Origin of the sequence: Pseudoalteromonas sp. R3, assembly GCF_004014715.1 — a bacterium.
In the GTDB taxonomy this organism is placed as follows: Bacteria; Pseudomonadota; Gammaproteobacteria; order Enterobacterales; family Alteromonadaceae; genus Pseudoalteromonas.
In genome coordinates this window covers 3,170,422-3,285,764 of record NZ_CP034835.1, presented here as the reverse complement: position 1 = coordinate 3,285,764, position 115,343 = coordinate 3,170,422, and the positions used below count along the sequence as shown (strand labels likewise).

The 115,343-nt window shown below is 47.7% G+C and carries 86 protein-coding genes, 1 tRNA gene, 4 rRNA genes and 2 pseudogenes (2 of these 93 only partly in view); 58 read left to right on the top strand and 35 right to left on the bottom strand.

The features are described from left to right. The 14 genes from metA to ELR70_RS19355 all read left to right on the top strand — a co-directional run. Nucleotides 1–832, top strand: partial view of a homoserine O-succinyltransferase gene (gene metA / locus ELR70_RS19415; protein WP_054015358.1) — the 3' portion only. The gene continues 116 nt to the left of window position 1, outside the view; 832 of the gene's 948 nt are visible here — the last part of the coding sequence; its start codon lies off the left edge, out of view; its stop codon occupies nt 830–832. 55 nt (nt 833–887) lie between these two features. Beyond that, nucleotides 888–1,910 carry a homocysteine S-methyltransferase family protein gene (locus ELR70_RS19410; RefSeq protein ID WP_128064789.1) on the top strand — a complete coding sequence of 341 codons (1,023 nt, stop codon included), beginning with the start codon at nt 888–890 and terminating at the stop codon, nt 1,908–1,910. An 11-nt stretch (nt 1,911–1,921) separates the two neighbouring features. Continuing rightward, nucleotides 1,922–4,555 (top strand): methionine synthase, encoded by a 2,634-nt coding sequence (metH, locus tag ELR70_RS19405; RefSeq protein ID WP_054015356.1) that lies wholly within the window; start codon nt 1,922–1,924, stop codon nt 4,553–4,555. Between the two features lie 202 nt (nt 4,556–4,757). Next, nucleotides 4,758–5,387, top strand: coding sequence for a hypothetical protein (locus ELR70_RS19400; protein WP_054015355.1), 630 nt, complete (start codon nt 4,758–4,760; stop codon nt 5,385–5,387). A gap of 13 nt (nt 5,388–5,400) precedes the next feature. Further along, nucleotides 5,401–6,126, top strand: a complete 726-nt coding sequence (locus tag ELR70_RS19395) for a hypothetical protein (RefSeq protein ID WP_128064683.1) — start codon at nt 5,401–5,403, stop codon at nt 6,124–6,126. Nucleotides 6,127–6,491: 365 nt separating this feature from the next. Beyond that, a complete protein-coding gene (locus ELR70_RS24945) occupies nt 6,492–6,662 on the top strand; it encodes a hypothetical protein (protein WP_164488164.1) in 171 nt (56 codons plus the stop codon). A 185-nt stretch (nt 6,663–6,847) separates the two neighbouring features. Further along, a complete protein-coding gene (locus ELR70_RS19390; RefSeq protein ID WP_054015352.1) occupies nt 6,848–7,921 on the top strand; it encodes a YjgN family protein in 1,074 nt (357 codons plus the stop codon). Next, nucleotides 7,921–8,937: a M48 family metallopeptidase gene (locus ELR70_RS19385; protein WP_054015351.1), complete on the top strand. Its 1,017-nt coding sequence runs from the start codon at nt 7,921–7,923 to the stop codon at nt 8,935–8,937. Before ELR70_RS19390 ends, ELR70_RS19385 begins: the two co-directional genes overlap by 1 nt. Before the next feature lie 312 nt (nt 8,938–9,249). Then, on the top strand, nt 9,250–10,137 hold the full coding sequence (locus ELR70_RS19380; protein WP_054015350.1) for a hypothetical protein: 888 nt from the start codon (nt 9,250–9,252) through the stop codon (nt 10,135–10,137). Further along, the gene (locus tag ELR70_RS19375) at nt 10,134–11,972 is read left to right on the top strand and encodes a GGDEF domain-containing protein (RefSeq protein WP_054015349.1); all 1,839 of its coding nucleotides are present in this window, start codon (nt 10,134–10,136) and stop codon (nt 11,970–11,972) included. The genes ELR70_RS19380 and ELR70_RS19375 overlap by 4 nt, the downstream gene beginning before the upstream one ends. Before the next feature lie 315 nt (nt 11,973–12,287). Beyond that, nucleotides 12,288–13,430 carry a cache domain-containing protein gene (locus ELR70_RS19370; RefSeq protein WP_128064682.1) on the top strand — a complete coding sequence of 381 codons (1,143 nt, stop codon included), beginning with the start codon at nt 12,288–12,290 and terminating at the stop codon, nt 13,428–13,430. Next, nucleotides 13,421–15,778, top strand: coding sequence for an ATP-binding protein (locus tag ELR70_RS19365; protein ID WP_128064681.1), 2,358 nt, complete (start codon nt 13,421–13,423; stop codon nt 15,776–15,778). The genes ELR70_RS19370 and ELR70_RS19365 overlap by 10 nt, the downstream gene beginning before the upstream one ends. Before the next feature lie 86 nt (nt 15,779–15,864). After that, a complete protein-coding gene (locus ELR70_RS19360) occupies nt 15,865–18,576 on the top strand; it encodes a CHASE domain-containing protein (protein ID WP_241566328.1) in 2,712 nt (903 codons plus the stop codon). Nucleotides 18,577–18,680: 104 nt separating this feature from the next. Then, nucleotides 18,681–19,613, top strand: a complete 933-nt coding sequence (locus ELR70_RS19355) for a diguanylate cyclase (protein WP_054015347.1) — start codon at nt 18,681–18,683, stop codon at nt 19,611–19,613. A gap of 105 nt (nt 19,614–19,718) precedes the next feature. On the opposite strand, the gene ELR70_RS19350 is transcribed toward ELR70_RS19355, so the two are convergent. Then, nucleotides 19,719–20,267, bottom strand: coding sequence for a metal-dependent hydrolase (locus ELR70_RS19350; RefSeq protein WP_054015346.1), 549 nt, complete (start codon nt 20,265–20,267; stop codon nt 19,719–19,721). Nucleotides 20,268–20,584: 317 nt separating this feature from the next. On the opposite strand from ELR70_RS19350, the gene hrpB reads away from it, so the two are divergent. The 4 genes from hrpB (at nt 20,585) to ELR70_RS19330 (ending at nt 24,464) form a co-directional block, all read left to right on the top strand. Next, entirely contained in the window at nt 20,585–23,020 is a 2,436-nt protein-coding gene (gene hrpB / locus ELR70_RS19345) for an ATP-dependent helicase HrpB (RefSeq protein ID WP_054015549.1), read from the top strand. 343 nt (nt 23,021–23,363) lie between these two features. Next, nucleotides 23,364–23,543 carry a hypothetical protein gene (locus tag ELR70_RS19340; RefSeq protein ID WP_054015345.1) on the top strand — a complete coding sequence of 60 codons (180 nt, stop codon included), beginning with the start codon at nt 23,364–23,366 and terminating at the stop codon, nt 23,541–23,543. 25 nt (nt 23,544–23,568) lie between these two features. Next, complete coding sequence (locus tag ELR70_RS19335) at nt 23,569–24,120, top strand: hypothetical protein (RefSeq protein ID WP_054015344.1); 552 nt, start codon at nt 23,569–23,571, stop codon at nt 24,118–24,120. 2 nt (nt 24,121–24,122) lie between these two features. Then, complete coding sequence (locus ELR70_RS19330; RefSeq protein ID WP_054015343.1) at nt 24,123–24,464, top strand: hypothetical protein; 342 nt, start codon at nt 24,123–24,125, stop codon at nt 24,462–24,464. 80 nt (nt 24,465–24,544) lie between these two features. Here the strand turns inward: ELR70_RS19330 and ELR70_RS19325 are convergent, their stop codons facing one another. Continuing rightward, entirely contained in the window at nt 24,545–26,257 is a 1,713-nt protein-coding gene (locus ELR70_RS19325; protein WP_054015342.1) for an alkaline phosphatase D family protein, read from the bottom strand. A 467-nt stretch (nt 26,258–26,724) separates the two neighbouring features. Between ELR70_RS19325 and ELR70_RS24940 the strand changes: the two genes are divergently transcribed. The 3 genes from ELR70_RS24940 to ELR70_RS19320 all read left to right on the top strand — a co-directional run bounded on the left by ELR70_RS24940 (nt 26,725) and on the right by ELR70_RS19320 (nt 30,019). Then, entirely contained in the window at nt 26,725–26,877 is a 153-nt protein-coding gene (locus ELR70_RS24940; RefSeq protein WP_160317374.1) for a hypothetical protein, read from the top strand. Nucleotides 26,878–27,018: 141 nt separating this feature from the next. Next, nucleotides 27,019–27,159 carry a hypothetical protein gene (locus tag ELR70_RS24935; protein ID WP_160317373.1) on the top strand — a complete coding sequence of 47 codons (141 nt, stop codon included), beginning with the start codon at nt 27,019–27,021 and terminating at the stop codon, nt 27,157–27,159. Between the two features lie 550 nt (nt 27,160–27,709). Then, nucleotides 27,710–30,019, top strand: coding sequence for a methyl-accepting chemotaxis protein (locus ELR70_RS19320; protein ID WP_054015340.1), 2,310 nt, complete (start codon nt 27,710–27,712; stop codon nt 30,017–30,019). 3 nt (nt 30,020–30,022) lie between these two features. Here ELR70_RS19320 and ELR70_RS19315 read toward each other — a convergent pair whose 3' ends face one another. Continuing rightward, on the bottom strand, nt 30,023–30,736 hold the full coding sequence (locus ELR70_RS19315) for an SOS response-associated peptidase family protein (protein ID WP_054015339.1): 714 nt from the start codon (nt 30,734–30,736) through the stop codon (nt 30,023–30,025). Nucleotides 30,737–30,915: 179 nt separating this feature from the next. Between ELR70_RS19315 and imuA the strand changes: the two genes are divergently transcribed. The 3 genes from imuA to ELR70_RS19300 are packed head-to-tail and all read left to right on the top strand — an operon-like array spanning nt 30,916 to nt 36,301. Further along, entirely contained in the window at nt 30,916–31,611 is a 696-nt protein-coding gene (gene imuA, locus ELR70_RS19310) for a translesion DNA synthesis-associated protein ImuA (RefSeq protein WP_054015338.1), read from the top strand. A 5-nt stretch (nt 31,612–31,616) separates the two neighbouring features. Next, nucleotides 31,617–33,104: a DNA polymerase Y family protein gene (locus tag ELR70_RS19305; protein ID WP_128064680.1), complete on the top strand. Its 1,488-nt coding sequence runs from the start codon at nt 31,617–31,619 to the stop codon at nt 33,102–33,104. Next, entirely contained in the window at nt 33,104–36,301 is a 3,198-nt protein-coding gene (locus tag ELR70_RS19300) for an error-prone DNA polymerase (protein WP_082353188.1), read from the top strand. The genes ELR70_RS19305 and ELR70_RS19300 overlap by 1 nt, the downstream gene beginning before the upstream one ends. 163 nt (nt 36,302–36,464) lie before the next feature. On the opposite strand, the gene ELR70_RS19295 is transcribed toward ELR70_RS19300, so the two are convergent. From ELR70_RS19295 to ELR70_RS19290, 3 genes are all read right to left on the bottom strand, one after another. Then, entirely contained in the window at nt 36,465–37,802 is a 1,338-nt protein-coding gene (locus ELR70_RS19295; protein WP_054015336.1) for a glycosyl hydrolase family 28-related protein, read from the bottom strand. Nucleotides 37,803–37,985: 183 nt separating this feature from the next. Beyond that, nucleotides 37,986–38,183 carry a hypothetical protein gene (locus ELR70_RS25525; RefSeq protein ID WP_241566327.1) on the bottom strand — a complete coding sequence of 66 codons (198 nt, stop codon included), beginning with the start codon at nt 38,181–38,183 and terminating at the stop codon, nt 37,986–37,988. Continuing rightward, on the bottom strand, nt 38,180–40,090 hold the full coding sequence (locus tag ELR70_RS19290; protein WP_241566326.1) for a methyl-accepting chemotaxis protein: 1,911 nt from the start codon (nt 40,088–40,090) through the stop codon (nt 38,180–38,182). The genes ELR70_RS25525 and ELR70_RS19290 overlap by 4 nt, the downstream gene beginning before the upstream one ends. A gap of 549 nt (nt 40,091–40,639) precedes the next feature. Here ELR70_RS19290 and ELR70_RS19285 point away from each other — a divergent pair. Further along, nucleotides 40,640–41,107, top strand: coding sequence for a hotdog fold domain-containing protein (locus ELR70_RS19285; protein WP_054015335.1), 468 nt, complete (start codon nt 40,640–40,642; stop codon nt 41,105–41,107). A gap of 32 nt (nt 41,108–41,139) precedes the next feature. Here ELR70_RS19285 and ELR70_RS19280 read toward each other — a convergent pair whose 3' ends face one another. The 19 genes from ELR70_RS19280 to ELR70_RS19205 all read right to left on the bottom strand — a co-directional run bounded on the left by ELR70_RS19280 (nt 41,140) and on the right by ELR70_RS19205 (nt 68,525). Then, entirely contained in the window at nt 41,140–41,742 is a 603-nt protein-coding gene (locus ELR70_RS19280; protein WP_054015334.1) for an outer membrane beta-barrel protein, read from the bottom strand. A 163-nt stretch (nt 41,743–41,905) separates the two neighbouring features. Further along, on the bottom strand, nt 41,906–42,283 hold the full coding sequence (locus ELR70_RS19275; RefSeq protein WP_054015333.1) for a polymer-forming cytoskeletal protein: 378 nt from the start codon (nt 42,281–42,283) through the stop codon (nt 41,906–41,908). Beyond that, nucleotides 42,273–43,370, bottom strand: coding sequence for a M23 family metallopeptidase (locus ELR70_RS19270; protein ID WP_054015332.1), 1,098 nt, complete (start codon nt 43,368–43,370; stop codon nt 42,273–42,275). Before ELR70_RS19270 ends, ELR70_RS19275 begins: the two co-directional genes overlap by 11 nt. A 127-nt stretch (nt 43,371–43,497) precedes the next feature. After that, nucleotides 43,498–44,811: a fumarylacetoacetase gene (gene fahA, locus ELR70_RS19265; protein WP_054015331.1), complete on the bottom strand. Its 1,314-nt coding sequence runs from the start codon at nt 44,809–44,811 to the stop codon at nt 43,498–43,500. Between the two features lie 157 nt (nt 44,812–44,968). Continuing rightward, entirely contained in the window at nt 44,969–46,015 is a 1,047-nt protein-coding gene (gene hppD, locus ELR70_RS19260) for a 4-hydroxyphenylpyruvate dioxygenase (RefSeq protein ID WP_054015330.1), read from the bottom strand. A gap of 429 nt (nt 46,016–46,444) precedes the next feature. Beyond that, nucleotides 46,445–47,881 carry a peptide MFS transporter gene (locus tag ELR70_RS19255; RefSeq protein WP_054015329.1) on the bottom strand — a complete coding sequence of 479 codons (1,437 nt, stop codon included), beginning with the start codon at nt 47,879–47,881 and terminating at the stop codon, nt 46,445–46,447. Between the two features lie 278 nt (nt 47,882–48,159). Beyond that, nucleotides 48,160–49,368 (bottom strand): DUF642 domain-containing protein, encoded by a 1,209-nt coding sequence (locus ELR70_RS19250; protein WP_054015328.1) that lies wholly within the window; start codon nt 49,366–49,368, stop codon nt 48,160–48,162. A 392-nt stretch (nt 49,369–49,760) separates the two neighbouring features. Further along, nucleotides 49,761–51,545: a hypothetical protein gene (locus ELR70_RS25520; RefSeq protein ID WP_241566325.1), complete on the bottom strand. Its 1,785-nt coding sequence runs from the start codon at nt 51,543–51,545 to the stop codon at nt 49,761–49,763. Beyond that, nucleotides 51,542–53,869 carry a hypothetical protein gene (locus ELR70_RS25515; protein WP_241566324.1) on the bottom strand — a complete coding sequence of 776 codons (2,328 nt, stop codon included), beginning with the start codon at nt 53,867–53,869 and terminating at the stop codon, nt 51,542–51,544. The genes ELR70_RS25520 and ELR70_RS25515 overlap by 4 nt, the downstream gene beginning before the upstream one ends. Beyond that, nucleotides 53,859–56,438 (bottom strand): hypothetical protein, encoded by a 2,580-nt coding sequence (locus tag ELR70_RS19240; protein ID WP_128064679.1) that lies wholly within the window; start codon nt 56,436–56,438, stop codon nt 53,859–53,861. The genes ELR70_RS25515 and ELR70_RS19240 overlap by 11 nt, the downstream gene beginning before the upstream one ends. Then, nucleotides 56,423–58,186, bottom strand: coding sequence for a hypothetical protein (locus ELR70_RS19235; RefSeq protein WP_128064678.1), 1,764 nt, complete (start codon nt 58,184–58,186; stop codon nt 56,423–56,425). Before ELR70_RS19235 ends, ELR70_RS19240 begins: the two co-directional genes overlap by 16 nt. After that, nucleotides 58,174–58,761, bottom strand: a complete 588-nt coding sequence (locus ELR70_RS19230) for a hypothetical protein (protein ID WP_128064677.1) — start codon at nt 58,759–58,761, stop codon at nt 58,174–58,176. Before ELR70_RS19230 ends, ELR70_RS19235 begins: the two co-directional genes overlap by 13 nt. A gap of 5 nt (nt 58,762–58,766) precedes the next feature. Continuing rightward, a complete protein-coding gene (locus ELR70_RS24930; RefSeq protein WP_164881461.1) occupies nt 58,767–58,931 on the bottom strand; it encodes a hypothetical protein in 165 nt (54 codons plus the stop codon). Continuing rightward, complete coding sequence (locus tag ELR70_RS19225) at nt 58,921–59,631, bottom strand: hypothetical protein (RefSeq protein ID WP_128064676.1); 711 nt, start codon at nt 59,629–59,631, stop codon at nt 58,921–58,923. The genes ELR70_RS24930 and ELR70_RS19225 overlap by 11 nt, the downstream gene beginning before the upstream one ends. Nucleotides 59,632–59,669: 38 nt before the next feature. Continuing rightward, nucleotides 59,670–61,217, bottom strand: coding sequence for a hypothetical protein (locus ELR70_RS19220; RefSeq protein ID WP_128064675.1), 1,548 nt, complete (start codon nt 61,215–61,217; stop codon nt 59,670–59,672). After that, nucleotides 61,204–64,317 carry a poly-gamma-glutamate biosynthesis protein PgsC/CapC gene (locus ELR70_RS19215; protein WP_054015323.1) on the bottom strand — a complete coding sequence of 1,038 codons (3,114 nt, stop codon included), beginning with the start codon at nt 64,315–64,317 and terminating at the stop codon, nt 61,204–61,206. Before ELR70_RS19215 ends, ELR70_RS19220 begins: the two co-directional genes overlap by 14 nt. Then, the gene (locus ELR70_RS25510; RefSeq protein ID WP_241566323.1) at nt 64,317–65,000 is read right to left on the bottom strand and encodes a hypothetical protein; all 684 of its coding nucleotides are present in this window, start codon (nt 64,998–65,000) and stop codon (nt 64,317–64,319) included. Before ELR70_RS25510 ends, ELR70_RS19215 begins: the two co-directional genes overlap by 1 nt. After that, entirely contained in the window at nt 64,949–66,262 is a 1,314-nt protein-coding gene (locus ELR70_RS19210; RefSeq protein WP_241566322.1) for a hypothetical protein, read from the bottom strand. Before ELR70_RS19210 ends, ELR70_RS25510 begins: the two co-directional genes overlap by 52 nt. Before the next feature lie 49 nt (nt 66,263–66,311). Next, a complete protein-coding gene (locus tag ELR70_RS19205) occupies nt 66,312–68,525 on the bottom strand; it encodes a CapA family protein (RefSeq protein WP_082353187.1) in 2,214 nt (737 codons plus the stop codon). A gap of 275 nt (nt 68,526–68,800) precedes the next feature. On the opposite strand from ELR70_RS19205, the gene tyrR reads away from it, so the two are divergent. After that, the gene (gene tyrR, locus ELR70_RS19200) at nt 68,801–70,357 is read left to right on the top strand and encodes a transcriptional regulator TyrR (protein WP_054015545.1); all 1,557 of its coding nucleotides are present in this window, start codon (nt 68,801–68,803) and stop codon (nt 70,355–70,357) included. A gap of 22 nt (nt 70,358–70,379) precedes the next feature. Here the strand turns inward: tyrR and ELR70_RS19195 are convergent, their stop codons facing one another. Further along, complete coding sequence (locus ELR70_RS19195) at nt 70,380–70,871, bottom strand: hypothetical protein (RefSeq protein WP_054015321.1); 492 nt, start codon at nt 70,869–70,871, stop codon at nt 70,380–70,382. A 149-nt stretch (nt 70,872–71,020) separates the two neighbouring features. Between ELR70_RS19195 and ELR70_RS19190 the strand changes: the two genes are divergently transcribed. Next, nucleotides 71,021–71,560, top strand: coding sequence for a thioesterase family protein (locus tag ELR70_RS19190; RefSeq protein WP_054015320.1), 540 nt, complete (start codon nt 71,021–71,023; stop codon nt 71,558–71,560). Between the two features lie 78 nt (nt 71,561–71,638). On the opposite strand, the gene ELR70_RS19185 is transcribed toward ELR70_RS19190, so the two are convergent. Both ELR70_RS19185 and ELR70_RS19180 read right to left on the bottom strand, forming a co-directional pair. Continuing rightward, nucleotides 71,639–72,289 (bottom strand): OmpW family outer membrane protein, encoded by a 651-nt coding sequence (locus ELR70_RS19185; RefSeq protein ID WP_054015319.1) that lies wholly within the window; start codon nt 72,287–72,289, stop codon nt 71,639–71,641. A gap of 169 nt (nt 72,290–72,458) precedes the next feature. Next, nucleotides 72,459–73,223, bottom strand: a complete 765-nt coding sequence (locus ELR70_RS19180) for a response regulator (protein WP_054015318.1) — start codon at nt 73,221–73,223, stop codon at nt 72,459–72,461. Between the two features lie 339 nt (nt 73,224–73,562). Between ELR70_RS19180 and dapE the strand changes: the two genes are divergently transcribed. After that, the gene (dapE, locus tag ELR70_RS19175; RefSeq protein ID WP_054015317.1) at nt 73,563–74,741 is read left to right on the top strand and encodes a succinyl-diaminopimelate desuccinylase; all 1,179 of its coding nucleotides are present in this window, start codon (nt 73,563–73,565) and stop codon (nt 74,739–74,741) included. Between the two features lie 16 nt (nt 74,742–74,757). Here dapE and ELR70_RS19170 read toward each other — a convergent pair whose 3' ends face one another. The 3 genes from ELR70_RS19170 to ELR70_RS19160 are packed head-to-tail and all read right to left on the bottom strand — an operon-like array spanning nt 74,758 to nt 77,494. After that, entirely contained in the window at nt 74,758–75,294 is a 537-nt protein-coding gene (locus tag ELR70_RS19170; RefSeq protein WP_054015316.1) for a hypothetical protein, read from the bottom strand. Then, nucleotides 75,294–76,484, bottom strand: a complete 1,191-nt coding sequence (locus tag ELR70_RS19165) for a peptidylprolyl isomerase (RefSeq protein WP_054015315.1) — start codon at nt 76,482–76,484, stop codon at nt 75,294–75,296. Before ELR70_RS19165 ends, ELR70_RS19170 begins: the two co-directional genes overlap by 1 nt. Continuing rightward, nucleotides 76,484–77,494, bottom strand: a complete 1,011-nt coding sequence (locus ELR70_RS19160; protein WP_054015314.1) for a phospholipase — start codon at nt 77,492–77,494, stop codon at nt 76,484–76,486. The genes ELR70_RS19165 and ELR70_RS19160 overlap by 1 nt, the downstream gene beginning before the upstream one ends. 182 nt (nt 77,495–77,676) lie before the next feature. Here ELR70_RS19160 and ELR70_RS19155 point away from each other — a divergent pair, with 182 nt between their 5' ends. Together ELR70_RS19155 and ELR70_RS19150 are read left to right on the top strand one after the other, a co-directional pair. Beyond that, nucleotides 77,677–78,519: a MipA/OmpV family protein gene (locus tag ELR70_RS19155; RefSeq protein ID WP_235577086.1), complete on the top strand. Its 843-nt coding sequence runs from the start codon at nt 77,677–77,679 to the stop codon at nt 78,517–78,519. Further along, nucleotides 78,509–78,910, top strand: coding sequence for a DUF3019 domain-containing protein (locus ELR70_RS19150; RefSeq protein WP_054015313.1), 402 nt, complete (start codon nt 78,509–78,511; stop codon nt 78,908–78,910). Before ELR70_RS19155 ends, ELR70_RS19150 begins: the two co-directional genes overlap by 11 nt. Before the next feature lie 159 nt (nt 78,911–79,069). Here ELR70_RS19150 and ELR70_RS19145 read toward each other — a convergent pair whose 3' ends face one another. The 3 genes from ELR70_RS19145 to ELR70_RS19135 form a co-directional block, all read right to left on the bottom strand. Next, nucleotides 79,070–79,654 carry a hypothetical protein gene (locus ELR70_RS19145; protein WP_235577085.1) on the bottom strand — a complete coding sequence of 195 codons (585 nt, stop codon included), beginning with the start codon at nt 79,652–79,654 and terminating at the stop codon, nt 79,070–79,072. 115 nt (nt 79,655–79,769) lie between these two features. Further along, entirely contained in the window at nt 79,770–80,246 is a 477-nt protein-coding gene (locus ELR70_RS19140) for a globin (protein ID WP_054015312.1), read from the bottom strand. A 274-nt stretch (nt 80,247–80,520) separates the two neighbouring features. Continuing rightward, on the bottom strand, nt 80,521–81,300 hold the full coding sequence (locus tag ELR70_RS19135) for a delta-class carbonic anhydrase (RefSeq protein ID WP_054015311.1): 780 nt from the start codon (nt 81,298–81,300) through the stop codon (nt 80,521–80,523). Between the two features lie 335 nt (nt 81,301–81,635). On the opposite strand from ELR70_RS19135, the gene ELR70_RS19130 reads away from it, so the two are divergent. The 23 genes and pseudogenes from ELR70_RS19130 to rrf (ELR70_RS19020) all read left to right on the top strand — a co-directional run bounded on the left by ELR70_RS19130 (nt 81,636) and on the right by rrf (ELR70_RS19020) (nt 110,312). Continuing rightward, a tRNA-Met gene (locus ELR70_RS19130) sits at nt 81,636–81,712 on the top strand. Nucleotides 81,713–81,972: 260 nt separating this feature from the next. Continuing rightward, nucleotides 81,973–82,428 carry a ribosome maturation factor RimP gene (rimP, locus tag ELR70_RS19125; RefSeq protein WP_054015310.1) on the top strand — a complete coding sequence of 152 codons (456 nt, stop codon included), beginning with the start codon at nt 81,973–81,975 and terminating at the stop codon, nt 82,426–82,428. Between the two features lie 40 nt (nt 82,429–82,468). Beyond that, on the top strand, nt 82,469–83,968 hold the full coding sequence (gene nusA, locus ELR70_RS19120) for a transcription termination factor NusA (protein WP_054015309.1): 1,500 nt from the start codon (nt 82,469–82,471) through the stop codon (nt 83,966–83,968). Nucleotides 83,969–83,997: 29 nt separating this feature from the next. Then, nucleotides 83,998–86,676, top strand: coding sequence for a translation initiation factor IF-2 (gene infB / locus ELR70_RS19115; RefSeq protein WP_054015308.1), 2,679 nt, complete (start codon nt 83,998–84,000; stop codon nt 86,674–86,676). 115 nt (nt 86,677–86,791) lie between these two features. Further along, on the top strand, nt 86,792–87,202 hold the full coding sequence (rbfA, locus tag ELR70_RS19110) for a 30S ribosome-binding factor RbfA (protein WP_054015307.1): 411 nt from the start codon (nt 86,792–86,794) through the stop codon (nt 87,200–87,202). Next, entirely contained in the window at nt 87,202–88,137 is a 936-nt protein-coding gene (truB, locus tag ELR70_RS19105; RefSeq protein WP_054015306.1) for a tRNA pseudouridine(55) synthase TruB, read from the top strand. Before rbfA ends, truB begins: the two co-directional genes overlap by 1 nt. A 105-nt stretch (nt 88,138–88,242) precedes the next feature. Continuing rightward, nucleotides 88,243–88,512 (top strand): 30S ribosomal protein S15, encoded by a 270-nt coding sequence (gene rpsO, locus ELR70_RS19100; RefSeq protein ID WP_010385052.1) that lies wholly within the window; start codon nt 88,243–88,245, stop codon nt 88,510–88,512. 272 nt (nt 88,513–88,784) lie between these two features. Further along, nucleotides 88,785–90,899, top strand: a complete 2,115-nt coding sequence (gene pnp, locus ELR70_RS19095) for a polyribonucleotide nucleotidyltransferase (RefSeq protein WP_054015305.1) — start codon at nt 88,785–88,787, stop codon at nt 90,897–90,899. A gap of 110 nt (nt 90,900–91,009) precedes the next feature. Further along, entirely contained in the window at nt 91,010–91,912 is a 903-nt protein-coding gene (gene nlpI / locus ELR70_RS19090; protein ID WP_054015304.1) for a lipoprotein NlpI, read from the top strand. Between the two features lie 4 nt (nt 91,913–91,916). Further along, a complete protein-coding gene (locus tag ELR70_RS19085; protein ID WP_054015303.1) occupies nt 91,917–93,089 on the top strand; it encodes a hypothetical protein in 1,173 nt (390 codons plus the stop codon). Between the two features lie 231 nt (nt 93,090–93,320). Next, nucleotides 93,321–96,112, top strand: a pseudogene (locus tag ELR70_RS19080) (monovalent cation/H+ antiporter subunit A). After that, nucleotides 96,112–96,486 carry a Na+/H+ antiporter subunit C gene (locus ELR70_RS19075; RefSeq protein ID WP_054015301.1) on the top strand — a complete coding sequence of 125 codons (375 nt, stop codon included), beginning with the start codon at nt 96,112–96,114 and terminating at the stop codon, nt 96,484–96,486. Before ELR70_RS19080 ends, ELR70_RS19075 begins: the two are co-directional and overlap by 1 nt. After that, nucleotides 96,483–97,994, top strand: coding sequence for a monovalent cation/H+ antiporter subunit D (locus ELR70_RS19070; RefSeq protein WP_054015300.1), 1,512 nt, complete (start codon nt 96,483–96,485; stop codon nt 97,992–97,994). The genes ELR70_RS19075 and ELR70_RS19070 overlap by 4 nt, the downstream gene beginning before the upstream one ends. Continuing rightward, nucleotides 97,995–98,531 (top strand): Na+/H+ antiporter subunit E, encoded by a 537-nt coding sequence (locus ELR70_RS19065; protein WP_054015299.1) that lies wholly within the window; start codon nt 97,995–97,997, stop codon nt 98,529–98,531. It abuts the gene before it with no gap. Beyond that, nucleotides 98,525–98,794, top strand: a complete 270-nt coding sequence (locus ELR70_RS19060; protein ID WP_010385043.1) for a K+/H+ antiporter subunit F — start codon at nt 98,525–98,527, stop codon at nt 98,792–98,794. Before ELR70_RS19065 ends, ELR70_RS19060 begins: the two co-directional genes overlap by 7 nt. A 9-nt stretch (nt 98,795–98,803) precedes the next feature. Then, nucleotides 98,804–99,133, top strand: coding sequence for a Na+/H+ antiporter subunit G (locus tag ELR70_RS19055; protein ID WP_054015298.1), 330 nt, complete (start codon nt 98,804–98,806; stop codon nt 99,131–99,133). 267 nt (nt 99,134–99,400) lie between these two features. Next, entirely contained in the window at nt 99,401–101,515 is a 2,115-nt protein-coding gene (locus ELR70_RS19050) for a methyl-accepting chemotaxis protein (RefSeq protein WP_054015297.1), read from the top strand. A gap of 95 nt (nt 101,516–101,610) precedes the next feature. Further along, entirely contained in the window at nt 101,611–103,551 is a 1,941-nt protein-coding gene (locus ELR70_RS19045) for a DNA topoisomerase III (RefSeq protein ID WP_054015296.1), read from the top strand. A gap of 75 nt (nt 103,552–103,626) precedes the next feature. Beyond that, nucleotides 103,627–104,484 (top strand): tetratricopeptide repeat protein, encoded by an 858-nt coding sequence (locus ELR70_RS19040; RefSeq protein ID WP_054015295.1) that lies wholly within the window; start codon nt 103,627–103,629, stop codon nt 104,482–104,484. Nucleotides 104,485–105,109: 625 nt separating this feature from the next. Next, a 16S ribosomal RNA gene (locus tag ELR70_RS19035) occupies nt 105,110–106,642 on the top strand. Between the two features lie 398 nt (nt 106,643–107,040). Beyond that, nucleotides 107,041–109,920 (top strand): 23S ribosomal RNA (locus tag ELR70_RS19030). A gap of 117 nt (nt 109,921–110,037) precedes the next feature. Next, nucleotides 110,038–110,152 (top strand): 5S ribosomal RNA (gene rrf / locus ELR70_RS19025). 45 nt (nt 110,153–110,197) lie between these two features. Then, nucleotides 110,198–110,312: ribosomal RNA gene (rrf, locus tag ELR70_RS19020) — 5S ribosomal RNA — on the top strand. The 16S, 23S and 5S rRNA genes sit together here, the layout of an rRNA operon. A gap of 192 nt (nt 110,313–110,504) precedes the next feature. Here rrf (ELR70_RS19020) and ELR70_RS19015 read toward each other — a convergent pair. Then, a pseudogene (locus ELR70_RS19015) lies at nt 110,505–111,576 on the bottom strand (IS630 family transposase). 286 nt (nt 111,577–111,862) lie between these two features. On the opposite strand from ELR70_RS19015, the gene flgB reads away from it, so the two are divergent. The 5 genes from flgB to ELR70_RS18990 all read left to right on the top strand — a co-directional run. Next, a complete protein-coding gene (gene flgB, locus ELR70_RS19010) occupies nt 111,863–112,273 on the top strand; it encodes a flagellar basal body rod protein FlgB (protein WP_010385596.1) in 411 nt (136 codons plus the stop codon). Between the two features lie 2 nt (nt 112,274–112,275). Continuing rightward, nucleotides 112,276–112,707 (top strand): flagellar basal body rod protein FlgC, encoded by a 432-nt coding sequence (gene flgC / locus ELR70_RS19005; RefSeq protein ID WP_054015564.1) that lies wholly within the window; start codon nt 112,276–112,278, stop codon nt 112,705–112,707. A 15-nt stretch (nt 112,708–112,722) separates the two neighbouring features. Beyond that, nucleotides 112,723–113,400, top strand: a complete 678-nt coding sequence (locus tag ELR70_RS19000; RefSeq protein WP_054015565.1) for a flagellar hook assembly protein FlgD — start codon at nt 112,723–112,725, stop codon at nt 113,398–113,400. 37 nt (nt 113,401–113,437) lie between these two features. Then, nucleotides 113,438–114,781, top strand: a complete 1,344-nt coding sequence (flgE, locus tag ELR70_RS18995) for a flagellar hook protein FlgE (protein WP_054015566.1) — start codon at nt 113,438–113,440, stop codon at nt 114,779–114,781. A gap of 114 nt (nt 114,782–114,895) precedes the next feature. Continuing rightward, nucleotides 114,896–115,343: the 5' portion of a flagellar basal body rod protein FlgF gene (locus tag ELR70_RS18990; protein WP_054015567.1), read on the top strand. The gene runs 317 nt beyond the window's last position; only the first 448 of its 765 coding nucleotides appear in the window; it begins with the start codon at nt 114,896–114,898; its stop codon lies beyond the right edge, outside the window.

Below are 115,343 nucleotides of genomic sequence, written 5' to 3'. Positions count from 1 at the left end.
AATACTCAATTTAATGCCCAATAAAGTAGAAACCGAAGTGCAGTTTATTCGTCTGCTGGCCAACACGCCCTTGCAGGTGAATGTGGATCTGCTGCGCCTGGACACCCACCGTAGCTCCGACAACTCCGAGCAGCATCTGAATATGTTTTACCGTTACTTTTCGGATGTCAGAGAAGAAAATTATGATGCGCTGATTGTTACCGGCGCACCACTTGCTCACCTGGAATATGAAGAAGTGACTTACTGGGAGGAGTTGCAGGCGTTTTTCGACTGGGCCGAGCACCATGTGACATCGACATTGTTCTCCTGCTGGGCGGCACATGCGGGTCTGTTTCATCATCATGGTCTGAAGCGGGAACTTAAAAAAGACAAGCTGTGCGGGGTGTTTCGCCACCGCTGCTACTTTGAACATGGTGCACTAACCCGTGGCTTTGACGATGAATTTTTGGTGCCCCATTCCCGTTATGGCCATATTGAGGCCAGTAAAATCGATGCCTGTGAGGAGCTGGTGACACTGGCTGGTTCTGAGCGAGTCGGCGCCTATTTAATTAAAAATGTGTCTGGCAGTCAGGTATATATTACCGGGCATCCGGAATACGATGCCGACACTTTGAGTAAAGAGTATTTTCGGGATTGCGAAAAAGGGCCGGATGCACCCAAGCCGGAAAATTATTTTCCTGAAGATGATGTTAACGCCAAGCCATCTAAGACATGGCAAAGCCATGCCTTTTTGTTATTCTCCAACTGGTTAAACTACTATGTTTACCAGACCACTCCGTACGATATTAATCTGGTTAGCCAGGATGTAAGGACTAACAATTATGCCGAATAAAGATATCACCACCGCGATTGACGGCGCAGCCATTGCCGATGAACTTAAAACGGCCATGCAACAGCGTATTTTGATCCTCGACGGTGCTATGGGCACCATGATCCAAAAACACAAATTTGAGGAAGAGGACTATCGGGGCGAGCGTTTTAAAGACTGGCATGTCCTGATCAAAGGTAATAACGACCTGTTAAGCCTGACTCAGCCTGAGGTGATCCGTCAGATCCACCGTGAATATCTTGAAGCGGGTGCGGACATTATTGAAACCAATACTTTTAACGCCACCACTATTTCGATGGAAGACTACGATATGGCCAGCCTCAGCCGGGAGATTAACGTCGAGTCGGCTCGTCTGGCAAGGGCTGTGTGTGATGAGTTTACCGCGAAAGACCCGAGTAAACCGCGTTATGTGGCCGGTGTCCTTGGGCCAACCTCAAAAACCTGTTCAATTTCACCGGATGTCAATGACCCGGGTTATCGCAATGTGTCATTCGATCAGCTGGTTACGGCCTATATTGAGTCGACCGAAGCCTTAATTGAAGGCGGCGCGCACCTGATTTTGATTGAAACCATCTTCGATACACTGAATGCTAAAGCGGCGGCGTATGGGGTGGAAGAAGCCTTTGAGCGTACCGGTATAACCTTGCCTGTGATGATCTCCGGCACAATTACCGACGCCTCGGGACGTACCTTGTCGGGCCAAACGACCGAAGCCTTTTACAACTCTATCCGTCATATCAAACCGATTTCCATCGGACTGAATTGCGCGCTGGGACCGGATCTACTGCGTGCCTATGTCGAAGAGCTGTCGCGGGTGTGTGAAACCTATACGTCGGTACATCCGAATGCGGGTCTGCCCAACGAGTTTGGGGAGTACGATCTGGAAGCCCCTGAAATGGCAAAAGAAATCATCGACTGGGGGAAGGAAGGCTTTATCAACATTGTTGGTGGTTGCTGTGGTACAACACCCGACCATATTCGCGCTTTTGTGAAAGGGCTGGAACAGGTGGCACCACGCACGTTGCCTGAGCTTGAAGTAAGAATGCGCCTGGCGGGCCTTGAAGCCTGTAATCTTAATTAGGAAGTACTGATATGACGCAATCTACAGCCATTTTTACTAACGTTGGTGAAAGAACCAATGTGACCGGCTCGGCGCGTTTTAAGCGTTTGATCCTGGAAGAAGATTATGAAGCCGCACTGGATGTCGCACGCAGCCAGGTGGAAAACGGCGCGCAGGTGATCGACATCAATATGGATGAGGCCATGCTGGATTCCAAGGCCGCCATGGTTAAGTTCCTGAACCTGATTGCCTCAGAGCCGGATATTTCCCGCGTGCCAATCATGGTCGACTCCTCTAAATGGGAAGTGATTGAAGCGGGTTTGAAGTGTATTCAGGGCAAGGCCATCGTTAATTCTATTTCGCTCAAAGAGGGCCGCGAGCCGTTTGAACGCCAGGCGAAAATCATTAAGCGCTTTGGCGCTGCTGTGGTGGTGATGGCGTTTGATGAAACGGGTCAGGCAGAAACGGCCGACCGCAAGTTTGAGATCTGTGAGCGTTCTTATCGCATTCTGGTGGATGAGCTGGGTTTCCCGCCTGAAGACATTATTTTTGATCCCAATATCTTTGCTGTTGCGACTGGTATTGAAGAACACGATAACTATGCCGTTGAGTTTATCGAAGGTACCCGACGCATTAAACAGAATCTGCCGCACTGTAAAGTGTCGGGCGGGGTGTCGAATGTGTCTTTTTCATTCCGGGGTAATAACCCGGTGCGTGAAGCCATTCATTCGGTGTTTTTATATCATGCTATTCAGGCCGGTATGGACATGGGCATTGTCAACGCCGGTCAGCTGACGGTATACGATGATATTCCCGATGAACTGCGCAAGGCGGTAGAAGATGTGGTCCTCAATACCGATCCCGGTGCCGGTGAGCGTCTGGTAGAGATAGCGCCTAATTACTCGGGGATGGCACAGGCTGAGAAAGCCGAAGATCAGGAGTGGCGTAGCTGGCCTGTGGCCAAACGCCTGGAGCATGCGCTGGTCAAAGGCATTACTGAATTTATTGAAGAAGACACAGAAGCCTGTCGCCAGCAGTTTGATAAACCCATCGAGGTGATCGAAGGTCCATTGATGGACGGTATGAACGTGGTCGGTGATTTATTTGGTGCCGGTAAAATGTTTCTGCCTCAGGTAGTTAAATCTGCACGTGTTATGAAGCGAGCGGTGGCCTATCTGGACCCTTATATTGAGGCTGAGAAGCAGGCCGGTCAGAGCAACGGTAAGATCATCATGGCCACGGTAAAGGGCGATGTTCATGATATAGGTAAAAACATTGTCGGTGTGGTGCTGCAATGTAATAACTACGAGGTCGTGGACTTGGGTGTGATGGTGCCGGCAGAGAAAATTCTGCAAACAGCCATAGATGAAAATGCCGATGCCATTGGGTTGTCGGGTTTGATCACCCCGTCGCTGGATGAAATGGTACATGTCGCTAAAGAAATGACTCGTCGGGGGTTTGAGATCCCGCTGTTGATTGGCGGGGCAACCACGTCGAAGGCGCATACGGCGGTCAAGATTGAACCTCAGTATGACAAAGGGGTGGTTTATGTTAACAATGCCAGCCGTGCGGTGGGAGTGGTTTCCAGTTTACTGAGCGCTTCACAAAAGCCGGGCTTTTTGGAAAAAACCGCCAGTGAATATGTTAAGGTGCGTGACCAGCAGGCGCGTAAAAAGCCCCGCTCAAAACCCGTGACATTGGCCCGCGCACGTGACAATGCGGTTAAACTCGACTGGGACAATTACACCCCACCGGTACCCAAAAAGCTGGGCATCACTGAGTTTAAAGATGTCAGTATCGCTACCTTGCGTGAGTATATCGACTGGACGCCCTTTTTCATGACCTGGACGCTGGCCGGTAAATACCCGCGTATTCTTGAAGATGAAGTAGTGGGTGAGGAAGCGAAAAAGCTCTTTGCCGATGCCAATACTATGCTTGACGAGCTGATTGCTAAAGGCAGTTTACAACCGCTGGGTGTAATTGGTTTATTCCCGGCAAACCGGGTGGGTGATGACATTGAAATCTATCGCGATGAAAGCCGTGAAGAAGTGCTGCTGAAGTCTTGTCAGTTGCGCCAGCAGACCGAAAAAACCGATTTTCCGAACTATTGTCTGGCCGATTATATCGCGCCGAAAGGCACGCCGGATTATTTTGGTGCGTTTGCGGTCACCGGTGGTCTGGAAGAGGATGATTTAGCTGAGGTGTTTGAGCAGCAGCAGGACGATTACAACAAAATCATGGTGAAAGCGGTGGCAGATCGTCTGGCTGAGGCCTTTGCAGAATACCTGCATGAACAGGTGCGTAAGCAATACTGGGGCTTTGCTGAAGATGAAAAGCTTAGTAATGAAGAACTGATCCGCGAGAACTATCAGGGGATCCGTCCGGCACCGGGCTATCCTGCATGTCCTGAGCACACTGAAAAAGATAAAATCTGGCAGTTGTTGGATGTGGAAAACCGCATTGGCATGAAGCTCACCAGCTCTTATGCCATGTGGCCGGGCGCGGCGGTATCAGGCTGGTACTTCTCGCATCCGGACTCCAAATACTTTGCCGTGGCAGCCATTCAGCAGGATCAGGTTGAAGATTATGCCAAACGTAGCAATATGACGTTGGCAGAAGCCGAGCGCTGGCTTTCGCCCAACCTGGGGTATGAACCACAACCATAACCAACTAACATGAGATCCATCAGCTCATCTGTTAGGCGCGTGACCCGCGCCTTTTCTTTTACTTTCAAAATATTGTGTTGATCCTTTGCGCATCAGCTGATTTCTGAATCTTTTGGTTTGTTACATTTGATTACGGTTGGGCTTGATCTATTGCGTTTATTGCAATAGATTGTGCGGCTTTTATTCATGGGGAAATCGGGATATGAAGGTGAACAGCGCAAGTAAAGTGGCACTAGTCCTAATGGGCTTATTCGCGTTATCGGGGTGTGAAGGCGTTGGTGAAGAGGAAGCGAACGGCGATATCTCATCGGGTTCAGGTAGTAATCTTTCCAGCAGTGGTAACAGCTGTAATTTACAGGAACTTATTACGGATGCTGACAGAGAAGCGGCCAATGCGTGTGGTGTTCAGGCGTCATCTCAGATAGCAAATGCAGATGTTTATTACACCGCTGCTGTCAAAGCGTGCCGTAGTGGCGAGACGGGCACAGACCCTAAAACCGGTCGCACAACAACATATAAAGATACGTATGATGTTTATAAGCAAGCGTCTGAATATGCGCTCACAGTGGTTGATCAGATGAACTGTGGGGCGAACTCAAGTGGCCAATCAAGTGGTGGCGTCATAGTTCCGGATACGAATGTCGTGCAACACAACTTGTGTGTTGGTTATATTGATGATGGTAAAAAAGCATTGGGCGTTTGCTATGGACCTGTTAAACAGCACAACACCGAGTGTGGTGATAACCGTGTCAATTACTTAAAAAGCTTTGAAACATCTTCTGCCTGTATCACCGAGCGTGATAGCTGGGTAAAAAACGCTTTCAATAACTAAGTGAGGAATGCCTGTGATCCGTTACATGTTGCTGATCTTTTTGGTAGGTATGGTCTCAGGCTGGATTCTGCGTGGTGCCGCTGTGGCGCCACCCGTTGCAGAGGAAAAGGGCTTAGCTACAGCTCTGATTCAGAGCTCGAAAAGTGAACCGCAAAGGGCACAGAGCCAGCCAAAGACAGAGGTTCATACACACACTGCGCCTGCAGGTACTGAGCTCATCAACAACACTATGGTCGAAACGGCGATCCGTTTTGCAGATGAAGACACGCTGGCTCAGTTTGCAGCGTCTCATGGTATTCTGGATGAAGACAGTTTACTGCAGATCACGGACGTTCGTGCTGCCGCTCAAAGGCTTGCAGACATTGCGCTAAACAGTGATTTACAAGAACAAACGGAACAGCTGAATCATGGCAACTCTATAATACTTTTCTCGTCTCAGGCAGAGTTTGAGGCCGGGTACGCTGTACAGAATATTTTCCCTGCGAACGCAGGCGATATAACCGCTATTTTTGAAACCGGTGCTGATTATGGTCATAAAGTGCTGGTGAAATGGGTTAGAGAAGACGACAATCAAATCGTCGTGTTTCGCAATGTTGCGATTAAATCTGCAGATAGTCAGCATTTTGTGCGTTATCATAAGCCCTTTTGGCCTGCTGGCCGCTATCGGGTTGAGATATACGCAATTTCTGATCAGTTTCCTCTGTTATCAAGAGGGCATTATCAGGTGGTGACCCCCTAAATTATCCTTGTGTTTGGATAATTATTTAGTTATTATTTGTCCCTTGCTTTAAATAACCTCTGATTTAAAGCGTCATAGAAGTAATGCCCTCTTGCCTTGATCCAGTAAGCCCGCATTAAAAATTACAAGTAGAGCTTATTATAGTCAGGCGATATACCACTGCAGTTACCCCAGCCGGGGACGTTGTGAATGCAGATATTAAGATCGCCAGTACCATTTCTCTTGAAGCGCGTCGGTTTGTTGACTCAAAAGTGTCGAGAAATTGTTCGCAGATTTTTTCAGGTTTGGTATCAAACTGTCATAAAGCTCGTTTAATGTTTAAAGCGTTAGCCCTCAGGCTGCGCATTATAAAAGTGAGTTTTATTATGTCTTATACATACAACGGAACAGAGATCCGTGTTGAGCAACCTATTCGCTCAATTTCGGTGAACAAATCAAAAGTCGTTTTTGCTGATGGCACAGGCCGCAAACAAACGCAATTCTCAAGTGGCAGCGAAGCCCGTCACTTCCTGAACTGGTTGACTCGTGCTTGCTAAGTAAAACAAGCTCATCAACTCAGACACAGCGCCGAGGTAACTGACAAGTTACGTCGGCGTTTTGCTTTTAGACGTTGCACTGGTTGCTTTTCTAATGTACCTTCCCGTAGTTTTCGTGGGAACATATCTCCATGAAAACGTTAACAATGTGAAAACAAAAGAATAACGATATTAGGAAGCCAACAATGGACTCGACTTCTACTACCACTACTGCCGAATCGGGCAGTCAACCTACACCATCCCAACTGCAATTTACCGGTAACGGTAAGGAGTATTTTGGTATCTGGATTGTCAACATGTTACTGACACTGGTGACACTGGGTATTTACTCAGCCTGGGCGACGGTTCGGACAAAACAGTATTTCTATGGTCATACCTTGCTTGACGGGCACAGGTTTGATTATCTTGCAACACCCATACAGATACTCAAAGGCCGCTTACTCGCTGTTGGCCTGTTCGTTATCTACAGTATGATATCAAGCTATTTCCCGCTTGTGGGTGCGATGATGGCATTAGCACTGGCACTATTGGTTCCATGGATGATAAATCAGGGCCTTAAGTTCAGTATGCGTATGACCCGTTATCGCAATATTCGCTTTGCTTTTAAAGGCAGCTATGGCGAGGCGATAGTGAACTTTGTGGTGTTACCATTTGCCAGTATTTTTACCTTATATTTGTTGATGCCCTGGGTGCTCAAGCGTATTGATGCGTATATTCACAATAATATTAGCTACGGTGATAAACCAGTAAAAGTACAATTACAGGGCAAAGAATACTATGCAGCTGCAATTCTGGTGATGTTGCTGGGCATACTTGTGATGATGCTACTGGGCCTTGCATTCAGCCTGATAGGTGGTATCAACATTAACCCTGATGAGCTGGGAGCGGTTAACTTTGGCATGTTCCTGATTGTCCCTCTGTATTTGTTTGTGATTAGTGCATTGCAAGGTATCTACCAGGCGCTGATCCGCAATCATATTCTGAACAATGCGCAAATTGACGAGGTTGCAGAATTTAAATCAACTCTGGCACCGCAGCGTTATGCCTTGATCCTGGCAACCAACGCAGCTGCGATTGTATTGACCGCAGGCCTGGCATTCCCCTGGGCAAAAGTGCGTAAGGTCAGGGCGCTGGCTGAGGCGACTCAGGTGGTGTTGCTGCCAGGTGCAGACCTGGTGCTGGATACGGCGCAGCAGGCTGAATCTTCCTTTGCTGAAGAAGCCGCCAATGTGTTCGACGTTGATATCTCGTTGACCTGATGATCCGGGGATACTTTTACCAGCCAAACAGCAGCCGGGTGCAAGAAGCCGTTGCCCGGCTCAGCGACAGCCACATTGTCATTTACGTGAACGATGAGAGTGTGTGCGAAAGTTCGGTTGAGACGCTCACCGTTTCGGCTCACTTACCCGGACAGGCCAGTGAGCTGACTTTCACTGACGGAGCGCGCTTTGTGCCGCTGGATGTGTCATATCGTTGGGCATTTCAGTCAGGTAAGAGTTCGCTACTGGCTACTCTTGAGTCCAATCTGGCCCTGATAGTATGTGCCTTGGTAGCGACACCTGTATTGCTCTATGCCTTGCTCTTTAAACTGGTCCCCGGAATTGCGGTGACAGCCGTACAGACCATGCCAGATGCGGTCGTGGAGCAAATGGGCCAGCAATCTATGGTGCTCATTGAGCGTACCGTGTTATCGCCTACTGAGCTCTCAGAGGAAGAACAGGCGGTCATTGAGCAATTGTGGCAAGACACCGTTGCACAGCTTGACCTGTCAGCGCAGAAATATCGCGTTGATGTCTATCACTCTGAGCATTTTGGCGCCAATGCCTTTGCGCTGCCACATGGACAGGTCGTGGTGACCGATGAGTTGGCAAGACTACTGGCCGACAACCCGGATGCGCTCAGAGCTATTTTGTTACACGAGATAGGTCACGTAGAGCGCATGCATAGCGTACGCCTGGCGTCTCAGGCGGCGGTGGCCAGTATTGCCATTGCCATGCTGGTGGGTGACATGGACATAGTTGCTGAGGTGGTTTTGGGGTCAGGCAGTGCTCTGCTGGATCTGCAATTTTCTCAAGATATGGAGTGGGAAGCAGATAACTATGCGCTGGCGCAGCTTCATCGTCTGGACTACAGCGGTGAGCATTTTGCTCAGGCACTGGAGTCACTTGCTGGACTAGGTGAGACAGATGAGCAAAATTGGTTAAAATACCTGTCTACGCATCCCAGTTTGCAGGAGCGCATTGAGCACGCCAGAAATTATACTCCATCTCCTTGATAGAGGGAGCCAATACAATTGGCTATTGATGGGCGTCTGTTTGCAGCTCGCAACCGCTATTCTTGTAAGGCCTCAGTGAGGCCTTTTTCTTTTTTGGTTAGCAGTCCACGCATTTTCTACAGTAAAAACACCCAGGCTTTTAAATGAACTATTTTAATTTCTTTTAAGCTCTTCTTATTGTTCTGGAAATCGTGATTTATAACTTGTTTTTACTTCATTGTGCTTATTTTTTGTTATTCTAAGGTTAACTTGCGCTCGCTCCTTCCTGTATACTAGACAATGCTGTGATTGATCTGTGTGCTGGGGAGGCAAATGAAGTTTTTGGTGTTGTTATTGCTTGTTGTGTCGCAATGTGCCAAAGCCCACAACCCTTTGATTGTTGATATCATCAGTAGCGAGAATTTTTCTCAGCGTTACCAGGCATTTTTGCAGGGCCGTTCGGTGCTTGATGTAACTGACTTTCGGCCAACCACGCAGGGCTCTCATATTGAAATCATCGAAATGGTGTTGTTGCAGCAAGCCTTGTTCCTGGGTGGCGAAACTCGGGAGGTGATATTCAATCCTAAACCCTCAGTCAACATCCTCGAATTCACAGACATGATAGCCGGAGAGAGCCTGATCCTGGCGCGTACCGTCTGGCATGAGGATGTGATTAATTATCGTGGCTCAGTGTACGTCAGTGATCCGGTCGTCAAATTCGGAGAGTACGAAGCCGGTATATATGTAGCAAAGCGCAATCAGGCGCTGCACCAGACCACACGGGATGGGCTTGAGCAACTGACGCTGGTGGCCAATCCTCGCTGGCGGGTAGACTGGCACGCCCTGACGAACAGTAAAATGAACCTGGTGAGCTTTATTGGCCCATGGGAAAGTATGCTGAATATGGTCGAAACCGACATTGTCGATGGCATGCTGGTAAATTTTAGTGTGAGTGAATCTCTACAGTTGGTGTTTGAAGGGCGTGACTATGTGCCCATAGAGGGGGTGAAAATGGTATTGCCCGACTCGCGTCACTTTATTGTCAGCAAGCGTCACCCTGAAGGCGCTCAGATATTTGCAGCATTAAATCGCGGTCTCAAAGAACTCAGGCGTCGTGGGGTGATCCGCAAAGCGTTGACGGAGTCCGGGTTCATTAATCGCAAGGTACAGAACTGGAGCGTCATTAATCGGGCTATGTTGCCGCAGGGATCCAGACCATGATCCGCTTAGGTTCTATGACAGGCTGGCTGCTATGCTTTGTGTTCAGCGTGAGTACCACAGCTGCAGAGCTGGCGTCACCTAGTGTACTTGAAAAGTCGCTGGCCGAGTTAAGTGATACGCTTAAAAGTGACTTTGACCTCTCGTTGTTACCCGAATTAAGGGCATTGCGGCGCGACGCCAAGGCAATTGACGCGTTGGATATTGTCGCTCAAACCCTGTTACTTGAAGGCCAGATCCGTCAGCAATATGGTGATTATCAACAGAGCCTGATATTACACAACGATGCATTACAGCTGGCTATTAAGCGAAAAGATATGGTTCTGATGGCGCAAAGCCGATTGGCCATTGCCAGGTTAGAAATGGATCTTGAGCGTTATAACTATGCACAGCGCTCTTTGGATGACGTGCACCAGCTGATCACCCAATTGAACAATAATACCCAGACAATGCCTTATGTTGCTCAACTACTGCTTTTAGAACACAGGTTATGGCAAGGATATTTGTATGTGTTGCTTGGTAGCTATCACCAGGCGGTGGCTGTGCTGCATACTGATGATGTGGTGGTCACCGGGGCGCCAGAGCTGGTCGATAAATTGTACCTGGTGCGGGCCTGGGCATTGCTCAAACTTGGCCGTTTTAAGCAGGCACAACCTATCCTCAATCGTGTTGCACAAAGCGACATGCTCATTCGTAATCAAAGAATGAAGATCCGGTTCAAGCTATTACAGTCTATGGCCTGGTTACAGTCGGGCGATTTTCAGCAAACACTGGAAACGGCCATGCCAGCGTTAATGGCAACCTTTGCGACGCGGTTTTTGGAAGAGCAGGCTGAACTGCAGTTTGTGCTGTCCAACGCTTATGTACAGCTGGGAGATTATCAGCAGGCTCACCTATATCTGAAGCGCTATGCACTAACCAAAGATGCACTTAACTTTCAAAAGCGTAACAACAAGTTACTGCAACTGGAATCACAGTACGCACTGGCAACACAAAAGCAGCAACTAAGCCTACTGGAGAAAGACAATGCCTTAAAAGCGCAAGAGATCTTTCGGCACCAACAAATTCTTGAAAATACCCGTCTGGCGCAGCAACGCGGCGCTTTGTTGCTGCTGCTGGCACTGGCATTATTGGGGTTCATATACTGGCGGTGGCAGAATAAGCGTTATTTATCTTTACTTGAAGAGCAGGTGAAGCAAAGAACAGCTGAGCTGGACGAGCGAAATCGCCAGTTGCAAGCGCTGAGTTACTCCGACAGCCTGACCGGTTTGCATAACCGCCATTATTTCTTCAGTGAGGCTGATAATCTCCTGACGCAAGAGCGGAGTGTATCGCACAGTACAATTTTTTGCCTGATAGACATCGACCACTTTAAATTGATTAATGACAGCTATGGTCATGCGACGGGCGATTTGGTGTTACAGCAATTTGCTGAGGTGGTTACAAAGGAGCTCAGAGGCCAGGATGAGCTGATCCGCTGGGGAGGGGAGGAGTTTTTATTGGTGATGCCCCAGACCGATATGACAACCGCACAACAGATAGTTGAGCGGCTTCACAATGCGGTGGCACAGTTTACATTTTGTCAGGACAGTCAGCCGCTGAGCTGCACCTGCTCGATTGGCTTTGCTGCTTTCCCCTTACGTTTGGCCGAGACACAGCTTGGCAGCTGGGAGCAGGTGTTGGAGTTGGCGGATAATTGCTTGTATCGGGCTAAACATGGTGGCCGTAATGCCTGGGTTGGCCTGAACCTGCCGGCCCAGCCGCTGGGTATGACGTTGCAGCAAGTGCAGCAAAATTTGGATGCATTTACCGTAAGCAGTACAAAACTTGCCGGGTAAGTCTTTTTAATCAAAAAGGGAGTAAAGAATAAAACATTACGATTGTTGAAGGGCGGGGTGTTAAACTGATGAGTTTGGCCTATGCTCTGTAGATAAGGGAAATATAAATAACTTGCTCGTGAGAATTCAGCTAAAAGTGAAAAGTCTTTACAGGAGCCATGTAAAGTACGCGTCATGGACTATAGTTTGTGTGTAACAGCTGTTTTCAAAGTTATTTTTCGGTCTAAAGCCCCCTTTCTGTGCAGGCTTATGACCAAGCTGATATCAGTAAAAAACCGTTAGAATACACCCTGTATACAGGGGAAAGGTCATACTATGATAAGGATCCTGTCGGCAAAGCTAGGTAAGCAAACACCTTGGTTCGCGAGCGTGTTCAGCGTATTCTTACTATTGCTGATTGTACTGGCTGTGTTTTTCTTTGAACGTAAGCTGCAACGTGAAGTACAGTTTGAAGTAGAAAATCAGCTCAGACAAAATACCGCGCATATTGCGCAGCAATTTGAGCGGCGCTATCGGGCTGATTTAAGCTACCTACACTTTTTAAAAGATACCCCGCCTTTTCCGGGCATTGCTCGTGCACTGAAAAACAATGGCGTTGACCCAAAGGACAATCAGCCCATTGAACTGTGGAAAACGCGCATTGCCACCATTTTTAAATCCCTTATCCATAATAACTCGGAGTTATTGCAGCTGCGGATAATCATGCCGGATGGACGAGAGTTTGTTCGGGTTGACCGGCGGCGTGGCAAGGTAGAGCGGATCCCCGAAGCCAAACTGCAGGATAAATCGCATAAAGATTATGTTCAGGAAACTCTGAACTTGTCCGAAGAAATGCACTTTGCATCGCGTATTTCCCTGAATTTTGAGAATAACAAAGTGCAGCGTCCGTTCAATCCTGTGCTGCGTATCGCCATGCCTTTGTTTGATGCAGACAACGATCTGTTTGGCTTACTGGTACTTAATTCCAGCGCTTGGCAGCTGATTGAATTACTCAATGATGACACCGGAGAGTATTATCTGACCGATCACCAGGGGCACTATATTTATGGCCCTGAGCCGGTGTTTCATTACACCCGGGACTTGGCCCGGCCACGTTTGTTTGATGATGATTTTAGGTTACACAGCACGGCAAAAGGGCGGGTTGACGGTGCTGCAAAGCATGGCTCTTCGGCAATGCAGGTCGCCATACAGAGAGAGTTAAACAGCGGTTATCAGGGGCCTGGGCACGAAATGTTTATTACCGCTATTGCCTTGCCGCAGCAGGCTGGCGCACTATTAAATGAGCGGCGCTTGTCAAGTTATATGCTTCTGACAGTCGTAACCTTAGTGCTGCTGTTGTTTATGGGGGCATTGTACTTTTCTATCGTAGTCGTGAGCAGTATCAGGAAGACAAGGCTGTCTATGAGTCTATTATTGACGGGGCTGATGAGCCAATCATCAGCTTTGATATGCAGTTGAATGTTCAGACGTACAACAGTGCGTCTTTACTGATTTTCCCCAGTCTGGCGGCCAGTGAGCGACAGCACAAAATTACCGATCTGATTGAGTTACCCATGGATCGTTTGCAGGATGCTATGTCTTATTTCAAAAATGAAGACGGCTCAAAATCAAAAGATACCGATTGGTATGAAAGCTACACGCTACAAGACCAGACCCGGCATGTAAACTTTACCGTCTCCCCTGTGCGAGGTCCCGATAATCAGCTGGTTGGGATCACCTTGTTTGGTCGCGACACAACCAAAGAAAAGATTAGCGAGCAGCAAGTTAAAAGTGCCAACGAAAGTTTGGAGCGTTTGGTACAAGCGCGCACGGCAGAGCTGGAAGCAGAAAAAGCCAAGGCAGTGAAAGCGTCGGCGGTTAAGAGTGCCTTTATCTCTACCATCAGCCATGAAATGCGCACCCCACTGAATGGTATTTTGGGCACGCTGAACCTCATTCGCCGCGAACCTCTCACTAAAAAGCAGTTGTCTTATCTGGAAATGACCGAAACCAGCTCATCGACACTGGCCTCTTTGATCAACGATATTCTCGATTTGTCTAAAATTGAGGCTGGTAAATTGGAGCTGGAACAGGAGCCACTCAATCCTATTTCCGTGGTCGAGCATGTTGTCACCTCCATTTCACTAAAAGCGTATGAAAAACAGCTGACCCTTGTGGTAGATGTAACAGACATTGATTTTGTTGAGCTGGCGGGAGATGCCGGGCGCATTAAGCAGGTGGTCTTCAACCTGGTGAGCAATGCCATTAAATTTACCAGTAAGGGATGTGTTTGCGTACGTGCTCTGACGACTAAGGAGGAGGGCAAAGTGTATCTCACTGTGACCGTGGAAGACACAGGAGTTGGGATAGATAAACATAATCATCATAAAATTTTCTCTGCCTTTACTCAGGAAGACAGTGGTGTCAGTGCAGAGTTTGGTGGCACCGGGCTGGGTTTGTCGATTTGCAAAAATCTCTGTGAATTAATGGGCGGAGAAATCGGCTTTGAATCGCAGAAAAACGTCGGCAGCAAGTTTTATTTTACTTTGCCGTTTGCACTGGATACGGCCAAGCCCAAGCCTCATGAAAATACCCTGGATGGCCGGCGCTTCGAGCTTCATGTCGAAGATGCTCGCGAGCACAGCTATCTTTCACATGTGATAGATAAATATGGTGGTATTTTGGTGGAGCATGATGGTGAATTTGTGGTGCTTGACCACGACCATCCCCATATGCAGAATTTGCTCGATACCCCTGTGTATAAGCGAGCCATAGTGCTTTATAGTGAATTTACTCATCAGAATGTCGCCCAGGGATATCTAGCTAAGTTGGTGAAACCTATTCGTTTGGGGGCGTTCCTGTCGGTCTTTGACCAGGATGCAATTGCTAAGATGCTAAAAAATCAGCATCAGGTCATGGTGCCCAGTATACAATGTACGGAGCAGAACGACCTGGGCGGTGCTACGGTGATGATTGTAGATGATAATCAGATCAATCGGGAAGTAGCCCGAGGGATCCTGCAGGGGATCCATGCTCATGTTGTCACTTGCCAATCGGGCCACGAGGCGTTGAGCGGACTATTAAACGCTGAAAAAAATAACCAGCCTGTGTTTGCTGTTTTAATGGACTGCAATATGCCAACCATGGATGGCTATCAGGCAACGCGCTTAATCCGTGAAGGAAAAGGGGGCGAGTCTTTCCGTCATATCCCGGTTATTGCGATGACGGCGAATGCGATGTCAGGCGAGCGAGAACGGTGCCTGGCTGCTGGCATGGATGACTACGTGACTAAGCCTATACAGCCTAAGTTGTTGTTTGATGTATTGTCTAAGTTTAAGTCATACCAACAACCACAAAGACAGTATTCTTCACATCAGTTAGAAGGTACTTCTTCAACAGCACCTTCAGAGCAGAGTGTGTCCGTTGTGAAGGAAGAGCAGACGCCTGAGTTGTCGGGCGAAGTGCTTGATGTAGAGGGGACCATTGCACGTTTGCAAGGTGACTCTGAGCTGTATCTGCAAATTTGTATGCTGTTTTATAATAAAGCGCCCCAGAAACTGTTATCTCTGAAGGAACACTGTAAAAAACAAGATCATGGTCAGGTTAAGCAGATCAGCCATGCTTTGCGCGGACAAAGTGCCGACATAGGGGCGCAGCGGCTGACTCAGTTACTGGCCAAGCTGGAAGAAGGCGCCAGGCATGAAAATGGGGCCGATTACCAAGCCCTGGTCGACAGTATTGAAGCTCAGTATCTGGTACTCGAACAGGTGCTGCAAGAAGGCGTCTTTAATGTGTCGCCAGCGTCAAAACAAAGCAATGAAAACTAACCGTCCGACAAAAAGGACAAAGTGCCTGGTGTCATTGAGTTTATGGTAAGGCGGATGAAGGTGACTAATGTGACAGCCCCAAGGATGTGCCGCGACAAAAAAGCTGGCCCCTGTGGCAACTGCTTTGGCCTTTGCTGCTCGTAATGGGCCTGGGCACGCTGGGCGCCTGGCATAGCCACCAGTCACATCTGCAAGGTATTGATACACGGGTAAATGAGGCCGTGACAGCCGACTTAGCATTACTCACACAGGCAGTGCAAGAGCGGATGGCGTTGTATCGATACGGTCTGGCTGGTTTACATGGTGCCATCCAAACAGTGGGGGCAGAGCACTTTGACTATGAGCGCATGCAGCGATATGCCGGCAGTCGCTATCATGAACGGGAATTTCCAGGTGCACGGGGGGTTGGTTTTATCCGTTTTGTACCTTTTGAAAATAAATCGGTGTTTGTGCAGGAGGCGCGACAGCAGCGACCAGATAAACAATTTGACATAAAGCAGCTGACGGCCCATCAACAAAGTTTGTATGTTATCCAGTTTATTGAACCTGAATCGCGTAATAAACAGGCTGTAGGGCTGGATATTGGCTCTGAAACAATGCGCCGAGTTGCGGCAACCGATGCAGCCAGACGCGCCGAAGTGATGCTGACGGCACCCATCACTCTGGTGCAGGCCAACCAGAAAGTCCAGCATGGCTTCTTGATTTTGATGCCCGTTTATACCCAAAGCGATGCACCAGATACCCCGGAAGAGCGCATGTTACAACTTGCAGGCTGGAGTTACAGCCCAATACTGATTGATGAAGTGCTGGGCTCATTAACAGGGATTAAACACAATCTGGTAATTAAGATCAAAGACATAGACCGCCAAGCCAGTACATTGTTTTTTAGTCGTGGTGAAGCACAGACACAGCTCAGCCAGTATCGGGGACATAGTGTGCTGCAGTTGTACGGCCGCACCTGGCGGCTCGAACTAAGCCCCACAGCCGATTACATACAAGGGCTTGGGTTACCCAGTCCATACCGGGCACTGCGCGAAGCGGTCATGATCACGTTGGCATTGATGCTGGTGGTGTTTTGTGTGCAGTTGCTGGTATTGCGTGCACATCAGTCTAAAGCACATCAACTGGACTTGTCTGAAACCCGTGAAAGAGCGTTATCTGAAGCCAATGTCGTGTTGGAGCAAAAAGTACAGGCGCGAACCGCTGAAATAGAACAAGTGGGTGCACTACAGCGCAGTATTTTAGATAGTGCGACCTATTCGGTGGTGGCAACCGATGTGAATGGGATCATTACGGTGTTTAACCCAGCGGCTGAGAAACTGCTGGGCTATAAAGCCGAGGAAATGATTGGCAAACTCACACCCGCAGTGTTTCATTTGGAACTGGAAGTCGCTCAACGTGCCGAAGAGTTATCACAGGAATTGGACTATCCTGTAGAGCCGGGTTTTGAAGCCATTGTGGCGAAAGCGCGGCTTGGTAAAAATGACATCAATAACTGGACCTATGTGAAAAAGAGCGCGCAACTCACACCCGTACGCCTGAGTGTATCGCGATTACAGGATAATCGGGGGCAGCTGGTGGGATTTCTGGGGGTCGCGTATGACCTGACAGAGCAACTGGAGCACGAACAGGCTCTGGCAGAAGCCAAAAAAGTGGCAGAGGATGCGACCCGGGCTAAGTCTGAATTTTTGGCCAATATGAGCCATGAGATCCGTACACCCATGAATGGTTTGTACGGCACCTTACAGCTGCTTAGTGAGGAACCGCTGTCCTGCAGAGCGAAGGAATATCTGGCAAAGGCCACCTATTCGGCCAAAGCTTTGATCACCATTATTAATGATATTCTGGACTTTTCCAAGATTGAGGCTGGCAAGCTGACGCTGGAGATCCGGCCGTTTAATCTGAGTGAGTTAATTAGCCATATTCAGACAGACCTGCAAGCGGTGGCCTCTCAGAAAGGGATCTACTTGTCTGTGACGGGCAACTTTGAACACGTTAATTGGGAAGGAGATGCAGTCAGGGTAAGACAAATACTGCTTAATCTGCTTTCTAATGCGATTAAGTTTACCCAACGTGGTGGTGTAGACCTCGAGATTGAAGAGGTGCAAGGTGAGCCTGGCGTGGTATTTACCGTGCGCGATACTGGCATGGGTATTGGTAAAGAGGCACTGGAACGACTGTTTCAACGTTTTGAGCAGGCCGACAAATCAACCACCCGAAAATTCGGCGGTACGGGTCTTGGCCTGTCTATAACGCACTCTCTGGTTGAGTTGATGTCAGGGAGCATTGATGTGCAAAGTATGGAAAACGTGGGTAGCGTGTTTACGGTATTTTTACCGCTTGAAAAAAGTGCTCATGCTCAGATGAATCAGTCAGAGGATCAGGTAGCGCTTGTGGAGCTATCTGGTGTTCGGGTTTTGGTTGCGGAAGACAATGAAATTAACCAGCTGGTGATCCGTGCATTGCTAGATAAAAGTAATGCAGATGTGGTGCTGGTGGCAAACGGGCAGGAAGCTGTCACTCAGGTAAATCGACACTGTCCTGCGTTTGTCTTGATGGATATTCAGATGCCCGTGATGGATGGGCTTGAAGCCTGTAAGTTAATAAAGCAGCAACATCCGACATTGCCAGTGATAGCCCTGACTGCTAATGTGTTAACCGAAGACCGACAAAAGTATCAGCATGCAGGTTTTGATGGCTACATCGCTAAGCCCATTGAGCAAAAAGTGCTTTGGCAAGTGATTTCTGAATGTGCTGTGCAGCCCGGTAACGCGTTGGGTCGGTTGAAATCTGTATAATAGGCTATGATTGTAGTGTTATCCTCGTGAATTAACTCAGGCTGTTTAACTTGTCTTAGTGTTGGGGAGAATGGCAGAATCCGGGGTAAACGGGATGGAATTCAATGTTTGAAATTGTACACAGTATCGAAAGTTGTACGGTATTGGTGGTCGACGATTCAAAGTTGGTCCGCAAACTGGTTAGCAGAATACTAAAGCCAGTTTGTCGCACAGTCAGCTTTGAAAGTGCAGAAACAGCGTTAAAAGTGTGTCACAAAATTAAGCCTGACTTAATTGTAATGGATATTAATTTAGAGGGGATGTCAGGGCTTGAAGCATGTAAAGCGCTTAAGTCACAACCCGAACTGGCTGATATTCCACTGCTTTTTATCACCTCAAGCCAGGAGCCAAAAGTACAGGAGAAATGTTGGGATGCAGGCGCTGTAGATTTCATTGAAAAACCGTTGGTTGCCAGTACGCTGGTGAAACGTATTACCACCCACCTAAAGTACAAAGTGCAGGCCGATATCCTGACCAAACAATCCTTTGTTGATGGCCTCACCGAGCTGTATAACCGTCGCTTTTTTGATATCGAAATCGACCGCCTGTTAAAGGACAGTTTAAGGCGCCGCGTGCCCTTGACCCTGTTGCTGATTGATATCGATTTTTTTAAAAAATTTAATGACAGTCTGGGTCACCTGGAAGGGGATCAAGCACTGAAAAGCGTGACCAGGCAAGTATCTGAGTGTGCCCGGCGCCCAGTAGATTTGGTATGTCGCTATGGCGGCGAGGAAATTGCGGTACTGTTACCAGACACGTCAATACACAGTGCGCAACAGTTTGCATCTGAGGTAGTACAAAGCATAGCAGACCTGGCGATTGCTCATCCGTCTTCTCCTCATCGCTTTGTGACTGTGAGTGTGGGCTTGTCTTGTACAGGTAGTACCAAGGCCGCTACGCCCGCCGAACTGATTGAGCAAGCTGACAGCGCGCTGTATAACGCGAAAGAGTCTGGCCGTAATCAATATCAGGTATGTACGACGGTATCGTCTTCATAAAACGGCAGTTTTTATTATTTAATCCGCTTGCTGCACATCGTGTTTTCAGTGCAGCCCACCCAGTTTAAGTTATTGGTGAATAACAGGGCTTTACAGCTTTGTGTGCTATCTCGACAATAGTCTGGTGCACAGCCTGCGTGCAGCTTCATCCAATTTGGAACCAAACAGTTCAAAAAATGAAATGTTGCAGCGTCGTATGTATCCGATACAGATCAGTGCCAGGCATAACCAAATAAGATGATTTTGCCAGGCATTCAGAGCCCATTGGCCCTGCCAGGTGTACCCGGCATGATTGAATGGATAAAAATATTGGATTGGCCATTGATACCCATCCGGTCCCTTTGAGCCGGTTAGATCGGTGAGCAGGTGCAAATGGATTGCGACAAATGACATCAGCCATACACACTTTTTTCCGGTATGGGCCAGTAAACTTGCACAAGTTGCGATACTTAGCGCAAACAGCAGGTTATGGCCTAAAACATGATGCCACTGATGGTAGAGACGCGTAGTGCCTGTGATCCAGTCAGCCAGCAGGCCGATGCCATCTGCATCGGGAGATAGGCCGGCTAACGTGATCAGTATCCGTTCTCGTTTCGTTGAGACTGTACTGGCACCGCATAGCCAGCTCATCATCAGGTGTCCACTGGGGGTCATGCATTCCTCTTTTACTCGTCTATTGCGCAGCATGTCATATGGCAAGGATAATCCCATTCAAAGCGATGTCTGTCCACTTTTTCAGGTCAAAGTTGAGCTTTGCTCGGGGACCCAAAATTATGCTTCAATAAACTTTACGGTTTGTAACAATGCAAAATTTTTGCCTCGCCTACATGGATGTAGGTGCCTCAGCGATAGCAGGACGCGGGAGCGGTGTTATCGACCCTATTTTCTCCCTCAAGATAGAGCACTTAATTAAGCAAATTGGTATAAACTAGCCCCACAGCAAATTAGATAAAGCAATAAAAATGAGCACAGTGCTACCTATCCAGGCCGTTTATGATCAACTTCTATCGCAGCTAACTACACAACCCCGTGTCTTGTTGCAAGCGCCACCAGGTGCGGGTAAGTCGACCTGGTTACCGATGCAACTGATGCTGGGTGGGCATTTTAAACGCATTATTATGCTGGAACCCAGGCGACTGGCTGCACGCAACATTGCTCGTTTTCTGGCTGCACAGCTGAATGAGGCTGTCGGTGAGCGGGTGGGCCTCAGGATCCGTCAGGAAGTTAAAGTGTCCGCGCGTACCCAGCTTGAAATTGTTACCGAAGGGACATTAACGCGTTTACTTCAGGCTGACCCTGAGCTGGAGGGGGTCGACTTACTTATCTTTGATGAGTTTCACGAGCGATCTTTGGCAGCAGATACGGCGTTGGCATTCGCACTGGAATCGCAACAGGCTTTACGTGATGACCTGCATATACTGGTTATGTCGGCAACCCTGGATAGTGAGCGCTATCAGCAATTTCTGGATTGCCCTGTGGTACGCTCCGATGGCCGCAGTTTTCCAATTGATGAGATATACATTCCACTCAAAGATGAAAGCCGCTGGTTAGAGCAAATTCCGTCAATAGTCTGTCAGGCTCTCAGTGACCAGACCGGAAGTATCCTGGTGTTTTTGCCTGGGCAGAAAGAAATTCGATATGTATCCGGCGCACTTCAGGATACGATCGCTTCAGATCCACAATGGGTGTTAGCAACATTATCCGGGGAGCAGGATAAGCAAACTCAGCAGGCTGCCATTGTACCTGCACCTAAAGGAATGCGTAAGGTGGTACTGACTACCAATGTAGCCGAAACCTCACTGACGATAGAAGGTATTCGTGTTGTTGTAGACAGTGGCAAGCGACGAGCGGCTCAATACAACCTGCGCACAGGTGTAAGTGAGCTGATTACCCAGTCTATTTCTCGCAGCTCTGCGGTGCAACGAGCAGGGCGGGCAGGGCGTATTGAAGCCGGGGTCGTTTATCGGTTGGGGAGTAAGGCGCTGTTTGAGCGTCGAGATGCCCATGACCGGCCTGATATATTGTGCAGTGATCTGAGCGGTCTGATGCTTGAGGCCAAAGTGTGGGGCAGCGAAATTTGTGAACTGGCATTACTCGATATGCCCACAGATGCGCAGCTTGCGAAGGCGAATGAGTTGCTAAGCGCTTTGGAACTCCTGGATAGCCGTGGACGGGTTACGCCCTTGGGTAAACAGGTTCAGTCGCTGGGCGCGGATCCTCGTTTTGGCCATATGTTACTAAAATCACAAGAACTGGAAACTGAATACCCGGGTATTGTGGAACTTGGCTGTTATTTTGTTGCGCTGTTAGAAAGTCGCATATCGGCACCTGCAGAGCTCAGTGTTGCACTGCAACAGCAAGCGACTCGTCCACACCCTGCTTTTCGTCAGCAACTGTTATTCTGGCTGCGTCGTGCACGTTTGCAACATACGTCCGGCGAACTAGCTATAGAGCATTTACCGCTGGTGGTTGCACTAGCCTTTCCAGACCGTCTTGCGAAACGTCGTGGGCAGGGCTGGGTGCTGGCTAATGGCGCTGGTGTAAGTGCACACAAGGAGTTTTGGCAGGATGCTAACTACCTGGCAATTGCCGACTTAGGCGGATATAAAGGTCAGCAAATATTTAGCGCGACAGCTTTCGAGCCCAAACATCTACAAAGTGCATTGCCTCATTTGTTTACTGAACGGGATATATGTGAATTTGAGCAAAAATCAGGACAGTTTGTTCATGAACAACGGCTATACCTGGGACACTGGATTTATACAGCAAAGCCTGCGCCGGGTCCGATAGACACGCAGTTGCGCACAGAAGCTTGGTTAACCCTGGTCCGCCAGCAAGGTTTGTCGATATTTAAAGACTATGCAAATTGTGAAGAGTTATTGACTCGGATGACGTTAGCGCAAACGTTATACCCTCAGGAGTTTCAGGCGATTGATGAAGCGGGTTTACTGGCAAAAGTAGAAGCTTGGCTCGCTCCTTACCTGAACGATGTGAAACAACTTCCTCAGTTAAAAAAGCTTGATTTGTATACGGCCTTGTTAAGCAATCTGGAGTGGGCTCAACAGCAGCGCCTGAATGTACTATTACCACAGCGGATCACCGTTCCAAGCGGGTCAAATATACGCATCCATTATCAACTTGATGGCCCGGCCCGATTATCAGTGCGGATGCAGGAAGTATATGGGATGAGCCACAGTCCGGTACTGTGTGAGGGGCGTTTACCGGTACTGATGGAGCTACTTTCTCCGGCGCAGCGTCCTTTGCAGCTGACTCAGGACCTGGCGCATTTCTGGCAATCCAGTTATCGTGAAGTACAAAAAGAGATGAAAGGACGTTACCCCAAGCACTTTTGGCCAGATGATCCGGCAACGGCCCAGGCTACTAATCGGGTAAAGAGCCGTATGTGATAACAAGCCGGTGGGTTTATTCTCAATAGCAGGTTAAGTTTAATCTGAGCAGGGTTTCGTATATCGCTTAACGATGGACCCTTGCTGATGTCGAGCTGGCAAACGACCATGTGGCAAATAGCCAGCACAACGCTGCTAGTGCATTGTATTTTTTGACTGCGCCTTTAATATAAATATTTTCATGGTAACTTAACTTTGGATATACCTGCTAAATGTGTCTCGTCGCACTGCTTTGGTTAAATTAATGTTAATTTAAAGTTGAGGTTTGTGTTTTCCTTGTTTAACATGATTGCAGCAGGCGGCTGAGATTGTTCTATCTAAAAAGAAATGAAAGGAAAAGCCCATGAAAGCTACTATTAAACAATATGACCGCCGTTTAAGTGTGAAAGCAAAAAAATTAAAGCAGTTAAACGCTTATAGCTTGTCACTAAAACAGCTCGCTGAGGTATATGGCGGCATAACTTCTGATGGAGACCAGCCCAGAGACTGGCAGCAGAGCATTTTGTCGTCGCAATACTGCTAGTGCGGCGCTTTAGAAAGGACAAAACATGAGTGAGTTTTATGTAGTAACGGGATGGACGTTACGATGTTTACAGCTGATGGTTGTTATATATTTGTTGTATTATTTCAAACAGTACAGATTTAATCTTCTGTTCGGTGGAAAAGCGAGTCTTAAAACAATCTCAGATCATAAACTTCATTCATGTTTCTTGACTGCTCTGACGTGTTTGATTTTCAATATAACAAGTGGTCAACTGGCAGCATTTATCCTTGCCCTGGAGATCGATCTGCAGATAAAGATCCAGATATATTACTTCACCTTGGTGTGTTCAGGGGTTTGCTATGCGGTTACTTTGTATATTGTGCACTTGATCAGGGGTTGTTTGTTCACGCAAGCTGCGCGCTATACTTTATATATTAGCTTCTTACTGGTTGTGCTGAATGCGTTACAATTGATATTAAGAGGCTTCCTTGAAAGCGATGCGATTTATGTTTTATACGGCCCAATAACAGTGTGCGCCAATATTATGATCTGGTTAATTGTTGCCAAGTATCCTTTCTATAAATTTATGGAATCCCGGATCAGGCAGGAGGCATAATTATGCTATTGCTCACATTAACATTTTTTGCGCTCATTTTACTGCTTGCGATTATGATAGGGGCATGCATCCAGGGTACTGAACTACATGGACCAGAGCAAAAAGTGCAGAGGTTCTTTATGCGATTTCGTGCTGAAGAAGATACCAAACAAGAATTATATGAATCTGCGTATCGGATTGTTATGGATTTGGGCGAGGCGCTTGATGAAGAAGATATTATCGCACAATGTGATGCGGTTCGTAGTGCACACGACCGGGCCCGAGCCTTTCGTGCCAGGGCGACAGAACACTCAGTGTCGACGCCTTCATCTGCATCAAGGTTTGATCTTAAGGTCGTCAAATAACCTTTTAGGCTTAATTGGGCACTTATACTTAGTGCTGACCTGTGTTCATCAGGCCAGCAGATGGGTTGTGTATTATATCTTTAGAAATTAATGATAGTCGATACGGCCTCTTCCTCCGCTGTTTCTATCGACATTTTAATGGTACGTTTTTGCCAGTCTATGTCTAGCATGCCGTAGTTGCTGCCAGACTTGTTGATCAGGTGACGGTGACTGGTAGTCAAATTTGCAATATCTTTGCTGACTACACCAACCTGGCCTGTCGGAATGGTCGCACCACTGGCTGCACAGTTACCCCACTCACCTTTTATGCCATTGCCATTCTCGTCTACCTCGGTGTAACACCAAGGTTTGTCGTGGTCCCGGGTGATACAGCCCTGATAGGTCACGGCAGCATATTTGGCTGGAAACTTACATTGTTTAGTGTAGTTGCCATCTCCTTTGCTATCAGCGTATACAGGTAATCGCAGCGGATTTTCAATATGATAGGGCCAGTTTTGGCCAAACCCGGAAGCTGTTACCTCATAGACTCTGGCCATTTTGCCGTGCTCTGTACTGGCCGGAATGTCTTTTTGTAATAGTTCACCCCAATGCTGGTCGCCGGATAAAAAAATCACGGCCTTTGCGTTGCCTGCGTTGATTGATTTTTGTACTAACCTTAACAGGCGTTCACGCTCCAGTGGAACTTCTGCCCAGGACTCATAACTGGTGCCAGACATCTCTGATTCTTGCAAGTTACTGAGTACCTGCTCAAATTTCTTGCCATCACCATATGCACAGTAACTGTTACGACTGCGACCCTGATATAAAGGAGGAAGGACTTGGATCCCGCTGGCAATGAGCTTTATTTCAGAGGGCTTGTTAAGTTCCTGTTCCAGCCATTGCCACTGTTGATCACCAAGTATCGTCGTGGCGTCGCCTTCACATGCGCCATAATTAGAAAAGGTGGGAGAGCGGAAGTATCGTGCGTCCAGTGTTATGACATGGGTTTGCTCGCCTTTTTGTCCCAGCATTTTGGCTTCATAAATGCCCGCCCGGCCATTTAGTCTGGGATCATCTGCGGGCGCATCAAAGTGTCTTAAGTATTCGAGCTGGCTTTGTGCACGTTTAGGATAGTGTTTGCCGTCATTATTGCGACCAAAGTCATGGTCATCCCAAGTTGCCATGACTGGGATCCCGGCTGCCAGAAACTTTTGATATTCAATATTGCGTTTCTTATCATCATATTTCTGTCGCATGGTGTTCATATCTGTAGTGTCTGCATAGATATTGTCGCCCAGCCAGAAGAATAAATCGGGTTTGTGCCCTATCAAACGTGCAAGCGCTTCAGGCATATCGCCCCGTGTTTTAAAGCAAGAGCCCAGTGCAACACGGTCAAGGCGTTTATTCGGCTGAGGGTGCGTGTGGCTCATGAGTGGTTCAGGCTCAGCGGTGGCACACTCCTCCCAGCTACTTTGCTCATCAACATAACACCAGGGGGCACTGTGATTGCGCGTTGTACAACCATAGAATTGCTCTCCCTGATATTTGGAGGGGAGGTTACAGCTTTTTCCCGTGACAGTGGTAAACGTTGGAATCGTCTCAACCCGGACATTACCCCAGCTGGAGCCATCAATGGCTTGTTTCAGATAACACCATTGGTTGCCAGAGTTATTTTTGTCTGTGGTGCCCTGATAGCTGGCTCCCAGATAGCTAAAGGTACTCTGACATTGGTCGTAATGCACTTCGGGAGCGCTAAGAGAGTGGAAACTGCTAAGCGCAGCACTGATGCTAAGTAATAAGCGTATTTTTTTCATTGTTTTACCTGGTATTAACGTAAGCAGAGCGACACGTTTGTGCTCGCACATTCTGTTTGTAGGTCCTTTGTTAATTCAACCCAGATTTTCTTTGCAAATTGCAGAGTATCAGTGCATGGGAAGCTCTCTTCCGCTTGAGAGAGGCGCCATTTTAGAGACAAGATGTGAAAAAATGCTTTCAACTTTATGTCAAAATCATGTTGTGATGCCTTAATCGTCTCATTATTGAGTTTTTTGTTTTCATGGTGTGGAAAGTTAATTAATGTTTTATGTGTAAGAGTGCAATAATTCATAATGTCTTACTTTTTGTTTTAATTATGTTTAACAGGTTTTTTATTTGTTTTATTTTATGTTTTATGAATATTTTCATTGCTAATTTTGATTTTGTTGGGTAGTTTATTTGCTGCTGATAAAGTGCTGCTTTTTATCGCTTTGCGGCGTTTTTTTACTAAATAAGGATGGTTAATATGAAACTTAAACTCAATAAAAAGAATCTTGCGAAACTTTCTGATAATGCCAAGCCATTTGCGAAGGAGTTGACACCTCAAGTGGCTGGTGGTGCACCGGTTAAGCCCTGTACAGGCTGTGTAAGCGGTTGTGGTATTATTCCTGAAATGTAATTATTTAGTTTTTGTATGTAATAAACGGGCGTTGAAATGTATTTTTATACGGCCCGTTTTCACCTTTTTTTGTTTGACAAAATTTTATTTTCGGTGTTTCATTGATTTAGGTTAATAAAAGTAACGTAAAAGGAAATTAAGATGAACTTATCTTTAAAAAAACAAAATCTAAAAAACCTAAATCAACAAGAGCAACTGGCCCTTAAGGAAACCAAGCGTATTGCTGGCGGTGGTTGGACTACACAAACTGGATGTTACGAGAAAGGCTGCCAGTATCACTAAGCTTGCAGTGACTAATGTGTTGACACATTAAGTTATCCTGAATAAGGCCAGTAAAAGGCCTTATTCAGCTTAAAGAGGGAAACGCTCAATTCCTCAGTGAAACGCCTGCCATCAATGCTGCACAAACCCTCGAACTCATTAATTCAGATTAGCACCGAATTGCTTTTTCATTGTGTCTTATTCTATATCGACTAACGTGTTTCGGCTTTTAACTACCAAAAATATCGTCTTCGAACTCACTCTATCTCATTGGTCATACCTGATTGACATCAAAAACCAATCTTTTATTACTAGTATCAAAGTATTAAAAGGTGTAGGTTAGTTCATGCATCAAATTAATTTTAATAACTAATTCATGTCAAGGATGCGTCAGTCATGAATGCCTTTTCATTAAGACAGGCCTGGCTATAGTCTGACATGGTGTATGTGCCACTTCTGATGTAGTTAAAGCACCCGCTCGCTATCTAGGGCTACATCAGAGCTGGCTGTGGTATACATTTTCCGGTTCCCCCAGCCTGGAACTGAGCTGCTTTGTGCTGTAGGAGTTTACGTGCAATTAAAAAACCGTTTGAGTATCGTTGCTGTTCTGCTTGCTGTAATTCCCTTGCTTATTACCTGTTTTGTTATTGGTCTGCTTGCTTATCAGGAAGGAAAGGCCGCTGTAACAAAGGAAATTGAAAACAACCTGGTATCGCGTCGTAACGCAATGCAATCTCAGGTAGAGCGTTATTTTAAAACTATTTCGGATCAGGTAGTAACACTGGCAGCATCCACCATGGTGGTCGACGCTAGTCGGGCTTTTTCGCAGGCATTTGCAAGCTATCCGCATGCAACCTCAGGTCAAGATCCGGCTCTGAGCCGGTATTATAACACTCAGTTTCTCTACCAATATGAGCAAAAAAACCGTGGTGAGAGCCTAAATCTGAGTCGGCTGCTAGCTGGTTTAAGCCCCAGGGCTCAGGCTTTACAAACTCATTATATTGCTGCTAATCCCAATCCTTTGGGCAGTAAAGATCAGCTTCTGGATGCGGGCGACAACAGTACCTATAGTGCTGTTCACCGCCGCTATCACAAAGCACTACGAGAGTTTCAGGCGCGATTTGGCTTTTACGATATATTTATTACCAACCCTCAGGGCGATGTGGTGTACTCTGTATTTAAGGAGCTGGATTTCGCGACCTCCTTAATCAGTGGGCCTTTCCAGGGGTCTGGTTTAGCACAGGCCTATGAAGCGGCTCGTTCTCAGCAGATGCGTCAGGGTCACTTTGTGGATTTTAGTCCCTATATGCCTTCTTACAATGCGGCGGCTGGTTTCGTCAGTTCCGCTATTCTGGCTGATGATGGCACGCTGATCGGTACTTTGATCTTTCAGTTACCCGTTGATGAGATCAATCGTATGTTGACGCTGGACGGACAGTGGCATGCTCAGGGGCTGGGAGACAGTGGTGAAGTGTACCTGGTTAATCAAAGTAAGCTATTACTCAATAACAGCCGATTTTTTGTCGAAGATCCGGGAGGCTTTATCGCTCAGCTCAGAACCTTTGATGTTGATAAAGCTATGGTGGATAACATTGAGCAGAAGCACACAACCATAGGTACACTCCAGATTGATTCTCCGGGTACCCGCGCTGCGCTGGCTGGCCAAAGTGGCTTTGCCATTTTTTCGGACTATCGGAACGTGCCTGTCGCATCGGCCTATGCGCCGTTGGATATTGACGGGTTACATTGGGCGATTGTGAGTGAAATCGATGAAAGTGAAGCGTTTGCTATGATTTCTGAGCTGAAATACGCCGTGCTTAGCTCTTCAATTTTGTTTGTTTCAGTGGCTGCGATCATCGCTAGTTTGGTTGGTTTCTATGTGGCTAATCGTGTTACACGGCCTGTTATTGCTGCCAGTAAAGCTATCCGCGGCATTGCTGACAATAACGATTTCAGACTGCGTGCGCCTGATGAAGGTGATGACGAGATCCGTGATTTAAGTCGATCAGTCAATAGTCTGGTAGAAAGATTACAGCATAACTTTGCCGATTTACTACACAGTGCCCATACACTCAAAGAAATGTCAGTGGCGCTATCTGATCGCGTGGCGGGCCTCATTGATGGCGTGAATAAGCAGTCGCGGGATTGTGAGCAGTCAGCTACGGCCGGGCAACAAATGCAGTATACGGTGCAGGAGGTAGCCAGCAGCGCACTCAATACTTCAGAGCAGACCCACCAGGTGAGCTCTTTGACCAGTCAAACCAATCAGTTAGTAGAGCATTGCGCAGAGGTGTCAGAGCAGCTGGCTGAAGAAATGGACAAGGTCGGGGATGTGATGAATGGCCTGTCTTCTCACAGTGAGCAGATCGGGAGTGTGCTTGATGTGATTCAGTCCATTGCAGAGCAAACCAATCTATTGGCATTGAATGCCGCAATTGAGGCTGCGCGGGCCGGTGAATCGGGACGAGGTTTTGCTGTAGTAGCAGATGAAGTGCGGGGTCTGGCGCAGCGTACTCAACAGGCAACCGAAGAAATTGAGCAGATGATCAAGGCACTGCAAAATGGTGTTGGTGAAGCTCGTCAGTCAGTGCAGCAAAGCCGTGAACGCTCCGTTGACAATGCAAAGACTTCTGAGCGGGCAAAAGACTCGCTGATCGATGTGTCTGATGCCATTGAGCAGATTGTGGCGATGAATACTCAGGTTGCGACGGCAGCAGAAGAGCAATCTGCGGTTGTGGCACAGATCAGTCAGGCCATCAGTACCATTAGTGAGGAGGCTAATGGTAATCTGGGGCGTAGCCAGGATATTGACGACCGATCACAGCATTTGGCGAAACTTGCTGTTCAGCTGGACGATATTCTGGCACGTTATCAAGTATAATTTTTACTGTCTGTTGCGGGGAGGATCTTTGGCAATATAAGCCACCTCGCCCAGCGGGTTGTAACTACTGGGTTTATCTATCTGCAGAGCAACCAGACGCTGATATAAATGTGGGATCAGCAAATGGGTAAAGCCGCCGCCGTTGTGTTGTGTGCTGTCTAGCCAGGCATTGAGCTCTGCGGGTGAAGGAGGCAAAATCAGGGGGCTGGCTTTGTCGTGATAACGGCGCAGTTTAGGGTGTGCAGGCAGGGTTATCACGGAGCAGGAGTAATGTTTTTGCCCATTGTCCGGGTGGTGCCACACTTTATATAATCCGCCTAAGCATAGTGCGCCATCAGGGGCGATAAAATCATAATAATGCTGTGGTTTCCCTTTGGTGAAAAGGGTTTCACCAAAGCCTTTTACCACGATAATACAGCGGCTGTAATGAAATGGCCGATAAGCAGCACTACCTTTAACGTGTAGCTTGTCATAGCGACTATTAAATGACGTGTATTTGGATGGTCTAAAACCCTGTCCGGGCTTTGGATCCAGTAATAGCCACCAGGTTGCACTACTGAGTTGCCGCTGGCCATTTTCTTCATGCACAATACTGATGTTGTCCGCTGCTTTTTTAAAGCGCCCAAAGTGCATGTTTTCTCTCGGGTTCGCAATGCCCAGCTCTTCTAATATCTCGATCACAAAGGGATCATCGGTGATATTTAATCGTCCACACATAATACGCTCCTGTTGTCTTTGTTACTTTAGCTGACTCTGGCTGTCACTGCTTGATCTGGATTAACCGTTATGTGCTCTCTGTGGCTTTTTAGTGGGCTTGCCTGCTGCGAGATACACAGCATGCTTGCACTTTGGTCAACAGTAATTATACTGTATAAATATACAGTTTGAGGTGTGTTATGAGCAATTTAATTGAACGATTACAGCGTCAGGATTTGGTTTGGCAGGGCTCAGGGTTGATTGGGCGCCAGCAACACAGTAAAGCGCTCACGGCGACAGGATATACAGAACTGGATAAACATTTACAGGGTGGCTTTCCTAAAGTGGGTGTAGTGGATTTGCATACAGAGCTGGGTATTGGTGAGCTGAGGTTGTTATTGCCCAGCCTGATGCAGCAAAATGGTTTAACTGCGGTCATTAACCCGCCGGCTCGCCTGAATGCTGACGCTTTACAGCGCATCGGAATGGACACCAGTAAGCTGCTGGAGATCACACCCGGGTGCCCACAAGAAGCACTATGGGCTGCAGAGCAGTGCCTGAAAAGCGGTGCCTGCAACAGTGTATTGATATGGCATGGAGCGCTACAGGTGCATCAGGTCAAGCGTTTGCAGCTGGCAGCTCAGACTGGTGAGGCGTGTCTGTATCTTTTACGCCGTGAACACCAAGGCGAGGGCACCTTGCCGGTTTCTTTAAGCCTGGGACTTAGTCCACATATTAAAGGTTTGAATATCACAGTTAAAAAGCGCAAAGGTGGCTGGGCTCAGTCCCAGTTTGCACTGGATATGTCGTTGCACTGGCCTGAGCTGACTGAGCAATTTCATACCCAGAGTAAACCAGTGCCAGATGTTGCGCGGCAGTATTTTGCAGGCAGGTAGTGGCAGTGACTTTGTGGTTGTATTTACACTTTCCTGCTATTCAGCTCGATAAACTGAAAATTGCAGAGCAAACGCAAAAACCTGATGAGACAGAGCTTGACGTTATAACCTCTGAGCTATCCCGCCCCTGCATCATTGTAGGTGGACGAGACAACAGGGTGATGCAACTGGATCAGGCGGCTCAGCAATTGGGAATTTCGGCGGGCATGGGGCTGGCCGCTGCGGCGGCACGAAGTCGAGAGCTGGTTGTACACCCCTATGATGAAGTTGATGAAAGCCGGACGATTCGTGAAATTGCGCAGTGGTTGTATTTGATCACGGCAGATATAGCCCTGTTTGCGCCTCAGGGTGTATTACTGAAAGTCAGTGGTATGCTAGCCATGTACCTGGATTTATCTCACTACCTGAGCACGCTGCGCTCACATCTGGATACACAGTCTTTTACTTATCGGTTTGCATTTGGCTACTCTCCGGAGGCTGCCCGGTTGCTGGCAAAACAGCATGGCGCTTTGGCAACTCAGGACCCAGAGGTGCTTGAAAAAGCCCTGCATGGTCTGCCGTTGGTGGTGTTATCACTGCCAGCTAAGCAGCTTGAACGGTTACAACGTGTGGGGTTTAAAACAGTTGGAGACTTGTTTGCCTTACCCCTGGTGGAGCTTGGAAAACGCTTTGACTGCGAGCTGGTACAGTATGTGTCCAGGTTACGAGGGAAAGTACCTCACCCTGTCACTTTCTATCAACCCGAGGCTGAGTTTGAACGCTATCTGCCACTGTTATATGACATAGAAAACCTGGATTGGCTGAATAAACCGCTGCTTAAACTCTTGGTGCAACAGGAGCAGTTTTTACGGTTACGTAATCGGCATGCCAGGCAACTAATACTGACTTTGTATCAGCGTGATGCAGAACCCTTGAAGCTTGAAGTGGGTCGTGCAGAGGGCACAGATCGGGCCGACCTGTGGTTGAACTTATGCAACCTCAAACTCAGCTCAGTGACACTCAGTGGTCCGGTGCAGGCAATAGGGCTGAAAGTCGCTCAGATTTGTCAGCCAGATGAATTGATGCATGACTTGTTTGCCGAGCAACGCGGCATGATGACGCCCGCAGGTCTGGTTGCGGTATTGCAGGCTAAATTAGGTGAACGAGCTGTGCAGGGGCTGGCTGCCGGTGATGATTCGCGTCCTGAGCTGGCAACTGGGTACTGTACGCCACTGAGTGTGCTGGGAGCCCCCTTGTCGGGGGAGCATTTTTCGGAAACACCTTTGCTCTACCCTGAAATGGGCTATCTCAGACCGGCCTTTTTACTGCCAAGTATCCAGCCACTGCAGCATAAAATTAATGTGCACTTAGGCCCTGAGCGGATCTGTACTGGCTGGTGGGATGGCCATGAGGTTGAGCGAGATTATTTTGTGGCCCAGGATACACAAGGGCGCTGGTTGTGGGTGTTCCGGGATCGTCAGCAGCGTTGGTTTTGCCATGGGGTTTTCAGCTGATGGCTGCAAAGAAGTCAACTATGTTCGCTTTACCCGTTTCTTCGCAGAGGATAACGCAGACGCTTGGCCAGGGGACGAGGGAGCCACCCGGAGGCGCCAAGCTGCCTGGTTATGCAGAGCTGTTTTGTCAAACTAACTTCTCTTTTTTGGAGGGCGCATCGAGACCAGAGGAACTGGTGCGTCAGGCTGATTTTCTCGCTTATAGCGCGCTTGCCATCACTGATGAATGCTCATTGGCTGGAGTGGTCAGAGCGCATACGCTTATCAGGGATCAGCAACTTGATTTACAACTAATTGTAGGCAGTCTGATGCGTTTTGAGTCACTGGATGTGGTGCTACTTTGTCCGGATAAAACCGCCTACAGTGAGTTATGCCGGGTGATCACCAATGCCAGGCGGCGTGCCGAAAAAGGCTACTATCAGCTGGCCGAATGGGATTTATTGTCGTTACGTCACTGCCTGCTTATCTGGTTACCTAAGGGAGATGATCGAGATGAGCACTGGGGAGCCTGGCTGACACGTCATCATGCACATCGTAGTTGGGTGGGTATACAGCGTCATTTAGTAAATCAGGAACAACGCTTTATTGCCCACTGCGAGGCATTAGCTGTGCGCCATCAGTTACCCATTACAGCATGTGGCGGCGTGTTAATGCATAACAGTGAGCGACTCAGGCTGCAACAGACATTGACTGCAATCCGGCTTAACCTGCCACTTGAACAAGTCAAAGGAAGGTTGTTGGTGAATGCGGAGCGCGCATTGCGCAGCCGTGAAAAACTCAGCAAGCTATTTAAAGCTCCCTGGCTGGCAGAATCTTTACGCATAGCCAAGCGCTGTCACTTTAATCTGGACTCTTTGCGTTATCAGTATCCGGCAGAGCTGGTGCCCTCGGGAAAAACGGCGATGCAGCATTTACGCGATTTAGTAAAAAGTGGGCAAAAAGCGCGCTTTCCACAAGGCGTGCCGTCAGAGATAGCTGAGATCATTACCAAAGAGCTGGCACTGATTGAGGAGCTGGACTATCCCTACTTTTTTCTCACCATTCATGATTTGGTACGTTTTGCGCGTAGCAAAGCGATTTTGTATCAGGGGCGGGGCTCGGCAGCTAATTCGGTGGTGTGTTACTGCCTGGAGATCACTGCGGTAGATCCTCGCCAGGTGTCGGTGTTGTTCGAGCGCTTTATTAGTAAAGAACGTAACGAGCCGCCAGATATAGATGTTGATTTTGAACATGAACGTCGTGAAGAGGTGATCCAGTATATTTACCATAAATATGGCCGCAAGCGCGCCGCGCTGGCTGCAACGGTGATCAGCTATCGTTTTAAGAGTGCAGTCAGAGATGTCGGGAAAGCGTTGGGAATTGAAGCAACTCAGCTGGACTATTTTATCCGCAATGTGAACCGTCGTGACCGTGGTCAAAACTGGCAAACTCAGCTGAGTGAGCTAGGCCTGCAGCCAGACTCTCTGAAAGGGCAGCACTTTATCAGCCTGGTTGAAGAGATCATGGGCTTTCCCCGTCACCTTTCTCAGCATGTGGGTGGCTTTGTGATCTCCGCAGGTCCTTTACATGACCTGGTGCCCATAGAAAATGCTGCGATGGCAGAGCGTACAGTGATCCAGTGGGATAAAGACGACCTTGAAAGCCTTAAACTGCTTAAAGTCGATGTACTGGCATTGGGTATGCTGAGTGCCATTCGTAAAACGTTTGCACTGATCGCACAGCACACATCAAGGCAACTGGACTTGGCCGAGTTAACCCGAATGGGTGATGACCCTCAGGTATACAAAATGCTTCAGCGGGCAGATACTGTTGGCGTGTTTCAGATTGAGTCTCGTGCACAAATGAGTATGCTGCCTCGGCTAAAGCCGGCATGTTATTACGATTTAGTGATTCAAATTGCCATTGTCAGACCCGGGCCCATTCAGGGAGATATGGTGCACCCTTTCTTAAAGCGTCGCAACGGTGAAGAAGCCGTGACTTACCCTTCCGAGGAGGTGAAGTCTGTGTTGTCTCGCACTATGGGTGTTCCTATCTTTCAGGAGCAGGTGATTAAACTGGCGATGGTCGCGGCGGGCTTTTCTGGTGGGGAGGCGGATCAACTGCGCCGGGCAATGGCGTCGTGGAAAAAAAGTGGTGAGCTAATGCAGTTCAAAGAAAAACTGATCAATGGCATGCAACAGCGCGGTTATGAGGTGAGTTTTGCCGAGCGTATTTTTGAGCAGATCTGTGGCTTTGGCGAATATGGATTTCCGGAAAGTCATTCCGCGTCCTTTGCTGTGCTGGCTTATGCATCAGCCTGGTTGAAACACTACTATCCGGCGATGTTTTATACCGCACTATTAAACAGCCTGCCAATGGGATTTTACAGTGCCTCTCAGTTGATCCAGGATGCCAGACGCCATCAGGTTGAGGTTTTGCCTGTTTGTGTCAATGCCTCTGAGTACGATCATTATATTTGCCAGCAACAGCAGAGATTTGCGATTCGACTTGGACTACGCTTGGTAAAAGGCTTACAGCGTTATAGTGCCGAGCAGTTACTGGCTGCTCGCCCGGGTAAAGGGTTTCAGAATATGGCTGAGCTACAGCGCATAGGATTGTCTGGTAATGCGCTGGAGTGTCTGGCGTCTGCCAATGCGCTTAAAGCGTTACAGGGCGATCGTTATTCGGCCCGTTGGACACTGATGGATCAGGAGCAGACCTTACCTTTATTTGCCATACGCACAGAGGTTGACGGTGCACATTCGTTGGCGGAATCGCAATCTTGTGTTTTTCAGCCAGATGACATGGACGATCTGGTGGAAGACTATGCCGCATTGGGTCTCACTTTGGGGCAACATCCGGTAACGCTGCTCGACAAGGCTGGTAAACTGGGGCGTTTTACTCGCATGGCGCAGCTCAGTGCTTGTCGGCATAAATCTCTGGTGACCGTAATAGGGATTGTGACTGGCAAGCAGGCGCCGGGCACCGCAGGTGGGGTGACCTTTTTTACGCTTGAAGATGACACAGGCAATATTAATGTGGTGGTATGGGCGGGTACTGCACGTGCCCAAAAGCAGGCTTATCTCAGTGCTAAGCTACTGGAAGTAAAAGGCATTGTTGAAAAAGAGGGCGAGGTGATCCATGTTATCGCTGGTCGGCTGATTGACCGCAGTGAGGTCCTGGGTGCCTTGCATAGTAAGTCTCGGGACTTTCATTGAACGAATATGAATGCAGAGCTGGTGGCAGGCCTTGTTGTCATATGTAGTACGCAGACCTATCGAGTTGACAGCAAAAAGCAAATTGAATGAAACAGACAAAGGTAGCCATCCGGCTACCTTTACTCAACTTAGCACCGTCAGTTGCATACAACTTTAGCTGTGTTTAGTGGATGCGCTCTAACGTTACCTTGCCACCAGACAATCCGCCACCACCATTGTAATCCAGCTTGGCGTATAGTTTGCCGCCATCGACCTTGAATTTGATGCGGCCAATACCGGCAATCTGATGTACCTTAGCGTACTGACTGGCACCATTCCAGTTGAAAATTGCGTACTCTTCCAAAACTGGCTCATAGCCATCCCGAATACCGGAGATCATGATTTTATAAGCGCTGTTACCCGCTATGGTCATATATGCAGGTAACGCAACCCAGCTACTGTTTGCTGGTAAGCTGATACTGGCTGTCAGTTTACCTGGCAAATAGGTTGATCCTGAGTCTGCAGAGGTTGTGCCACCAATGGCTGGTACGTGACCTTTGACTGTGGTGTTTTTCAGAATCACGTTATGGCTCCACCAGTCCTGGCCTGTCATACCATTGACTGTGATAATACCGCCATTGTTGGCATCAATAACTGTATAGGCACGGTTATTACTTGGTCCACCCTGAGCAAATACCCCATTGATATCCAGAGTTCTTGAGTTTTTGACCTTGAATACGGTTTTGACGCCTTCAGCATAAAAGTTACTGATTTGGTTGTTCCAGGTATGGTGATCCGCCGGGCCATATATCTCAACACCGACCTGAGAATTCTGAACAGTTGAATTGGTGATATTACTGCCCATGGCTGCAAGTTTAAGGCCTGTGTGTGATCCCTCAACATAGATATTATCGAACACGTTGACATTGTTAAACCAACCGTTAGGTTCTATGTTCCAGTATGCAGGATCACTGCCATTACCATGTAAATGAATACCGCTATTAACGTTGGCAATAAACAGATCTTCAAAGCGACTCCAGATCACCCATTTACCGTAAATACCATTATCAAACCCGGAAATATCCAGCTTAGAAAAATTAGAGCGATAAGAGGCGAAAGGGATATCAATCGCGGTGCCTTGTTTAAAGCTTGCCGTCTGCACCAGAGCCAGATCATGCACCTCAACATTGTGCGCCACTTTTAGCAGACTGATGTTGGCACTGGTGGTCAGTCTGGACAGGTTGCGCTTTTCCCCATACAGTTTAATTCGTGAATTATGCGAGCCCTTGACACGTGTTACATCCAAAGTACTAGAAATATTAAATGTACCAGCAGGAATGTAGACACTTTTATCGTTTTGTACTGCGTAATCAATGGCTGCCTGAATTTGTGCAGAGTCGTCACGATTATCGTTGGCAACGGCACCAAAACGCGCGTCAGTGATTGAAATAGTGTCTGCGTCCAGAGCTACTGCGGAAGAGGAGATCAGCAAAAGACCGATCAAAGTCACTTTGTTATTCATATATTGTCCTTATATTTTATAAACTAGCCTCACTAAGGCCGATGTACATTTCGCGACAGGTGTGCCGGGAAAAGGGAGGGGCAGTGTATCACTGTGCAGACAAAAATGAAGGTCTCTATCACTAACCGGTGCTACTCTGGGCCCCGGTTAGTGATATATCGAAATATTTGATGGGCGGAGTGATTAAGTTCTGAGTCTGAACTTACGCACTAACTGAGCCAGTTGCTCGGCTTGTTTATTGAGCTGCTGTGCAGACAAAGCCGCAACCTGAGTATCCTGTAGTGAGCTTTGGCTTGATTGCTCTATCTTCGAGATATCCTGAGCCATTTCTCCAGCAACGACTGATTGTTCCTCTGTTGCTGTCGCTATCGACTGGATCATGGCGGCAATCTCAGACGCACCGCGAACGATATCATCCAGCTGAGCCCCGCAGCTTCCGCCATAGACACACTTTGATCAACCTGAGACACGCTGTTTTGCATTGAGTTGACGGCATGTTCGGTCTGCGACTGAATTGACTGAACTGTTGAAACCACTTCCTCTGTCGCTTTTGAGGTGCGCTCAGCAAGCGTTCTGACTTCATCGGCAACCACCGCAAAACCACGGCCTTGTTCGCCGGCTCGCGCAGCCTCAATTGCCGCGTTTAAGGCGAGCAGGTTGGTCTGCTCGGCAATACTGCCAATCACGCCAATCACGTTTCCTATTTGGCTACTTAGTTCGCCCAGGTGGGTCACGTTTTCAGCGGTTTTCTGCACGTTTTGTGAGGCCGTTTTAATCTTACTGACGGTTTGTCCGACGGTATCTCCGCCTCCTGAGGCCAGTGTACGCGCCTGATCGGCGTGGCTGGCTGCTACCTGGCTTTGTGATGCAACCTCTGAGACTGTGGCGCTCATTTCTTCAATGGCCGTAGCAACCTGAGTTGATTGATCGGCAGATGAGCGGCTGCGCGAGGCGATTTGGTCGTTGGCTTCGGCAATATCATGGCTAGAGGTGCGTACATCATCTACCACCTGAGCAATAGAGTGCAATAATTCGTTTAAAGAGCGAGCCATTTTGTTGGTGGCTTCCGCCAGACCGTCAATTTCGTCCTGGCCTTTGTGCATAATATCTCTGTCAGAGATATCACCGGCACTGATCCGCTCAGCCACGCCGAGTACTTGATTGAGTCTGGATACGATTGAGTGGCTAATGATATAAGCAATGGCGATACCGAGAATCGCAGCGATCAGTGTGATCACAATAATCACGATAGACGTCGAATTGAGTCCCTCAACCAACAGTTCCAGTGCGCCTGTTGCATCATCGATTTCTTCTTTCGCAGATACGTCGAGGATTTTTGCTATGTCCTGAATATACTTTCTGTCCAGTTCGCTGAGCATTGCAGTGGCTTGTTTAAAGGCCGTCGGGTCATAGCTACTAAACACGACAGTCGCCTCGTCACGTATCGTTTTGTATAAGCGTTTGATGGTCGCGATATCTTGCAGCTCATTTGGCTTTTGCTCAAGCGGTATCAATAAATTCAGGTATTCTTCAAAGCTGGCAGCGTCGTCATTAAAGTCAGCTTCTGCATTCGTATTACCCGTTGTATGTGAAATAATCGCGGCTATCATATCGCCGGCTTCATCGACAAGCTCTAAATAGTAACGGACACCTGGCAAGTCATCGTTAAGTGACTCCTGCAAATCGGTTGATTGCATGGCATCGCTAAACTCCTGCTCTTTAAGCTTATCCAGCAGAGCTTCTAGCTGCTCTCCTGTGGTCGACTCAAGACGGTCCACCCGGGTTTTGATACGCTGGTAGGCATCGGGGTCATAGCGACCAAAAACATCCTGATTGACGCGCTGATGATACGTGGTAATGCTTTTGAGAATATGGGCCATTTTTTCCCGGTCAGCCTGCTTGGCGGATTCATAGCGGTATAACTCCGTGTGTACTTCTTTGAACTTTCGAAATACCTCGTTAAACGTGGATTTTTTACTGGTATCCCCGTTCATATATTCGAGCGCTGCACTTTTAAGCTGGTGTTCAGTGTCGAGTAAACGGCTATAGAGGATCATGCCTGGAAGATCATCGCCTGTGACTTCCTGAGCCCGGGCCGTTTCGGTGGCGACTTTAAACCAGACGAGTGTACTGGACATCACCATCAGCACAATAAGAACACCAAAGGCTGAGTAGAGTTTGTTACTGAGTTTCATAGAATCACCAAGTTCGAAAGAGGCGTCATCCGTGGCGTACTTTTCATTATATTGTCGTCCATAATTAAAGTCGTTAATTGCAAAAAATGACAAGTTTTATCTTTAGTCAAAGTATTAGAGACATACAGACTTGTTGTTTTTTGTTGATTGTTTTAAATCTTTGTTCTTGAATCGTTCCAATTTTGTTTTTATGAAAGAAAGCTCCAGGTTTACTTAAAAAATAGGGATAAAGTGCTTTTTATTAGAACGGTTCTGAATAATGTAAAATCCATCCTATGCCTTTGTTTATTATAAAATATGTCGGGTGGATCACGAAGGTGTGAAGTGAAGTTTGCAGTCAATTAGAGGAAAAACAATTGTACCTGGCTGCCATGCTATGAAATATTTTATATCTTTGCTGTGCAAACTTGGCAGGCGATTTTTTTGGGTATGATATAAATACAAGGATGCTGTCAGGGTGAGCCTGCCTGGTATTTATATTGTTGTGAAAAAGGCAATTATAAGTTTGTAACCTTCTGATATCTGACCTAATACAATGATATTCATTGTAAAAGGTGAGTAAATAAACCAACAAACAGGGCTGAACTAACTGGTCAGATGTGTTAGTGTGAGGTGTTATTCAAATCCAACAGGTTAAGCGTTATGGCAACACCCTTATTAAAAACCTATAAGAAGTTTAAATGGTTGCCCTTTGGCAACTGGCTATTCAGCAAGGCGGTCTGTAAAAGGGCACCTTATTTTGGCACTATCAAGCCTAAGATCACCCATCTCAGTGAAGGCCGTATTACGGCTCAGATGCCTAATCGAAAGGCAGTCCACAATCACATTGGGACAGTGCATGCAATTGCTCAGTGTAACCTTGCAGAATTATGCGCAGGGGTGGTGACTGATGCCAGTATTCCATCGAAAACACATCGCTGGATCCCGAAGGGGATGACAGTGCAATATCTGAAAAAAGCGGACACTGACTTACGCGCAGAAGCAATCATTCCATTACCGCGCCAATGGCAGGACAAAGAAGAGCTCATTGTACCGGTTGAGGTATTTAATCGTGAAGGCGTTAAGGTTTTTCACGCCGATGTGACTATGTATATCTCAGCGAAAAAATAGTGCTTGGCCCGCAAGTTGCGGGCCCTTCTCTATCAGAAAGTATAGCGATATTTTACTTCTGTCTGGGTGTATTCGACACCATTGGTGTACTCAAGTACAACCGCTGAGCTTGGCGTAAAGTTGAATCGCAAACCCAGATTGATAAATACACCATCTTCATCATCTGTAGAGTTGTCCAGCAACTCATAGCCTGCCTGACCATAGGCGCTGATGCGCTTGCCAAAAGCATGCTCATACTCACCGTATATACGACGGGTATCTATCGTTGAGTTAGTACGTTTAGTTGATACTTCAAATTCACCAACTTGAGCGCCGACCGCAAAGCGTCCTTTATCTGTCGCTCGCAGAATATAGCCCAGATTAAAAGTTGTTTCGTCAACATCATAATCGTCACTGAAAAGGTCATCCAGAACATTTAGGCTGTCTGAGTGCTGATCGATTTTGAGCCCCATGAAAATGCCGTTAGCAAACTCATAGCTTCCCGCAATGATAAACCCCTGAGGGTCAACTGAACTTGGTGCGCCATCCAGGCTAGTCTCACCATAACCTACTTCCAGGTAACTTTTACTTAGCTCACTAGCCTGAGAGCCTAAAGATGCTGTAGCCAGTAACAGGCCTAAAATATGCTTGTTCACTCTATATCCTTTTAATTACTTCAGTGTGTTGTCAAAAGCGAGCGTGTGATACTCGCTTGGTGCTTCAAATACGGCAGAAATGTATCATTTTAAGATACAGAAGTGAAAGGCTAAGTCTATGTTTTGTGTTATGAAATGTTACCGGTGGCTCATTTGGGGCGAGTTATTCAGCCTTGCTGGCTTTGTCCAGAGGCGTGACATTTGATTGCTCTGCACGATGGTTCAACTGACCTTGTATATGGGCACCAGCCTGAATACATAAAGTATCATGTGCAATATCACCGGTGACTCTGGCACTGGGTTCAAGTGTAACACTGTCTGCGCTGATCCCGCCTTGTACTTTTCCTCGAACCTGAACCTGGTTTGCAACGATATTACCCTCGACGACACCCGATTCGCCAATGATCAACTGGGTCACTTGCAGGTCGCCAACCACTTTGCCATCGATTTGAATTTCACCATCGCACTGGATGTTACCTGTGATTGTGGTGTCGGGAGAAATGAGCGAGAAAGGAAATGAGTTTTTCTTTTTATTGAACACGTTTGAGCACTCTTGCCAGTTTTACAGGGTTTATATGCTTTTTATCCTGTAACACCTCATAATGCAAGTGTGTACTGGTACTGCGACCTGTACTGCCCATCAATGCGATCACATCGGATTGTTTGACTGACTGACCTTTTTTAACCTTGATGGTATGCAGATGACCATAACGAGTGACAATGCCGTTGGCATGTTGAATTTCAATAAACTTACCGTAACCACCATTTTTGCCTGCTTTACTCACCACACCATCAGCAGGCGCAATGATCTGGGTTTTATGCCAACCAGCCATATCTACGCCTTTATGGTAGGCACGACGGCCCGTGAGCGGGTCTTTGCGAAAGCCAAAAGCGCTGGAAATATAATACTTATCGTGAGCTACCGGCATCATCTTAGGTGTTGATTGCAACAGGCTCTCCAGCTCGTTGAGTTGCACTGAATCATCAATTAGCTGGGTGTAGCGGGTGTTTAATAAGGTCGCGTCGACCTGATGGTAGGGGCCCCCCTGTGCTGAATTGCTCTCGGGGATGAGTGTCAGACCTGCTTCACTAAACCCAGCCATAAGCTGATCATGACGCGCTGAAATGATTGTCTGTAATCTAATAAGGAGGCTCGCTTGCGCATCATTGAGGTCTGTACTGTGTACTTCAAACTCATGCTCATCGTTGACTGTCGGAGCTACGTCAACTTGGTTCTCAGCTTCAGGTAAAAGGGCTGGCGTGTCTGCTTGTTCGGTAATTGATGTCGGCAGGGCACTGACTATTTCGCTGAGTACCGTATGTTGCTCGTTCAGAGTTGCAAGCTGAGTTTGCTGCTCCGCGAGCTGTGCAGCCAGTTGCTGCTTTTCCTTTGCCCAAGCTTGCTGTTGAGTTTGCAGCTCAGTCTGTAGGATATTAACCGTTTCTTGTTGTTTAAAAAACGCTGATGTACTGATAACTAACCAGGTAAGAGCACCACAAACCAGCACTAGCGCAATAAATTGCAACCAGCCAGGCACAACCATCAAACTAACCTGGCCATTCTGGCGCATCATTAGCTGTTTAGATTGAAATAGCGATGTGATCAGGCGTTTGATATAGCGAAACATAACATATAAAAATTAAAAATAACGACTCACTCTAACAATTTTTATGCAAAAAGCCAGTATTTACTTACAAAAAAAAGGTGTACTTAAGCACACCTTTGTTTTATATAGAAAAGCTTTTGCGATTGGGCTATTTAGCCGGCAGGATAGTGCCTTCGACTGAGCCAAACCCAATGCGTGCAAAGCCATCGGCTTCACACCAGCCACGCATAATGACCTTGTCGCCGTCTTCTAAGAACTTACGCTCTTCACCATTATCCAGGGTGATGGTCTCTTTACCGCCACGAGAAAGCTCAAGCAGTGAGCCTGCTTCTTCATGCTCTGGACCAGACTGAGTACCTGAACCCAGCATGTCGCCCGGCAGGAAGTTACAGCCGTTTACGGTGTGGTGAGTTACCATTTGTGCCACAGTCCAGTAGCTGTGCTTGAAGCTTGATTCTGACAGCTTGCTTGGTGCAGCATTGGCTTCGCGCATTTTCGCTGTTTCAAGCAGTACGTCCATCTGGATATCAAACGCGCCAGATTCACGGTTTTGTGCAGACTCCAGGTATTCCAGAGGCTGAGGATCTTGCTCATCACGGTGCCAGTTAGTGCGATACGGCGCCAGCGCTTCTGTGGTGACAATCCACGGTGATACGGTCGAGGCAAAGTTTTTCGCCAGGAACGGGCCTAACGGCTGATATTCCCAAGCCTGAAGGTCACGGGCAGACCAGTCGTTGAACAGACAGAAACCAAACACATGACTTTCGGCATCTTCAATCGAAATAGAGTCACCCAGCTCGTTGCCTTTACCCAGGTAGATACCCAGCTCCAGTTCGTAGTCCAGGCGCTTACAAGGACCGAAAGACGGTGTATCTGCATCTGGTGCTTTAGTCTGACCTTTAGGACGTGGGAAGTTTTGACCTGACACGTCAATCGATGAAGCACGGCCGTGGTAACCGATTGGTACCCACTTATAGTTAGGCAGCAAAGGGTTGTCCGGACGGAACAAGCTACCTACCGCTGTAGCATGGTAGATTGAGGTGTAGAAATCGGTGTAATCGCCAATGTGACACGGCAATGCATATTCAACGTCAGATTGAGCAACTAATGCCGCTTCCAATGCGCCCTGGTGCTCAGAGCCTTCACGAAGAGCACGAGATAATGCCAGACGCAGGGCAGACCAATAATTTTGACCCATACCCATAAATTCATTCAGTTTAGGCGCGTTGGCCGCTTCTACTGCGTCCTGTGCTTCACCACTGAAGATGCCTGCCGCAGCAACCACTGCCAAATCCAGTACCTGGTCGCCAATGGCAACACCACCACGGAACTCTTCGGCACTGTCTTTACGACGGAATGAGGCAAAAGGCAGGTTTTGAATTGGGAAGTCGCTGCCAGCCTGGTTGGCGCTGGCAACCCAGCTCTTCAGATTAATATCATGCGTTTCGTTGATAAAAGACATGGTCTTTCCTTTTTGCAAGTTTGAGGCTGTTCTCAGATGTGGTGATAGTGTTCTGATTTTTCAATGCAACACCTGAGTCTCAGACAAATTAAAACGGCAAAAGCAGCCACAAGGCTTCGCCCCAAGCTGCTTTTAATTTTCTACTCTCAAAGGAGAATTAGATCACGCCGCGGCGTTCCTGATCACGCTCGATAGACTCGAACAGCGCCTGGAAGTTACCTTCACCGAATCCACCGTCGTCAACACGTTGGATCATCTCGATAAAGATAGGACCAAACAGGTTCTTAGTGAAGATCTGCAGCAGGTAGCAATCTTCGCTCTGGCTGTCTACCAGGATTTGATGCTCTTTGATCTTTTCACGGTCTTCTTTAACCCAAGGTACACGGTCAAAGATGGTGTCGTAGTAGTGATCAACAATGTCTAATGTTGCAATGTTAGTCTGGTCAAGTTTATCCAGTGACGCAACCAGGTCGTTGGTCAAAAATGCCAGGTGCTGTACGCCCGGGCCATTGTACTCGTCCAGGTACTCGTCGATCTGGTTGTTGTTGTCGTCTTTACCTTCATTGATTGGAATGGAGAAGGTGCCGCACGGAGATTTCAGTGCGTATGACAACAGCGCCGTCTTCTGACCTTTGATGTCGAAGTAGCGAACTTCAGTAAAGCCGAATACATCTTTATAGAAGTTTGCCCATGTTTCCATGGTGCCTTTGTACACGTTGTTAGTCAGGTGGTCGATACGCAGGAAGCCTTTGTCTTCAACAACCACTTGCTCTTCCAAATCAACAAAGTCTTGCTCGAAGATAGAACCTTTATCACCGAATACGTCGATGAAGTAGATCAGGCTGTCACCGATGCCGTAGATAGCAGGGTAAGGCAAGTCTTTGTGGGTTGAATCAGTTGCTGGTTTTGCACCGCGCTCAACAGCGGTTTCAAACGCTTTTTGTGCGTCTTCTACACGCCAGCCCATAGAGCAGATAGCCGGACCGTGGCTCTTAGCGAACTCAGCAGAGAAACCACCACGCTCTTTATTCAGCAGGAAGTGAATGTCGTGCTGGTTGTAGTATAGGATGTCTTTGTCTTTAAACTTTTTCAGTTTAGAAAAACCAAAATCGGCAAAAATCTTTTCCATGTAGTCCGCATCTGGTGTTGCGTACTCGGTAAACTCAATGCCAACTAGGCCTAGAGGATTTGTTACTTCACTCATTGTCATACTCCCGCTTAAAAGCACTGGATCGCTATTTGTTTTGTGCTGTGGATGATTAATCAAAATGCTCAAAAGGGGAAGCTATCGGCATGAATTAGCAAGCGGGGAAAATGTAAATTCTGTCGTACAAATTGTCCGGGTTATACGGATTGCGTGAACAGGATAAATTTATCGATTAAAAGGCCTTATTTGTTCTTAAAAATGGATTGTATTACGAGTGGTTTTTCAGCGGGCTTTTATTTATCTATCTGAAAAATAAAGGTTTTAAAGTTTGGCGTTGACAGCGATATCACCTTGTTATTGATACAGAGACAGATACAGCAGAGGTAAAATCTCCCGTTGCTGTATTGATAAGTTTACAAATGAGGGCTGAAAACAGAAAAGCCGCACAAATTTAGTGCGGCTTTTACACGAGTTAGGAATTAGAAATTACTGTCTTTCGCCAGAGATCTCTAGCTCTTTCTCAAGATAGTGCTCTTGAGTATGTGGTTCATCAGTCGTTCCTTCCGCACCATGCATCCAGTCAACCAGCTTGTTACTAAGCAGATACATCGCCAGTGCAGACAATAGTGCAGTTGCACCCAGACCAATGAAGATACTCATCGCGTTATTCATTGCTTCCTGGCCTTCGCCGATGAAGGAACCAACAAAGCCCGCGATTTTGTTCGCAACCGCTGTACACAGGAACCACAGACCCATTAGCAGAGATGCCAAACGCAGTGGAGCCAGCTTGCTCACCATAGACAGACCAATTGGCGACAGACATAGCTCGCCCAGTGTGTGGAACAGATAGAAAAGCACCAACCACATCATGCTGATTTGCAGGTTGCCTGCATCACTGCCTTCAGTGATCAGCGCCATCATCATGGTCAAAAAGCCCAGCGCCAGAAATACTAACGCGATAGCAAACTTAACCGGAGAGTTTGGCTCACGCTTGTCCAGTTTAAGCCAGATCATGGCCACCAGTGGTGCGAAGATAATAATAAAGATAGAGTTCAAAGACTGGAACCATGACGCTGGGATTTCAAAACCCATCAGCATACGGTCGGTATAGTCAGCAGCAAACAGGTTCATCAGACCACCGGCCTGCTCAAAGCCCATCCAAAAGATAATGCTGAACACACTCATAGTGAAGATAACGCGAATACGGTCTTTTTCCTGACTTGTCAGTGGCTCTTTGGTGTTGCTGGCAGATTGCTGCTGAGACAGCTTGGCTGCTGGCACTACGCCGATGTCGCCCAGATATTTCTGGCTCAGTAGGAGTTGCATGACAACAGAGATCACCATACCAATACCGGCAGCGATGAAACCGGCTTGCCAGTTAATTTGTGCTGCAACATAACCGGCGATAAGTGGGCCCAGTGCGCCACCTAAGTTAATACCCATGTAGAAAATAGTGAAAGCACCGTCACGACGTTTATCACCTTCCTGGTACAGGTCGCCAACCATGGTAGAGATGTTTGGCTTGAACAGACCGTTACCGGCACATAATAATGCCAGACCCACATAGAAGACTTGTTCTTCCATGCCGGCAACCAGACCATGCGGAATACCCATAGTAAAGTGACCAGCGGCCATCAGGATACCACCAATGATAATGGCTTTACGCTGACCCAGTACGTTATCGGCTAACCAACCACCGATCAAAGGTGTCAGGTATACCGCCATGGTAAAGGTACCATAAAGGCTCAGTGCATCGGCGTTGGTCCAGCCGAAGCCGCCATTTTGTACCTGAGCAACCAAATATAAAACGAGTATTGCACGCATTCCGTAGTAGCCAAAGCGCTCCCACATTTCCGTGCCGAAGAGTAAGAACAGGCCTTTTGGATGACCCAGAAACTCACCGCGATTAGGTAATGAATTCATATTATTCCCATTTCAATCAAATGTGTTGTTTTGGCCTTAATATTATCGATGTCGAACGTACTGAAGATGACAGTCATATCAAACATACTTTGAACGGGTGGCCAGTCCCCAAATGATTTCCAAGTTAGGTCAGTGTTGACTAACTATTCATTAAAAGTGCGTCAGTATACCTAGTGGGATGGCGATGGGGAAGCCTTACCAGCTGGGTTAGACGCTTTTGTATACAAAAAAACCAGCCTGCCTGGCTGGTTTTTGCGCATCTAGAGCGATTGTTTCGGTTATCGACAGAAATTGTCGACAAAGGTCAGGTCGTTAATATGCTCAGGACCTTCCATCACTAAAGTTGCAACGGCTGTGTTTGGGTTCATTTGCCAGATTTGCGCGTTGCTGCCTGCTTCGCGACCAGAGACATACAGTTTGCCGTCAGCAGTAATGGCCAGACCGGAAGCCCAGTTAACACCGTGCTCACCAATTTTAGTCAGTTCCATATTACCTTCATCCAGCGTATACAGTGCCTTACCTGTCAACACGTAAAGGATGTTGCCATCTGCTGAGTACGCAATGTCACCATGACTGAAATCATCGCCCGGGTACGACAATTTACCCAGTACGGTTTTTTCACCACTGTTCATGTCAAAGTCGTACATGTAGGTTTTACTGGTGCTGCGTAAAGACACGCCATCTGGTGTAACAGCTGAGCGATACAAAGGCCATGAAGTTGCATTCGCCACGCTATATTGCTGGTTGCCATTGAGATCCAGCGCCCACAAGGTCGAAGCTTTAGATTTGCTGTCAGTCTGCTCCATGAAATAAAGCACACCGTCTTTGCTTGCGATGTTAGATGCGGTGTGTGTTACACCAGATACTGTGCTGTACTGACCAGCGTCAACATTAAAGTGATACACGTAACCACTTTGCGCGGAGCCATAGTTATTTATGCCAAATAAGCCTGTGATGCAATCAGCTGTTACCGAGACGTTGTCCAGTAGCGCACCGTATGAGTCTGAGTTACCAGCACCAACGAATTTCAAAGTACTTGCGTCGCTATTTGCCGTTACTGTGATGGTGTAGTGTTGCCAGCCTCGTTGCGTACCATTTAGTTCAGCGATGACCTGGTCGTCCCAATATACGGTTGCTTTGTTGGTGGTGCTGTTGTTATTAACACGTGGTGAATAGTAAAAGCTCACGACATACTGTTTGCCAGCTTCCGTAGCGATACTTTGGTATGCGCTGTAGTTACGGGTAGAATCCAGTTCAAGATATTGCTCACCATCTTGTGCCTGGATAAGGCCAAGGCGGTTAGTCTGAATTTCAAACTTAGCGGAGCTGCGGCTCCAGCCGGGCAAAGTTCTGAACAGACTCCAGGAGCCATTAACAGCATCAGACTGTTCAAAAGAGCCATTAGTGATCAGGTTTTCACTGGCGTTTGCAGCAAAGCTGCTGATTAGGGCGGCACTCAGGCCAAGCGCAAGAACTGATAATTTCATAGACATACTCCAGGGCTAAATTCTATTTGTGTAAATAAAATGTTATCCCTAATCAATTTTAACTAATCCCATTTTCTTACTTTTGTGCGGTTTGGTCAATTAGAAATCAAAAAATGACTGTTAGTTCCGATTTATGCCTCAGTATTACAATATAAAATTGGTACCAAAGGATTAACTATCATTGCCTCTGTACCTAATACTTTTACATGTCATCTGGACAGTCACAGTTCGCATTTTGCACTGTTTTGCATTTTGCGACGCCTGTCCCGGCCATTTCGCTTAATAAAATTGAACACTGCGAAATGACACCGTTTTTAAGTCATTCACAGATGATCAGAGCAAGGAGCATGCCTACACAGGCCTGGTGCTGCTAAACAGATGCATGAGCGCTGTTAATCCTTGCCGCGATTAAGCCAGCGCTCCGTTAGCCAGCCCGGTTTTTGGCCCCGGTTTAGTGCTGCCAGAACCGTGATGGCGCGCTCCGGCGTGATCCGTTGTGTGGCAATATCCTGATAAACCTGTTGAGCGGTTTTCTTTCTTTTGACCGCAGCGCCGGCGTCGAGAAACGACTCAACCACTTGCAGCACAAAGCGTGTAACACCTGAGAGGCTCTCAGGTCCGGCAGCTTGTCCATCACTGGCGCTTTGTTGGGTAAGTCGCTCTGCCAGATGGCTGAGTTCGGCCTGGGCAAATTCGCTTTGTGCTTGAGGGAGTTTGCTGAAGGTTTGTAGCATCTGCGAAAAATAGTCGCGCTCGATACGATTGACCTTATCAAGTTGTGTTAACTTATTAAGGTCACGACGAAACTGAGCATGACTGATCTGTGGTTCCAGTAGGCGCTCACAGCTGGCATGCAAAGCATGCCAGTGCTGCCAGGCATAAACATAGTTTAATCCCGGCCCCTTGATGTTTTGCATGCCCACAATTAACTGATGTTGTCCGGCCAGCCCCAGACGAGCGATCCGATTGGTGAGCTCATCCGCGGTAATATGCGGATTGTCTAGTAAGAGTAATTTGCTGTGCAAGATACTACTCAGAACTCGGTTCAGTTGCTTGCGGTTTGCTGCCAGGTCTTCCAATGTTCTGAGGGAGTGTGCCAATTGCCAATTCTGAACCCGCAGCCGGACAATGCCTTGCTGGGCTTTATCATCAATATGTTCAGTGAGTGCCGTCGCCAGCAGGTTGTCATCAAACAAGTGAGCAGTATCCAGTATGGGAGTTTCAAACAGGCTGTTTAACTGTTGAATAAAGTGCTCCGGGCTTTCTCCACATTTCCATTGTGCCAGCAGGCGTACCAGATCTTGCTTGTCATTATTGTCAATCAGTCGATTTACCCGGGTATCCAGTGCCTGATCCAGATATGCCTCGAAGCCATCGACATTACTCCCGATCACCACAATATGGTCGAAACTGAGGTCCTCCACCAGGATCTGTGCAAATACTTTTGACCGTGCAACCCGGTCATTACGGTTGTTCAGCAGCGCAATGGTTTGTGTCTCAGGCTTGTCGTTCAGATCAAATAAGCCAAGACGGCGCCAGTTCTCCAGAGTTGCCAGACGCTCATTGGCTGACATACTATTGACGAAAGATTGAGTCAGGTGATCGACCGGTGCAGCGGTAAAATGCTGTAATACGCCAACATCCGGTACAATACGCTCGGCGGTCTCTTTATAAACGTAATCTTTGTCAATGCCGATGTACTGGGCCATTTTACATACCAAAGCAATGTTGTCCGGGTGCTCTTCATATGGGTACAGGGCACGGATGTCGGGCGTGATTTGAAAGCCATCACCCCAGTGCAATTGGATCAGGGTGGATTGCTTGTGGTCCGCTGCCCGATTCAGAATCGGGGCCATGGTTTGTTCGGCGGTAAAAATCTGGGTGTTGCTTCCAATAAAGGCGGCCATTTCCCGTGCAACATCAACACCGCTCGGGCCAAGGATATCCTCATGATCCGGGTAAGTGTTGGTGATGGTGGTGAAGTTATCGCGCATCCAGCGACGCAGGATCCGCACATATCTGGGTGTCAGGCCCATGCATTCCCATAAAAAGACATCTGCGCGCACCGAGCGGGCAAAATCCAGTACATCACTTTGCTCCCAGATACTGGCTTTATCGAAGGGTCTGAACAGCGGCAATTCATACTGCTCCCCTGAGCTGCGAGCGAAAATCATCATGGCCTCACACCCGGTTGTTTTAGTGACCACGCGCAGTGCCAGGCTACTGAACAATGCCGCTTTGAGTCGCTCGGTACCCGACTTTCCTCGAGTGCCCCAGCCCCAATTGTGACGGGGATCTTGGCTCGGTTGCTGCGAATTTTGCGATTTAGCCGAATATGACGCAACCAGAAATAAGCGATAAAGGTCGACACAAAAAATACCAGCTGACCTATGCTGTTTTGATAAATTGAATACAGGTATTCTTTAAAACTGTAGCCCAGATTAACCAGTACCCCAGGTACGCCTGCCCGAGCAAACAATTTTGCAATACCCGGCTCAACCGAAAAGGTGCAGCCAAGTTCGCTGCCATAAGGTTTAAACTCCAGACCAAAGCCCAGTTTGCGCAGTTGTGCAATATAATTTTGCTGCTCCAGCGCATTGCCCTTGCGCAGGCCATCGATTTCAGCGTAGTTGACTGACAAGTGCCAGTAAGCCCGAACCCGCTGCCACAGGCGCTTTGGCGGTGTCACCACCAAAATACCATCGGGAGTGTAGTTTTTACCACTGGTCTTGAGTTGATCCTGACTGAGTACCGACAATAAATAGTCAGGCAGGGGTAAATGTGGCCGTGCGCTGGCTTCTTTGAGGTGGTAAAGCGCTTCACCCGGGACATTTGTGGCACTGATCTCTGCTGTGGTACAACTGGGCACATGAAGTTGTGCAGAGGGGATTTTGGCCCGGGTATGGCTAAAGCTCTGACGTTTATCTGTACTGGGTGTAAAAAACTCATGCCAGACTCGCCAGAAGCGCCGGCGGCGTTTGTAATCTATCTGGATCCGCCAGCCTTGCTTTTCACGATAGGCGTTAAAGCTTTGCTCGTGCTGAGCCAGCATGCTGAGCGCTCGTCCCAGTGTATCCTGATCGATATCGCCGGGCAGGTATACAGTTTCTTGCTCAGCCAGTGCCTGGGCAAGTTGTGCGTGCAGACTTTGATGCGTGAAGCTGATTAGCTGCTCCCTGGTACGTGCAATATAGCGTCTGACTGCCAGGTTGGGGTCACGCTCCAGCGCCTGATTTAATACACCCAGATAACGTTGCATTAAAACTGTGTCTTGATTGCTTGAGGTATCGTCCAGTGTTACTTCAACGGCCTCATTTAGCATGAGTCTGGGGCTTTGCTCCAACAACATACGCTTAACTTCCAGACATTCTTCGCCAAGAAGATGGGAGCGCCATAATTCAAACGCATACCCGTCAGCAGCAAAACGAGCAGCGGTAAGCTGCTTAACCAGGGTGAAACGTACGGAGTCGACTACTTCCTTTTCGAAGCGTTGTTCCAGTAATTCTCTAGCCAACTTGTCAGGCAGGTTGCGCAATTGCTCAATACACACCTGGCGTACACGCGCAAACGGGTGTTGTGTCAGTTCACGCAGTAGTGGAATATCCCGTTCTGCCAGTGGATACTTATTGGCCAGAATTCGAGGCATTGCAGCCACAATGAACAGCTGATCATTATGCTTATGCAAAGAGGTATTATCACCAAGCGTTGTCTCTACATAGGCCCACATATAACTGCGTACAAAGGTCGGGCGCTGGTGGATCAGAATTTCAAGAATATCGATAATGGCCTGATAAGGGGTATTTTCTGCATCCAGTAGCTCTATGAGTTCGGCAACCAGTTCGCTGTCTAAGTCCGGATCGGCTTTAAATTCATTGATCACGGAAACCTGATTGACCAGAGCGCGGATCATGCCATGACGGACGTGGGCGTTGTTACTGGTGGCCATTAAGCGCAGGAAAAAAGGCTGTAAATCCAACTTTTTCCAGGCCTGTTCCAGCTCATTATCTGACATACGCAGATAGCGGTTGGTTAGGGCACCGAGTTTGGCAATAAAAAAGCGCAGATCTTGCTCCAGATCGGCAACCAGTGTTTGATAGCGGCCAATGACCGCACCTTCATCAAACCAGCGAGTAAACGCTTGCTTGTCCTGTTGCAGCTGGGTGCCAGAAGCCCCCAACGTTTCTGCATACTTGAGGATATGTAGCTGTTTCTCGGTAGCCAGCTCGGCTTTGCTGAGCCGTTCTACAAACGACTGATAATCTGCATCATGCCCTTCCAGCTGCTCATGAAGCCGCTCAATTTTATGGCGCAAAAACGCAATGCTTTGCAGCAGCTGCCAATAGTTTAGCTGCTCGTCTTTTGGCTGATCTTGTAATAGCTCCCAACCGGCTAGCTCCTCAATCAGCTGCTGGTACTTATGACGGTGCAGATTCAACCAGAACTGTTCTGTATCGGCAAATAAGATTGCCTGAAGCTGGGTTTTTAATTGGTTATCTGCCATACAAATCCTGCTCTAAAAAATGCGTCAATTGCAGCGATTCAAAGATAATCTCATCATGCGCAAACGGGTCAAAGCCGCTGCGCTGCAAATTGCCCAGTGTGACCTCAAAACGAATGCTATGGTTATTTCGGAACCAATCCTGTGTCCAGTTCAGACTGATCCAGCCGCCAGTGTTTTCGCTAAAGTCGAACAGCGTTTGCCAGCCCAGTGTAGTCAGATACTGCCAGGTCGCATTGGGGCGGTGATCATCGGCAAACACATAGCCACTGCTCAGGCCGACAGAAAAAATATGACCCCGATAATATTGTTGCCAGACACCACTTAGTGAAGCTACATCGAGTGAGGTCCAGTCTTCATTGGAAGTCGTGGTAATTTCGGCGCTGAGCTGACTGTCTACGCGACTCTGATGGCGGATACGGTAACCGCCACGCCAGCCATGGCTGTGGTTATGACGGTAAAAATTGAACATGGCATTGCTAATGGTTTCATCCGCCAGATACTCGTCTTTTTCAATACTGGTGTAGTAATAAAATGGTTGCCACCACCATTGGTGGCGCCAGTGCTGATCCTCTCGCCAAATCTCTCCAATGGTCATGGCCCACTGGCTGGTCAGGTGTGTTTCCCGGCTTTGTGGCGACTCTTGCCAGCGGTTGTTCCACAACGCTTTGGCGAACCAGTCATCTTCATCATCAAGCCAGTCATACTGGCCATTGATACTGAATGACGGTTCACTGGTGTTATTCAGGCGGAAGAAGCTCTCCAGCCGATACCAGTGTTGCTTGTGTCGGTTACGCAACCGTATGCCCAGGTCCAGCGTGTGTTCAGACCCCAACGGCTCACTACTTTGATAGATGCCATCCCGATTGTATTGCATGACGCCTTCAACATGGGTGAGGTTGCCATCGCTCTGCATAATGGGTTCACGGTAATGAGTTTTTGTTGGGGTATACACCAGTGTGGGCTGGCGCACTCTGTGTGGTTGTACGGGCGGGGCTACGGCCAGTTTATGGCGATTGGGATCAAGTTGCCAACGGTAGAGTCTGGCCAGACTCGACGTTTGCGGTGCAAGGGTCAGTAGTCCGGCTGGATAAAAGCCTGATTGCTCCCGACGGGTATCCTGCTCGACATATTCCAGCTTCAGGATGGCGTCTTTACTCAGTTTCGCGGTGATCGGGTTGCGTTCATTGCCATAGTAAAAGAGTTGCTCAGCACCCAAGTCGATAGTTTGCCAGCGGCCTTGTTGATAGGCCTCTACCTCAACACTCAGCAACTGTGCGGCAAACGGGTTGAGCCAACGCAATACCAGTCTCCCGCTGGCTAAATCTGCACGCGTTAATCCGAGCTCACTTCGGTTGCTATCAAGACGCCAGTGCACGTTGCCATCGGCACGCTCAACACTCAGTTGCGGTCGCTGATGTTGTTGCAATAACTCCGCATTGGCGAAGTGTAAGACCAGCCTGATTTGCAATGACTGTAATTCTCTCAGATCCAGTGCAAGGCTATGGTTAGGACGTAAGATCAGTCCTGGTAACGCGTCATCGCGACTGGTATGACGGCTAAACTGCTCTGCGACACTGCGTGTAGACAGCGCAGATAAATCGACCAGTTGGGTACCCGCATAGTTTTGATAAGCTTCGAATGCTTGCCAGTGACCAAAGCTCTGGATACGGTTATACAGAATGCCCAGAGCCGGGTTTGGCGGGGATTGCATCAGCCTTGCGGACAGGGCGGTATATTCATGTTCACTGAGAGTGTGTTGCTCAAGACGATAAAGTGCATTGAGTAACAGGGTGCGTTGCAAAGCACCAGACTGTGCACTTTCGAGCGGTGTTTGATAGAGCAGCGACATAAAGTCGTCCTGCCATAAAGTCCCCTTTAGATCCTGGCCTGACGTGACAGCATGCGCAGGCGGTAAAGCATCAAACTGTAGCAGTATTAGTTGGTCGCTACTAAAGGTCAGTTGCTCTGCTGGTTGAAGCGAAAAATAGCCGGTACTGGCTATGGATAAGCGTGGCTGATCTTGCTCGTCAATACGCAGCGTGGTGGTCGCAGGCACGTCGTTAAATATCGGCATAATGTCACTTTGTGCAGAGCGATGTGCACGCAGCCAGACTATCTCACCTTGTTGTGTCTCTGCTGCCTTTGCCCTGGCACTGACTTTGAGCAGCATAGGGCGATGGGCGGTGACAGTAATACTTTGATTGACGATTGGGTACGCCGAGGTATTGCTTGTTTCACTGAGCAGTGTACTGACACCATGATGATGTAGTGAATAGTCAACAGCTGGTGGATGGCTGGCAGGCACAGTATAGCCAAGTTGCTGACGGACAGGGCGCAAGGCATCATTGTCTTTACGCGTGTCATGGCCTAACCACAGAGCATAAAGGTTTTGTTGTAATTCGACAAAACTGGTGCGCAGTGCTTCTTCGCAGGCTGGTAACCTTGTGTGCCACATACTGCACAACCCCTGAATGTTATGAATCGAGCGAGTACGCTGGTAGTGATCCAATAGTTGCTGAGCAGCATAGTGTTGTAACTGAGGGTAAGCGTGGCTTAACAGAGCGCCCAAGTAACGCTCAACCGTATTATGCTCTCCAGCTCAGAAAAAGCGGCAAGGCGCAGCTGCCAAGCTCTGATCACGACTTCCTGATGCGGGCTGTCTATCAGTGACTTCAATAAAGGTAAAGCCTGCAAAGGGTCTTGTTTTACCATCATTTCTGCTTCGCCGAGGCGATAGTGCCAATGGCTGGTACTGAGGCTGTTTTTAGTGCTCTCGTGTTGCGGTTGAGTCAGCTCAAACCGAGACAAACCTTGCTGATAGGAATGGGCAAGTCTTTGTAACTGTTGCTCCAGGCGGTAGGCAATTGCCGGGCTTTTATCTCTGAGCAGCCCCGGGCGTTGATATAACACTGCATTGTTTGGCAAAGATTGTAACTCTCTGACACGTAAAGCCAGGTCCACTTTAATGGGATCGCTGACAGTGACGCTGAGTTGCTGTGCGTCCAGTGGCAGAGGCAGCTCCAGCATTGCAAAATGTTTAGATGGCAAGAGATCTATGGTGTGCCGATAACTGTCTATTTCCACTATCAGTTGGGTAGCGCTGGTTGTGCGTGCATATAGCCTGAGTGTTGGGGACAGGCGTTGCTGATCAATCAGCTCAAACTGGACCGGACCCGAGATGGCGTGATAGTGCAGTAACTGACGCTGCTGGGTTGCATAAAGGCGGTCGGTTGCAAGGCGATAAGCCTGCGTCACCGTTTGCTCGCTAACGTGAGTGGTAAATGGGTGTTCTGCGCGTTTTGGTTGCAAAAAACGCACTGTGCCTACCGTATCTTGTAACTCAGACAATCGCTGACGTCCTAGTGCACTGCTTCGTGCCAGATCCGCCGAGTGTAAAGCCGAAATAGTGTGGTGCTGGTAGAGCTGCTCCAGGTGCCACTGCAAGTTATCTGTCCAGTATGGGTTAAACAGGGTTTCTGGCCAGGTTTGTGCGGCGTCGGTATCAAACAAACCACGCTCCATACGCACTAGGTTTAGCAGGATATTGCCCTGTGCCTCGAGCCGCAAATAACCCCCAGCCGGCACGGCGATGTAGTCACTACTAGCCAGGCCGATAACCTGGTCATCATTGAGTTTTACGTCATGGCCCAGACGATATTTGCGCAACTGAGGAGTAAATTCCTCGGCGGGGGTATCGCTCAGGCCTATCTGACTGATTAAAGCATCATTCAGTCGGGCAGAGACAATACCTGGCTGAGTCGGGTCGGGCAGAATACGCCGGGCGTTTAATCTGAGCTTAGTTGCCTCGGCAAAAAACAATTGAATACTCTGCCTGTCGTTTAAGCGGTAATGTGTCGTGTGGGTCTGCGCTTCATAGAGCTGCATTGCCGGTAGCGCCAGCTTGACAGGAATGCGAAACGGATCCCGGTGTTGATGAAATAGCCCTTGCCAGGCTGAGAATTGCTGGACCTTTTCATTTGGATTGTAAAAGCGGATCAGGCGCGTAGTAGCTGCGGCTGGTAACTGACATTGTTTTTGTTCGCAGTGGAGGTCAGCCCGCGTAACGCGCTTCATGACGTGAGGAGATTGTCCTTGCCACATTTGAATGACGTCTGTTTCGCTCTGCATGCTGAGCCAGCGTCCAGCCGGAAGCAGGATAAAACGGGATTGTTTGGCACCCAGGTTGATGTCTGCGGCATTACGATGCAGCTGCAGTGTGTCGGGCTCGAACCAGTCCGGAGCACGATGCAGTGCCGCGGGCTGTGCCAGCGCAGGCAGCAGAACGCTTGTCAGAAGCAAAACAATCAAATAAGGCATAGAGCAAACTGTTCCAGTGTATGAGGGTTTGATACCAGTCGCTCTCGCATTGGGCGACTGATCTCAATATGAATAAAGAACCCCGCAGGCAAGCCGAGGCGATGCATTACATTGCGTGTACCACCCAGCTCAGATACCTGATGTGGATATTGATAGGTATGCTCGCTTACCTTTGACAGACATTGACCTAATTGTGCCAAAGCTGGGGTATTTTGTCTGCCCTGACTAATAATGAAATCTGCCAGGCGGCCATGTGCTGTGCGGCGCTTGTCCTGATTAAAGCCATGTATTTGATACAAATGACTGGCAGGATAGCGTCGAGCGAAAGCCTGCGCTGCGGCGGCATGCAAGCCACTGGGACGGTGTGAATAGTCCATACTGTACAGATCAGGACTTGGCTCATTACGGTGCTCTGTATTGATAACCATGACCTGGCAGCGAGTATTGAACAGGGCCTTGCCTATTTTGCCGGTCAGTTGATCATGAAACTGATGAGGCACAGAGAGCATACAGGCGCTTCCCTTAGGGTGGAAATACAAATCTCCACCACCAAACTGATTAGAGCTGGCATGCAAAGTTATCAGCCCAGGCCTACTTCGCAATTGCCAGGGGGCAAGGCAACCGGCTGTGCAAACCAATTGTACAGCACTTGCCAGCTGGGGCTTTGCAGCTCGGGTGCCTCATTGGTGTGCCCCTTACCAGCTAGCAGCAGTAATGACAGGAAAAAAAGCGCTTTAATATTCATGTTGCCACCATTGCGGTTGAGGAGGAGGTGTCGCATATTCTTCCAGCAAAGCAAACCACAGGGTTTGCTCCGCCGACAGACTTAACTGATGTAACTGTTCAATGTCTGAGCCAACAGTCAGAGTGACTGAAGGGTATGCAGTTAGTTCCGGGTTTTTCGGGTGCAGTAAAAAAGCGGGTAAATCTTGCTCAGGAGCCAAAGCATAGCGCTTACGCGAAATGCTGTATTCATCGCTAAAGGCACGACTAAAACGCCCATCCAGTTGGGTACTCATCACGAGTGGATGCTCAGGACGATTGCCCCTGAAAAAGGGTTTTATGACTATCGCCATCGGTTTGTCTTTGGCACGATAATCCTGTATCAGGGTCTGCCCGGGTTGTAGCTGGAACAGACGTACTTTCCAGTAATCTCGAGGCGTTCCCTGATTGATAAAATACTGCGAAGACGTATTTGATAAATCAGGTAAGCTGCCCAGCTGCGTGATGTCCTGTTCGGTGTAGCGGATCCCATTATCACTGAGAGTAATTAATCTGGGAACCGGCGCAGAGGCGGGATCGCTTTGTTGTAGGCTGAGCTGAGCACGTTGCAGCTGCGCCAGACTTTCTAACGGCGCATACTGAAACGGGGCTGCTGGTTGCGGTGGCGCAAAGTATTTGGGCGGACTGTAGACAATTGCAGTATTTGATACCGGTAAGCGCACAAACAGGGCCTGAGACAGATAGCCGGTTTGTTTTTCCTCTAAAGGGGGTGGTGCGCTGAATAGCCGTACTTTGAGGATCTTCTGCTGCTCAATAAAATCAAATTCGTTATCGGCACTTTGGCTAAACCAGGCGCCGACCTCAGTGAAGCCGGTTTGTGGCGCGTCACAGAGCGTGGCACAGACATAGTTCTGATGATGCATTGCACCATGACGGCTCTGCATTTTACAGCTACTTGTTCGGTACTGCTGAGCGTGATTCTATATGCTTCAAGGCTCAGACGCAGAAATCTTTTTTCGCTGTCGGAAATGGCTTCTCGTCGGGTTTCCGGAGTGATTAAACGGTCAAAGCCACTGCTCACCCCCGTCAGGACGAGTTCCTCAGAGCGCAGCAATCGCTGTTGGGAGTCATACACCTTTGCTTGTACTGTGCTGCCAGCAGGGCCACGCATATCGAGCTGGATATCGCTGCCGCCTTGGACCGTGAACTCGGCCTGGTTGGCCTCATCCAGCTGATAGTAATAGCTGTGAAGGGGAGCAACGACTTGGTCCAATTCGTCCCGCCAGGTGGTGATCATTTCAGAACGAGAACGGATCACCAGTAATCCAGGTTCCAGGTTCGGTAGCTCGAATCGTGTCGGATCATCTGTATCAATCAGGCTCAGTGTCACTGGAGCCCGGTGCTGTGTAAGGTCGTGCCAGACCAGTTGCAGATCTCTGGTGTCGCCTTGGGTTTGTATGCTCAGATCCCCAGTGTTGGTAAGGCGTATAGAAGCGGCAAGTCCAGGCCGGGTGTAATATCCATCCAAATCAAACTGCTCGGCAGAAAAGTCATAGGTGATCACATTATAGGGCAGAGACTCATAGAGAATATCGGCGTCAAAATCGATACCTGGGATCCCTTGTGGTGCCAGTTTTCGCCAGTCGTAAGAGACCGCATTGGTAATTTGCAACGGCTGCAGACCACTACTGCCCAATGTGTGATAACTGGTCATCCGCTCCCGCCATTGCTCGGGCAGCTTCAGCCAGGTTCGGGTTACATCATCCGCGTTGGTTGGGGTCTTACCATGGATACGCACCACAACGCCACGTAGACTGGGCTCTTCCGGAATTAACCGTAAGGAAATTTTACTGGCGCGAGTCAGTTGTTGCCAGTCAACATAAAATGACTGACCAGATGTGACAGCCAGCGCCTGGCGGTCCTCAATCAATTGTTTAACCTGTTGCTGGCCTTCTTCCAGTGCAAGCTTTGACGCATGATGATAAACATGTTTCTCCAGTTCATTATCCTGACTGTCCAGCAGCCGGTATTCGATTGCATAATTGATGGGTTTATCGAAAACGGTTTGGCTGGCAAATATTGCGTTTGACAGCACGCGAATAGCAACGGTCCGTGAAGTAGGAAAAGTATAAATGAGCGGACGATCCGGGCTTAGCCAATGCACCACAGAGCGGGTTTCTTCTTCACTGCGCGCCGCAATACGCTCAGCTGAGTTCAGCCAGACATAAAAATGCAGTGCAACACGGTATCCGGCCAGTAGCACGAGGATTATCAGCAGCGCCTGTAGTACTCGCTTAATCCAGTACATTTGGCCCTCCTTGCATCATTTGCTCGAGTGCTTCAAGCGTTATTAGCCGGTTGCGCTGAGCAAGGTAAACCGCTGCGGTTTTGCCTGCCAACTGTAGTTGCAGTCCGAGTAACCCATTGTCGGAAAGTCTGATTGCTTGCAGGGTGCAGCCTGATAGTCCGTCGCATAAGGCACTTAACCAAGGCAGGTGCTGGGTTTGTGCATAGCGGCTGATTGTGGTGTCGAGTCTTTGTCTCTGTTGTTGCGATAAATTCACCCAGTCATCAGGTCCTGTTGCTGCAAGGCGTACCTGCATAAAGTTGGGTTGTGCGGAGACGGCAAGCAAGCGCTCCTGAAGCGCTTGTTCAGAAACCGCATAGTGTTGCTTGAAATCGGAAGCCAGCCATAGAGTCGCCAGTTCACTGTCTGGGCTGAACAGGCGATAGCCTGACTGCGGAGACGAACCAATCTCAAGCCCTCGGGTAGCAATCTGACCAGAGACTTTTTCTACTGTTATCCCCAATCGCTTCATAGCCTTATGCAGCGCATTAATGGTAGAAGTATGTCGAAAATCAGGTTGAGTAAATTGATACGCAATGGCACTGGGGCGGATCTGCGAAGGAGCGCTATGGCTACGGACTTGCAAACTTAATACCGGCACCCCCGGATTGTGTCGCACCGCACTTTGGTGTACCACGTTATAAAGAGTCCGCGTGTTAGTCGGCGCCATAACGTTTGCTTGTTCACTGGCATATGGGTGGGCCCCGGCAATGAGCAGTGCCTGGGCGCCACTGGTCTGGAACAGGTCAGTTGCAAACTGTAGCGTATTACTTTCGAATAGCGGTCGCGGTACCTGAATGGTTAGTGGCACAGTAGCATTGAGGTTAATGGCATAAAACCCCTGTCCTTGCTGGTAATAGCTGACCTCAGGCAAAGGACTGATGATCACCAGACGATGGGTATCATTGATGATCAGTTGCAGGCGGTAGCCTACCATGTTGGCGAGTCGATTAAGCTGTTGCAGACGATTAAGATCATCCTCATCCAGCGAGCGTGAGCGTAGCTCATAGGAGAGTTTGAATAAGGGCTCCAGGACCTCGTATTCCCACAGTGCCGCTTCGTTTTCCGCGAGCATACGAAAATGGCCGCTTCCTTTGGCACTAATATGTTGAGAAAACTGAGTGACCAACTCTTCGAGTGACAGGCTGAGCTGTTCGACAGGGTACTGAGGTGCATTCACATTGCTTCTTGCTGTATGTGACAAGAGGGTAGCGTAACTCAGGTTGTCGAAATAGGTTTCCAGCATGGCTCCCTCGTAACCCGGGTAGGGCAGGTTGTCCTCACTGAGCAGACCGAACTGGCTGCGCTCAAATCCCAACAGGCGGGTGAGCTGGCGCTGTGACAACGAGTCGGGCAGTTGGTTGTAAATCCAAAACTGGCTGTTGTCTACAAAGCGTGTTTGCCTCAACTGAGGCCGTGTGTATTGGTTAATGGCTCTAAGCTGTAATACCTGATTGGTGTTTAGTGCGCTAATGAAGGCCTGATAATAGGCGCTTTGAGGCCGAGTTTGTTGACTGGCTGCCGACGGTGTCACCCGTGTGCCCAGAGCCAGTGCACTACTCCCTAAAATAGCAAATAGTTGCCCGGCGGCATCGCCTGCCAGACGTTCACTGGTTGGATAGGGCACGGTCACTATATGTTCGCGCACAGGAGATTTTGCTAAAGCAAAAAGGCCTCTGGGATGTGTTGTCTGGGCATCTTTGATCACTAAAGTAGCCGGGTTATCAATAAGTATAAAGCCTAGTTCGGCCAGCACCTGGGCAGCGCGGTATTGAATGTCAGGGTCCTGAGGGTCCTCATTCAGCAATCGAATGGCGCCTCTAAAGCGTTGCAATTGCTGCGCCTGCTGGTAATGGCTAAGATTTAGCAAGTCGTATCTTGCGGTATACAGGTAGCTTTTGTATTCACTGACATGATGACTCAGCGGGGCACTTTGGGCGCCATCAACTGCAGCGGGTTGTGATGGGCTGTGGATCAGAGATGGGACAAACATGATGGCGAAGCCGATACCAAATGCCAGCAGGCCTCCGATCATTGAGGTCTGAAAAGTGGCCCGCAATACCAGGCCCAGAGCATTTTTCTGATAGATTTTAAGTGCCAACAAGGTGGACAGCATATAACCAAAGGCAAATGTGTCAGTGGCTTTGAGGGTCGGGAAGTAGTCGACCACAAAGTAATTCAGCAGTAGCTTGTAGATAAAGCCAATGTTGAAAAACAGCAGTAACAACCGCGCGCCTTCAAAGTTTGCGTGTTTGAGGCGGGTAAAGTTAAGCAAGATGGCGCCCAGAGATAAGATCACCGTGGTTTCGATAAAGGTAGTGAGCAGTTTACTCGGTTGCATGAGTTGTAGCGCCAGCAGTGCTGGTAGCATAATGCCATTGAACTCCCAGCCGTAACGAATATTGGCCCGAGAAGCCAAAAAGGCGGTGATAACCAGGATGATATATGCTTTGGGAGCAGCAAGGATAGAGGCGGCAACCGCTTCGTACATGATAGCGAGGTTAGCAATACTGAAATTGGTAAACGGCATCAGAACAAACCGCACCAATATAAAGGTGATGGCCAGCTGGACTAATGTCACTCGCATACCATAGCGAAAACCGCCATTCCACATCACATTGGCAGTCAGGGCAATGATCACCAGGCCCAGACTATAAAGCTGCCCCGCGTAGTCAAAAGTAATATCCCACAGCGCCAACACCTGACCTATCTGAGGCCAGAATAAGGTGTCCATAAACACCCGGACCAGAATACTGATCAGAATAATGGCAAAGAAGCGATCCCTGCCGAACATTTCTGCATATCCCAGTCGTTCCATGACTACTTTAGCGCTCAAGCGCATCAAAACATATACGACAATGGCCTCGATCACTATGACAATGGCGGAAACCGGGCTGACTATCAGTAAGGGTACCAGATAGCCGGGCACCACCAGGCCGGTGAGGGGAAAGCCGAAACGCAAGTTCAGCATACAAACAACGGCAATACCCACCCAAACTGTGGTAATAACAGACTGACCCAGCCCGCTTCCATCTGGAAAAAGTGGTAACACCCAATCCATTACAGCGTGTGCTCCTTATTGGGGTCGCCGTCGCTACTGGGCGTCACAGACGTGAGCTTGCTCAATAGCGCATGGGGATCCTCAAGTTGCTGAAGTAAGGTGGTAATGTCGATAAATTCAAACAAAATGCCGGCCACAGAGAAAGGCTCTCCGATGGTGCTGCTGACCTGGCTCGCGGAGAGTGAGCGTATATTGAGGATATAGGTGTCTGTGCCGAGTATTGCCGGCAGAAATAGCTCTCCCTGTTGCAGAGTCAGGTAGCGCAGTTTGCCTTTGAGTGTCTCTTTTGGCATCGAAGTAATTTTGTCTAAGAGATCCAAAGCGGTCATTTCGAATAGTGCAAGATGATGCTTTTTAGCCAGTTGTTCCAACGGCTGATTGGTTTGTACGACCTGACCAAACAGATTAAATAACACAGCAGCCGTACGGATCTGATTGAAAACCTGCTCCAGTGTAGAGAGCTTTTGTTCCATTTCTCCGATGGCCGATTTCACCTTCTGACTCAGAGGCTTTTCCAGTGTCAGAGTCAGTGCTCGGGTCAGGGGGCTTAAGGATGCGCGTTGCTGGCTTTGCAGCATTCTGTAATGGAACAATAGCTCACCAATCTGACTGGCAAAGCGATTGACATTCTTTATAAAGGCTTTTTCGTCGAACTGTTCATTGGGATCACCGTCATCGCCCAAAAACCACGAATGTCACCGGCATACATTAAAGGCACAACAAACTGGCGTTCAAGCTCCTGAAGACCACTGAAAAAGGGACGCGAGGTTTGTACGGCACCAAAGGCTTTAATGGCATCGGAATAGGGCGGGCGCTGATAATCGCGGCGCTGCTCTACGATGTCTTCAATATGGCAGTTGATGGCGCGGATCTCTTCTAACCGGTGATCGCCCTCCAGGCGAGCAAGAAAAATAGATCGGTTGAGTGCCAGTTGCTGATTCACAAGCGTAATAATGGCATCCCAGGGGGTGCTTTCGGTGCTGATAGAGCGGGGCAAGTAACGACCCATCATACGCTGGTGGACATTAGCAATCAGCTCGAGCAGTTCGTTTTCTTCAAGCCATTTACGGGAGAAAAACACCCACAGCATAGTTACCAGGTTAATCACCAGGAGCTGGCCTATGGGTAGTAAATACTGGAGTGTGACCATCACTACATAACTGGCCAGCAGGCCTGCAAGAGATAAACAGGCTGCAATAATGATGCTCAGCGTGAGCGTATTTTTCTGATATACGATAAGCAATAGTGCCAGCAACCCCAGTTGTAACGCTACGGACTGCCACTGTGCCAGGCGAGTAATTAACTGCTCTTTTTCCAGACTGTCAGCAACATAGGCATGCAGATAGACCGGATTGTTTGCTCCGTGCAGCTTGGGTGCTCTCAGTGGGACGCTAAAGCCGAGTTGTTGCTGAGCAATTAACACAACTTTACCTTCTAACTGGCTGAGCAGCACATCTTCTTCCAGCAATCGTGTGCTGGAAAACTTAGGTAATGCGCTGGGTGATAGCGCAAAGTTGATCAGTTTTCCGGTGTTGAAGTGTTGCGGCCCATAAATGCTTTGCCAGACATTTTGGCACTTATCCCGAGGCTTACCGAGCACCATGTTATAGCCTAACCAGGGTTGTACGTCCGGCAGACAATACCGTGGGTCAGCGAAGGGAAAATACACATTGGCAAATGACATGCTTTGTTTAGAGACTACATCGGAAAGCACAATAATGGCGTTCACTTTATGGTTAAGTAGCTGGGTGATGAGCTCAGATTGCTGGCGTTGCAAATTTGGTGACTCAATCACCACAATATCACTGCTCTGCTGCTCAAAAAATTGATTAAACTGGCTGTAAACATAGGCATTCAGGCGTGCAAATGAGCCGTGCACGGCAAATACCAGAACAACTAAAAACAGCAGTAAAATCGACCAAAACGGCTTTTGTCGCTTGATCATGAAGACTTGTTGTTTGAGCGACACACGCCCCCCGAAATACCTGGTTATGTTAATCGTAAGCAGAAAAATGCAGTGTCAACGTGACGGGAACGTCTGTTTCCAGTGCCATAAAATCCAAGCCATGCATGCGTTCTGCCTGCCATAACCTATTGTTGAGACTAAAAGATTTTTGCCATGAGATCAACGCAAGTTGATCTAGCATGACGGTCGCCTCTCCTTGCTCTGGCGGTGCCTGCTTAAATGCCAGTTTGACGGCACGTGCAGGCAATTGCTCAGGTCCCAGCGTCTGGCTGTCATCAGGCAGGGTAATGTCGTGACGAAATGTCTGCCAGTTGTAACTACCAGGTTCAATCAGACCGACTTCCTCGCTGGAAAATTCCAGGTTGTCTTCTGCGGTGACTATGGTCAGCTCTGCACTCAAAGCGCCTGCATTGTCACCTTTTGCATAACCAAACAAGCTCAACTCAGAGTAGGCTTCAAGCGTTGACTCTGACGGCGTGATTGGCATGGTACGCAATGTTTGTTTAAACGGCATGCGGATCGGTCGATTATTAAATTGTGTACGGGATAAGCACATCCCCTGCGTACCGCGCATTGCACCAGTCAGACAGGGGGTAATGTCATCACTTTCATGTTCCCAGCGAGTGACCTCATTGACTTCATTGTCATTGTCCCAGTCTTCAAAGTCGCCAAACCACATCAGGTCTCGGCCGAGCGTCACGTCTGCTGTGCCTGTGCTGCTGATTTTGCTCAAAAATGCATTACTGGGTGCATATTCACGAAGATCAACAAGGTGCTCTCCTGCTGCCAGGTTTAACGTCACCGTCTCTACCTCTTGAACGCTAGGCGGATTTTGGAAATAGACGTCTCCGAAACCTGGTCCGGGAACAATGGCAACCTCTGGGCTAGAAAACTCAGCCAGTCGGCGGATCAGATAGTCGCTTAAAAAGCCACTCACCAGTTTGGGCTGATAATCTTCCAGGTAAACAGGATAAGCTCTGGCGGATTGCGTTTTGGGTGATTGTGTTGGGTCGACTCTGACAGAGACAGCAACCCCCAGTAAGGTCTCATGGCGGTTTTGCTCAAATACAAAGTTGCCCAGGCCCAATAAGGCGGGAACCCCGTTATAGAGACCAAACCCCTGAGCCACATGGGGATGGTGGGCTATCATCAGATCAGGTGCACGACGACTAACGAATTCAAATCGGTTGTTGATATAACGGGTGGGCGCATAAGAGTATTCATCTCCCCCATGCAGTTGGACAACTGCGTAATCACTGCTTTCACTGGCTTGCTCAACGGCGGCACTGAGTGCCGTGCTGTCGGTCAGATCGGCAGCGCCTCCTTTGTTGGCAGTGGCGATATAAGTGACCAGATGGTCGTCACCGGTAATGGAGGTGGCCGACACCAATCCAAGCGTTGTGTTACCTACTTTAACCAGTCGGGGCGCATAGGCTTCAGTGGTGTTATTACCTGCGCCGCTGTGGCTAAACCCTGCCTGCTCAACAAATTTGATGGTGTCCTCTAACCCCTTTTGCTGATAGTCAAACACGTGATTGTTACCCAAAGCAACATAATCTATGCCGATCGCGGTCAAGCCCTGGAGGGTATCCGGTAACGAGAAAAAGGCAAACTCTTTGCTCGGGTGAACCGTCGAGGGTGTTGCAAGCACGGGTGATTCGAGATTAACGGAAGCAAAATCAGCGCTTGCCATAATAGGTTTGACGAATTGTGTCAGGGCAATGGCACTGCTTGCCGCATTACCAGGTCTGATCATCGCCTCTTCAACATCAGGTAACAGATTTCCCATCGTCGTCAAAGAAGGGTCCATATAGCGGCGGCCAAACATAGTATCACCGCCAAACATCAGCTCACTGCTGGTTGCGGTTACCTTCTTTAACACAACAGGTAAAGGTTGGTTTTGCTGCGCTTTGCTGTTAACGACCATCACAATGCGTTCATACCCGGGCACTGAGATTGTCAAAGTCACGTTGTTGTTGCTGAGGTCTGTCAGGGTCAATTGCCCCTGAGCGTCGGTACGATACTGGTTGTCGAAAAGCTGTACACTGGCATCAGTCAGGGCTGTGGCGTTAGAATCCAGCAGTTGCAACGTAAAGCCGCGAGTTTGGTTCTGTTGTTCTTGCTGCTGTTGTTGTTCTTCTTGCTGTGCTTGTGTTGGGCCAGTCTCGTAAGGATCTTCCACCGAGCAGGCGCTGATAAAACACATTACAGGAACAAATGGAATTAAATTGTAAATATTCAAGGCAGCCCCTTAACCTGTACGGCTTAATGTCTAGGTCTTTTGTATTATAAATTCATTGTTCACCAAACTGCAATCGTTAAGTATTAATAATGTATACATAGATGACTGCGCTAGTGTACGCATTAATCCGTATTTTTTTGACAGGAAGAATCTGTCTTTTTCATTATAGTTGCTGTAGCTAAAATCTCTGTCCAAATATGTTTACGTTTTGCTAGTCTGGGGTCTATTCTTAGAGTATGATCCCGCAAAAGGTAGAAAACCGTTTTGAGGAACAAATGCGTTTAGAAATTCACTGTGCCGATCGGATCGGTATTGCGCAGGAAATTTTGAATATCCTGGTTAAGTACCGGGTTGATCTAAAAGGAATAGAAGTTGATTCCGTTAATTGCAGAATGTATGTGAGTTTCCCCCCTATTGAGTTTGAACAGTTTCAGAAAATAATGCCTGAAATCAGACTGATAGATGGAGTGGAGGATGTCAGGACAACGGCTTTTCTGCCTTCTGAACGTGAACATAACGAGCTCAATACCTTACTCAGTGCACTTCCCGATGGTGTTATTTCCATCGATGCGAAAGGTTGGGTACGTCACTGTAACGATGCGGCATGTCGCGACCTGAACCAGCCAGAGCCGGAGATCATGGGTGCCAATATTAATAACCTGCTGAAAGGGTTTAATTTTACCCGCTGGCTGGAAGGTAAAGATGTATTGGGCCAAACCACTCGGGTTGAAGTAGGCGGCGAAGACTTTATTGCTGATATTTTACCTATCTCTGTCCCACAAGGTCCTGAAGGAGATGTGCTGGCAGGGGCGGTCATAAATATTAAATCACAAAGCCGACTGGGCCAGCAGGTTAGCGCGTTTCGTCGCTACGGGCAGGAGAGTTTTGCAGCCATCCATAGCCAGAGTACCGCGATGCGACGAGTAGTGCGCGAAGCGCGAAAAATGGCGCAGCTTGAAGCCCCAATTTTAATTACCGGTGAAACGGGAACGGGTAAAGAGCTACTGGCCCGGGCCTGTCACTACGCGTCTAATCGCTCTTTAAAGCCTTTTATTGCGCTGTCGTGCGCCTCTTTGCCTGATGACGTCGCCGAATCGGAGTTATTTGGCTATGCCGGCTACGAAGAAAACAGTGCGCCTAAACGAGGCGTGCTGGAGCAGGCTGATGGAGGTACGGTATTCCTTGATGAAGTCGGTGAAATGTCGACTCAGTTACAAACCAAATTGCTGCGCTTTTTACAAGATGGCACATTCCGAAAAGTAGGTGATGAGAATGAAGTAAAGGTCAATGTGCGCATCATTGCTGCAACGCAAAAAGATCTTCCTGCAATGGTGCAAGAAGGCAGCTTCCGTGAAGACCTGTACTATCGCATCAACGTTTTAACACTGGAAATCGCGCCTTTGCGTGATCGCAAAGCCGACATTAAATCACTTGCAGAGCACTTTATTCAAAAATATGCACAGCAAAGTGGCCATGCAACACCGGCGCTGGATGAGGAGTGCCTGCAGTTTCTGGAACAATACCCATGGCCGGGTAATGTCAGACAACTGGAAAATGCCATTTATCGTGCAGTGTCTATGCTTGATGACAATGAGCTTCGTATAGAACATCTTCAGTTACCAACCTTCACTCACGATCTGGGCTATTTGGAGTCGGACTTTGAAGGAACACTGGAGCAGGCGGTCAAGCGTTTTGAAGCAACATTACTGCGTAAACTTTACCCTGCCTATCCGAGCTCACGCCAACTGGCCAAACGATTAGGGTTAAGTCATACCGCAGTAGCAAATAAGCTCAGAGAGTACGGTATTAACAGAAAAACAGTGAAAGTATAAAGTGGGGGGACAGTTGGTCCCCTTATTTTTTAGTGCCCATGTTTTTGGTCACACCGTCTAACTTGATGTTATCAATACCTTGCTCGGTAAACTTGATGGTGACACTGATGTTGTTGCGTACCAGAAAGTAGTCAATATCATCCAGGCGCAACACATAGTCACCTTTTACGGGGCTCATAAACTGCTTTTTAAATAGCTCAAGCTTGTGATCGCCAAGCTGCCAGCTGAACCCTTCGATAAAACCAGGGTTAAACTCCTGGATCCAGACCTTAGAATCATCTTTGCTCAGTGTAATGGCAACAGAGTAAGATTCGGGCAACTGAGCCATATCATAGCTATTATCGCCAATGCGAAATTTTTGAGCATCACTTTGCCAGCCAAACCCAAAGTTAAAGTCTTTTTCTATGCCGGTGGGGTAAAGCAGCTGACCTTTGCCAGGCAAATCAAAATCAGCCCAGGCATGTCCTGCACTGAACAAGGTCAATAAATACACTAGCTTGGTTATACATTTCATCAAGTTACACTCTTGTTAGTCTTGCATAAAAGTTAATGCACAAACGCAGTTTTCGCAAGTTGTGCATGCCGAGGGAGATTAATTCCTGCTTGTTGTGAAATCCGGCTGTGCTAAACTCGAGTTTTATGCTAACTGGTTGGACCAATAACATGAATCTGTATTTCCGCTTACTGTGGTTGTTCTGGCGGATCCGTCAGAATAAAGCCACGCAACCTTTGCTCGACGTGATTGATATTAATTTCAGAGCACTGCCGAGTGATTGTGATATTAATTTACACCTGACTAATTCGCGTTACCTTGCCATGATGGATTTAGCGCGTACCTGGATGACTGAGCGGGTGGGGCTATTTAGTGCGATTATGAAACGTCGCTGGTTCCCCATCGTGAATGCCACCGCGATCACTTATATTCGTGACATCAAGCCACTGCAAGAGTTTACAGTATCAACGCGGTTAGTTGGCTGGGATCACAAATATTTCTATATTGAACAGAAGTTTCACTCAGAGCGTGGTCTGCATGCTATTGCTTATGTACGTGGTGTGTTCAAAAGTCGTCAGGGCGTAATCAGTGTTGAAGAAATGCTGGAAGTTGCCGGGTTTACCGGTGAAGCGCCAATCTTGCCTGAGGAAGTGGTCCACTGGAAAGAGATGCTCGAGCGGAAGAAAGCTCGTAACAGTAAAGTGGCATAAAGGGCCAGTGTGTATGACCCCTGGGGATTGAGAAAGTAACTCTGTAGCGTGCCCACACAGTGCGGGCACCTTAAATTGTTAGAACTTGTATTTTACACCGAACATGGCAACAATCGGGTCTAATTCAACATCTGAAGTTAGCGCTTGCTTACCGTCTGCGTAAACAGTTGCATCAGTATTGATGTCCATCTTAGAAATCATACCGTGCAGACCCCATTTGTCGTTCAGGTCATAGTTGAAGCCGACCTGAAGTGCCACACCAAATGAGCTATCCAGATCTACCTTTACGTCATCTGTTTTTAAAGTGGCTTTCAGCGCTGCAGATGCTTCTTCATCAAAGAATACGGTGTAGTTCAGACCTGCGCCAACAAATGGGCGGAATTTAGCATTGGGAGCAAAGAAGTGATACTGAGCCAGCAGTGTTGGTGGCAAGTGCTTCACTTTTGCAATGTCGTTACCGGCCAAGCCACCTGCACCCTCTACAGTGTGTGAAAAAGGTGTCGCTGCAACCAATTCAAAAACGATATTGTCGTTATACTGATAGTCGAATGTAATACCCAGCTGAGTATCAGAATCTGCAACCAAGCCTAAAGATCTATCTTCATTAATGGCTGATGCTGTATCGCTAGGATTAACGTTAATTGCACCTACATTCACGCTGAATTGAGCCTGAGCCAGTGGAGCAGTTAGCATAAGCGTAGATAGGATAGCGGCAGTAAATTTTTTCATTTTCATCTCCTGAACCTGTACAAGGTAAATCTTTTTGTTGCAGCTATCATAGGCTGATGGGATTTTTCAAAAACTGTTCTAGATCAATATTCAAATTGCGAGGTTTCAGAAAAAATTGAAAACTTGATTTAGATTAAGTTTTTGACTCGAATGGCCTGAGGGTGGCTGCTTAATTATCCTGGATCATTTCGGTTTCACAGCCACCCAGGTGTTTTAGGAGTTCATCTAGGTGACGTTTGGTGACGTCATTGTGCATATCGCGATTAAAGCGCAGTGCCAGCTGACACATTTTGGTGTCGACAAAGCCCTCCACTGCCACAATACGTACAGGCACTGCGTATAAAGGAGAGATCAGTAAATTCCCACCGTTCAGATCAAAGACATCCAGCTCCAGCTCATAGGTATTGAACAGATGCATTTCTCGGCTATACGGCGATTGTAACAACATGCCAGTTTGACTGATGTTTTTTACGTGTCCCGATAGTGTGCGGCTGCCGGTACGGATCCGGACACTGTGCTCTGGCAAGCCGGATAGTCTGATGGCACCACGGCGACTGATGGTATTCCAGGATTTATGAACCGTTTCTTCGAGTTTATCTGCGGTGAAGGGTTTCATCATATATTGTGATACCCCATTTTGAATAGCGCAGACCACATGTTCTCGGTCTCCCAGCGAACTCATCATAATGAAAGGCGTTTTACTATGCTTTTTTGACTTTCTGACCCGTTTAAGCAGCTCTTCACCGTCGAGGTTTGGCATTTGCCAGTCTGCAATGATGATATCGATATGGCGGGCTTCGAGTAGTTCAAGCGCAGCCTGACCGTCTTCTGCTGTGTACACGTTTTCCGCACCCAGCCGGTTTACTAAGGTGGTACGAACCAGGTTTCTAACCAGCTGGCAGTCGTCGACGACCAAAAAACTGACATCCTGCATTACTAGTTCCTTAACTTGCAGCAATTACAACCCAATAGTGACTTCCGGGATCCTAGATTAGGCTAACAATTCTAACCTTCACATACTTAGTTCTAGCATACACGGGCCAATTGACAACTTGTTATCGAAATTGACCAAAATATGACAACAGCTTTTTCTTTATTGTGCTCTGTGCAAGGGTAGGTGTCACAAAACTGCCTTATAGACGACATGAACAGGTCACGCATGAACGGTGTAATCAGAAGAGAGAACCATGACAACTGGATACGAAGAGACTGATTGGCATGTGGCCGAATCGGCTCCCAGTGCGCTTAGTATTCAGAACACAGGAAATGTATAATGCCTTCCCATGCGACAAAACCAGCTGCTAAACACAGCCCGCAATATGATACCGTCAATACCTTAAGACGCTTGATCTCTGCACCGTCTGTCACCCCTGATGATGCTGGTACAATAGAGTATCTTGCAAAGCGTCTGAGTGCGTTAGGATTTGAATGTACGCCCCTTGACTGTAATGGCGTTCGCAATTTGGTTGCCAAGCGTCAGTTTGGTCCTGGTCCCGTTATGGCCTTTGCGGGGCATGTTGATGTGGTACCGGCTAACCCCAAAGGATGGATAGCACACCCTTTTGCTGCGGCTGTGATTGATGATGTTATTTATGGACGCGGGGCGGCAGATATGAAAGGCGGTGTCGCAGCCATGCTCAGTGCAACGGCACGTTTGTGTGAACAAGCGCAGCATTGTCGGGGCACGCTATTTTGGCTTATCACCTCAGATGAAGAAGGAGAAGCTGAGTATGGTTCTAAAGTCATGGCCGAGTATCTGGCTAAACAAGGTATTGTGTTGGACGCCTGCCTGGTTGGCGAGCCGACCTCACATCAGCAGGTCGGTGACACGATTAAAAATGGACGCCGTGGTGCCATTTCAGGGCGGATACAAATTCAGGGCAAAGCTGGGCACGTTGCTTACCCGGAACAAACCATCAATGCCGCTCATATCGCCGGAGAGCTGGTTAATGAGTTAGCAAACATCAGCTGGTGGAAAGATGTGTTGGGTTCGCAAACAAGCTTGCAGGTTACAGGTCTGACTGTGCCAGATATTGTTGATAATCTGGTGCCGGCTAGCTGTGAAATAACCTTTAATGTGCGCTACAGTCACGCGTATAAAAGTCAGGAAATCTATCAGATAGTAGCGCAGGCGCTGGCACCTTGGTGTGAGCATGTCAGTGTTCAGTGGGAGCGCCCATGTGAATCTTACTACACAGGAAGTCGCGAGCTTGCGTGCTTTCTTAGTCTGGTGGAACAAGCGATTTTCCGAGTCAGGGGTCAGTTTCCGGCACTCAGTACCGCGGGCGGCACCTCGGATGGGCGCTTTTTTGCTTCAAGTGACACTCAGGTGATTGAATGTGGGGTTAAAAATGACTCTATTCACCAGGTAAATGAGCATGTATCAGTGGCAGATCTCCATGCCATTGAGGAGATCTATACTGCAGTTTTAACAGATTACTTTGTTGTCTGAATCCACAAAGCGCAAACTACTGCGCGAGTTCCTTGCGCAGTCGTTTTTGCATGGCTCTTAGTCCCTGTATTTTATCTCGTGCTTCCTGAAGCTGCTGCTCGGGGAGCTTGTGTTTAACGCCTTTTTCCAGCAGTAGCTCTAATCGGGCGACTTTTTTGTCAACAGCAGCGATATAGTCCTGTTTCATTCTATTCATTTCGCCAGACTGATAGGCCAGGTAGGCTTGATGATCGGACAAGTCTCCAGAATATGCCGGGGCTGGCGTACTGGAAACTATGGGCGGAATATAAGGTGTGCTTTCTGACACAGGTTCTTTATTGGGAGCAGTTATCGCAGCAGGCATTTCAGCTGTGCCGAGCAAAGGTGCTGAAATCGCTGTGTTTTCGGTGGAGGTTGATGTGTCGTGTTGAGCGCCCGTTTGCTCAGTTGGGGCAGAGGTGCGCTGTGCGCGCACCTCCACAGTTGGTAAAGGCGCAAGGGATAGCAGGACCCAAAGGGCATAACCCAGACCACTCATAACGAGTGTCAGTGCAACAGCCTGTAACCGGGTCATCAGAGTGTTACCCCATGTTGTGTTTGCCAGTGTCTGAATTTTTGCTGATAGGCAACCTGGGCACGTTGCATGGTTAGAGCTTCCAATGCTTGATATCTCACTGTTTCACTGTCCTCAGCATAATAGGCATATTCAGGGTTCTGGCTATACACCACGGCCCAATGACCCGAGGGAGTTCTCACCGGAGGGGTTGCTTTGCCCGACTGACTACTGAAAGCCAGTTGTGCAAGCCAGCGCTTTTGATGTTCCCTGGTAATGAAAACTGCTGTGGTTTTGCCAGCAGAGTCGAATTCGTTGTGTTTTTGTGTCTCTTTTAAAGCCTGCTCCATGCCTTTTTTACCTATGAGGCGATGAAACTGTTGTGCCTGCGCCTGTGATTCAAAGGTGGTTGCAACGGCTTGCAGTTGCGATTTGTACCTGAAGTTTTTGCGGTGCTGCTTATAATAGCGGTGGATCTCCGCTTGAGAGACAGACGCTCTGAGCTGCTCCAGGTATGCGCTGCGTTCGCCGTGCAACTGTGCCTTGATCCCTAAAAATGCCAGCATCGGAGGACGTAAAAGCTCGCCTTTAGCTAGCAGTTTCAGGCGCGACAGTGTCAACCCATGCTTTGCCAGTAAAGGCGTGGCTTTGTTGGTGAGCTTTGCATAGTAGCGCCATTCATCAAGCTGATGGGCTAGCAAGCCGATATCGCCCTGATGAAGACGAAATCGATTTTGCATTGATTGGCTGGTTAGCAAGTTCGCCATGGTTACTTTGGGTGTGTCGAGAATCAGCACTTGTTGCCACTGTTCGAGTTGTCTGGTCTGGTAGTTACCGTTAGCAGGGTAGTCTCCAAGTAGTTCACTAAGCGCTTGTGCGCTAAAAGGCGCCTTAGATTTTTCTTTGCTGATGGATTTGAGCTCAGGAAATTGATGCGTGAGTAAAGTAACAATAAGACGACGTATATGGTAGTCGTTATCAAACCCGACACTGGATTGACGGAGCAATAGCTCGGGGTTGAGTTGTTGCGCTGTAGCCAGCAAAAACTGATTTTCAAGCAAGTGCTTATTCAGTTCTGCCGAGGATAGACCGCGATCCTGCTGGGTGTAGAGAGATTGCATTAAGGCCAGTTCTGGCTTAGTTAGTTGAGTCAGTGTTGCCCAACATGGCAGGCTTAAACAGCCTGCCAAGAGTAAAACAAGGTAGTTCATTAACGGGCTACCATAGCATGATTAAGCATGTGTACGACCATTGCGATAGCATGCGGAATGACCTGACGCGCAGTATTCAAGCGATCGTAGTGATCTTCTGAATTCAGTACGATACCACCTTGAGAATAAGAATAGGCACCGCCTTGAGTAAGTAACGGACGAATATCTTTATTTGTGGCATCCGGTGTTGAGAAGCTTCCCATTGCCTGCTTTACCAATGCGAGGTTATTGAGGTTTTCCTGATCATAGTAGTCCTTCACCCAAGCTTCCCAGCTGGCATGATTTAGATCTGACGTCGTCCAGGTATGGTGAGGTTGAAGGAGATCCGTGGTGTGAAATACAAACCCCAGGATCTGTGGGTTGCCATTTTGCAGATAACTTTGATACCAGTACTGGCCCAAGTTATCGATCGGCTGAAATGGCATTTCTTCAAAGTCATCGTACATGCTATATCTGGAGTGGCTCTCTAAGCGGTAGTTTTTTTCTGTGATGCCATAGCTGTCATATTCACTGTCATCGGCACTAAACCAGCCTGTTTCACCCCCTTTGCCGTCATCCAGATAGTCACCTTTTAACCAGGTGGCTGCCATGTTGTCGACCGTGCCCCAAACAGTGAGTTTGTCATAATTGTATCCACCAAAGTCATTACCATGGACATCAGCGCCTTGAGTGTGATTTTGAAAGTGCCAATAACTGGTGTATTTAACAATACTTTGAGCTGCGCCCCATAAAGGTGCCTGTACACAGTCGCCAGTAATGGCGCCACAGAAGAAAGTATCTTCAAAATCATCGACGTCATAGGCAGCTTGTCCCATTACATCAGCAAGCTGAGCTACGCTCATACCATGCGACTGTGCGTATGCCTGAAGCCTGGCGAACTGCGTGGTTGATGGGTTTTGTGCCATGTAATTGACGGCATCGATGACAATACGTTTATGTGTTTCCTGACTAAAAGCGTGTGCTCCGGAGGCTGTCAGCGTCAATGCGCAGAGAAGAAATAGTTTTTTCATTGTAGTGTTGTTCCAATAATTAGAATTAAGGCTCTATATGAGCCTCGGGAATTAGAAAACGACACTGTTACATTAGTATTAAATATTGGTTAAATAAAATCTTAATTTTGACATCTTGTTGTCCTCGTTGACCTCAGGTATGATGGGGACTTAATTTAGGCACATGAAAAGCCATAATAACGATGAAAATTATAAAGTTACTTTCTGCTGTGCTTCTTTGCCTGTCGCATCAGGTTTATGCCAATGACAGCGCTGGTGATAAAGAAGAAGACCGGCTAGAAGACGATGGTCTGGAATGGCAGTTGAGTATAGGTGCCTTTTATGTAGACATGGTGCTTCCTGAGTTAATTGGCGCCGACAACTCTCCGGCACCACCTACCCTGCGAGCTGATATAAAACTACAATACAAAAACTTCTATCTGGTGACATACTCCGGTGACTTTTTTGGTGGTTCTGATCTGGGATATCAATTCATTCAGGAGGAAGAGTGGGGGCTTGATATCATTTATGGAAATTATCAGTTGCCCTTTACCGAAACGGGTTACTTCGATACCAATGATCCCGTAGTTAAAGAGCTAAAGGGCATAAAAGACAGAGATCCGGATCAATCACTGGGCGTTGCATACTACCGTGCCGTTGGCGATTATCTGGCCGTGGCAGAACTGGTTTATGATGTCTTTGGTGATACTAATGGCTGGGTTTTTCACCTCGAAGCGACGCGTAACTTCGAGTTACGTAATTGGGACCTGTGGCTTAACTTTGGTGCCAACTATTACTCCAGTAATTTTAACAACTACTTTTATGGCGTGACTGAAGAAGAGCGCAATGACTATCTTACACCTTATGAGCCAGGTAGCGGGATGTCGGCATTTGTCCAGGCTCAGTTAAGCTACCCGATTGCAGAGAACTGGGAGTTTAGCGCGGGTATGTCATTTTTAGTTGGTTCCAGCGAGGCAAAAGAGAGCCCATTATTGGAGTCAAACCATGCCAGAGTACTTTTTACTGGAGTGAAATATGTATTTTAAGCTCACTTCAGCCATCACTATCGGGATGCTCTGCGCTTCGACAACTGCGTATGCGACTTCCAAAGATGATAGGAAAGGGATATTACAGGCTGCACCGAATAAGTGTGTTGCATTGCATGAAGGAAGAACTTGCTACACTGATGTGACGTTCTCAATTTCGGCCCCTCAAGCGGGTGATTACTGTATAAGAGAGAGTAGCTCTAAGAAGATTTTACAGTGCTGGGCTAATGCTAGCCACTTCGAGTACTTGCTGGCTTTTGGGTCTGCCGAAAGTGTCAGCTATGAGCTAATCTCTAAAACTAAGCGAGATGTCCTGGCTGTGACTACTATAAACGTTAATTGGGTTCACAAGGTACGCAATAAAAAACGGCGTTGGCAGCGTTTGTTTTGATCCCCAACTGTATGGCTATTAACCAGTGAACTAACAGGTAGGTCGAACATGAGGCTTAAGGAAGATTTATTAAACCTGTAACCACTCGATTTAACACCTTAAAATAGCTGTGTACCAGTAAAGGCTAGCGTTACTCAGCTAGCCTGATTTTTGTAAAATCTACTGGCACTGCTCCACCAGGCCTCTCAGGTGAGAACCTATGTCTTCGCTTTTACTCTGCCCCTGCTCCAACAAAGTTTGTGCTTGCTGTTGTAGTTCTGCTAGCTCATAGTTTGCCAGTAAAGTTTTCAGATAGCTCATAGTATCTGCGCCAGCTTGTATTAGGTTAGGCAGGCTTTCCATCGAAAGTTCTTGATCAGCCAGGCCAGTTATTGTGTCCATCAGATCCGCCAGGTTCGCACTGTCTTGCAGTGCGCCTTCCACCTCAATCATGGAACCCATGGGGTCGGCATTCAGCTGCTTAACTACACAACTGGCCATCGTGCCGGCTTCGGCGGACTGACTCATTGCAGCCAGTCCATGTTCTCTGATATCCGCAATCACTTGTTCCAGCTCGTGATTATTGGCCAGATATTGTTGCTCTATTTTAGCTTTAGAGTCACCCAGAAAGTCACACCCAGTCAGCGCGAATAAGCTTATGCCATAAATTAAAGAACGCTTCATATTAAGTACCAAAATCAATACAGTTGCTGTCAGTTTACTGACTTCACCGTCCGTTGTCATTATGATGGCCTGTTCTGTCATAACGGGCCTGTAGCTAACGGGTAAACCGATAACCTACTTACAAGGCCTCTTGAATGACCGCAATGAATATCAATTATGGTTTAAGTACAGGAGTTGCTGACTAAACTCGATAATCTTAAGTTTTCAAGCGTGCCGCGGCCTGATTACGATACCGATCAAGCTGTACAACATTGGAGATCCCAAACAGCTCCGATTTAATGATATTAGCAAACACATGCAGGGCTCTTTTCCAGGCGTTGCGTACAGCAAGCGTAAACTGTGCACCCAAGTGCACCTTAAGTACTTCAAGCAAACTGTTGCAGAAAGTGCTGATATCTTTGACCGAAGGTGCCAGCGCAGCAATCAAAATACTCTGTTGGCGAAGAAACTGGGTTAGTGCATGTTGCCTGGGAAGGTTAATCAGGCATTGCTGCATAAAATCGTGTAGTCGATACTCCAAAGATAAAACATGCCGTTCTGATTCGGGCAAGGTCATACTAACCCGGCAATGTTTAAGTTTATTGTAGAAACTTACGCAGAAGCAGTGAAAATTAGGCTTAAGTGTAGTGAAAGACTGGTTCAACAGCTGGTACTGATAAGGTGAAATACTCATAATCGCTCCACATACGATTAGAGCGAATCCGTTTGCTCAAGTAATTGTGCAGCCTCACTATCTTTACCAGTTATGGATGGGAGAGAGGGCTACAGTAACTTGGGTAAAAGTAATAGTGGCATAATGCGCTTAAACTTCAGTAATGCAAGCGCCACCAGTTTTAGTATAGGTAGAATTTGATTTGATGCGCAAACTTTATCCAGGTTTTGCGTTTAAAAAGCTCAAAAGGTGGCTACCAGCTCGCCACATGGTGAAGCTGGCAGCCTGCAATATGTTATTTTATCGGAGAAAGTAACTTAGGATCGGTCACTAACTGTCTGACACCGTGGGCGTGATCCTCTTCAAATACGTTGTCCTCACACCAACTGGCGAGGCTGTTAATATCAACTTTGGCGCAGGCCGGTCTGACACTCCAGGTGACCTGAAGAGGTGAACACTGCTTATTGTTGTAGCTGGGTCCTGTGGTAGAACCCAGAAACTCAACCGGTTTACCGGTCGTTTGTGGAATATATTTCGCCTGATGGTAGCCGTTGACTATGTTGCCATCATAGCTTAAATCATTGAAGTCCAGTGCATCTTCATCGTTTACAACGAGGAAAACCTGAGTTTCGACGCGCAGGTCTGGGTTCGCACACTCATTACTCAGGCAGGAACCTAATCCTTTTCCGGGCGCAACATCACATGAACTGTGTACCCAGTGAACTTCAATGGTATCGCCAGGCTTAACGTTTTTACAAACTTTACCTTTTGGCGCACGCAATTCAGCTTCGGTCAGGCTGCTGGTAGCATTACATTGATAGCCACCGTACTTACCGTTACCTGCAAATACCGAGAAGTCCTTTGCTTTGTGTTCTGCATTCTTATGAAAATGGATATTACATAAGTTCATGTCGCTGGCTGGCGGTGCAAGTGAAAATATCCGCTTATTTTCTCCATGCAGCTGATCAATATCCCGTGGGGTTTGTGGGCCAAAGCCGTCGCAACTGTTTGCTAGAGTATTAAAAGATAATATTGTCAGCGCTGTCATTGAGGCGCATAAAATAACCTTTTTCATGACTGGTTCTCCATCAATTGATATTAATTCGATGGGCCGCCAGTATAGATGTTTAACTTTTAAGAACAAGCTAAATGGTAAAATAATGTGAATGGCTAGTTTTTTATAAGTTAATTTCGATGTTTTTGTTCGTTATTCTCGATCTTGGTTTGTTTAATGGTAAAATATTTCGAATATTCGATGTGTGAACGTTATGTTTTCGCCGTGTCGTTCTGAGAGTCGCTTAAGGCAGAACATTATCGTACCATTTTGGTTAAAGGCGGTATCTAAGGTTGCGTATTTATGCAACTCTCTCTATAATACACGCCAGTTGATGCAGCCAGACTGCACGTTGACGCGGGATGGAGCAGCCTGGTAGCTCGTCGGGCTCATAACCCGAAGGTCGTCGGTTCAAATCCGGCTCCCGCAACCAAGCTTAAGAAATGACTTCATTTCTTACAGTTCGCGCATTCATCGTAATGCGCGTTTTGCGTTTAAGCATATGCTTAATTTAGGCTGATACAGCCCGCAACCAAGCTCGGCCACTGGCCACACAGTTTGTTTTTGGTGTGACGCCCCGCTTGGTTCGGGGCGTTGTTGTATCTGGAGCTAAGCAATAGAGCCCAGCCCAGAAGCAAACAGCTGAATCATTAGGGCTTTTGAGCCCTTTTTTTGTTTGTATGGAGGTAATTTGTGACAAAACTCGAGCAAGAATTAACGACTATGTTAGAGCCGGCTGTTGAAGCCTGTGGCTTCGAGTTGCTCGGTCTGGAAGTGATGCAAGCCGGTCGTCATTCGACTCTGCGCATCTATATTGACCATGAGAATGGCATCAATGTAGATAATTGTGCAGATGTGAGCCGTCAGGTCAGTGCTATTCTGGATGTCGAGGACCCCATTACAAATGAATACAACCTGGAAGTGTCTTCACCTGGTGTAGACAGACCATTATTCAAACAAGCTCATTATGAGCAAGCAGTGGGCGAAGAAGTGCGCTTGCGTACAAAGCTTCCACAGGAAGGTCGCCGTAACTTTAAAGGCGACTTAATTGCAGTTAATGGCGATATGATCACGCTAACCGTCGATGGTCAGGAGCATCACCTTATGCTCAGCAACATCGAGCGCGCGAACATGATCGCAAAATTTTAAAATTAGGTGCGAAGGAAAAAGGGCAAGCGAGGCAATACTTATGGCAAAAGAAATATTATTGGTTGCAGAAGCTGTTTCCAATGAAAAAGCAGTCCCAAGAGAAAAGATTTTTGAAGCATTAGAGTTCGCACTAGCGACGGCCACCAAAAAGAAACATGATGGTGAGATCGAAGTACGCGTTTCTATCGACCGTAAGACTGGTGAGTATGACACTTTCCGTCGTTGGATGGTGGTAAACCCACAAGAAGATGGCTCTTTGGAAAACCCTTACGCAGAGATCACTTTTGAAGCGGCACAGGTTGAAGAACCAGAAATCCAGCTTGGTGACTTTGTTGAAGAGCAAATCGAATCTATCCAGTTCGACCGTATCACGACTCAGATGGCCAAGCAGGTCATCGTTCAAAAGGTACGTGAAGCTGAACGTGCACTGATTGTTGACGCTTACAAAGATCAGGAAGGTGAGCTGGTTACAGGTGTGGTCAAAAAAGCATCACGCGACACGGTTGTACTTGATTTGGGTAATAACGCTGAAGCCGTTATTTACCGCGAAGATATGCTACCGCGTGAAAGCTTCCGTCCAGGTGACCGCGTACGTGGTCTGCTGTATGCGGTTAAGCCTGAAGCGCGCGGTGCGCAGCTGTTTGTAACGCGTTCTAAACCTGAAATGCTGATGGAACTATTCCGCATTGAAGTACCTGAAATCGGCGAAGAGATGATCGAGCTCAAAGGTGCTGCACGTGATCCAGGCTCACGCGCCAAAATTGCGGTAAAATCAAATGACAAACGCATCGACCCTGTGGGCGCGTGTGTGGGTATGCGTGGTGCGCGTGTGCAGGCTGTGTCTACCGAGCTAGGTGGCGAGCGTGTTGATATCGTATTGTATGATGACAACCCGGCTCAGTTTGTTATTAACGCCATGGCGCCTGCAGAAGTTGCATCGATCGTAATGGATGAAGACACCCGTACGATGGAAATTGCAGTAGAAGCAGACAATCTGGCTCAGGCGATTGGCCGTAACGGTCAGAACGTTCGTCTTGCCAGCCAGTTGACAGGTTGGGAACTAAACGTGATGACAGTGGAAGACATGGAGCGCAAGAGCGCAGAAGAGTCTGATAAGCTTATCAATCTGTTCACCGAAGCGCTGGACATTGACGATGACTTTGCCACGTTACTGATCAACGAAGGTTTCTCAACGTTAGAGGAAGTAGCTTACGTGCCAGTAGCTGAGTTCCTTGAAATCGATGGTCTGGACGAAGACACAGTAGAAGAACTGCGTAAGCGTGCGAAAGACGCATTGACAACGAAAGCGTTGCGTGACGAAGAAAGCCTGGAAGGCGCAGAGCCTGCAGAAGATTTGCTTAACCTTGAAGGTCTGGACCGCCACCTGGCGTTTGTTATGGCCAGCAAAGGGGTGATCACGCTAGAAGATCTGGCTGAGCAGGGCATTGACGAATTAGTCGAAATCACTGAATTATCTGAACAACAAGCGGGTGACTTGATCATGGCCGCACGTAATATTTGTTGGTTTGGTGAGCAATAGTAGTTTATTAACGGGAGGTAACGCATAATATGGCAGAAGTGAGCATAGAGAAACTAGCCGAAAACATTGGTACAACTGTTGATAAATTACTCCAGCAGTTGGCAGATGCAGGGATCACCAAAGCCACTGGCGACCATGTTACTGAAAGTGAGAAAGCACAATTGCTTGACCATTTGAGTAAGCAACACGGCGGTACCGGTTCTGAAGGGCCGGAGCGCATGACTTTGCAACGTAAAAGCAAGAGCACTCTGAGTGTTACAGGCTCTCACGGCAAAGCAAAGTCTGTTCAGGTCGAGGTACGTAAAAAGCGCACTTACGTTAAAAAGAGCGCAATCGAGCAGCAAAAAGAGCAGGAAAGACTGGCTGCAGAGGAAGCTGCGCGCAAAGAAGCAGAGTTGAAAGCTCAGCAAGAAGCTGAGCAAAAAGCCAAAGAAGAAGCTGAGCGTAAGGCACAAGAGGAAGCCGAGCGTAAGGCATTAGAGGAAGCTGAGCGCAAGGCTAAAGATGAGGCAAAACGTGCAGCGCAAGCTGAACGTCAAGCGAAAGAACAGCAGAGTGAAGAAGTGGATAGCGCCCAACAAGAGAAAGAGAAACTAGAAGCAGAGCGTCTGCGCAAAGAAGCAGAAGCAGCTGCCCTAAAGAAAGCAGAAGAAGAAGCCAAGCGTAAAGCAGAAGAAGCGAAACGCTTAGCGGAAGAGAATGAAGCCCGCTGGAAAGCTGAAGAAGAAGAGCGCGCGCGTCGCGAAGCTTCTGCAGATCACCACCTTACGACGTCGACTTATGCGCGTGAAGCAGAAGACGAGTCAGATGCACAGGAAGAAAAGAGTGCACGTCGTAAGAAAAAGAAAAAGCCAGCTGAAAAAGTGGCTCAGCCAGTGCGTGGTAAAGGTAAAAAAGGCAAGCTTAAAGCGCCTACCTCGCTACAGCATGGCTTCAAGAAGCCAGTGAGTGAAGTGAAGCAGGAAGTACGTATCAGCGAGACCATCACAGTTGCTGAACTTGCATCACGTATGGCTGTGAAAGGCGTTGAAGTCGTTAAAACGATGATGAAGATGGGTGAAATGGTTACCATTAACCAAGTCATCGATCAGGAAACAGCGCAGGTTGTGGCTGAAGAAATGGGCCACAAAGTTGTTCTGGTTAAAGAGAACGAACTGGAAGAAAAAGTACTGAGCGAGCGTAACGAAAGTGAAGCGCTTGAGCAACGTGCACCAGTTGTTACCGTAATGGGTCACGTTGACCACGGTAAAACTTCAACACTGGATTACATCCGTAAAGCGAAGGTTGCTGCGGGCGAGGCCGGTGGTATTACTCAGCACATCGGTGCATACCATGTTGAAACCGAAGGCGGCATGATCACTTTCCTGGATACTCCTGGACACGCAGCGTTTACCTCAATGCGTGCACGTGGTGCCAAAGCGACTGATATCGTAGTACTGGTTGTTGCGGCTGATGATGGTGTAATGCCTCAGACTAAAGAAGCGGTACAACACGCCAAAGCGGCAGAAGTACCTCTTATCATCGCTGTAAACAAAATGGATAAAGAAGGCATTGACCCGGATCGTGTTAAAAACGAACTGGCACAGCTGGACGTTATTCCTGAAGAGTGGGGCGGTGATACGCAGTTCGTTCACATCTCAGCGAAAACTGGCCTGGGCATTGACGATTTGCTAGAAGCGATCCTGATGCAGTCTGAACTACTTGAGCTGAAAGCGGCACACAAAGGCATGGCATCAGGTGTGGTTATCGAATCTCGTCTTGATAAAGGTCGCGGTCCGGTTGCAACTGTATTGGTTCAGTCTGGTGAGCTTAACCAGGGCGATATCGTACTGTGTGGTCTGGAATATGGCCGTGTTCGTGCAATGAAAGACGAAAACGGTAAAGACATCACGACTGCAGGTCCTTCAATTCCGGTTGAAATCCTGGGTATGTCGGGTGTACCAGCTGCGGGTGACGAAGCAACTGTTGTTAAAGACGAGCGTAAAGCCCGTGAAGTGGCACTATACCGTCAGGGTAAATTCCGTGATGTGAAACTGGCGCGTCAGCAAAAAGCGAAGCTTGAAAACATGTTTACCAACATGACTGAAGGTGACGTGTCTGAAGTGAACGTGGTACTGAAAGCAGACGTACAGGGTTCAATCGAAGCTATCTCTGATTCTTTGGTTAAACTGTCTACAGACGAAGTTAAAGTGAAGATCGTTGGTAGCGGCGTAGGTGGTATCACCGAAACTGACGCAACCCTGGCAGCCGCGTCTAACGCCATCATCGTTGGCTTTAATGTTCGTGCTGATGCCTCTGCGCGTAAAGTGATTGAAGCTGAAAACCTGGACTTGCGTTACTACAGCGTAATCTACGACCTGATCGAAGAAGTGAAGCAGGCAATGTCGGGCATGCTGGCACCTGAATTCAAGCAAGAGATCATTGGTCTGGCTGAAGTACGTGACGTGTTCAAGTCGCCTAAGATCGGCTCTGTTGCGGGTTGTATGGTAACTGAAGGTGTGGTTAAACGTAGCGCACCTATCCGCGTACTGCGTGACAATGTTGTTATTTACGAAGGTGAGCTTGAATCACTGCGCCGCTTTAAAGATGACGTGGCAGAAGTTCGTAACGGCATGGAGTGTGGTATCGGCGTTAAGAACTATAATGACGTTAAGGTCGGTGACCAAATCGAGGTATTCGAAACCGTTGAAGTACAACGTACGTTGTAATCCAATCGGGGTTAAACCTTGAAATGGGGGCGTCAGCCCCCATTTGTGTTTGTGTTTCCTCTAGTGGGCGAGTGTATGCATTGCCCGTTTTAATGATTAAATTGAAGTGGTGAAAATGAGAGAATTTTCTCGTACTGATCGTGTTGCACAACAGATCCAAAAAGAAATTGCCGTGATTTTGCAGCGTGAGATTAAAGATCCACGTTTGGGCATGGTCACCGTATCGGCTGTAGAAGTATCGCGCGACTTGTCCTACGCCAAGGTCTTTATCACTGTGCTTGGCGGTGACGATGACAAAACCAAAGAAAACCTGTCGATTTTAAATGAAGCGACAGGCTATATCCGTTCACTGCTGGGCAAACGGATCCGCGCGCGGATCATGCCGGAGCTGCGTTTTGTGCTGGATAACTCATTGATGGAAGGCATGCGCATTTCTAACCTGGTTGATGAAGTGATCCGCAAAGACAATGAAAAGCGTGGTGACGAAGCGCAGTCTGATACGAAAAGCGACGACGGAGAAGCCTGATGGCACGTCGTAGTAAAGGCCGTCCAATAGACGGGATTGTGTTGCTTAACAAGCCGCAGGGGATCTCCTCCAATAAAGCCTTGCAACAAGCCAAAGGCATTTACTTTGCGCAAAAAGCGGGTCACACAGGGGCGCTCGATCCGCTGGCAACGGGCATGCTGCCAATCTGCTTTGGTGAAGCAACTAAGTTTACCCAGTTCCTGCTGGACACAGATAAAACGTACGTGGTAAGAGCCAAGCTAGGCGAACGTACCACGACATCAGATTCTGATGGCGAAGTGGTTGAAACACGTCCGGTACAAATTACTCGCGAGCAGCTAGAGCAGGACGTCGCCAGTTTTCTGGGTGAGTCGGATCAATATCCGTCCATGTATTCGGCGCTAAAGTATCAGGGTCAACCTTTATACAAGTACGCTCGTGAGGGCATCGAAGTGCCGCGCAAGTGTCGTAAGATCAACGTTTATTCGATCAGCTTGGATGAATACGACGAGCAGGCGCAAGAGATCCAGATGACAGTGCATGTCTCAAAAGGGACTTACATTCGTACCATAGTGGATGACTTGGGCGAGAAGCTTGGCTGTGGGGCGCATGTCATTATGCTGCATCGCTCTGAAGTGGGCCATTATCCGAGTGATAAAATGATTACGCTGGAAGAGCTTGAAGAAAAACTTCAGCAGGCCAAAGCGGAAGATTTGCCGCCGTCGACTTACATCGATGCGTTGTTACTCCCGATGGACACGGCGCTGGTTGATTTACCGGCGGTAGAGATCAGTGCGGAGCAGGGAGTGGCATTCAGCCACGGTCAGACCGTGGTGGTTGGTGAGCTGCCAGAGGGCGTACTGAAAGTCGTGGCTGATGGTCGTTTTGTCGGTATTGGTGAGCGCAACCAGCACGGCCATTTAAAGGCCAAGCGGGCCTTATCCAGCGCACAATAAAATTTTTTGTCAGCGGGGGGATTTGCTGATACAATGCCGCCCGCTTTGTCGCTTTGGCTGAATTAGTGATCGGCTGAAGCATTACTTAAACAATTGGAGTTTATTATGTCACTAAGCAATCAAGAAAAAGCAGAAATCGTAGCAAAATTCGCACGCGCAGAAGGCGACACTGGTTCTCCTGAAGTTCAGGTTGCACTGTTAACTGCTGATATCAACAAGCTACAAGGTCACTTCGCGAACCACAAGCATGACTTCCACTCACGTCGTGGTCTGCTACGTAAAGTAAGCCAGCGTCGTAACCTGCTTGACTACCTTAAAGGTAAGAGCGTAGAGCGTTACTCTGCACTAATCAAAGAGCTTGGCCTACGTCGCTAAGAATTTGATTATTCGTCGGATTTTTATCCGATAAGAAAAAAGGGGCTAAATCGCCCCTTTTTTTGTGGGTATATACTCAGTATACTTATGCCCGAACCACCATTCTGGCGGTTCAGCGCCAAGTCTGCAGCCAATTGTAGTGCTTAAGCGGATCATCTAGCTCTGTTTGGTTTAATCAGTTTTATCAAATAGTTATTAGCCTCATTAGTCCGCTTAAGACTGTAATTGGTCGTTGTTGGCGCTTATATGTTATTTTTGTAAGGAATATATTTGTGCAAGCAATTATTAAAGAATTCCAACTTGGTCAACACACAGTAACCCTGGAAACAGGCGCGATTGCGCGTCAGGCTGACGGTGCTGTATTGGCCAGTATTGGCGACACTTCTGTACTAGTCACTGTTGTAGGTAAGCGTGAAGCGGCACCTGGTCAGGACTTTTTCCCTCTGACAGTAAACTATCAGGAAAAAATGTATGCGGCAGGCCGTATCCCTGGTGGCTTCCTGAAGCGTGAAGGCCGTCCTTCAGACAATGAAACGCTGATTGCGCGTCTGATCGACCGTCCAATCCGTCCTCTGTTCCCGGACGGCTTTGTAAACGAAGTACAAGTTATCGCGACAGTGGTTTCTTCAAACCCTGAAATTCAACCAGATATGGTTGCAATGATTGGTACTTCTGCAGCGCTGGCAATTTCTGGTGTACCTTTCAATGGTCCAATCGGTGCCGTACGTGTTGGTTTCACTGATGGTCAGTACGTACTGAACCCGTCAGTGACAGAGCTTGAGCAAAGTAAACTTGACCTGGTTGTTGCTGGTACCGAAGGTGCTGTACTAATGGTTGAGTCAGAAGCTGAAATTCTGACTGAAGAAGAAATGCTGGGTGCGGTTGTGTATGGCCATGAGCAATCACAGGCTATCATCAAGGCTGTGAATGAGTTTGCTGCAGAAGCAGGCAAGCCAGCTTGGGACTGGACTGCACCAGAGAAAAACGTTGAGCTGTCTGACAAAATCGCAGCCATCGCTGAGCAAAAAGTAGGTGACGCTTACCGCATCACTGATAAAGTTGCTCGTAAAGATGCACTAAGCGAAGCAAAAGCGGAGGTGGTTGAGAAGTTGACTGCTGAGCTGGCTGAAGGCGAAGCGCTGGACGAGCAGGAAGTATCTAAGCTGTTCAGCTCACTTGAGAAGAAAATCGTACGTGGCCGTATCATCGCGGGCGAGAAGCGGATCGATGGCCGTGAACCAGACATGGTTCGTGCACTTGACGTGATGACGGGCGTATTGCCACGTACACACGGTTCAGCGATCTTCACGCGTGGTGAAACTCAGGCTTTGGTTACTGCTACTTTAGGTACAGAGCGCGATTCACAAATGATGGACAACCTGATTGGCACGCAGAAGCATCACTTCATGCTGCACTATAACTTCCCTCCATTCTGTGTGGGTGAGACAGGTTTCATCGGTTCGCCTAAGCGCCGTGAAATTGGTCACGGTAACCTGGCTAAGCGCGGTGTACAAGCGGTTATGCCAACGCTTGAAGAATTCCCGTACTCTGTACGTGTGGTTTCTGAGATCACTGAATCAAACGGTTCTTCTTCAATGGCGTCTGTATGTGGTACGTCTCTTGCCCTGATGGATGCCGGTGTACCAATCAAGTCATCTGTTGCGGGTATCGCGATGGGTCTGGTTAAAGAAGGCGATGATTTTGTCGTACTTTCTGACATCCTGGGTGACGAAGACCACCTGGGTGACATGGACTTTAAAGTAGCGGGTAACAGCGCGGGTGTAACTGCACTTCAGATGGATATCAAGATTGAAGGTATCACCAAAGAAATCATGCAGATTGCACTGCGTCAGGCAAAAGCAGCACGTCTGCATATCCTGAGTGTGATGGACCAGGCAATCGCTAGCCCATCTCAGGACCTGTCTGAGTTCGCACCACGTATCTACACCATGAACATTCCACCTAAGAAGATTGCTGATGTAATCGGTAAAGGTGGCGCTGTGATCCGTCAGCTTACGGAAGAAACAGATACAACTATCGAAATCGAAGATGACGGTACTATTAAGATTGCTGCAACCAACGGTAACAGTGCGAAAGAAGCGATTGCTCGTATCGAAGCACTGACTGCTGAGCTGGAAGTAGGCACTATCTACACAGGTAAAGTAAACCGCATCGTAGACTTTGGTGCATTTGTAAACGTACTGCCTGGTAAAGATGGTCTGGTACACATTTCACAGATCAGCAAAGAGCGCGTAAACAACGTAGCTGATCACCTGAGCGTTGGTCAGGAAGTGAAAGTAAAAGTACTGGAAGTAGACCGTCAGGGTCGTGTGCGTCTGAGCATCAAAGAAGCATTAGAGTCAGAAGCGGCACCTGCTGCTGAGTAAGATCTGACAAAGAAACAATGAGTTTCGATGAAAGGGGCTGAATGGCCCCTTTTTTTATGCTTTAATGATTGCTCAACCGAGTAGCGACGAGCGGATCACCAATTCGCACCATGCCCAAAAGGGGAAATAGATTGAGACTGTTATTATTACCTTTGCTATGTATGAGTTTGCTGGGATGCCAGTCAACCCAGCAGGCGGTGGATGTACCGAATGTAACCGTACCTTTTGCCGTGCCTCTGGCGGCCAATTTTCGCAATGAAATAGCCATTGCCAGATACAGCGAGCTGTTACAGAACAAAACGCTGGATAATGATCAACAGGCGCAGCTGTTTTATAACCGTGGCATGCTATATGACAGCTTGGGGTTAACCACATTAGCACGGATAGACTTTAATCGTGCAGTCAAACTAAAGCCAGACTTAGCAGAGGTCTACAACTTCTTGGGTATTCACCACACACTCAGACAAGAATATGGCACAGCCTATGAAATGTTTGATGCAGTGCTGGAGCTAAACACAGATCATGAATATGCCTACTTAAACCGAGGGATTGCGCTGTATTACGGTGAGCGCCCGGCGCTGGCAGTGAGTGACTTTGAATCTTTTCTTGAGCGTTCTCCTCAGGACCCGTACCGGCTGATGTGGCTTTATCTGGCTGAATCAGAAATCGATCCAGTTGCGGCGAAAGCAGCGCTTAAGCAGCATAGCCAGGCTTTAAATAGTGACGAGTGGGCAACGCAGTTGGTACAGCTTTATCTGGGTGAACTGTCTCAGCAAGCCTTTCTAGCTCAGGTGGGAGATGGCGTTAAGTCGCAGCAGGAGTTCGCTGAGCGCCTGTGTGAAGCTTATTTCTATCTTGCCAAGCGTTATCAGTTTAAAGGTAAGACAGGCAAGGCTATCGAGTATTTCAAACTGGCACTTGCCACCAATGTGTATGAATTTGTCGAGCACAAATATGCGCGTCTGGAATTACAAATCATTGCTGACGAAATGAATCAGGCGGATGTAGGCTAACACTATGTCTGCTTATATGCTGCGCTATGTGGTAATGCTGGTTTGCATCACTCTCATAGCGGGCAGTACGGCTAACCCCTGGCTGTTTAATTCGCCAAATTCGCGTCAGTCACAGCTCTCTTTGCTTAAGCGTAGCCCACACAGTTTTTACCTTGATACCCAACAGGCTAGCTTATTAATACCTCAGTTGCCCGATGACTCAGTGTTGGCATTACGCCGACTTGGGCAGCCTGACGCTGCTTTTGAGTGGGCACACAGGTTACTTGAAAAAGGTGATTTGAGCACAGCTGTAATGCTTGCCAGTGCGTACTGGCAAACTGTTAGCATACAGGCTCGTAGTCGTTTATTGCAGTCTCTGACCGCGATACAGGCTGTTCCTGAGATAATTCAGTTGTCTGCGCAGTTTTCCTTGCCTCAGCCATACATGACGTTGTCACAGCTCATGCAAGGGGTGTCTTCCAGCCAACTTGGTCGCTCGGATTTAAACCGACTTGCTGTAGAGACAGTAGGCGATGTCAGCTGGGAAAACTCAGAGTGTCAACGTCGAGTACTGATGTTGAGTGACTCCTGGTTGGGCCTCAGTAAACTGGAACAGCTAAAAGCACAGTATCTTGCAGCGCCTTTGCCATATGCCGGAAGTTATTGCTTTGCAGGTCCGATTTATATGGGAGCGGACTTACAGTGTGGTGTGAAAGCACACAAGTATGCACATTGTGATGTTATTAACATGCCGGGCAGAGCACACTGGTCTTCGGCAGATCATTTGGTGTTGATGACAGAGTTGGGAGCGGCCAATGTCAGTCGTGGGGTTATGACTTTAAACCTTAAGAGTGACTACAAAGTGTTTATTCATGAATTAATGCACTTTAGTGGCTTTGAAGATGAATATGCTATTGGCGCAGAAAAGGCAAAGTGGCTATGTGCGACACCAGGCCATAAGGCGCCCAATTTATATGTAGGTCACACGCCTCCCAAGGGTTGGTACCCCAGCCACAGCTGCGAGGTTGGAGAGCTGCCTGCCTACAAACCTCAGCAAGCCATGTCAAATATGCAATATCAGAGTCTGGCTTTGTCAGTACGTTACAAAGAGCTTTGGTTATTGGCATTTCAGCAACAGCGCAATAAACCAACCAACTTTCAGCGATTTATTCAGGCCAAACTAGCCGCCAGGGGTTAAAAGCCCAGTTTATTTATGAATTTAATCTGAATTGTTTGTAAATGTTGGCTAAAATGGCAGCGTATAGAGCGCGAAAGTCTAGACAACTCAAATACTAATCAAGTATAACTGGTAAGCGTTATGTGTGATAAAAACGTGCGCAAAATAAATCAGATAGTCTATGCATAACACTAGCTACACACTGCGCGCTGTTCCGTTATTTACGGTTATTGAAGATAAAAGGTTTTCTTTATGACATTGCTTTGGATACCCTTGCTATCCTTATTAGGCAGTTTACTCTCATCATTTACAGGTAAACTATCCCGCAATCACTCGACTGCGGTAACTTTGCTTGCGCCCGGACTGGCACTTGCGCTCGCCTGCTATATGGCTCCGGAGGTGTTTGCTAATGAACAGTTGCGTACCACGATTGAGTGGATCCCGCTGTTGGGCTTAGAACTCTCATTCCGCTTAGATGGTTTATCATTGTTGTTCGTATTCCTGATCCTGGGGATCGGCATATTGGTGATCTTCTATGCGCGTTACTATCTCAGCAGTAACGATTCCATGCCCAAGCTCTACGCATACTTAATGCTGTTTATGACGGCGATGCTGGGCATAGTGATGTCGAATAATGTATTGCAATTATGGCTGTTCTGGGAATTAACCAGTATCAGTTCCTTTTTGCTTATCAGTTACTGGTGGCACAAATCAGAAGCCCGTAAAGGGGCCAAAATGGCACTGGCTATCACCGGTGGTGGTGGTCTGGCTCTGCTCGCCGGCTTGCTGTTGCTGGGTGACATTGTTGGGAGTTATGACCTGGATATTATCTTGGCCAGCCGTGAACTGATCCAAGCTCACGACCTATATGAACTGGCTCTGATCCTGGTATTACTGGGTGCTTTCACTAAGTCTGCGCAGTTCCCGTTCCATTTCTGGTTACCTCATGCCATGGCTGCACCTACGCCTGTGAGTGCTTACTTACACTCGGCAACTATGGTGAAAGCGGGTATTTTCTTGCTCGCTCGTTTCTATCCGGCGCTGGCCGGAACCGAAATTTGGTTTATTCTGGTTGGATTAACCGGTCTTGTCACTTTGCTGGTCGGTGCTTATATCGCTTTGTTTAAGCATGACCTCAAAGGACTGCTGGCATTCTCGACCATTAGCCATCTGGGTCTGATAACCTTGTTGCTCGGTTTAGATACTGAACTGGCAACGGTCGCGGCTATCTTCCATATTATCAACCACGCGACTTTCAAAGCCTCACTGTTTATGGCTACCGGGATTATAGATCATGAAACCGGCACACGAGATATGCGCAAGCTAAATGGTATGTGGCGATTTATGCCATACACAGCAACGCTCGCCATGGTGGCCGCGGCTGCAATGGCCGGTGTCCCTTTGTTGAACGGCTTCTTATCGAAAGAAATGTTTTTTGCTGAAACCTTACATCAGCAGTTGTTGGGATCAATGTCCTGGTTGATCCCGATTTTGGCAACCATTGCCGGAGCCTTTTCTGTGGCATACTCGGCGCGTTTTATTCACGATGTGTTTTTCAACGGAGAGCCGGTTGGCTTACCTAAGGAGCCACACGAGGCACCCCGTTACATGCGTGTGCCTATCGAAATTTTGGTTGCATTGTGTCTGATTGTGGGTATGTTCCCGGGCTTTATTGTCAGTGACATTCTTAACGTAGCGTCTGCTGCCGTATTGGGGGGAGAGCCTCCTCAGTTTAAAATTGCCATCTGGCATGGCTTTAATTTACCTCTGCTGATGAGCGGTATTGCTGTGTGTGGTGGTCTGTTGATTTACACCCAGCGTCGTTATCTGTTTACATTCCAGGCATCATTGCCTCCTCTTAATGCGAAAAAAGGGTTTGAGCATGCGATGTATAGACTGGTCAGCTGGAGTCGTGCGCGTATAGACGCCATCGAAAATGGGTCGCTACAGCGATATCTGATGTTGATGTTAATGGTGGTGCTGTTAAGCGCTGGCTGGCCGCTATTCGAAATGAGCCAGTTAGTTGGTGAAAATAAACCAACCCCTATTGATGTGCACAATGCGATTGGGGCCGGTTTGCTGATGATTGGTGCGATAGGTACAGTGATCTGGCATCGCACACGTATGGTTGCTTTGTTAATGATTTCGGTTGTGGGTCTGATGGTGGCCGTTGCGTTTACTCGCTTCTCTGCGCCGGACCTGGCACTTACGCAGCTAACCGTTGAAGTTGTCACTATCATTCTGTTGATGCTGGCGCTGTTCTTCTTACCGCAAAGAACACCCAAAGAAAGTAGCTCGGTTCGCGTTTTGCGTGACTTGGGTATTGCTTCTGCCATTGGTGTTATTGTGGGTAGCATTTGTTATGCCTTGATAACGCGCCCACTGAGCTCTATTTCAGACTTTTTCCTTGCAAATGCAAAGACTGGGGAGGGGGCACCAATGTGGTGAACGTTATTTTGGTCGACTTCCGTGGTTTTGATACTTTGGGTGAAATTACTGTACTGGGTATTGCTGCACTGGGAATTTATAAGCTTTTGATCAATTTACCGCTATTTATGCCCGGTAGTGATTCTGAGGGTCGCCCTTGGGCCAGAGAGCGTTACCCTATTCTGTTGGCGTCTATTTCTCAGAGCCTGTTACCGTTGGCACTATTGGTATCGGTATACATCTTCCTGCGTGGCCATAATTTGCCAGGAGGTGGTTTTATTGCGGGTCTGGTTACTGCTATTGCCTTTATTTTGCAGTACATTGCGCACGGTTCGAACTGGATCTCAGAGCGCTTTACACTTAACTATCGCAAGATTATTGCTTCTGGTATCGCCATAGCCATGATCTCAGGCTTGGGCAGTTGGGCATTCGACCGCCCGTTCCTGACCAGCTGGTTTGATTACTTTGATTTGCCGGTAATTGGCGAGATTGAACTTGCCAGTGCGCTGGTATTTGACTTGGGTGTGTATATTACGGTTGTTGGTGCAACTTTGATGATCCTGGCGAGCCTGGGCAAGTTGACAGCCAATGCACCTAAAGAAGAGGTAAATATTTAATGGAGCTATTGTACTCATCTTGTGTGGGCCTGTTAGTGGCCTGCGGAGTATTCCTGATTTTACGAGCCCGCACCTTCCCTGTGGTATTGGGACTCACCATGCTGTCATATGCAGTTAACTTATTTTTGTTTGCATCTGGCAGACTGACCATGAATAAAGCGGCGGTTTTGGGGTTTAGCGACGGGTATGCCGATCCCTTACCTCAGGCGCTGGTATTGACCGCAATTGTGATAGGTTTCGCAATGACGGCTTTTGTGGTCATTCTGGCTATTCGTGGCCGTGCTGATTTGGGCAACGACCATGTTAATGGCAGTGAAGTGAACACGTCTTCGCGTAATGTTGGCTCACAACGTAAGGAGCAAAGCAAAGCATGACGCAGCATCTAACTTCTTTGCCGGTATTGCTGCCAATGCTGGCTGCTATTTTTATGTTGATGCCACCTTGTGGCAAAAATCTCAGAGCCCGTCGCATCGTATCAGTCGGTATGGGCGTACTGACCACAGTGGCGTCGGCAATTTTACTGCTGATGACGCAGGAGCATGGCACGTCTGTTTATGCCATTGGTAACTGGTCAGCACCATTTGGTATCGTATTGATAGCAGATCCTTTGTCCGCGCTGCTGGTGACACTGACGTCATTTCTGGGGCTTGTATGTGGTTTATACAGTTGTGCCGGTGACGATGAGCGCGGAAGTTTTTTCCACCCGCTACTTCATTTTTTAGTCTTAGGCGTCAATGGGGCATTTCTTACAGGTGATGCATTCAACCTGTTCGTATTCTTTGAAGTACTGTTGATTGCCTCGTACTCACTGCTGATGCACGGTGGTGATAAGCGCAATACACGTGCTGCTTTACAGTATGTGATCCTGAACTTAGTCGGATCGTCGGTATTTTTAATTGCTTTGGGGATCCTCTACGGCACGCTGGGTACCTTAAATATGGCAGACATGGCACAAAAAGTGACGTTACTACAAGGTGACGATGTGTATCTGGCTAAGATTGGCGGGCTTCTGCTGCTGGTTGTCTTTGCACTTAAGGGCGCATTATTGCCGCTTCATTTGTGGTTGCCAAACACTTACTCGACGGCGATGCCGGTTGTGGCGGCTTTGTTTGCCATTATGACCAAAGTGGGTGTCTATTCTATGATGCGTGTGTACACCCTGATTTTTGGTGAAGAAGCCGGTGAATTAAGTCACATGGCACAAAACTGGCTTTGGTGGCTGGCAATCGCAACCATAGTGATGGGAGCTATCGGTGTGTTAGCAAGTCAGGACTTAAGAAAAATGGTGGCGAATCTGGTCGTTGTATCAGTCGGTACTTTGGTTGCTCTGGTTGCTGTACAAACGGTACAAAGTAGCGCAGCGGCCATTTACTACCTAGTCCATTCGACGTTGGTAAGTGCTGCGTTATTTTTGCTGGCGGATCTTATTGCCAGACAAAGAGGAAAAGTCGCAGACCGGATCACCGCCGGCCGACCGGTAGCGCAACCTTTGCTTATAGGTGGGGCGTTTTTGGTTGCCGCTGTGGCGGTTATTGGAATGCCGCCGTTATCTGGCTTCATTGGCAAAGTGTGGATTTTGAGGTCAACACTGGATACGCCTTATGGTAATTGGTTCTGGTTGGTGTATTTGGTTGCAAGCCTGGCGATTCTGATCTCCGTATCGAAAGCGGGTAGTACTGTTTTTTGGCATCACTCAGGTAAAGGTGAAAGTGAACAGGAGCGTGCTCACCCAGCTCAGATCTGTGCTGTGTTTTTATTGGTACTTTGTAGCCCGCTGATGGTGATTTTTGCAGGTCCATTGAGTGAATATGCGTTGCTCGCGGCTCAGGAGTTGCACGATTTCACAGGGCTACTGCAGGACGTGTTAGGAGGAGTAAACTAAATGCGTTTGGAAGCAAAATATAAATGGTTACCGACGCCTTTTCGTAGCCTAATGCTGTTCATCGTTTGGTTGTTGCTAAATAACAGCGTGGCACCAGGCCATTTGATCCTGGCTGCGATTTTGGCCGTTGCTATTCCCCTGGCGACTTTCCCATTTCGTACCAAACAACCTTTGGTATTGAAACCTGGTAAGGCACTGCAATATTTATTGCTGGTTTTGTACGATATATTGATGGCTAACATTGAGGTAGCAATCAAGATTCTGGGGCCGACACGAAAATTGAAGCCCGCTTTTGTAAAAGTACCCATTGATCTTGCTCAGTCTATGCCAATCACCATTTTAGCAAGTACCGTGTCACTGACACCGGGCACTGTCAGTGCTGAAGTTTATCCATGGCCTGAAGACATGGTTGATGGTTCTGAGCCACAGCAACGTTACTTATTGATCCATGTTCTGGATCTGGACGATGAGGCGGCGTTGATCGACACGATTAAAACGCGTTATGAAAAACCCATTAAGGAGATCTTTGCATGTTAGAGACGGTGATTCTGATTGTCTTTGCGATGATCGGTGTATCTTTGCTACTTAATCTGTGGCGACTTGTGGTCGGACCTTCCATTCCTGATAGAATTCTGGCATTAGACACTATGTACATAAATACCATTGCTCTAATTGTACTTTATGGTATGAATATGGGCACTTCGCTGTACTTTGAGGCTGCACTATTGATTGCCTTACTTGGCTTTGTTAGCACAGTGGCAGTGTGTAAATATCTGCTACGTGGCGATATCATTGAATAGGGAGCGCGAATGATGGAATGGGTTATTTCATTTTTGTTATTATTAGGCGGTAGTTTAGTTTTGGTCGGTTCTATCGGCCTGGTCAAAATGCCGGATTTCTTCATGCGATTACATGGACCGACCAAAGCAACGACCTTGGGTATGGCTTGCTTGCTATTTGCAGCAATGGCTTATTATGGCTTTTACGGCGAAGGTGTAAGTGTGAAAGAAATTCTTATTTCTATGTTTTTGCTTATTACCGCGCCTATTAGTGGCTATATGCTGATTAAATCAGCTATTCATCACAGATTAGACAGTAATGAGTCTACCCGTGGCAAAGATAAGATTGAGGAAGACTGAGCTTTTTTTAATCGAGAGTCGCTGTAGTGCTTAACAGCGACTCCTTTTGTATATATCCCCAACTTTTCATCCTGCTGAGCTGTCTAGTCGGCTCTCACCCATTCAACTCTTCGTAATCAGTACGAATTATGCACTATCCTTGTTTAATGTAAAAAAATCGCCCAATAGTGTAGTCATAATTACTTAAAGCTGTCATTTTAGAATACGCAAGATAGCGAAACTTTTGCTAAAGTTATCCCAATAAACAACCATTTGTGAGTGTTTTATATGCAGCATATGTCCATCAAGAAGAAGCTTATCCTGTTTGTGGTCACGCTGGTGACTGCCCTTGTTGCCTTGCTAGTAACAACTATGTGGATGAACCTGCAAAAAGAGAACAAAGTGCAGAGTACACAACTCAGAGAGCTGGCTTATCAGGAGATTAGAACGGGGTTAACGGCACAGGGACAATACTATGCACGCCAGGTTGCAGAGTTTATCAACTCGGCTTATCGGGTGCCTTATACATTGGCAGGAGCTCTGAAAGAAACTTCTGTGAGCACACCACTGGCGCGGAGTCAGGTGCAAGATCTTGTCGCCGGCGCATTGAAACAAAATCGTTTTGTATCCTCAATGTATGCTCAGTTTGAACCAAATGGATATGACCAACAAGATCAAGCCTATACGTCTGGGGCCAGTCACTCTGCACCGGGCGATGGTACGCTGGAACTATATTTCACCCGTGATGCGAGCGGGATCACGCAACACCAAATTGAGTCTGCGGCTGATAAATATTTAGATAAACGTAACGAGTTTGGACTTCGCGAAGCCGAATGGTATCTCTGTGCGCGCGATAGCGTGGCGCCTTGTATTATGGAGCCTTATTTGTACGAGATTTCTCCAGGCAATAAGATGCTGATGACATCACTAACTGTACCAGTTGATGTTAACGGGCGTTTCCAGGGGCTGGTAGGGGTTGATGTGAACTTGCCGGTATTCCAGAAGCTGGTTGATGAATTATCAGAGTCCCTTTATCAGGGGCAAGCGAAAGTCTCTTTGCTCAGTAAGTTGGGGTTGGTTGTTGGTGCCAGCCATTACGATAAACTTGCCAGACCTTTGAAAGAGTCTGTAAACCCGGACGTAGCTGATAAATTATTGAACTTACATCAGGAAGGCGGGTTCAGTGAAATAGGAGATATGCTGGCTATTGCTGTACCTATTGAAATCAAACTTGCGAACACCACCTGGTCTTTGGTTATTGAATTACCTAAAGAGGTTGCACTGGCATCTGTTACTCAGATAGAGCAGCAAATAGAAGAATCAACCAACTCCCTTGGGCGTTGGATGTTGTTTTTGGGCACCGTCGTTGCGGCTGTGGCACTGGGCCTGGCGCTTGTACTGATTAACACCATCATCGGCCCATTAACCTATATAGAAGAGCGGGTGGATAGCCTGGCTTCTAGCGAAGGCGACCTGACTCATAAACTGGAAGTGAGTCACCATGCTGAGTTGATATCTCTGGCCAATGGTTTCAACCGCTTCACTGATAAACTCAGGAGCATGATCATTGATCTCAAGGAGTTGGCTGAGGAGTCATATGCCCAATCTCACAAGACAACAGAAGCTGCCATCAATATTAAAAACAAGGTATCGAATCAGCATCTTGAAATAGACAGTGTTGTGACCGCAATTAACGAGTTGAGTGCAACAGCAACAGAAGTTGCCAGAGCCTCGGAAAAAGCAGCTTCAAGTACAAATCATGCTGTTGAGACGGTGCAAAGTAGTGAACGAAGTATAGTCAGAACAACAGAGACAGTGCAGGAAATCGCCGAGCAGGTATTAGATGCAAAAAATGCATTCGGCAAGGTTTCTGAGCGAAGTGGTGATATTTCCAAAATCCTGGATGTTATTCGTGCCATTGCTGAGCAAACTAATTTACTTGCGCTAAACGCGGCGATAGAAGCGGCCAGGGCAGGTGAACAAGGTCGAGGGTTTGCTGTGGTCGCTGATGAAGTACGCGCACTGGCTTCAAAAACGCAGGCTTCAACCGATGACATCAGCAAGCTCATTGATAATCTTCAAAGTGAAGTGACAGGCTCGGAGCAGATCATTGAAAGGACCGTCAGTCAGGGTGAACAAGCGGTTTCATATTGCCGAGAGTCTGCAGAGTTAATGAGTAGCTTAGTGGGCGAACTAAGCAGTATTTCAAATGAGGTAACACAAATCGCGACCGCGGCGGAAGAGCAAAGTATGGTGACAGAGGAAATTAGCACCAACACAACAGGTATTTCTGACGCCGCTGCGGAGCTGTCTGGCTTTGCCGATGAAGTAGAACAAGCAGCAAGTGCCCTGACCTATATAGTGGAGCAAAAGCACAAGCAGTTAAATCTACTTAAAACTTAAGTTCCATCTCTATCTGCATGTCCTGCAGGGTCAACTCTGGCAATTACCGTCAGAGTTGACTATCATAACTGTAAATACATACAGTTATTTCAATAATGAAACTTTATATTGCCGAAAAACCTTCCCTTGGCAGAGCCATTGCAGATGTTTTGCCTAAACCACATAAAAAGCATGATGGCTATATTGAGGTGGCCAATGGAGATTGTGTTACCTGGTGCATTGGCCATTTGCTGGAGCAGGCTGCTCCAGAGGACTATGATCCTAAATACAAAAAGTGGCAAATGATTCACTTACCCATTATTCCAGAGCATTGGCAATTTAAAGCGAAGCCCAAAACCAAGAAGCAACTCAGTATTGTCAAAAGGCTGATCAAGCAAGCTAAGTTTCTGGTTCATGCAGGGGATCCAGACAGAGAAGGCCAGTTACTTGTTGATGAGGTGCTGCAGGAAGCAAAGCCATCGGCATCTAAAAAGCAAGCCACCCAGCGGCTGCTGATCAGTGATTTAAATCCATCAGCAGTAAAGAAAGCAATAAGTCAAATGCGTATGAATCAGGAGTTTGTACCTTTAAGTGTTTCTGCTTTGGCCAGAGCAAGAGCAGACTGGTTGTATGGTATGAACCTAACCAGAGCATATACACTGGTAGGGCAGAAAGCGGGGTTCCAGGGAGTGCTATCAGTAGGGAGGGTACAAACACCGGTCCTTGGGCTTGTTGTCAGGCGGGATATTGAAATTGATAACTTTGTGTCTAAGCCTTTTTATGAGGTGCAAGCTCATGTAAAAAAATGTGATGGGAGCGAATTTAGCGCTAAGTGGCAACCCAGTGAGGCCTGTCAGCCTTATATGGATGAAGAGGGCAGAGTTCTGGTTAAAGGGCTGGCAGAAAATGTTGCGTCGCGGGTACTGGGGCAAGATGCTCAGGTTAAAAAAATAGATGCGAAGCCAAAGAAACATAACCCCCCTTTACCTTATAACTTATCGGCGCTACAAATCGATGCCAACAAACGCTTTGGTATGTCTGCTAAACAAGTGCTGGATATCTGCCAGACGCTCTACGAAAGACATAAACTGATCACTTATCCCCGCTCGGATAATCGCTACCTGCCAAAGGGGCATTTTACTGAGTCAAAGCAGGTATTGGATGCGGCATTAAATAACCAGGGGTTAGAGGAAGATAAAGTTGCTGGGGCAGATCTGAGTTTGAAAAGTAAATGCTGGAATGATGCAAAAGTAGAGGCACACCATGCGATTATTCCAACAGCAAAGAAGCTAAAAACGGCACAGTTAGGCCAGTACGAGCAGCAAGTCTACGAGCTCATTTGTACTCAGTATCTGGTGCAGTTTTACCCGGCCTATCGATATACGGAAACCAAGGTGGAGTTAGAAATTGCAGGTGGGGTGTTTGTTGCTAAGGCCGAGCAGATCATCGACCTGGGCTTTAAACGCTTATTTAAAGTAGAAGAAAAGAAGCAAGTTATCCTGCCCCAGCTGGTAGTCGGCGAGTTACTTCACTGTTTCAAAGGAGAGGTAATCGAGAAACATACTCAACCCCCCAGCCATTTTACCGAAGCAACATTGTTAAGTGCTATGACTGGCATCGCCAGGTTTGTGTCGAATTCAGACATCAAGAAAGTGTTGAAAGAGACCGATGGATTGGGTACTGAGGCAACCAGAGCGGGGATAATCGATTTATTGTTTAAAAGAGGTTTCTTACAACGAAATGGCAAAAGTATTAAATCAACAGAGTTAGGAGTCGCGCTCGTCAAGACGCTTCCCGAAGATCTGTCATTGCCAGACCGAACGGCATTGTGGGAATCACAACTGGCGAAAATCGCAATAAAAGAACAAACCTATCAATCATTTATGCACCCCCTTGAAAATGAAATAGCAGGTATTATCGAGCGCGCGAATACGAGTGACAGTTCCATATTTAGTGGCCTGAAAAGTGGTAAATCTGGTTCCAGAGCCTCATTTTCTAAAAAAAGAACTAAAAAGCGCGCAAGTACTAAAACTGGCCGTCGAAAGTCTGCGGCTTAATCGGATATTATATTTGCCTTGTAATTGGTATGGATGTCACCATATAGATAGTCAAATATCAAAGCTGGGTTGAACATGGAAAATAAAATCTCACTTACACCGGAAAACATTCAACAGGTGTTGGCATCTTCGGATCCTGAAAAGCTCATATTAATGACGTTTTTTAGCGCTCAGGAACCAAACTGTATTGCACAAGCTGATATTCTTGATGCGCTTGCTCAGCAATATCCAAATAATGTAGTGGTTGCTACGGTCGATTGCGATCAACAGCAAATGCTTGCATCTCAATTAGCTCAACAAGTCGGCCTTCAGGCGTTACCGACTTTGGTTGTGCTCAAAGGGGGCACGCCTGTAGATGTTCTCCCTGGTGCAAAAACACAAGAAGAGATTGCCAAGGCTCTGTCGGAGCACCTGCCTTCGCCTGAGCTGATCTTACTTGATCAAGCTAAGCAAGCGCTCGCTAATGGTGAGTTGAATGATGCCTTCGCACTGGCAAAGCAGGCCTACGGTATTGCAAAAGATAACCCAAGAGTTTTGCTGGTATTTGCAGATATCTGTATTCAAATACAAAAAGTAGAAGAAGCTGAGGCGCTATTAGCGTCTGTCCCAGCAGAATCTCAGGATGCCTACTTCACTAACTTAAAGTCAAAGTTAGAACAAGCAAAAGAGGCTCAGGAGTCACCTGAACTTAAGCGTCTTATGGCCGAAGCAGAAGCTTCACCGGATGATTTATCTATATTATGTCAACTGGCTCAGGCCCAGGTCGACACAGGCAAAAAAGCTGATGCATTGGAAAGCCTGATATCTGTACTAAGAAAAGACATGAATTTTGGAGAAGCCAAAAAAGGCTACCTTGATATCATTGCCTCTTTACCAGAAGGTGATGAAATTGCTGCTCGCTATCGTCGAAAACTCTACAGTCTTTTGTACTAATTCTTTCCGCGGCTAAAAATGGTGCAAAAAAGCGCCATTTTTACTTGCGTCTCTTCTGAAATGTACAATACTTAGATCCCCTAGCAGTTATATTGTGTCAAATAGGTGAAAATTTGATGACAAAGCTGTGGGTTTTACGCTGTTCTGTATGTAAAATGGTCGAAAAGGTGTTTTTTCTCACTTTTCTTCAAAAAAGGGGTTGCGCTGGGTTTCGATTTCCCTATAATGCGCATCCACCGACACGGGGCACAACGCTGAAAAGCAACGAGCCAAGTGAAGGGAAAGCCAAACGGAAAGCTTAATAAAGAAAAATTAAATTTTCTAGTTGACTTTAAAAGTGAAGCGGTTAATATGGCGCTCCACTTTGCAGCAAGGCTGCGGTAACTAACTAAGGTTAGTTATACTGTTCTTTAAAAATATGAAGCAATCATCTGTGTGGGCACTCGTACAGATTGAGTTCTAACAGCAGATTCTAGTTCGCTAGATGACGCAAACAAATTTAGAGTCTCAATTGAGCTGAGTGACCAACGGAATAAACATAGTTTATTCAGCACAGTCAATTCGATACCGACAGGTATCAAAATCAGAATTCATTGAGCACGAAACTTCGGTTTCAAAAAACTTTTAATTGAAGAGTTTGATCATGGCTCAGATTGAACGCTGGCGGCAGGCCTAACACATGCAAGTCGAGCGGTAACATTTCTAGCTTGCTAGAAGATGACGAGCGGCGGACGGGTGAGTAATGCTTGGGAACATGCCTTTAGGTGGGGGACAACCATTGGAAACGATGGCTAATACCGCATAATGTCTACGGACCAAAGGGGGCTTCGGCTCTCGCCTTTAGATTGGCCCAAGTGGGATTAGCTAGTTGGTGAGGTAACGGCTCACCAAGGCGACGATCCCTAGCTGGTTTGAGAGGATGATCAGCCACACTGGAACTGAGACACGGTCCAGACTCCTACGGGAGGCAGCAGTGGGGAATATTGCACAATGGGCGCAAGCCTGATGCAGCCATGCCGCGTGTGTGAAGAAGGCCTTCGGGTTGTAAAGCACTTTCAGTCAGGAGGAAAGGTTAGTAGTTAATACCTGCTAGCTGTGACGTTACTGACAGAAGAAGCACCGGCTAACTCCGTGCCAGCAGCCGCGGTAATACGGAGGGTGCGAGCGTTAATCGGAATTACTGGGCGTAAAGCGTACGCAGGCGGTTGATTAAGCGAGATGTGAAAGCCCCGGGCTTAACCTGGGAACTGCATTTCGAACTGGTCAACTAGAGTGTGATAGAGGGTGGTAGAATTTCAGGTGTAGCGGTGAAATGCGTAGAGATCTGAAGGAATACCGATGGCGAAGGCAGCCACCTGGGTCAACACTGACGCTCATGTACGAAAGCGTGGGGAGCAAACAGGATTAGATACCCTGGTAGTCCACGCCGTAAACGATGTCTACTAGGAGCTGGGGTCTTCGGACAACTTTTCCAAAGCTAACGCATTAAGTAGACCGCCTGGGGAGTACGGCCGCAAGGTTAAAACTCAAATGAATTGACGGGGGCCCGCACAAGCGGTGGAGCATGTGGTTTAATTCGATGCAACGCGAAGAACCTTACCTACACTTGACATACAGAGAACTTACCAGAGATGGTTTGGTGCCTTCGGGAGCTCTGATACAGGTGCTGCATGGCTGTCGTCAGCTCGTGTTGTGAGATGTTGGGTTAAGTCCCGCAACGAGCGCAACCCTTATCCTTAGTTGCCAGCGATTCGGTCGGGAACTCTAAGGAGACTGCCGGTGATAAACCGGAGGAAGGTGGGGACGACGTCAAGTCATCATGGCCCTTACGTGTAGGGCTACACACGTGCTACAATGGCATATACAGAGTGCTGCGAACTAGCGATAGTAAGCGAATCACTTAAAGTATGTCGTAGTCCGGATTGGAGTCTGCAACTCGACTCCATGAAGTCGGAATCGCTAGTAATCGCGGATCAGAATGCCGCGGTGAATACGTTCCCGGGCCTTGTACACACCGCCCGTCACACCATGGGAGTGGGTTGCTCCAGAAGTGGATAGCTTAACCTTCGGGAGGGCGTTCACCACGGAGTGATTCATGACTGGGGTGAAGTCGTAACAAGGTAGCCCTAGGGGAACCTGGGGCTGGATCACCTCCTTATCGACTTAGAACTGATTTGTTCGAAGTGTCCACACAGATGATTGTTGCTTGGTGAGTTTACTTACTGAGTAATATTGCTCTTTAAAAATTTGGAAAGCTGATATTAAATTCTCGGAATAACAATGAAAATTGTTGTTCTATAGAGTTTTCGAAAGAAAAATGCCGATTAATCATTCTTTGATTAATTAGCGTCTACTTTAGTATTACTTAACTTCTGGCGAAGTTAAAACTGTCTTTAGCACTACAGCTTAAAATAGATTTTTCAATGAATTTGTTTTTCAGGCAAGGCGCTTAAATATTTTGTCGCAGGGCGCAACCTTACTGGTTGTAACCAAGTAAAATATTTAAGGAACGCAGCATGGGAGACAAAGGCGCAGAAAAACCATTTTGGGTTGTATGGTTAAGTGACTAAGCGTACACGGTGGATGCCTTGGCAGTTGGAGGCGATGAAGGACGTACTAACTTGCGATAAGCCTAGTCAAGCCAGTAAGAGGCGCTTGAGACTAGGATTTCCGAATGGGGAAACCCGGCCCTTTGGGTCATCGTTAACTGAATACATAGGTTAACGAAGCGAACGCGGAGAACTGAAACATCTAAGTACCCGTAGGAAAAGAAATCAACCGAGATTCCGAAAGTAGCGGCGAGCGAAATCGGATTAGCCCTTAAGCTTTAATGTAGTTAGTGGAACATTCTGGAAAGTATGACGATACAGGGTGACAGTCCCGTACACGACAACTTATTTAAAGTGAAATCGAGTAGGTCGGAGCACGTGAAACTTTGACTGAATATGGGGGGACCATCCTCCAAGGCTAAATACTCCCAACTGACCGATAGTGAACCAGTACCGTGAGGGAAAGGCGAAAAGAACCCCTGTGAGGGGAGTGAAATAGAACCTGAAACCGTGTACGTACAAGCAGTAGGAGCCCTTCGAGGGTGACTGCGTACCTTTTGTATAATGGGTCAGCGACTTATATTCTGTAGCAAGGTTAACCATTTAGGGGAGCCGTAGCGAAAGCGAGTCTTAACTGGGCGCTTAAGTTGCAGGGTATAGACCCGAAACCCGGTGATCTAGCCATGGGCAGGTTGAAGGTCAGGTAACACTGACTGGAGGACCGAACCCACTAACGTTGAAAAGTTAGGGGATGACCTGTGGCTAGGAGTGAAAGGCTAATCAAACCGGGAGATAGCTGGTTCTCCCCGAAATCTATTTAGGTAGAGCCTCGGACGAATACTTACGGGGGTAGAGCACTGTTAAGGCTAGGGGGTCATCCCGACTTACCAACCCTTTGCAAACTCCGAATACCGTAAAGTACTATCCGGGAGACACACGGTGGGTGCTAACGTCCATCGTGGAGAGGGAAACAACCCAGACCGTCAGCTAAGGTCCCAAAGTGTATGTTAAGTGGGAAACGATGTGGGAAGGCTAAAACAGCTAGGAGGTTGGCTTAGAAGCAGCCATCCTTTAAAGAAAGCGTAATAGCTCACTAGTCGAGTCGGCCTGCGCGGAAGATGTAACGGGGCTAAACATACCACCGAAGCTACGGCTGCGAACTTAGTTCGCGGGGTAGGGGAGCGTTCTGTAAGTGGCTGAAGGTGTGCCGGGAGGCATGCTGGACATATCAGAAGTGCGAATGCTGACATGAGTAACGATAATGCGGGTGAAAAACCCGCACGCCGGAAGACCAAGGGTTCCTATCCCATGTTAATCAGGGTAGGGTGAGTCGACCCCTAAGGCGAGGCTGAAGAGCGTAGTCGATGGGAAACGGGTTAATATTCCCGTACTTGGTATAAATGCGATGGGGGGACGGAGCAGGCTAGGCAAGCATGGCGTTGGTTGTCCATGTGAAAGGCTGTAGGCTGGTGACTTAGGAAAATCCGGGTCGCTAAGGCTGAGAGTCGAGACGAGCCACTACGGTGGTGAAGTTGTTGATGCCCTACTTCCAGGAAAAGCCTCTAAGCTTCAGTTTATATCGAATCGTACCCTAAACCGACACAGGTGGTCAGGTAGAGAATACTAAGGCGCTTGAGAGAACTCGGGTGAAGGAACTAGGCAAAATTGTACCGTAACTTCGGGAGAAGGTACGCTCTTGTTTGTGAAGGACTTGCTCCGTAAGCAGACGAGAGCCGCAGTGACCAGGTGGCTGGGACTGTTTATTAAAAACACAGCACTGTGCAAAATCGTAAGATGACGTATACGGTGTGACACCTGCCCGGTGCCGGAAGGTTAATTGATGGGGTTAGCTTAGGCGAAGCTCTTGATCGAAGCCCCGGTAAACGGCGGCCGTAACTATAACGGTCCTAAGGTAGCGAAATTCCTTGTCGGGTAAGTTCCGACCTGCACGAATGGTGTAACCATGGCCACGCTGTCTCCACCCGAGACTCAGTGAAATTGAAATCGCAGTGAAGATGCTGTGTACCCGCGGCTAGACGGAAAGACCCCGTGAACCTTTACTACAGCTTGGCACTGAACATTGACCCTACATGTGTAGGATAGGTGGGAGGCTTTGAAGCACAGACGCTAGTTTGTGTGGAGCCGACCTTGAAATACCACCCTTGTAGTGTTGATGTTCTAACTTAGGCCCCTAATCGGGGTTGAGGACAGTGCCTGGTGGGTAGTTTGACTGGGGCGGTCTCCTCCCAAAGAGTAACGGAGGAGCACGAAGGTTGGCTAAGTACGGTCGGACATCGTACGGTTAGTGTAATGGTAGAAGCCAGCTTAACTGCGAGACAGACACGTCGAGCAGGTACGAAAGTAGGTCATAGTGATCCGGTGGTTCTGAATGGAAGGGCCATCGCTCAACGGATAAAAGGTACTCCGGGGATAACAGGCTGATACCGCCCAAGAGTTCATATCGACGGCGGTGTTTGGCACCTCGATGTCGGCTCATCACATCCTGGGGCTGAAGTCGGTCCCAAGGGTATGGCTGTTCGCCATTTAAAGTGGTACGCGAGCTGGGTTTAGAACGTCGTGAGACAGTTCGGTCCCTATCTGCCGTGGGCGTTTGAGAATTGAGAGGGGCTGCTCCTAGTACGAGAGGACCGGAGTGGACGAACCGCTGGTGTTCGGGTTGTCATGCCAATGGCATTGCCCGGTAGCTACGTTCGGAATCGATAACCGCTGAAAGCATCTAAGCGGGAAGCGAGCCTCGAGATGAGTTCTCACTTTAACTTAGAGTTAACTGAAGGGCCGTTGAAGACTACAACGTTGATAGGCGAGATGTGGAAGTGGTGTGAGCCATTGAGCTAACTCGTACTAATTACCCGTGAGGCTTAACCATACAACGCCAAAGTGGTTTTGTTTGTTAGAAGTTAAGAAATAAAGTAGACGACAGAATTTAATACGCTTTTCCAGATTTTAGTGAGACGTTGATAAACGTCTTGCACAACAGTTTATGCTTGGTAACCATAGCGTTTTGGAACCACCTGATTCCATGCCGAACTCAGTAGTGAAACGAAATAGCGCCGATGATAGTGTGGGGTTTCCCATGTGAAAGTAGGACATTGCCAAGCTCCTAATTTATTTAATAAAAATAAAAACAAAATAGAAAAGATTTTCCTGGTGAAAATAGCGTTTTGGAACCACCTGAACCCATGCCGAACTCAGTAGTGAAACGAAACAGCGCCGATGATAGTGTGGGGTTTCCAATGTGAAAGTAGGACATCGCCAGGGCCTTATTGTTAACCCGCTGCAGTAATGCAGCGGGTTTTTTGCTTTTAGCGATTTAAAATGGTGTAGGCAGAATGGCGCTATCTATTCATCTATGAAGCTGGTTGGATGGTGAAGCTCGTCCCTAGCAACCTTTGGGCACAACTCCCTGTGGGGGCTCTCGGCGCGTAGTGCGTGTTATACCATTTTGAACAATTAACTGGTCAGATTTATCCAGTCCCTAAAGCACAATGATTTCACCCTGTCAGCACATGAGATAAACGCATTCCATGCTTCGCTGACCTGATCCAGAATGTCATCGTAGTTTGCAAAGGTTCTGCTTGATAACTTATGTTGTCTGAGCCAACTCCACACTTGTTCTATGGGGTTTAACTCTGGCGAATAATACCAATTTGCTTAATTAAGTGAAATTGGTATAAGTGGCAGCCTAATGATCACTACATTCTCCAGGCCTTTTACCAAACCATCTTTGAAGTGCCAGGCTGCGCGATCCATGACGACCACAGCCATTCTTCCTGGTTGAGTTCTTTGTGATATTTGCTCCAGATGAGAATACATGACTTCTTTATTCACTATAGGTGAGATGAGTGCTTCTGTTTCGCCAGTTGTTGGACACACTGCACCAAATAGATAGGCATATTCGAATTGTTGCTGCTTTACAACTCTTGGACGTGAGCCTTTTTCAGCCCAAACCTTTGTTGTCGAAGTTTGCTGACCAAATCGCGCCTCATCCTGAAACAACACATCAATACGTTCAGGAAGCAGGTGTCCCTGAGTGTGAAGGATCGTTTCCAGCTCGAAGTTTTTTAAAAGCTTCTTGGTGAGCATGGTTTCCTTTAGGGTGGATTGACCGACTGCTGATCCATGAGAAGTTTTGTCTTTTCAACAATCTGTGAACGGCTGATAACTCGTATTCTATGTGAAAAGACTCAGATATATATTGCTGAATATCTTCTAGTGTTAGCCGACCACCTTCCGTGCGGTCTATAGAGTCGAGTACATATGCTTTAAGCTGCTTCAGTTGTGCATCATCCAGTTTGCAAGGACGGCCCGAGCGAGGCAGGTCTTCCCAGGTCTTCCAGGCCCTCTAATCCATAATCGAGATAGTCTTGACCCATTTGTTTACGCTAGTACGACTGACCTTTAAATATTCAGCAATCTGATAGCGAGATTTACCTTCAAAGAAATGAGCCAGTGCGAGTATACGCACTTTCTTTCTTGGGTCTTTAGTCTGTTTGGAAAGCTTAATAAATTCAGAGGGCTGCAAAATCACAATCACATCGATGAAAATTGGATTTTGACATTAGATCACAAATTTAATTAATTTGGTATTAGTATTACATATCACCATATAAGGATAGATGCTAATCCATAAGCCCCAGTCAAATAAGAAGTCTTAGGCGCTCTCAGTAGTGAATAGCTTAACTTATTTAGACGCTTAATCCTTCGTAAGCTGTCTGTAGCGTTGTCGGCAATGCGGCAATTTTCCGCCACTAAAATATTGGCCTTATTCTTGCTTTTATCCCACTAAGTCAAATTTTTGGAGTCGGGTTATGGCAATTAGTTTTGATAAAGCATTGGGGGTTCATCCCCACACTATGCTGATCCGGTCTCAGCGTGCTGAAATTTTGGCAAGTAATATAGCCAATGCAGATACTCCTGGATACAAGGCTAAGGATATCGACTTCGGTCAGGCTTTTAAAGCGGCAAAATCGGCACAGCTAAGCGGCAATAAGATGGTGAGAACCAATGAGAAACACCTCAGTGGTGGGACTCAATTAAATAATGGTATTGAACAATATCGTACGCCAAATCAAGCAGATACTGGTGATGGTAACTCTGTGGATATACAAGTGGAACGAAACTTGTATGTACAAAATGCATTAGAGTACCAAGCTAGTTTGAATTTTTTATCTGGTAAATTTAAAGGGCTAAAGAAAGCCCTTAGTGGTCAAGGTGGGTAATCATGAGTTTATATAATGTTTTTGATATAGCGGGCTCAGGCATGAGCGCTCAGAATGTCCGTTTAAATACGACCGCCAGTAATATTTCCAATGCAAACAGCATTAGCTCAAGTCAGGATAAGGTTTACAGAGCCAGACACCCAGTGTTTGCTGCTGAGTTGAATAAAGCAGCGGCTGCTCATCCTAATACGATGGGCTCTTCGGTTGGTGTGAAGGTGCTGGGGATTGTTGAAAGTGACAAACCACTGCAGGTTGAATACAACCCAAACCATCCGAGTGCTGACAAAGACGGGTACATCTATAAACCGAATGTGAATGTGGTTGAAGAGATGACAAACATGATCTCTGCATCGCGTTCGTACCAAACGAATGTTCAGGTAGCGGATGCTGCTAAGCAGATGCTTAGTAAAACTTTGCAACTTGGTCAGCGCTAAGTGGGAGTATAGCCAATGAGTAACGACGTCAATTCAGCAACCTCGACCTATGTCGATTCATTGCGTTGGCCAGATAGACAAGTGCCAACTGAAAAGAATGATGAGTTGAAGCAAGAGGATTTCTTTGCGTTATTGACTCAGCAATTGTCCTATCAGGATCCGAGCAAACCTGCCGACAATGATCAGATGATTGCGCAAATGACGAACTTTACGATGGCCGAGGGCATTTCGGATCTGAATTCAAAGTTCGAATCATTGGCTGATTCTATGACTTCTAATTCTGCGTTGCAGGCGTCTACCTTGATTGGCAAGAAGGCGCTGCTGGAGTCAGACACGATTGAGCATGGCCCAGACATGCAAGCGCGAGGTTCAATCATTGTGACAGAGCCGGTAGAAAAACTGACGGTAAGTGTACTCAATGATAAAAACGAGTTGGTCAGAACCATTGATATGAAAGATCAGCAACCCGGTGCAGTGCGTTTTGAATGGGATGGTAAAAACAAAGAGGGCGAGATGCTTCCGCCTGGTGATTACACAATAAAGGCTGAAGGCTCTGTAAATGGCAAGTTTACAGCCTTACCTACGGCGACTTTCAGAAATATAGAGAGCGTCAACGTCAATGGTGCTAGCGGCATCGTTATTAATACTAAAGCAGGTGCCGTGCGACTAACTGACGTCGCAGAATTGGCCTAATTAAAAAGATTTAACCTTAATCGCAAGAGGTGAGAGTATGAGTTTCAATATTGCATTAACAGGTTTAGCTGCGGCTCAGAAAGACCTGGACACGACAGCTAACAACATTGCCAACGTGAATACGACAGGCTTTAAGGAATCACGTGCTGAGTTCGCATCCGTCTATGCATCTTCTGTATTCAGTGCTGGTAAAACAAAAAATGGTGATGGTGTACAAACCACTATGGTTGCACAGCAGTTCCACCAGGGATCTCTGAACTTTACTCAGAACTCGTTGGATCTGGCGATTACGGGTGAGGGCTACTTCGCAATGAGTGAAGAGTTGGGTTCTCAAGACTTTACTTACAGTCGAGCGGGAGCATTTAAACTCAATAAAGATAATTTTATTGTTGATGCCCAGGGCAACTTCCTGCAAGGTTTCCCTGTTGACCCAAGCACAGGTGATACGACATCGGTCAGTTTGAGTACCTCTGCTGCATTACAGATCCCAGATGCATCAGGCTCTCCTCGTGCAACGACAAATGTTTACACTTCATTTAACCTGGACTCAAGAGTAACGTCGCCTACACTAGCATTTGATCCAACGGTAAGTGCTTCTTATAACAGTTCAACGTCTACAACGATTTATGACAGCTTAGGTGAGCCGCATACTCTCCAGATGTATTTTGTTAAAGAAGATCCTGCAACAAACCCAAACCAGTGGCAGGTTTATGCAACTTTGGGTGGGCAGTTAGTAGGCCCAGCAGGTGACGGTAGTGTAGCTGGACCAATTACCGAGTTTGAATTTGATTCTAATGGTAACCCCGCTTCAACAGGTGATCCTGGAGTGCCTGTTTCGGGCCCAACTTTTGACCCGTTTAACATTCCTGCGGGTGCAGGCGCTGGTCTGTCAACATTATTGACCAATGGTGCAACTTTCCCGAGCAATATCCAGATGAACTGGCGCGATGAGGCAAATACTAAGCCACCGACACAGTTCGCGAGCCGCTTTGAAGTAAAAGCACTTGAGCAAGATGGTGCTACAACAGGTCGACTTGCAGGTATTGATATTGGCTCCGATGGTAAAATAGTGGCATCTTACAGTAATGGTGACTCTACTTACCTGGGTCAGGTTGCAATGGTTCGCTTTTCAAACTCGCAAGGCTTGCAGCAGGTTGGTAACACTGGATGGAAAAAGAGTTTAACATCAGGTGAACCTATCGCGGGTGAGCCAGGTTCAGGTACGCTGGGAACCATCAACTCCTCAGCACTCGAGCAGTCGAATGTTAACCTGACGAACGAACTGGTTGACCTGATTAGTGCACAGCGAAACTTCCAGGCAAACTCTCGGGCACTGGAAGTGAACTCAACACTTCAGCAGAACATTCTGCAGATCCGATAATCTACTTCATCACCTCCCAAGGCCGCTTAATGCGGCCTTTTCATTTTCTTGACGAACATGTTGGCATCTATATTGCTTTACTCAGTATAGATTGAACAATTTTAGGTCGTTCCCATGGATAAAATGCTGTATGTCGCTATGTCTGGTGCCAAACAAAATCTGGTTGGTGTCGGACTGAAAGCGAACAACCTGGCCAACGCCAATACCACCGGGTTTAAGGCAGACTTTGCACAGGCCCGCTCTATGCAGGCTTTTGGTGAAGGGCTTCCTACCCGCGTATTTGCTATGCAGGAACGTCCGGGGACCATGATGACGGGCGGGGCTATCACTGAAACGGGACGTGATCTTGATATCGCTGTTGATGAAAAGTCCTGGATCAGTGTGGTGGACGCCGCAGGTGAAGAAGCTTATACCAAAGTTGGTACGTTGAATATCACCTCTGATGGCGCATTGGTCACCAGCCATGGTCGTCAAATTATTGGCGAAGGTGGCCCAATTATTTTACCTTTGCCGGTAGAAAAGGTGGTGTTTAGTGACGATGGCTCGATTCAGGTCCGACCCC

What these genes read in the sequence shown, in the direction of transcription:
- ELR70_RS19410 (WP_128064789.1), top strand. Translation starts at nt 888, where the DNA reads ATGCAACAGCGTATTTTGATCCTCGACGGTGCTATGGGCACCATGATC.
- metH (WP_054015356.1), top strand. Translation starts at nt 1,922, where the DNA reads ATGACGCAATCTACAGCCATTTTTACTAACGTTGGTGAAAGAACCAAT.
- ELR70_RS19400 (WP_054015355.1), top strand. Translation starts at nt 4,758, where the DNA reads ATGAAGGTGAACAGCGCAAGTAAAGTGGCACTAGTCCTAATGGGCTTA.
- ELR70_RS24945 (WP_164488164.1), top strand. Translation starts at nt 6,492, where the DNA reads ATGTCTTATACATACAACGGAACAGAGATCCGTGTTGAGCAACCTATT.
- ELR70_RS19390 (WP_054015352.1), top strand. Translation starts at nt 6,848, where the DNA reads ATGGACTCGACTTCTACTACCACTACTGCCGAATCGGGCAGTCAACCT.
- ELR70_RS19385 (WP_054015351.1), top strand. Translation starts at nt 7,921, where the DNA reads ATGATCCGGGGATACTTTTACCAGCCAAACAGCAGCCGGGTGCAAGAA.
- ELR70_RS19380 (WP_054015350.1), top strand. Translation starts at nt 9,250, where the DNA reads ATGAAGTTTTTGGTGTTGTTATTGCTTGTTGTGTCGCAATGTGCCAAA.
- ELR70_RS19375 (WP_054015349.1), top strand. Translation starts at nt 10,134, where the DNA reads ATGATCCGCTTAGGTTCTATGACAGGCTGGCTGCTATGCTTTGTGTTC.
- ELR70_RS19370 (WP_128064682.1), top strand. Translation starts at nt 12,288, where the DNA reads ATGATAAGGATCCTGTCGGCAAAGCTAGGTAAGCAAACACCTTGGTTC.
- ELR70_RS19365 (WP_128064681.1), top strand. Translation starts at nt 13,421, where the DNA reads ATGCAGTTGAATGTTCAGACGTACAACAGTGCGTCTTTACTGATTTTC.
- ELR70_RS19355 (WP_054015347.1), top strand. Translation starts at nt 18,681, where the DNA reads ATGTTTGAAATTGTACACAGTATCGAAAGTTGTACGGTATTGGTGGTC.
- ELR70_RS19350 (WP_054015346.1), bottom strand. Translation starts at nt 20,267, where the DNA reads ATGACCCCCAGTGGACACCTGATGATGAGCTGGCTATGCGGTGCCAGT.
- ELR70_RS19340 (WP_054015345.1), top strand. Translation starts at nt 23,364, where the DNA reads ATGAAAGCTACTATTAAACAATATGACCGCCGTTTAAGTGTGAAAGCA.
- ELR70_RS19335 (WP_054015344.1), top strand. Translation starts at nt 23,569, where the DNA reads ATGAGTGAGTTTTATGTAGTAACGGGATGGACGTTACGATGTTTACAG.
- ELR70_RS19330 (WP_054015343.1), top strand. Translation starts at nt 24,123, where the DNA reads ATGCTATTGCTCACATTAACATTTTTTGCGCTCATTTTACTGCTTGCG.
- ELR70_RS19325 (WP_054015342.1), bottom strand. Translation starts at nt 26,257, where the DNA reads ATGAAAAAAATACGCTTATTACTTAGCATCAGTGCTGCGCTTAGCAGT.
- ELR70_RS24940 (WP_160317374.1), top strand. Translation starts at nt 26,725, where the DNA reads ATGAAACTTAAACTCAATAAAAAGAATCTTGCGAAACTTTCTGATAAT.
- ELR70_RS24935 (WP_160317373.1), top strand. Translation starts at nt 27,019, where the DNA reads ATGAACTTATCTTTAAAAAAACAAAATCTAAAAAACCTAAATCAACAA.
- ELR70_RS19315 (WP_054015339.1), bottom strand. Translation starts at nt 30,736, where the DNA reads ATGTGTGGACGATTAAATATCACCGATGATCCCTTTGTGATCGAGATA.
- imuA (WP_054015338.1), top strand. Translation starts at nt 30,916, where the DNA reads ATGAGCAATTTAATTGAACGATTACAGCGTCAGGATTTGGTTTGGCAG.
- ELR70_RS19300 (WP_082353188.1), top strand. Translation starts at nt 33,104, where the DNA reads ATGGCTGCAAAGAAGTCAACTATGTTCGCTTTACCCGTTTCTTCGCAG.
- ELR70_RS19295 (WP_054015336.1), bottom strand. Translation starts at nt 37,802, where the DNA reads ATGAATAACAAAGTGACTTTGATCGGTCTTTTGCTGATCTCCTCTTCC.
- ELR70_RS25525 (WP_241566327.1), bottom strand. Translation starts at nt 38,183, where the DNA reads ATGATCCAGTCGATAGCGACAGCAACAGAGGAACAATCAGTCGTTGCT.
- ELR70_RS19285 (WP_054015335.1), top strand. Translation starts at nt 40,640, where the DNA reads ATGGCAACACCCTTATTAAAAACCTATAAGAAGTTTAAATGGTTGCCC.
- ELR70_RS19270 (WP_054015332.1), bottom strand. Translation starts at nt 43,370, where the DNA reads ATGTTTCGCTATATCAAACGCCTGATCACATCGCTATTTCAATCTAAA.
- fahA (WP_054015331.1), bottom strand. Translation starts at nt 44,811, where the DNA reads ATGTCTTTTATCAACGAAACGCATGATATTAATCTGAAGAGCTGGGTT.
- hppD (WP_054015330.1), bottom strand. Translation starts at nt 46,015, where the DNA reads ATGAGTGAAGTAACAAATCCTCTAGGCCTAGTTGGCATTGAGTTTACC.
- ELR70_RS19255 (WP_054015329.1), bottom strand. Translation starts at nt 47,881, where the DNA reads ATGAATTCATTACCTAATCGCGGTGAGTTTCTGGGTCATCCAAAAGGC.
- ELR70_RS19250 (WP_054015328.1), bottom strand. Translation starts at nt 49,368, where the DNA reads ATGAAATTATCAGTTCTTGCGCTTGGCCTGAGTGCCGCCCTAATCAGC.
- ELR70_RS25520 (WP_241566325.1), bottom strand. Translation starts at nt 51,545, where the DNA reads ATGATGATTTTCGCTCGCAGCTCAGGGGAGCAGTATGAATTGCCGCTG.
- ELR70_RS25515 (WP_241566324.1), bottom strand. Translation starts at nt 53,869, where the DNA reads ATGGCAGATAACCAATTAAAAACCCAGCTTCAGGCAATCTTATTTGCC.
- ELR70_RS19235 (WP_128064678.1), bottom strand. Translation starts at nt 58,186, where the DNA reads ATGCCTTATTTGATTGTTTTGCTTCTGACAAGCGTTCTGCTGCCTGCG.
- ELR70_RS24930 (WP_164881461.1), bottom strand. Translation starts at nt 58,931, where the DNA reads ATGAATATTAAAGCGCTTTTTTTCCTGTCATTACTGCTGCTAGCTGGT.
- ELR70_RS19220 (WP_128064675.1), bottom strand. Translation starts at nt 61,217, where the DNA reads ATGTACTGGATTAAGCGAGTACTACAGGCGCTGCTGATAATCCTCGTG.
- ELR70_RS19215 (WP_054015323.1), bottom strand. Translation starts at nt 64,317, where the DNA reads ATGGATTGGGTGTTACCACTTTTTCCAGATGGAAGCGGGCTGGGTCAG.
- ELR70_RS19210 (WP_241566322.1), bottom strand. Translation starts at nt 66,262, where the DNA reads ATGATCAAGCGACAAAAGCCGTTTTGGTCGATTTTACTGCTGTTTTTA.
- tyrR (WP_054015545.1), top strand. Translation starts at nt 68,801, where the DNA reads ATGCGTTTAGAAATTCACTGTGCCGATCGGATCGGTATTGCGCAGGAA.
- ELR70_RS19195 (WP_054015321.1), bottom strand. Translation starts at nt 70,871, where the DNA reads ATGAAATGTATAACCAAGCTAGTGTATTTATTGACCTTGTTCAGTGCA.
- ELR70_RS19190 (WP_054015320.1), top strand. Translation starts at nt 71,021, where the DNA reads ATGAATCTGTATTTCCGCTTACTGTGGTTGTTCTGGCGGATCCGTCAG.
- ELR70_RS19185 (WP_054015319.1), bottom strand. Translation starts at nt 72,289, where the DNA reads ATGAAAAAATTTACTGCCGCTATCCTATCTACGCTTATGCTAACTGCT.
- ELR70_RS19180 (WP_054015318.1), bottom strand. Translation starts at nt 73,223, where the DNA reads ATGCAGGATGTCAGTTTTTTGGTCGTCGACGACTGCCAGCTGGTTAGA.
- dapE (WP_054015317.1), top strand. Translation starts at nt 73,563, where the DNA reads ATGCCTTCCCATGCGACAAAACCAGCTGCTAAACACAGCCCGCAATAT.
- ELR70_RS19170 (WP_054015316.1), bottom strand. Translation starts at nt 75,294, where the DNA reads ATGACCCGGTTACAGGCTGTTGCACTGACACTCGTTATGAGTGGTCTG.
- ELR70_RS19165 (WP_054015315.1), bottom strand. Translation starts at nt 76,484, where the DNA reads ATGAACTACCTTGTTTTACTCTTGGCAGGCTGTTTAAGCCTGCCATGT.
- ELR70_RS19160 (WP_054015314.1), bottom strand. Translation starts at nt 77,494, where the DNA reads ATGAAAAAACTATTTCTTCTCTGCGCATTGACGCTGACAGCCTCCGGA.
- ELR70_RS19155 (WP_235577086.1), top strand. Translation starts at nt 77,677, where the DNA reads ATGAAAATTATAAAGTTACTTTCTGCTGTGCTTCTTTGCCTGTCGCAT.
- ELR70_RS19150 (WP_054015313.1), top strand. Translation starts at nt 78,509, where the DNA reads ATGTATTTTAAGCTCACTTCAGCCATCACTATCGGGATGCTCTGCGCT.
- ELR70_RS19145 (WP_235577085.1), bottom strand. Translation starts at nt 79,654, where the DNA reads ATGACAGAACAGGCCATCATAATGACAACGGACGGTGAAGTCAGTAAA.
- ELR70_RS19140 (WP_054015312.1), bottom strand. Translation starts at nt 80,246, where the DNA reads ATGAGTATTTCACCTTATCAGTACCAGCTGTTGAACCAGTCTTTCACT.
- ELR70_RS19135 (WP_054015311.1), bottom strand. Translation starts at nt 81,300, where the DNA reads ATGAAAAAGGTTATTTTATGCGCCTCAATGACAGCGCTGACAATATTA.
- nusA (WP_054015309.1), top strand. Translation starts at nt 82,469, where the DNA reads ATGGCAAAAGAAATATTATTGGTTGCAGAAGCTGTTTCCAATGAAAAA.
- infB (WP_054015308.1), top strand. Translation starts at nt 83,998, where the DNA reads ATGGCAGAAGTGAGCATAGAGAAACTAGCCGAAAACATTGGTACAACT.
- rbfA (WP_054015307.1), top strand. Translation starts at nt 86,792, where the DNA reads ATGAGAGAATTTTCTCGTACTGATCGTGTTGCACAACAGATCCAAAAA.
- truB (WP_054015306.1), top strand. Translation starts at nt 87,202, where the DNA reads ATGGCACGTCGTAGTAAAGGCCGTCCAATAGACGGGATTGTGTTGCTT.
- rpsO (WP_010385052.1), top strand. Translation starts at nt 88,243, where the DNA reads ATGTCACTAAGCAATCAAGAAAAAGCAGAAATCGTAGCAAAATTCGCA.
- nlpI (WP_054015304.1), top strand. Translation starts at nt 91,010, where the DNA reads ATGCCCAAAAGGGGAAATAGATTGAGACTGTTATTATTACCTTTGCTA.
- ELR70_RS19085 (WP_054015303.1), top strand. Translation starts at nt 91,917, where the DNA reads ATGTCTGCTTATATGCTGCGCTATGTGGTAATGCTGGTTTGCATCACT.
- ELR70_RS19075 (WP_054015301.1), top strand. Translation starts at nt 96,112, where the DNA reads ATGGAGCTATTGTACTCATCTTGTGTGGGCCTGTTAGTGGCCTGCGGA.
- ELR70_RS19070 (WP_054015300.1), top strand. Translation starts at nt 96,483, where the DNA reads ATGACGCAGCATCTAACTTCTTTGCCGGTATTGCTGCCAATGCTGGCT.
- ELR70_RS19065 (WP_054015299.1), top strand. Translation starts at nt 97,995, where the DNA reads ATGCGTTTGGAAGCAAAATATAAATGGTTACCGACGCCTTTTCGTAGC.
- ELR70_RS19060 (WP_010385043.1), top strand. Translation starts at nt 98,525, where the DNA reads ATGTTAGAGACGGTGATTCTGATTGTCTTTGCGATGATCGGTGTATCT.
- ELR70_RS19055 (WP_054015298.1), top strand. Translation starts at nt 98,804, where the DNA reads ATGATGGAATGGGTTATTTCATTTTTGTTATTATTAGGCGGTAGTTTA.
- ELR70_RS19050 (WP_054015297.1), top strand. Translation starts at nt 99,401, where the DNA reads ATGCAGCATATGTCCATCAAGAAGAAGCTTATCCTGTTTGTGGTCACG.
- ELR70_RS19045 (WP_054015296.1), top strand. Translation starts at nt 101,611, where the DNA reads ATGAAACTTTATATTGCCGAAAAACCTTCCCTTGGCAGAGCCATTGCA.
- ELR70_RS19040 (WP_054015295.1), top strand. Translation starts at nt 103,627, where the DNA reads ATGGAAAATAAAATCTCACTTACACCGGAAAACATTCAACAGGTGTTG.
- flgB (WP_010385596.1), top strand. Translation starts at nt 111,863, where the DNA reads ATGGCAATTAGTTTTGATAAAGCATTGGGGGTTCATCCCCACACTATG.
- flgC (WP_054015564.1), top strand. Translation starts at nt 112,276, where the DNA reads ATGAGTTTATATAATGTTTTTGATATAGCGGGCTCAGGCATGAGCGCT.
- ELR70_RS19000 (WP_054015565.1), top strand. Translation starts at nt 112,723, where the DNA reads ATGAGTAACGACGTCAATTCAGCAACCTCGACCTATGTCGATTCATTG.
- flgE (WP_054015566.1), top strand. Translation starts at nt 113,438, where the DNA reads ATGAGTTTCAATATTGCATTAACAGGTTTAGCTGCGGCTCAGAAAGAC.